Origin of the sequence: Corynebacterium gerontici (assembly GCF_003813985.1) — a bacterium.
Lineage (GTDB): Bacteria > Actinomycetota > Actinomycetes > Mycobacteriales > Mycobacteriaceae > Corynebacterium > Corynebacterium gerontici.
In genome coordinates this window covers 346030-460332 of record NZ_CP033897.1, presented here as the reverse complement: position 1 = coordinate 460332, position 114303 = coordinate 346030, and the positions used below count along the sequence as shown (strand labels likewise).

Annotated in this window: 101 protein-coding genes, 6 tRNA genes and 3 rRNA genes (1 of these 110 only partly in view); 42 read left to right on the top strand and 68 right to left on the bottom strand. The window is 59.2% G+C overall.

The window, feature by feature from the left end:
- The gene (gene pgm / locus CGERO_RS02175) at window positions 1-1659 is read right to left on the bottom strand and encodes a phosphoglucomutase (alpha-D-glucose-1,6-bisphosphate-dependent) (RefSeq protein ID WP_123933262.1); all 1659 of its coding nucleotides are present in this window, start codon (window positions 1657-1659) and stop codon (window positions 1-3) included.
- A gap of 165 nt (window positions 1660-1824) precedes the next feature.
- Here pgm and CGERO_RS02170 point away from each other — a divergent pair, with 165 nt between their 5' ends.
- Together CGERO_RS02170 and CGERO_RS02165 are read left to right on the top strand one after the other, a co-directional pair.
- On the top strand, window positions 1825-2148 hold the full coding sequence (locus CGERO_RS02170) for a fluoride efflux transporter family protein (protein ID WP_123933261.1): 324 nt from the start codon (window positions 1825-1827) through the stop codon (window positions 2146-2148).
- Window positions 2145-2492 carry a FluC/FEX family fluoride channel gene (locus CGERO_RS02165; protein WP_123933260.1) on the top strand — a complete coding sequence of 116 codons (348 nt, stop codon included), beginning with the start codon at window positions 2145-2147 and terminating at the stop codon, window positions 2490-2492. Before CGERO_RS02170 ends, CGERO_RS02165 begins: the two co-directional genes overlap by 4 nt.
- A gap of 4 nt (window positions 2493-2496) precedes the next feature.
- Here the strand turns inward: CGERO_RS02165 and CGERO_RS02160 are convergent, their stop codons facing one another.
- From CGERO_RS02160 to murA, 6 genes are all read right to left on the bottom strand, one after another.
- The gene (locus CGERO_RS02160; RefSeq protein WP_123935864.1) at window positions 2497-5040 is read right to left on the bottom strand and encodes an ABC transporter permease; all 2544 of its coding nucleotides are present in this window, start codon (window positions 5038-5040) and stop codon (window positions 2497-2499) included.
- A gap of 18 nt (window positions 5041-5058) precedes the next feature.
- Window positions 5059-5802, bottom strand: coding sequence for an ABC transporter ATP-binding protein (locus tag CGERO_RS02155; RefSeq protein WP_377018156.1), 744 nt, complete (start codon window positions 5800-5802; stop codon window positions 5059-5061).
- 115 nt (window positions 5803-5917) lie between these two features.
- Window positions 5918-6034 (bottom strand): 5S ribosomal RNA (gene rrf, locus CGERO_RS02150).
- Between the two features lie 130 nt (window positions 6035-6164).
- Window positions 6165-9301 (bottom strand): 23S ribosomal RNA (locus CGERO_RS02145).
- Window positions 9302-9857: 556 nt separating this feature from the next.
- Window positions 9858-11377, bottom strand: a 16S ribosomal RNA gene (locus tag CGERO_RS02135).
- The 16S, 23S and 5S rRNA genes sit together here, the layout of an rRNA operon.
- A gap of 505 nt (window positions 11378-11882) precedes the next feature.
- On the bottom strand, window positions 11883-13139 hold the full coding sequence (gene murA, locus CGERO_RS02130) for a UDP-N-acetylglucosamine 1-carboxyvinyltransferase (RefSeq protein ID WP_123933257.1): 1257 nt from the start codon (window positions 13137-13139) through the stop codon (window positions 11883-11885).
- Window positions 13140-13188: 49 nt separating this feature from the next.
- Between murA and CGERO_RS02125 the strand changes: the two genes are divergently transcribed.
- Entirely contained in the window at window positions 13189-13764 is a 576-nt protein-coding gene (locus CGERO_RS02125; RefSeq protein ID WP_123933256.1) for a cob(I)yrinic acid a,c-diamide adenosyltransferase, read from the top strand.
- A gap of 39 nt (window positions 13765-13803) precedes the next feature.
- On the opposite strand, the gene ramA is transcribed toward CGERO_RS02125, so the two are convergent.
- Window positions 13804-14646, bottom strand: a complete 843-nt coding sequence (gene ramA / locus CGERO_RS02120) for an acetate metabolism transcriptional regulator RamA (RefSeq protein WP_123935862.1) — start codon at window positions 14644-14646, stop codon at window positions 13804-13806.
- A gap of 599 nt (window positions 14647-15245) precedes the next feature.
- Between ramA and cysK the strand changes: the two genes are divergently transcribed.
- Together cysK and epsC are read left to right on the top strand one after the other, a co-directional pair.
- The gene (cysK, locus tag CGERO_RS02115; RefSeq protein WP_123933255.1) at window positions 15246-16181 is read left to right on the top strand and encodes a cysteine synthase A; all 936 of its coding nucleotides are present in this window, start codon (window positions 15246-15248) and stop codon (window positions 16179-16181) included.
- Window positions 16182-16268: 87 nt separating this feature from the next.
- The gene (gene epsC, locus CGERO_RS02110) at window positions 16269-16835 is read left to right on the top strand and encodes a serine O-acetyltransferase EpsC (protein ID WP_123933254.1); all 567 of its coding nucleotides are present in this window, start codon (window positions 16269-16271) and stop codon (window positions 16833-16835) included.
- Window positions 16836-16903: 68 nt separating this feature from the next.
- On the opposite strand, the gene CGERO_RS02105 is transcribed toward epsC, so the two are convergent.
- From CGERO_RS02105 to CGERO_RS02095, 3 genes are all read right to left on the bottom strand, one after another.
- Entirely contained in the window at window positions 16904-17191 is a 288-nt protein-coding gene (locus CGERO_RS02105) for a GNAT family N-acetyltransferase (RefSeq protein WP_123933253.1), read from the bottom strand.
- A 102-nt stretch (window positions 17192-17293) separates the two neighbouring features.
- Window positions 17294-17366 (bottom strand) — tRNA-Phe (locus CGERO_RS02100).
- Window positions 17367-17388: 22 nt separating this feature from the next.
- Window positions 17389-17462 (bottom strand) — tRNA-Asp (locus CGERO_RS02095).
- A 149-nt stretch (window positions 17463-17611) separates the two neighbouring features.
- Here CGERO_RS02095 and fabG point away from each other — a divergent pair.
- A complete protein-coding gene (fabG, locus tag CGERO_RS02090; RefSeq protein ID WP_123933252.1) occupies window positions 17612-18373 on the top strand; it encodes a 3-oxoacyl-ACP reductase FabG in 762 nt (253 codons plus the stop codon).
- 65 nt (window positions 18374-18438) lie between these two features.
- Here fabG and CGERO_RS02085 read toward each other — a convergent pair.
- From CGERO_RS02085 to scpC, 4 genes are all read right to left on the bottom strand, one after another.
- Window positions 18439-18512 (bottom strand) — tRNA-Asp (locus CGERO_RS02085).
- Between the two features lie 47 nt (window positions 18513-18559).
- Window positions 18560-18632: transfer RNA gene (locus tag CGERO_RS02080), tRNA-Glu, on the bottom strand.
- Between the two features lie 326 nt (window positions 18633-18958).
- Window positions 18959-19031: transfer RNA gene (locus CGERO_RS02075), tRNA-Lys, on the bottom strand.
- A gap of 136 nt (window positions 19032-19167) precedes the next feature.
- Window positions 19168-20682: a succinyl-CoA:acetate CoA-transferase ScpC gene (gene scpC / locus CGERO_RS02070; protein ID WP_123933251.1), complete on the bottom strand. Its 1515-nt coding sequence runs from the start codon at window positions 20680-20682 to the stop codon at window positions 19168-19170.
- Between the two features lie 216 nt (window positions 20683-20898).
- Between scpC and dusB the strand changes: the two genes are divergently transcribed.
- On the top strand, window positions 20899-22053 hold the full coding sequence (gene dusB, locus CGERO_RS02065) for a tRNA dihydrouridine synthase DusB (RefSeq protein WP_164470228.1): 1155 nt from the start codon (window positions 20899-20901) through the stop codon (window positions 22051-22053).
- Here dusB and CGERO_RS02060 read toward each other — a convergent pair.
- Entirely contained in the window at window positions 22050-24338 is a 2289-nt protein-coding gene (locus CGERO_RS02060) for an alpha/beta fold hydrolase (protein ID WP_123933249.1), read from the bottom strand. The genes dusB and CGERO_RS02060 overlap by 4 nt on opposite strands.
- Before the next feature lie 120 nt (window positions 24339-24458).
- On the opposite strand from CGERO_RS02060, the gene CGERO_RS02055 reads away from it, so the two are divergent.
- On the top strand, window positions 24459-25211 hold the full coding sequence (locus CGERO_RS02055) for a phosphate signaling complex PhoU family protein (protein ID WP_123933248.1): 753 nt from the start codon (window positions 24459-24461) through the stop codon (window positions 25209-25211).
- Here CGERO_RS02055 and CGERO_RS02050 read toward each other — a convergent pair.
- The 7 genes from CGERO_RS02050 to mshD form a co-directional block, all read right to left on the bottom strand.
- A complete protein-coding gene (locus tag CGERO_RS02050) occupies window positions 25208-26323 on the bottom strand; it encodes a cytochrome P450 (protein WP_123933247.1) in 1116 nt (371 codons plus the stop codon). The genes CGERO_RS02055 and CGERO_RS02050 overlap by 4 nt on opposite strands.
- 21 nt (window positions 26324-26344) lie before the next feature.
- Window positions 26345-27118: a phosphate ABC transporter ATP-binding protein PstB gene (pstB, locus tag CGERO_RS02045; protein WP_123933246.1), complete on the bottom strand. Its 774-nt coding sequence runs from the start codon at window positions 27116-27118 to the stop codon at window positions 26345-26347.
- Window positions 27119-27164: 46 nt separating this feature from the next.
- Window positions 27165-28076: a phosphate ABC transporter permease PstA gene (gene pstA / locus CGERO_RS02040; protein WP_123933245.1), complete on the bottom strand. Its 912-nt coding sequence runs from the start codon at window positions 28074-28076 to the stop codon at window positions 27165-27167.
- A 13-nt stretch (window positions 28077-28089) separates the two neighbouring features.
- On the bottom strand, window positions 28090-29115 hold the full coding sequence (pstC, locus tag CGERO_RS02035) for a phosphate ABC transporter permease subunit PstC (RefSeq protein ID WP_123933244.1): 1026 nt from the start codon (window positions 29113-29115) through the stop codon (window positions 28090-28092).
- A 162-nt stretch (window positions 29116-29277) separates the two neighbouring features.
- Window positions 29278-29484, bottom strand: a complete 207-nt coding sequence (locus CGERO_RS02030; protein WP_123933243.1) for a hypothetical protein — start codon at window positions 29482-29484, stop codon at window positions 29278-29280.
- A 79-nt stretch (window positions 29485-29563) separates the two neighbouring features.
- A complete protein-coding gene (pstS, locus tag CGERO_RS02025) occupies window positions 29564-30628 on the bottom strand; it encodes a phosphate ABC transporter substrate-binding protein PstS (protein ID WP_377018082.1) in 1065 nt (354 codons plus the stop codon).
- 396 nt (window positions 30629-31024) lie between these two features.
- Window positions 31025-31921, bottom strand: coding sequence for a mycothiol synthase (gene mshD, locus CGERO_RS02020; protein ID WP_123933241.1), 897 nt, complete (start codon window positions 31919-31921; stop codon window positions 31025-31027).
- Between the two features lie 86 nt (window positions 31922-32007).
- Between mshD and CGERO_RS02015 the strand changes: the two genes are divergently transcribed.
- Window positions 32008-32760, top strand: coding sequence for an LmeA family phospholipid-binding protein (locus tag CGERO_RS02015; RefSeq protein WP_245998862.1), 753 nt, complete (start codon window positions 32008-32010; stop codon window positions 32758-32760).
- 43 nt (window positions 32761-32803) lie between these two features.
- Here the strand turns inward: CGERO_RS02015 and CGERO_RS02010 are convergent, their stop codons facing one another.
- Complete coding sequence (locus tag CGERO_RS02010; RefSeq protein WP_123935860.1) at window positions 32804-33841, bottom strand: diacylglycerol/lipid kinase family protein; 1038 nt, start codon at window positions 33839-33841, stop codon at window positions 32804-32806.
- Window positions 33842-33940: 99 nt separating this feature from the next.
- Between CGERO_RS02010 and CGERO_RS02005 the strand changes: the two genes are divergently transcribed.
- Window positions 33941-34594: a heme-binding beta-barrel domain-containing protein gene (locus CGERO_RS02005; RefSeq protein ID WP_123933239.1), complete on the top strand. Its 654-nt coding sequence runs from the start codon at window positions 33941-33943 to the stop codon at window positions 34592-34594.
- 5 nt (window positions 34595-34599) lie between these two features.
- On the opposite strand, the gene CGERO_RS02000 is transcribed toward CGERO_RS02005, so the two are convergent.
- Window positions 34600-35502: an aminodeoxychorismate lyase gene (locus CGERO_RS02000; RefSeq protein WP_123933238.1), complete on the bottom strand. Its 903-nt coding sequence runs from the start codon at window positions 35500-35502 to the stop codon at window positions 34600-34602.
- 43 nt (window positions 35503-35545) lie between these two features.
- Here CGERO_RS02000 and ygfZ point away from each other — a divergent pair, with 43 nt between their 5' ends.
- Both ygfZ and CGERO_RS01990 read left to right on the top strand, forming a co-directional pair.
- Window positions 35546-36625: a CAF17-like 4Fe-4S cluster assembly/insertion protein YgfZ gene (gene ygfZ / locus CGERO_RS01995; protein ID WP_245998860.1), complete on the top strand. Its 1080-nt coding sequence runs from the start codon at window positions 35546-35548 to the stop codon at window positions 36623-36625.
- A 162-nt stretch (window positions 36626-36787) separates the two neighbouring features.
- Window positions 36788-36949 (top strand): DUF3073 domain-containing protein, encoded by a 162-nt coding sequence (locus CGERO_RS01990; protein WP_123933236.1) that lies wholly within the window; start codon window positions 36788-36790, stop codon window positions 36947-36949.
- Window positions 36950-37049: 100 nt separating this feature from the next.
- On the opposite strand, the gene purM is transcribed toward CGERO_RS01990, so the two are convergent.
- From purM to CGERO_RS01975, 3 genes are all read right to left on the bottom strand, one after another.
- Window positions 37050-38105 (bottom strand): phosphoribosylformylglycinamidine cyclo-ligase, encoded by a 1056-nt coding sequence (purM, locus tag CGERO_RS01985; RefSeq protein ID WP_123933235.1) that lies wholly within the window; start codon window positions 38103-38105, stop codon window positions 37050-37052.
- A gap of 41 nt (window positions 38106-38146) precedes the next feature.
- Window positions 38147-39667 (bottom strand): amidophosphoribosyltransferase, encoded by a 1521-nt coding sequence (gene purF, locus CGERO_RS01980; RefSeq protein WP_123933234.1) that lies wholly within the window; start codon window positions 39665-39667, stop codon window positions 38147-38149.
- 84 nt (window positions 39668-39751) lie between these two features.
- Entirely contained in the window at window positions 39752-40144 is a 393-nt protein-coding gene (locus CGERO_RS01975) for a sterol carrier family protein (RefSeq protein ID WP_123933233.1), read from the bottom strand.
- A 38-nt stretch (window positions 40145-40182) separates the two neighbouring features.
- Here CGERO_RS01975 and CGERO_RS01970 point away from each other — a divergent pair, with 38 nt between their 5' ends.
- Complete coding sequence (locus CGERO_RS01970) at window positions 40183-41163, top strand: acyl-CoA thioesterase (protein ID WP_123933232.1); 981 nt, start codon at window positions 40183-40185, stop codon at window positions 41161-41163.
- Here the strand turns inward: CGERO_RS01970 and CGERO_RS01965 are convergent.
- From CGERO_RS01965 to CGERO_RS01880, 18 genes are all read right to left on the bottom strand, one after another.
- Complete coding sequence (locus CGERO_RS01965) at window positions 41160-42455, bottom strand: DUF2254 domain-containing protein (RefSeq protein WP_123933231.1); 1296 nt, start codon at window positions 42453-42455, stop codon at window positions 41160-41162. The two genes, CGERO_RS01970 and CGERO_RS01965, sit on opposite strands and share 4 nt — an antisense overlap.
- A 27-nt stretch (window positions 42456-42482) precedes the next feature.
- A complete protein-coding gene (locus CGERO_RS01960; protein WP_123933230.1) occupies window positions 42483-43259 on the bottom strand; it encodes a hypothetical protein in 777 nt (258 codons plus the stop codon).
- Between the two features lie 3 nt (window positions 43260-43262).
- On the bottom strand, window positions 43263-43979 hold the full coding sequence (locus CGERO_RS01955) for an ABC transporter ATP-binding protein (protein ID WP_164470227.1): 717 nt from the start codon (window positions 43977-43979) through the stop codon (window positions 43263-43265).
- Window positions 43976-44782, bottom strand: coding sequence for an MTB12 C-terminal domain-containing protein (locus CGERO_RS01950; RefSeq protein WP_123933228.1), 807 nt, complete (start codon window positions 44780-44782; stop codon window positions 43976-43978). Before CGERO_RS01950 ends, CGERO_RS01955 begins: the two co-directional genes overlap by 4 nt.
- Window positions 44779-45570 (bottom strand): class I SAM-dependent methyltransferase, encoded by a 792-nt coding sequence (locus CGERO_RS01945; RefSeq protein ID WP_123933227.1) that lies wholly within the window; start codon window positions 45568-45570, stop codon window positions 44779-44781. The genes CGERO_RS01950 and CGERO_RS01945 overlap by 4 nt, the downstream gene beginning before the upstream one ends.
- Window positions 45571-45801: 231 nt before the next feature.
- Window positions 45802-46527 carry a PAQR family membrane homeostasis protein TrhA gene (gene trhA, locus CGERO_RS01940; RefSeq protein WP_123933226.1) on the bottom strand — a complete coding sequence of 242 codons (726 nt, stop codon included), beginning with the start codon at window positions 46525-46527 and terminating at the stop codon, window positions 45802-45804.
- A gap of 84 nt (window positions 46528-46611) precedes the next feature.
- On the bottom strand, window positions 46612-48909 hold the full coding sequence (gene purL, locus CGERO_RS01935) for a phosphoribosylformylglycinamidine synthase subunit PurL (RefSeq protein WP_123933225.1): 2298 nt from the start codon (window positions 48907-48909) through the stop codon (window positions 46612-46614).
- A 10-nt stretch (window positions 48910-48919) separates the two neighbouring features.
- Window positions 48920-49591, bottom strand: a complete 672-nt coding sequence (purQ, locus tag CGERO_RS01930; RefSeq protein ID WP_123933224.1) for a phosphoribosylformylglycinamidine synthase subunit PurQ — start codon at window positions 49589-49591, stop codon at window positions 48920-48922.
- Complete coding sequence (gene purS / locus CGERO_RS01925; protein WP_123933223.1) at window positions 49588-49830, bottom strand: phosphoribosylformylglycinamidine synthase subunit PurS; 243 nt, start codon at window positions 49828-49830, stop codon at window positions 49588-49590. The genes purQ and purS overlap by 4 nt, the downstream gene beginning before the upstream one ends.
- Window positions 49831-50535: 705 nt before the next feature.
- On the bottom strand, window positions 50536-50988 hold the full coding sequence (locus CGERO_RS01920) for a glutathione peroxidase (RefSeq protein WP_123933222.1): 453 nt from the start codon (window positions 50986-50988) through the stop codon (window positions 50536-50538).
- Window positions 50989-51004: 16 nt separating this feature from the next.
- Window positions 51005-53104, bottom strand: coding sequence for a S9 family peptidase (locus CGERO_RS01915; RefSeq protein WP_123935858.1), 2100 nt, complete (start codon window positions 53102-53104; stop codon window positions 51005-51007).
- Window positions 53105-53166: 62 nt separating this feature from the next.
- Window positions 53167-53364, bottom strand: a complete 198-nt coding sequence (locus CGERO_RS01910) for a hypothetical protein (RefSeq protein ID WP_123933221.1) — start codon at window positions 53362-53364, stop codon at window positions 53167-53169.
- Between the two features lie 130 nt (window positions 53365-53494).
- Complete coding sequence (locus CGERO_RS01905; protein WP_123933220.1) at window positions 53495-54271, bottom strand: ABC transporter ATP-binding protein; 777 nt, start codon at window positions 54269-54271, stop codon at window positions 53495-53497.
- The gene (locus CGERO_RS01900) at window positions 54265-55329 is read right to left on the bottom strand and encodes a FecCD family ABC transporter permease (RefSeq protein ID WP_123933219.1); all 1065 of its coding nucleotides are present in this window, start codon (window positions 55327-55329) and stop codon (window positions 54265-54267) included. The genes CGERO_RS01905 and CGERO_RS01900 overlap by 7 nt, the downstream gene beginning before the upstream one ends.
- Complete coding sequence (locus CGERO_RS01895; RefSeq protein ID WP_123933218.1) at window positions 55326-56504, bottom strand: ABC transporter substrate-binding protein; 1179 nt, start codon at window positions 56502-56504, stop codon at window positions 55326-55328. Before CGERO_RS01895 ends, CGERO_RS01900 begins: the two co-directional genes overlap by 4 nt.
- Before the next feature lie 318 nt (window positions 56505-56822).
- Window positions 56823-57716, bottom strand: coding sequence for a phosphoribosylaminoimidazolesuccinocarboxamide synthase (locus CGERO_RS01890; protein ID WP_123933217.1), 894 nt, complete (start codon window positions 57714-57716; stop codon window positions 56823-56825).
- Window positions 57717-57763: 47 nt separating this feature from the next.
- Entirely contained in the window at window positions 57764-59191 is a 1428-nt protein-coding gene (gene purB / locus CGERO_RS01885) for an adenylosuccinate lyase (protein WP_377017969.1), read from the bottom strand.
- A gap of 229 nt (window positions 59192-59420) precedes the next feature.
- Window positions 59421-60101, bottom strand: a complete 681-nt coding sequence (locus CGERO_RS01880) for a DUF3800 domain-containing protein (protein WP_123933216.1) — start codon at window positions 60099-60101, stop codon at window positions 59421-59423.
- Between the two features lie 800 nt (window positions 60102-60901).
- Between CGERO_RS01880 and CGERO_RS01875 the strand changes: the two genes are divergently transcribed.
- On the top strand, window positions 60902-62443 hold the full coding sequence (locus CGERO_RS01875) for a glutamate-cysteine ligase family protein (protein ID WP_123933215.1): 1542 nt from the start codon (window positions 60902-60904) through the stop codon (window positions 62441-62443).
- On the opposite strand, the gene CGERO_RS01870 is transcribed toward CGERO_RS01875, so the two are convergent.
- Together CGERO_RS01870 and CGERO_RS01865 are read right to left on the bottom strand one after the other, a co-directional pair.
- On the bottom strand, window positions 62440-63318 hold the full coding sequence (locus CGERO_RS01870; RefSeq protein WP_123933214.1) for a MaoC/PaaZ C-terminal domain-containing protein: 879 nt from the start codon (window positions 63316-63318) through the stop codon (window positions 62440-62442). The two genes, CGERO_RS01875 and CGERO_RS01870, sit on opposite strands and share 4 nt — an antisense overlap.
- 9 nt (window positions 63319-63327) lie before the next feature.
- Window positions 63328-64692: a 3-oxoacyl-ACP reductase gene (locus CGERO_RS01865; protein WP_245998859.1), complete on the bottom strand. Its 1365-nt coding sequence runs from the start codon at window positions 64690-64692 to the stop codon at window positions 63328-63330.
- A gap of 127 nt (window positions 64693-64819) precedes the next feature.
- Here CGERO_RS01865 and CGERO_RS01860 point away from each other — a divergent pair, with 127 nt between their 5' ends.
- Together CGERO_RS01860 and CGERO_RS01855 are read left to right on the top strand one after the other, a co-directional pair.
- Complete coding sequence (locus CGERO_RS01860; protein WP_123933213.1) at window positions 64820-66124, top strand: acetyl-CoA C-acetyltransferase; 1305 nt, start codon at window positions 64820-64822, stop codon at window positions 66122-66124.
- 14 nt (window positions 66125-66138) lie between these two features.
- On the top strand, window positions 66139-68172 hold the full coding sequence (locus CGERO_RS01855; protein WP_123933212.1) for an acyl-CoA dehydrogenase family protein: 2034 nt from the start codon (window positions 66139-66141) through the stop codon (window positions 68170-68172).
- Window positions 68173-68185: 13 nt separating this feature from the next.
- On the opposite strand, the gene CGERO_RS01850 is transcribed toward CGERO_RS01855, so the two are convergent.
- Genes CGERO_RS01850 through purD form a run of 3 tightly spaced genes read right to left on the bottom strand, consistent with a single transcriptional unit; the run spans window position 68186 to window position 71488 of the window.
- A complete protein-coding gene (locus CGERO_RS01850) occupies window positions 68186-68836 on the bottom strand; it encodes a potassium channel family protein (RefSeq protein WP_281271035.1) in 651 nt (216 codons plus the stop codon).
- Window positions 68829-70163: a TrkH family potassium uptake protein gene (locus CGERO_RS01845; RefSeq protein WP_123933211.1), complete on the bottom strand. Its 1335-nt coding sequence runs from the start codon at window positions 70161-70163 to the stop codon at window positions 68829-68831. Before CGERO_RS01845 ends, CGERO_RS01850 begins: the two co-directional genes overlap by 8 nt.
- A gap of 50 nt (window positions 70164-70213) precedes the next feature.
- Window positions 70214-71488 carry a phosphoribosylamine--glycine ligase gene (gene purD / locus CGERO_RS01840; RefSeq protein WP_123933210.1) on the bottom strand — a complete coding sequence of 425 codons (1275 nt, stop codon included), beginning with the start codon at window positions 71486-71488 and terminating at the stop codon, window positions 70214-70216.
- Window positions 71489-71596: 108 nt separating this feature from the next.
- On the opposite strand from purD, the gene CGERO_RS01835 reads away from it, so the two are divergent.
- Both CGERO_RS01835 and CGERO_RS01830 read left to right on the top strand, forming a co-directional pair.
- Entirely contained in the window at window positions 71597-71998 is a 402-nt protein-coding gene (locus tag CGERO_RS01835; protein ID WP_123933209.1) for an HIT family protein, read from the top strand.
- A gap of 27 nt (window positions 71999-72025) precedes the next feature.
- Window positions 72026-72673 (top strand): alpha/beta hydrolase, encoded by a 648-nt coding sequence (locus CGERO_RS01830; RefSeq protein WP_245998858.1) that lies wholly within the window; start codon window positions 72026-72028, stop codon window positions 72671-72673.
- Here CGERO_RS01830 and CGERO_RS01825 read toward each other — a convergent pair.
- A complete protein-coding gene (locus CGERO_RS01825) occupies window positions 72636-74087 on the bottom strand; it encodes a sensor histidine kinase (RefSeq protein ID WP_123933207.1) in 1452 nt (483 codons plus the stop codon). The two genes, CGERO_RS01830 and CGERO_RS01825, sit on opposite strands and share 38 nt — an antisense overlap.
- 6 nt (window positions 74088-74093) lie before the next feature.
- Window positions 74094-74795: a response regulator transcription factor gene (locus CGERO_RS01820; protein ID WP_123933206.1), complete on the bottom strand. Its 702-nt coding sequence runs from the start codon at window positions 74793-74795 to the stop codon at window positions 74094-74096.
- A 116-nt stretch (window positions 74796-74911) separates the two neighbouring features.
- On the opposite strand from CGERO_RS01820, the gene CGERO_RS01815 reads away from it, so the two are divergent.
- A complete protein-coding gene (locus CGERO_RS01815) occupies window positions 74912-76342 on the top strand; it encodes an MFS transporter (RefSeq protein WP_377018085.1) in 1431 nt (476 codons plus the stop codon).
- Between the two features lie 67 nt (window positions 76343-76409).
- A complete protein-coding gene (locus CGERO_RS01810) occupies window positions 76410-78296 on the top strand; it encodes a solute carrier family 23 protein (protein WP_425455488.1) in 1887 nt (628 codons plus the stop codon).
- 421 nt (window positions 78297-78717) lie between these two features.
- Here CGERO_RS01810 and CGERO_RS01805 read toward each other — a convergent pair whose 3' ends face one another.
- Window positions 78718-79617 (bottom strand): type IV toxin-antitoxin system AbiEi family antitoxin domain-containing protein, encoded by a 900-nt coding sequence (locus CGERO_RS01805; protein ID WP_123933203.1) that lies wholly within the window; start codon window positions 79615-79617, stop codon window positions 78718-78720.
- Between the two features lie 53 nt (window positions 79618-79670).
- The gene (locus tag CGERO_RS01800) at window positions 79671-81407 is read right to left on the bottom strand and encodes a pyruvate dehydrogenase (RefSeq protein ID WP_123933202.1); all 1737 of its coding nucleotides are present in this window, start codon (window positions 81405-81407) and stop codon (window positions 79671-79673) included.
- 129 nt (window positions 81408-81536) lie between these two features.
- Here CGERO_RS01800 and CGERO_RS01795 point away from each other — a divergent pair, with 129 nt between their 5' ends.
- Window positions 81537-83000 (top strand): threonine/serine exporter family protein, encoded by a 1464-nt coding sequence (locus CGERO_RS01795; RefSeq protein ID WP_123933201.1) that lies wholly within the window; start codon window positions 81537-81539, stop codon window positions 82998-83000.
- Here CGERO_RS01795 and CGERO_RS01790 read toward each other — a convergent pair.
- A tRNA-Thr gene (locus CGERO_RS01790) sits at window positions 83000-83072 on the bottom strand. The two genes, CGERO_RS01795 and CGERO_RS01790, sit on opposite strands and share 1 nt — an antisense overlap.
- Window positions 83073-83202: 130 nt before the next feature.
- Between CGERO_RS01790 and thrE the strand changes: the two genes are divergently transcribed.
- Genes thrE through otsB form a run of 5 tightly spaced genes read left to right on the top strand, consistent with a single transcriptional unit; the run spans window position 83203 to window position 87623 of the window.
- Window positions 83203-84687, top strand: coding sequence for a threonine/serine exporter ThrE (gene thrE / locus CGERO_RS01785; RefSeq protein WP_123933200.1), 1485 nt, complete (start codon window positions 83203-83205; stop codon window positions 84685-84687).
- A 50-nt stretch (window positions 84688-84737) separates the two neighbouring features.
- Window positions 84738-85076 carry a hypothetical protein gene (locus CGERO_RS01780; protein ID WP_123933199.1) on the top strand — a complete coding sequence of 113 codons (339 nt, stop codon included), beginning with the start codon at window positions 84738-84740 and terminating at the stop codon, window positions 85074-85076.
- A gap of 6 nt (window positions 85077-85082) precedes the next feature.
- Window positions 85083-86411, top strand: a complete 1329-nt coding sequence (locus tag CGERO_RS01775) for an alpha,alpha-trehalose-phosphate synthase (UDP-forming) (RefSeq protein ID WP_123933198.1) — start codon at window positions 85083-85085, stop codon at window positions 86409-86411.
- Window positions 86408-86863: an META domain-containing protein gene (locus CGERO_RS01770; protein WP_164470219.1), complete on the top strand. Its 456-nt coding sequence runs from the start codon at window positions 86408-86410 to the stop codon at window positions 86861-86863. Before CGERO_RS01775 ends, CGERO_RS01770 begins: the two co-directional genes overlap by 4 nt.
- 13 nt (window positions 86864-86876) lie before the next feature.
- A complete protein-coding gene (gene otsB / locus CGERO_RS01765) occupies window positions 86877-87623 on the top strand; it encodes a trehalose-phosphatase (RefSeq protein WP_123933196.1) in 747 nt (248 codons plus the stop codon).
- Here the strand turns inward: otsB and CGERO_RS01760 are convergent.
- Complete coding sequence (locus CGERO_RS01760; RefSeq protein ID WP_123933195.1) at window positions 87592-88701, bottom strand: LacI family DNA-binding transcriptional regulator; 1110 nt, start codon at window positions 88699-88701, stop codon at window positions 87592-87594. The two genes, otsB and CGERO_RS01760, sit on opposite strands and share 32 nt — an antisense overlap.
- A gap of 86 nt (window positions 88702-88787) precedes the next feature.
- Between CGERO_RS01760 and CGERO_RS01755 the strand changes: the two genes are divergently transcribed.
- From CGERO_RS01755 to CGERO_RS01740, 4 genes are read left to right on the top strand one after another with little or no spacing between them, the layout of a single operon-like run.
- Window positions 88788-89687 (top strand): metal ABC transporter solute-binding protein, Zn/Mn family, encoded by a 900-nt coding sequence (locus CGERO_RS01755; protein ID WP_123933194.1) that lies wholly within the window; start codon window positions 88788-88790, stop codon window positions 89685-89687.
- A gap of 9 nt (window positions 89688-89696) precedes the next feature.
- Window positions 89697-90389: a metal ABC transporter ATP-binding protein gene (locus CGERO_RS01750; RefSeq protein WP_123933193.1), complete on the top strand. Its 693-nt coding sequence runs from the start codon at window positions 89697-89699 to the stop codon at window positions 90387-90389.
- Window positions 90390-91268 carry a metal ABC transporter permease gene (locus CGERO_RS01745; RefSeq protein WP_123933192.1) on the top strand — a complete coding sequence of 293 codons (879 nt, stop codon included), beginning with the start codon at window positions 90390-90392 and terminating at the stop codon, window positions 91266-91268.
- Window positions 91265-92002, top strand: coding sequence for an alpha/beta hydrolase family protein (locus CGERO_RS01740; protein ID WP_164470218.1), 738 nt, complete (start codon window positions 91265-91267; stop codon window positions 92000-92002). The genes CGERO_RS01745 and CGERO_RS01740 overlap by 4 nt, the downstream gene beginning before the upstream one ends.
- Here the strand turns inward: CGERO_RS01740 and rlmB are convergent.
- The 5 genes from rlmB to CGERO_RS01715 are packed head-to-tail and all read right to left on the bottom strand — an operon-like array spanning window position 91999 to window position 96170.
- Window positions 91999-92928, bottom strand: a complete 930-nt coding sequence (gene rlmB / locus CGERO_RS01735) for a 23S rRNA (guanosine(2251)-2'-O)-methyltransferase RlmB (protein WP_123933190.1) — start codon at window positions 92926-92928, stop codon at window positions 91999-92001. The two genes, CGERO_RS01740 and rlmB, sit on opposite strands and share 4 nt — an antisense overlap.
- Window positions 92929-92949: 21 nt before the next feature.
- Window positions 92950-94344, bottom strand: a complete 1395-nt coding sequence (gene cysS, locus CGERO_RS01730) for a cysteine--tRNA ligase (RefSeq protein ID WP_123933189.1) — start codon at window positions 94342-94344, stop codon at window positions 92950-92952.
- A 36-nt stretch (window positions 94345-94380) separates the two neighbouring features.
- Window positions 94381-94869: a 2-C-methyl-D-erythritol 2,4-cyclodiphosphate synthase gene (gene ispF / locus CGERO_RS01725; protein WP_123933188.1), complete on the bottom strand. Its 489-nt coding sequence runs from the start codon at window positions 94867-94869 to the stop codon at window positions 94381-94383.
- Window positions 94862-95599, bottom strand: coding sequence for a 2-C-methyl-D-erythritol 4-phosphate cytidylyltransferase (gene ispD / locus CGERO_RS01720; RefSeq protein WP_123933187.1), 738 nt, complete (start codon window positions 95597-95599; stop codon window positions 94862-94864). Before ispD ends, ispF begins: the two co-directional genes overlap by 8 nt.
- 1 nt (window position 95600) lies before the next feature.
- The gene (locus CGERO_RS01715) at window positions 95601-96170 is read right to left on the bottom strand and encodes a CarD family transcriptional regulator (RefSeq protein WP_123933186.1); all 570 of its coding nucleotides are present in this window, start codon (window positions 96168-96170) and stop codon (window positions 95601-95603) included.
- A gap of 265 nt (window positions 96171-96435) precedes the next feature.
- On the opposite strand from CGERO_RS01715, the gene CGERO_RS01710 reads away from it, so the two are divergent.
- Window positions 96436-96996 carry a copper chaperone PCu(A)C domain-containing protein gene (locus CGERO_RS01710; protein WP_123933185.1) on the top strand — a complete coding sequence of 187 codons (561 nt, stop codon included), beginning with the start codon at window positions 96436-96438 and terminating at the stop codon, window positions 96994-96996.
- An 87-nt stretch (window positions 96997-97083) separates the two neighbouring features.
- Window positions 97084-98460: a DNA repair protein RadA gene (gene radA / locus CGERO_RS01705; RefSeq protein WP_123933184.1), complete on the top strand. Its 1377-nt coding sequence runs from the start codon at window positions 97084-97086 to the stop codon at window positions 98458-98460.
- Here the strand turns inward: radA and CGERO_RS01700 are convergent.
- Window positions 98457-99125 (bottom strand): hypothetical protein, encoded by a 669-nt coding sequence (locus CGERO_RS01700; RefSeq protein WP_245998857.1) that lies wholly within the window; start codon window positions 99123-99125, stop codon window positions 98457-98459. The two genes, radA and CGERO_RS01700, sit on opposite strands and share 4 nt — an antisense overlap.
- A 72-nt stretch (window positions 99126-99197) precedes the next feature.
- A complete protein-coding gene (locus CGERO_RS01695; protein WP_123933182.1) occupies window positions 99198-99800 on the bottom strand; it encodes a carbonic anhydrase in 603 nt (200 codons plus the stop codon).
- A 59-nt stretch (window positions 99801-99859) separates the two neighbouring features.
- Between CGERO_RS01695 and CGERO_RS01690 the strand changes: the two genes are divergently transcribed.
- Window positions 99860-100756 carry an HhH-GPD family protein gene (locus tag CGERO_RS01690; RefSeq protein ID WP_281271034.1) on the top strand — a complete coding sequence of 299 codons (897 nt, stop codon included), beginning with the start codon at window positions 99860-99862 and terminating at the stop codon, window positions 100754-100756.
- 5 nt (window positions 100757-100761) lie between these two features.
- Here the strand turns inward: CGERO_RS01690 and CGERO_RS01685 are convergent, their stop codons facing one another.
- Window positions 100762-102036, bottom strand: a complete 1275-nt coding sequence (locus CGERO_RS01685) for a threonine/serine exporter family protein (protein WP_123935848.1) — start codon at window positions 102034-102036, stop codon at window positions 100762-100764.
- Window positions 102037-102159: 123 nt separating this feature from the next.
- Here CGERO_RS01685 and CGERO_RS01680 point away from each other — a divergent pair, with 123 nt between their 5' ends.
- Genes CGERO_RS01680 through CGERO_RS01670 form a run of 3 tightly spaced genes read left to right on the top strand, consistent with a single transcriptional unit; the run spans window position 102160 to window position 103991 of the window.
- Window positions 102160-102696 carry a biotin transporter BioY gene (locus CGERO_RS01680; RefSeq protein ID WP_123935846.1) on the top strand — a complete coding sequence of 179 codons (537 nt, stop codon included), beginning with the start codon at window positions 102160-102162 and terminating at the stop codon, window positions 102694-102696.
- Between the two features lies 1 nt (window position 102697).
- Window positions 102698-103384 (top strand): energy-coupling factor ABC transporter ATP-binding protein, encoded by a 687-nt coding sequence (locus CGERO_RS01675; RefSeq protein ID WP_123933181.1) that lies wholly within the window; start codon window positions 102698-102700, stop codon window positions 103382-103384.
- Window positions 103377-103991, top strand: coding sequence for an energy-coupling factor transporter transmembrane component T (locus CGERO_RS01670; RefSeq protein WP_123933180.1), 615 nt, complete (start codon window positions 103377-103379; stop codon window positions 103989-103991). The genes CGERO_RS01675 and CGERO_RS01670 overlap by 8 nt, the downstream gene beginning before the upstream one ends.
- Here CGERO_RS01670 and CGERO_RS01665 read toward each other — a convergent pair whose 3' ends face one another.
- Together CGERO_RS01665 and CGERO_RS01660 are read right to left on the bottom strand one after the other, a co-directional pair.
- Window positions 103992-104162, bottom strand: coding sequence for a DUF4236 domain-containing protein (locus CGERO_RS01665; RefSeq protein ID WP_123933179.1), 171 nt, complete (start codon window positions 104160-104162; stop codon window positions 103992-103994).
- Between the two features lie 366 nt (window positions 104163-104528).
- Window positions 104529-107153 (bottom strand): ATP-dependent Clp protease ATP-binding subunit, encoded by a 2625-nt coding sequence (locus tag CGERO_RS01660; RefSeq protein ID WP_123933178.1) that lies wholly within the window; start codon window positions 107151-107153, stop codon window positions 104529-104531.
- Between the two features lie 324 nt (window positions 107154-107477).
- Between CGERO_RS01660 and CGERO_RS01655 the strand changes: the two genes are divergently transcribed.
- From CGERO_RS01655 to pcaD, 6 genes are all read left to right on the top strand, one after another.
- Window positions 107478-107726 (top strand): hypothetical protein, encoded by a 249-nt coding sequence (locus CGERO_RS01655; RefSeq protein ID WP_123933177.1) that lies wholly within the window; start codon window positions 107478-107480, stop codon window positions 107724-107726.
- A gap of 225 nt (window positions 107727-107951) precedes the next feature.
- A complete protein-coding gene (locus CGERO_RS01650) occupies window positions 107952-108293 on the top strand; it encodes a DUF485 domain-containing protein (protein WP_123933176.1) in 342 nt (113 codons plus the stop codon).
- 2 nt (window positions 108294-108295) lie between these two features.
- Entirely contained in the window at window positions 108296-109915 is a 1620-nt protein-coding gene (locus CGERO_RS01645) for a solute symporter family protein (RefSeq protein ID WP_123933174.1), read from the top strand.
- A 201-nt stretch (window positions 109916-110116) separates the two neighbouring features.
- Window positions 110117-111028, top strand: coding sequence for a hypothetical protein (locus tag CGERO_RS01640; RefSeq protein WP_123933172.1), 912 nt, complete (start codon window positions 110117-110119; stop codon window positions 111026-111028).
- Entirely contained in the window at window positions 111025-112941 is a 1917-nt protein-coding gene (locus CGERO_RS01635) for a YhgE/Pip domain-containing protein (protein ID WP_123933170.1), read from the top strand. The genes CGERO_RS01640 and CGERO_RS01635 overlap by 4 nt, the downstream gene beginning before the upstream one ends.
- Window positions 112942-112954: 13 nt before the next feature.
- Entirely contained in the window at window positions 112955-113716 is a 762-nt protein-coding gene (gene pcaD / locus CGERO_RS01630; protein ID WP_123933168.1) for a 3-oxoadipate enol-lactonase, read from the top strand.
- Window position 113717: 1 nt separating this feature from the next.
- Here pcaD and CGERO_RS01625 read toward each other — a convergent pair whose 3' ends face one another.
- Window positions 113718-114303, bottom strand: the 3' end of a protein-coding gene (locus tag CGERO_RS01625) for an MFS transporter (protein ID WP_123933166.1). Its footprint extends 836 nt past the window's final position; the window shows 586 of its 1422 coding nt (coding positions 837-1422); its start codon lies beyond the right edge, outside the window; its stop codon occupies window positions 113718-113720.

Here is a 114303-nt window from a genome sequence, read left to right as displayed (position 1 = left end):
CTACTGCCCAAGCACTTCAGACACCAAGGCTTGAGCCGCGTCTTGCACCTGCTTGAGATGCTCCTCGCCGCGGAAAGACTCGGCGTAGATCTTGTACTTGTCCTCAGTGCCAGAGGGGCGAGCCGCAAACCAGGCGCTCTCGGTGCACACCTTCAAGCCGCCGATGGGCGCACCATTGCCGGGAGCCTCGGTGAGTTTGGCGGTAATTTTCTCGCCAGCGAGCTCGGTGGCCTGCACCTGTTCTGGGGAAAGCGCCTTCAGCACGGCTTTTTGCTCACGGTTTGCCTCAGCGTCAGTGCGAGCATACGCGGGCGCACCGTATTCGGCGGCGAGTTCAGCGTAACGCTGCGAAGGCGTTTTACCCGTCACGGCGGTGATTTCGGAGGCGAGCAGATCCAAAATGATCCCGTCCTTATCCGTTGACCACACCGTGCCGTTGTGACGAAGGAAGGAAGCACCTGCGGATTCCTCGCCGCCGAAGCCAACGGAGCCGTCGATCAGTCCGGGCACAAACCACTTGAAGCCCACGGGCACTTCCACAAGCTTGCGACCAAGATTGTCCACCACGCGGTCGATCATGGAGGAGGACACCAGTGTCTTGCCCACGGCGGTGTGCTCACCCCAGCCCGGCCTGTTGGCAAAGAGGTATTCGATGGCCACAGCGAGGTAGTGGTTGGGGTTCATCAGCCCCGCGTCGGGAGTGACGATGCCGTGGCGGTCCGCGTCGGCGTCGTTGCCGGTGGCGATGTCGTAGCGTTCGCGGTTGTGCACCAGCGAGGCCATGGAGTTCGCCGAGGAGCAGTCCATGCGGATCTTGCCGTCGGTGTCGAGGGTCATGAAGCGCCAGGTGGCGTCGACAAGCGGATTCACCACTGCCAGATCGAGGCCGAACTTCTCCCCAATCGCGCCCCAGTAGTCAACCGAGGCACCGCCCATCGGATCGGCGCCAATGGAAAGCCCGGAACTCTTGATCGCATCCAGGTTCACCACATTGGGCAGGTCCGCAATGTAGTTGTCCAGGTAGTTGTGCTTGTGGGTACGCCCGTCCAGCACGCCGGAGACGGAGGTGCGCTTGACGTCCCGCAAGCCGTCACGCAGCAACTCGTTGGCGCGCTTGGCAATCCAATCGGTGGCATCGGTATCGGCGGGGCCGCCATTCGGTGGGTTGTACTTGAAGCCGCCATCGCGAGGCGGGTTGTGGGAAGGGGTGATGACGATACCGTCGGCACGCTTGGGGTCGGTGCCGGTCACGCCACCTTCCAGCTTGGCGTTATGTGCGAGGATCGCATGCGATACCGCGGGCGTTGGGGTGTAGCGCCCGCGGTCGTCCACCAGCACGTCAATGTCGTGCGCCAGCAGCACCTCGAGCGCGGAAATCATGGCAGGCTCACTCAGCGCGTGCGGATCGCGCCCGATATAAACCGGCCCACCGATGTTGTTGGCGCGGCGATATTCCACAATGGCTTGGGTGGTTGCCAGGATGTGGTGCTCATTGAAGGCGGTATCGAGTGAGGATCCGCGGTGCCCAGAGGTGCCAAAGGCAACTTGCTGGTCCGGGTTCTCGGCATCTGGTGTGCGCGTGTAGTACGCGGTGACAAGCTCGGCGATGTCGATGAGGTCTTCTGGCTGGGCCACTTGGCCGGCGCGTGGGTGTGCCATGTGCGCTCCTTCGTACATGGGGCCGAAGAATGAGTGCGAACTCACACATCTTCGAGCCCTTGGGGATGATCACTTTCCCATCATTCCCGCTTTTGCCCGAGTCTGCATTCCGTTTACCCCCAAAACGGACATAAGTTTGGACACATAGCCACTACACTTTTCCTCATGCGAGCGCTCAACCACCCTGCCCTTCCCATCGCCCTGGGAGCCGCCTTGGGAGCGCTCACTCGCTACGAACTCAGCCTCCTTTTCGAAGGCGCATGGATGCTGTTGTGCATCAACGTCATCGGCAGCGCGCTCATGGGTGTGCTCAGTCCCCCTGCATGGTTGGGCACCGGGTTCTTGGGCGGTTTCACAAGCTTTTCGACGTTCACCGCCGTCCTTCTGAACGCTTCCCCGTGGATCTCACTGCTCTACACGGCCATGACCGTGTTCGGCTGCGTGGGCGCCTGGATACTGGGCGACACTGTGAGGAGACGAAGGCTATGACCTTCGACGCTCTCGCTTCTGTGATCGCCGTGGCCGCCGGCGGCGCGCTGGGTGGGGTTGCGCGTTGGCGTTTGGCGCAGCTCGGGGCGTATCGCGGCACCCTGGTGGCGAACACTCTCGCGTGCGCCGTGCTTGGGGTGCTGAGCCACCTGGAGCTTGACGCCGTGTGGTTGCTGTTTTGCACCACCGGTTTAGCAGGGGCGCTATCCACATGGTCTACGTTGGCGCGTGAACTCGGCGAGTTGTGGCGAGCAGAAAAGCACGCCCGCGCCTGGGTGTATGGAATCTCCACCCTGGCGTGCGGCGTGCTTGCCATGCTGCTTGGCAGCGCCCTAATGCCCTAGCGCTCTAGTCCACCATCGCCTCCAACGGTGGAGTACTTGCGGCACGCTGTGCGGGCCACACTGCGGCGAGGACACCGACGATTGCCGCGCCGATGAGCACCCAGATGATCTCCGCTGTTGGCAATGCCAAGGAGTCGAGCCCCTGCGAGGCCAACACCTTCAAAAATGCGGTACCGATACCGAGGCCCAGAAGAATACCGATCACCGCACCATAGAGCGCGATTTGCACCGATTCCAACGTGATCATGCCGCGCACCTGCTTGCGGTGCATGCCAACCGCGCGCAACATGCCAATTTCTTGCCTACGCTCAATCACGTTGAGTGCCAAGGTATTGATGATGCCGATGATCGCGATGATCACTGCCAGGCCAAGCAGGCCATAGAGGATATTCATCATGTTCTTCACCAGCGATGCCTGCGCATCGGCAAATTCCTCGGGGGTTTGCACTCGCACATAGAGCGAGCCTTCAACCGCCTGCTCCAAGGATTGCCGCAGTTCTTCGGGGCTCTTGGAGCCATCGCCGTTGACGAAGAGCGCCACCACGGAGGTCGTGGCGAATTTTCCATCGAAGGTCGCTTGCGACACCGTGATGGGGTTCATCGCCTTCGCCGCATCGAACATGCCGCTGACTTCAACCTCGGCGATCGGTGCTCCGTTGGCGTTGAACAGAGGAATCTTTTGGCCGAGCTGCCAGTTGCGTTCCTGCGCTATATCTTTGCGCACCACGAGGCGATTGGGTTCGCTCAGATCCAGGGATCCGTCCACCCCATCGACGTTGTACACGTCGGCGGCATTGCCGCTCATCGTGGAGAGGAACGATCCCGGGTTTTGTCCCGCCACGCTGCTTGGAGGCTGTCCGAGGGAAGCGATGGCATAAGAAGTTTCACTGACATTCCCAACACCTTCGACGCCCTTGACCCGATCAATCACGTCTTGAGGCAGTGGCAGCTCGCCGGTGCCTGGCCCCATGAGGATGTAATCCACCTTGAGCTCGTTCTCAGAAATGTCGCGGATGCTGTTATCCAAGGTTGCAGAGAACATGCCGATCAGCGTCACCAACGCCACCCCGAGGGTGAGCGCGAAGGCCGTGGTTGCAGTTCGCTTGGGTGTGCGCCGAGCATTCGTTTGCGCCAGCCTACCCACTGAACCAAAGGGCGCGCCCAACGCCTTGCCGATCAGTCCCACCAATGGAATGGAAGCTGCAGCAGATGCAAAGAAGACACCCAGCACCGATGCCAGCGCACCGATGCCCACCAGCGACGCTCGCGTTTTGGTCGGTTGGTCGTCGAAAAGCACTCCCGACACCGAAAAAACAATGCCGAGCAGCAGCAAGACAACGCCAACGCCCGTGCGGACCTTTAGACGATCCACCGCGCCGCTTCCCTGCCGCATTGCCTCAACGGGGTGAACCGACGATGCCTTACGGGCGGGCGCCCACGCGGAAATGACAGTGACCACCACACCAAGAATCAGAGGAACCACCACCGAACGCGGCGTGACACCCAGCCCCATCCCGGAAAGCTCCAGGCCGGCTGCACTCATGATCGCGCGGATACCCGCGACCAGCCCAATACCGCCGAGGACGCCGAGGAGCGAGCCGACGACGCCCACGATGATCGCCTCGAAGGTTACCGAGCGCCGCAACTGCCCCTTGGAGATGCCAAGCGCGCGCAGCAGAGCGAATTCCTTGGTGCGCTGCGCCACCAACATCGAGAAGGTGTTGGCGATGATGAACGTGCCCACCACCAGCGCAATCAGACCAAATGCAACCAGGAAATAGGTCACGAAGGCCATGGATTCCTTGAAACTGCCGGTGACGTCGTCAGCGAATTGCGTGCCCGTGCGCACATCCATGCCCGGGAATTGCTGTTTCAGCAGGTCAACCATGGCTTGATCGTCCAGAGGATCGCTGCGCACCAACATCGTAGAGATGCCACCGGGCTCGTAGCGCTCCAAGTACGCAGGTTCTGCCATTAGTAGTTCGACGCCAGGTTCACCAATCCCAGAGTCCGTGTAGGTGCCCGAAATGGTGTAGGTGAACTGGCCGCTGGAGCTCACCGCGATGATGCGATCGCCCACATTCACGCCCAGCATTGCCATCTGAGATTCAGGGAGCGCCACCTCCGCGTCGCCTTGAGGCGCGGCACCCGAATACAGCGTCACAGTATCAACGACTGCCTCATCGCTTTTCGACGAATCCTCGTACCACACTCCAACGGACGTCTGCATCGCACCCGTCTGCAAGGCAGAACGCTCCCCCTCCTTGGCAATCACCACCGAGGTGGTGTCGTGCACATAGGCAGTGGTGACTTCCGGAAGCTCGCGAACCCTAGCGAGGTCCTCCTGGGTGATGGGCTGCGAACCGGCCTTAGCCACCGCGTCAATGTTGTAGAAGGCCTTGTTGAGGGCTTGGTCGAAGGTGGCGCTCAGCGCGCTGGTGAACATCAGGGATCCAGCAACAAACGCGGTGCCAAGAACGACGGCCATAACTGTGAGGCCGAATCGAACCTTGTGCGCCATGACGGAACGCCAGCCCACCCGCCACATAGCAGATTGCTGTGCCAATTAGATCAGCTCCTCAAGGCGAGCCATGGTGGAGTACACCTCATCCGTAGACGGCGAACGCAGCTCGTGCACGATGCGCCCATCGGCGAGGAAAATCACACGGTCAGCATAAGACGCGGCCTTGGGATCGTGCGTCACAATCACGACGGTCTGGTCCATCTCATCTACTGCGGTTCTCAGGATTGAGAGCATCTGCGCCGAGGAGTTTGAGTCAAGGTTGCCGGTGGGCTCATCGCCGAAAATGATTTCGGGACGTGCCACCAAGGCACGAGCGCAGGCCACGCGCTGCTGTTGGCCTCCGGAGAGTTCTGAAGGACGATGCTTCAGGCGTTCGTTGAGCCCAAGTCGGGTGGTGACTTCTTCGAACCATCGCTGATCAACCTTCTTACCCGCGATGTCCAGCGGCAACGTGATGTTCTCTTCCGCTGAAAGGGTGGGCACAAGGTTGAAGGATTGAAAGATAAAACCGAGGCGATCGCGGCGCAGGTTGGTCATCGCTTTATCCCCTAGTTTGGACAAATCCGTATTACCGAGGAGCACCGTACCTGCCGAAGCAGCGTCAAGGCCGGCCATGCAGTGCATGAGCGTGGACTTGCCCGAACCGGAAGGCCCCATGATGGCGGTGAACTCATTTCGGGCGAAGGCAACGTCAATGCCTCTGAGTGCGGCGACAGCGGTGTCGCCAACACCGTAGACTTTTTGCAATCCAATGGCTCGAGCTACAACGTTTGCTTCAGCATTCATAAGAGTCATTATTCATGAATCTACGAAGCTCGACCAAGGCACAGGTCAAAATTGCCATGGATATGGCAAACGCCCCCGAGGGGTTCTCGGGGGCTTTAAGCGTATTGAAGTTGTTGGTCGGCGGTGTCTTACTCTCCCACACCCTCCCGGGTGCAGTACCATCAGCGCTGTCGGGCTTAGCTTCCGGGTTCGGAATGGGTCCGGGCGTTGCCCCGATGCTATAACCACCGACACGTTCTTGTGTGTGTTGGGTGTGCATGCACAGGCGGTGTTGTGTCAGTGACTGCATAGTGGACGCGGGTGATTGTGTGTTGTTCGCGGGGTGTGTTGTTTTTTGGGGTTTGGTTGTTTTGCGGGTTGTGTTTGGTGTGTTGTTCGGTGGATTAGTACCAGTCACCTGCATGACCTTGCGGTATGTCCAGTTCTGGCCTATCAACCCGGTGGTCTACCGGGCACCTGATATTGAAACCTCATCTTAAAACAGGCTTCCCGCTTAGATGCTTTCAGCGGTTATCCCTTCCGTACGTAGCCAACCAGCCGTGCCACTGGCGTGACAACTGGCGCACTAGAGGTACGTCCGTCCCGGTCCTCTCGTACTAGGGACAGCCTTCTGCAAGTTTCTACGCGCGCGGCGGATAGAGACCGAACTGTCTCACGACGTTCTAAACCCAGCTCGCGTGCCGCTTTAATGGGCGAACAGCCCAACCCTTGGGACCTACTCCAGCCCCAGGATGCGACGAGCCGACATCGAGGTGCCAAACCATCCCGTCGATATGGACTCTTGGGAAGATCAGCCTGTTATCCCCGGGGTACCTTTTATCCGTTGAGCGACACCACTTCCACTCGTCGGTGCCGGATCACTAGTCCCGACTTTCGTCCCTGCTTGAGTTGTCACTCTCACAGTCAAGCTCCCTTGTGCACTTACACTCACCACCTGATTGCCAACCAGGCTGAGGGAACCTTTGGGCGCCTCCGTTACTGTTTAGGAGGCAACCGCCCCAGTTAAACTACCCACCAGGCACTGTCCCTGACCCAGATCATGGGCCGAGGTTGATAGATACCCAATTCGATCAGAGTGGTATTTCACCTGTGACTGACACTCCCACTGGCGTGGTGTGCTGATAACGTCTCCCACCTATGCTACACAAACCGAACCGAATATCAATACCAAGCTATAGTGAAGGTCCCGGGGTCTTTTCGTCCTGCCGCGCGTAACGAGCATCTTTACTCGTACTGCAATTTCACCGGGCCTGTGGTTGAGACAGCAGGGAAGTCGTTACGCCATTCGTGCAGGTCGGAACTTACCCGACAAGGAATTTCGCTACCTTAGGATGGTTATAGTTACCACCGCCGTTTACTGGGGCTTTTCCGCTTCGAACCCCACAGGGGTTCTAACAGGTCCTCTTAACCTTCCAGCACCGGGCAGGCGTCAGTCCGTATACATCAACTTCCACGTTTTCGCACGGACCTGTGTTTTTAATAAACAGTCGCTTCCCTCTATTCTCTGCGACCACCAAACACCAACCAACCGCATGGGCTGGTGATCTTCGGTGGCCCCCCTTCTCCCGAAGTTACGGGGGCATTTTGCCGAGTTCCTTAACCACAGTTCACCCGTTCGCCTGAGTATACTCTACTTGACGACCTGTGTCGGTTTGGGGTACGGGCTCACAACATCCTCGCTAGAGGCTTTTCTCGACAGTCCAGGATCACCACCTTCCCCACTCATAGTGGGATTCGTATCACGCCTGACCCATGATGCCTACCGGATTTGCCTAGTAGACGGGCTGCACGCTTACACCACGAAAACCAACCTCGTGGCGTGGCTACCAACCTGTGTCACCCCATCGCTTGACTACTACCAATGAAGGTCCCACGCACACCCAACACCACACAACCACAAGTGGTTGTTGCGGGTTGGGGTGGGTGGTTAGTACCACTGCTTCGTCATGGACGGCTGTTGTGAGGTACCAGAATATCAACTGGTTGTCCATCGACTACGCCTGTCGGCCTCGCCTTAGGTCCCGACTCACCCTGGGAAGATTAGCTTGACCCAGGAACCCTTCGTCATTCGGCGGAGCAGGTTTTCACTGCTCATTCGTTACTCATGCCTGCATTCTCACTCGCGCACACTCCACACCACGATCACTCGGATGCTTCCACGCAGTGCACGACGCTCCCCTACCCAACACACCACAACAGGTGTGTTGCCGCGGTTTCGGCGGTGTACTTGAGCCCCACTACATTGTCGGCGCAGAACCACTCGACCAGTGAGCTATTACGCACTCTTTCAAGGATGGCTGCTTCTAAGCCAACCTCCTGGCTGTCTTCGCGATCCCACATCCTTTTCCACTTAGTACACCCTTAGGGGCCTTAACCGGCGATCTGGGCTGTTTCCCTTTCGACCAACGGAGCTTATCCCCCGCAGTCTCACTGCTGTACTAGCATTCACTGGCATTCGGAGTTTGGCTGACATTGCTAAGATGGTAGTCCCGCTCAACCAACCAGTCGCTCTACCTCCAGGAAGCACCATACAACGCTGCACCTAAATGCATTTCGGGGAGAACCAGCTATCACGGAGTTTGATTGGCCTTTCACCCCTACCCACAGCTCATCCCCTCAGTTTTCAACCTAAGTGGGTTCGCGCCTCCACAACCTCTTACAGCTGCTTCACACTGGCCATGGGTAGATCACTCCGCTTCGGGTCCAGGACATGCCACTAACACTCACCCTAGTTAGGATTCGCTTTCGCTACGGCTACCCACACTCATGGTTAACCTCGCGACATGCCGCTGACTCGCAGGCTCATTCTTCAAAAGGCACGCCATCACCACCCACACACCCCACAACAGGGCACGCAAGCACGGCTCTGACGGTTTGTAAGCACACGGTTTCAGGTACTCTTTCACTCCCCTCCCGGGGTACTTTTCACCATTCCCTCACGGTACTACATCCGCTATCGGTCATTTCGGAGTATTTAGGCTTACCGGGTGGTCCCGGCAGATTCACAGCAGATTCCACGAGCCCGCTGCTACTCGGGGTATAACACATGGCCCAACACCACCAACACTGCATTCACGTACAGGACTCTCACCTTCTCCGGCAGGCGATTCCACACCACTTCCGCTTACAGCATCAATCATGCTCTCGTGTCATGCCACCACGAACAGCCACGCCCCACAACACCACACACGCAACCCTGGCACAGGTATCACACGCATACGGTTTAGCCTCATCCACGTTCGTTCGCCACTACTAGCAGAATCACAATTGTTTTCTCTTCCTGTAGGTACTGAGATGTTTCACTTCCCTACGTCTACCCCCACTAGCGCTATGCATTCACACTAGGGTCACCACCAATCACAGTGGCCAGGTTTCCCCATTCGGACACCCTCGGATCAACGCTTGATTGACAACTCCCCGAGGCCTATCGCGGCCTTCCACGTCCTTCATCGGCTCGAAATGCCAAGGCATCCACCGTGTGCCCTTCCAACACACACCAACCACCACAACGGCAGCCAGTCATGCACCGGACACAACGAATCAACCACACCTGCCACAGCAAGCGCGGTCACACACAAACAAACAAACCTTCACACACCACAACCACCACACACAGTGATGGTCATAGCACAACAAACAATACTTAATTCACAGAATAAAGAATTACTCGCGTCCACTATACAGTTCTCACACAACACCACCACACACCAACCAACCACCACACAGGCAGCCAGCACAGTGTGCCATGATCCAACAAGGACAATCGTGTTGCCCCAGACACCCAACAGCGCACCAATACCCACACACCCCAACCACACCGGCGGGACGACAAAACTTTTTGTTGCTCTACTCATACTGCTTGCCCATTGCGCACACGCTGATCCATCACCACCACATCCGTGCACATCCGGCGCACACGCGGTGATCATGCCCATGTGTGATCTCCACCCGGGGTAGCACCCACACCACCACACACCAACTACTGGCGCGCGGGGCATCAACCTGTGAGCACCACATTCAACAAAAAAGAGAAAAAATAAAATACTGCTCCTTAGAAAGGAGGTGATCCAGCCGCACCTTCCGGTACGGCTACCTTGTTACGACTTCGTCCCAATCGCCGATCCCACCTTCGACCACTCCCCCCACACACGGTGGTTGGGCCATGGGCTTCGGGTGTTACCAACTTTCATGACGTGACGGGCGGTGTGTACAAGGCCCGGGAACGTATTCACCGCAGCGTTGCTGATCTGCGATTACTAGCGACTCCGACTTCATGGGGTCGAGTTGCAGACCCCAATCCGAACTGAGGCCGGCTTTCAGCGATTCGCTCACCCTCACAGGTTCGCTGCGCGTTGTACCGACCATTGTAGCATGTGTGAAGCCCTGGACATAAGGGGCATGATGATTTGACGTCATCCCCACCTTCCTCCGAGTTCACCCCGGCAGTCTCTCATGAGTCCCCACCATCACGTGCTGGCAACATAAGACAAGGGTTGCGCTCGTTGCGGGACTTAACCCAACATCTCACGACACGAGCTGACGACAACCATGCACCACCTGTACACCAACCACAAGGGAAACTACATCTCTGCAGCGATCTGGTGTATGTCAAGCCCAGGTAAGGTTCTTCGCGTTGCATCGAATTAATCCACATGCTCCGCCGCTTGTGCGGGCCCCCGTCAATTCCTTTGAGTTTTAGCCTTGCGGCCGTACTCCCCAGGCGGGGCGCTTAATGCGTTAGCTACGGCACAGAAGTCGTGGAAGACCCCTACACCTAGCGCCCACCGTTTACGGCATGGACTACCAGGGTATCTAATCCTGTTCGCTCCCCATGCTTTCGCTCCTCAGCGTCAGTTACTGCCCAGAGACCTGCCTTCGCCATCGGTGTTCCTCCTGATATCTGCGCATTCCACCGCTACACCAGGAATTCCAGTCTCCCCTACAGCACTCAAGTTATGCCCGTATCGCCTGCACGCCCGGAGTTAAGCCCCGGAATTTCACAGACGACGCGACAAACCACCTACGAGCTCTTTACGCCCAGTAATTCCGGACAACGCTCGCACCCTACGTATTACCGCGGCTGCTGGCACGTAGTTAGCCGGTGCTTCTTCTCAAGGTACCGTCACAAAACGCTTCGTCCCTTGCGAAAGAGGTTTACAACCCGAAGGCCGTCATCCCCCACGCGGCGTCGCTGCATCAGGCTTGCGCCCATTGTGCAATATTCCCCACTGCTGCCTCCCGTAGGAGTCTGGGCCGTATCTCAGTCCCAATGTGGCCGTCCACCCTCTCAGGCTTACTGTCGCCGCCTTGGTAGGCCATTACCCCACCAACAAGCTGATAGGCCGCGGGCCCATCCCACACCGAAAAAACTTTCCACCACAATCACTACATCATGGTCCTATCTGGTATTAGACCCAGTTTCCCAGGCTTATCCCAAAGTGCAGGGCAGGTCACCCACGTGTTACTCACCCGTTCGCCACTCGAGTACCTTGCAAGCAAGGCCTTTCCGTTCGACTTGCATGTGTTAAGCACGCCGCCAGCGTTCGTCCTGAGCCAGGATCAAACTCTCCACAAAAAAAACAAGCACAAAACACTCGTTCCAAAGGCTCGTGAAAAGCCCAAACCTAACCAAACAAACGATGACACAACATCATCATTCAAAAAAAACATACAGGGCAATCAGTGCATCAAACGCGCAGCGGGTCTTGACGAGACAACCAACCACACACACCAACCACCCCAGCACTACCATCACGCACCACCAACAAGCAGCACCATGACACCAGCACACAACCGGCACCACACACCACCAACGATGCGCAACAAGCAGCACAACAACAAAAATAAAAGTATTGGCACACTATTGAGTTCTCACACAACACAACACCACCACCAACCAAGGCGACAGCATCACATCAAAAAAATTTCGCCAACCGCTCGTTTTCCTGACCGCCATCTCCACAACCACTGTGGGGGCGCTGTCGGTCGCGGCGACCCACATAAAGTTACACACCCCCCACCAACAACACAAACCCCCAGCTCACAACACCAAAACAACCACCACACAACACGTCGAAAAGCTAGCTTGTTACGCGTTCAATGGTCGCGCCGAGACTGCGGAGTTGTTCCACAAAGTTGGGGTAGCCGCGATCGATGTGGAAAACATCGTGAACTTCGGTGACACCGTCAGCACAGAGGCCAGCAAGAACCAAGCCTGCGCCCGCTCGAATGTCAGAGCTCCACACCGGCGTTGAGGAAAGCTGCTCAACACCACGGATCACTACATAATGACCATCCACTGTGGCGTCGGCACCTAATCGCATGAGTTCATCAACGAAGCGGAAACGAGCCTCGAAGATATTTTCGGTAATCACCGAGCTGCCTTCGGCGATGGTTGAAATACCAATGGCCATGGGTTGCAGATCGGTTGGGAATCCCGGATAAGGCAGGGTCTGAAAATCCACCGCCTGAGGACGATGGTCCATGCGGACCCGGAAGCCATGCTCATACGTCTCAACTTCCGCGCCGGCGACTTTCAGCTTTTCCAGGGGAAGATGCAGGTACTTCGGCGCAATTCCACCAACCGTGATGTCACCTTGCGTCATGGCCGCTGCATAGGCCCATGTTCCCGCGACAATGCGATCGCCGATAACCTCGTGATCAGCCGGGTGAAGCTTCCCCACACCATTGATCGTGATGGTGGAAGTGCCTTCACCGCTAATGTCTGCTCCCATCTCTTTGAGCATCACGCAGAGATCAAGAATTTCGGGCTCGCGGGCTGCGTTATCCAGCACGGTAGTTCCCTGCGCAAGCACGGAAGCGGTGAGAATATTTTCCGTCGCTCCCACCGAGGGGAAATCGAGGCGAATGTGTGCGCCACGAAGCTCATCGGCTTCCGCCACCACACAGCCGTGCTGGATATGCGTCGTCGCGCCGAGCTTCTCTAGGCCTGACTGGTGCATATCTAACGGGCGCGATCCGATGGCGTCGCCTCCAGGAAGCGCCACTTTCGCCCTGCCACAGCGTGCGGTTAGCGGACCGAGCACACAGACAGAGGCACGGAATTGGCGCACCGCGTCGAAGTCGGCATCGCTTGCAATTTCCGCAGGCGTAGTGATGCTGACGTTTGAGCCTTCAATGGTGACGAAGCATCCCAAGCCCTCGAGCACCCGCTTCATATAGGGAACGTCAAGAATCTCGGGACAGTTGCTCAACGTCGTGGTGCCTTCGGCAAGCAGCGCCGCGGACATCAGCTTCAAAACGCTATTCTTCGCGCCGGCCACGCGGACCGAACCAACGAGTCGTGCTCCACCGGTTACTAAAAATCTGTCATTCACGCCCATAACCCTACTGAAAGGCATGGGGAAAACGCGTAGTTTAGGGTTTATGGCTGTTCACCTGACCAAGATCTATACGCGTACCGGCGACGATGGTTCTACCGCCTTGGCTAATTTCGAGCGGGTTTCAAAGTCCGATCCCCGCCTTGCGGCTTATGCGGACTGCGACGAACTAAATGCTTCCATCGGCGTCGTCCTGGCCTTTGGGGAGCTCGGCGGGGACATTTCCGCCACTCTTTCTAGGGTGCAGAATGAGCTTTTCGACGCAGGAGCCGACCTCGCTACCCCTGTGGAGGAAAACCCCAAATATCCCCCACTTCGAATCGAACAGACCTATATCGACCGCCTTGAGGAAGATTGCGATCGATTCAACGAGGGACTGGCGAAACTGGACTCCTTTATCCTGCCTGGCGGCACCAAGGCGGCGGCTCTGCTGCATACCTCTCGCACTATTGCTCGTCGTGCGGAGCGAAAAGCATGGGAAGCAGTGCAGGCTTTCCCCGAGTGCACAAGCAAACTTCCTGCGCAGTACCTCAACCGGCTGTCAGATCTCTTGTTTATCCTCTGCCGGGTAGCCAATGATTCACAAGACGTGAAGTGGGTGCCGGGCGGCGAGCGCCCCTAGCTGGATCTAGCAAACCTGGAAGCGGGTTGAACCCCACGATCAGGGCAACGCGCCGATCCGCCTCGCAGCATTCACAGCCTCGTAGCGGGTGTGGGCTCCGAGCTTGCGCATCACGCTGCGTAGGTAACTCTTTACGGTTTCGGCGCCGATCCCCATTTCCTCGGCGGCCTCAACGTTCGTGTGCCCAAGCGCCACGCATGAGAGCACATCGAGTTCCCTGGCAGACAACTTGGTGGTTTGCTTCACCTGCACTGGGGCAACCATCTGATCGCAGAGTTCTTCGAGCTCTTGGCGGATGTCTTCTTGCTCGATTCTGTTCGCCAGCATTCGCAGCTTGGAATGGGTGGAACGAACTTGCTCCCACTCAGCGCCGTTGAGGGCTCGGTTCTGTTTCATCGAACCGGTCCGGACACCTTCGGGCCTGCGGGCTGCCGCGTTAATGGCGAGATCCTGCTCTAGTACTCGAGCAGTCATCGCTACTTCTTCGATAACTTTGTCCCCAAGGCGCACTGGAGAATGGACGCCAACGTAGAGGATGCCACGCACTTCGCGATGCACGATAACCGGAACCGCCACGATTGAGTGCAGACCTTCATCCTGGATCACGGAGTCCATCTCGTGCGAAATCACGTTGGCGCGGGTGTAGTCACTCACGCCTACCGGTCGGCGCGTTTTTAGTACCCGGCCGCCGACGCCCACGCCGCTGTCGATGCAAAGATTTTGCAGCGCTGGCGTGCGCAAGCCGATCCACTGGCTAATTTGCAGGCGATTCTCGCCGACCACTGTGGCGTACATGGTCACTGGGATACCTGTGGCATTTTTGAGGGACGAAAGTGCAGAACGAATGGCGTCTTCATCGTCACGGATGCGTTGTGATTCCACCGTGAGTCCTCCTGTCAATTCCCCGGGGCGCTGGCCACGACCGCGGCCAAGAGGGCTCGCCATCCGAGGTGTCTGCTTAGAACAGTGCAAAGTATAGCGCGAGAACGGGGGTATTCAAAGCAACGCCAATTGCCCGAATCCGCTGCCTATACTTCCGGTTTCGGGCATCGGCGGGGGTGACACAGGGGCATTGCACTCGAGAGCTGGACGTCGGAATGACGGGAGAATAGCCCCACCTTGAACCTTGGAGGATGCGCTCGATCTGCGCATTTCCCCAGTTAAAATCGGTTTCAGGCAATCATGCCTCGAAGTGAAGTGTGCGTCGGTGCAACAATCCCCCCCCTTGCAAAATTTGCAGAGAGCAAACTCCATCGCCCGGTTAGGGCTAACGAAAAACACAGAGAATCCTGGGTGGCTGCGCCCGATTCTCTCCGACTGCCGGGCATGAACAGCGGCGCTTCTTGTGACAATTTTCACCAGTATCGCTAGAGACGATCACTAGACCGACCAGTATGCTACGGTAGACGAATCGGTCTAGCATTTTGCTTGCAGGGGCGCTAAACTCTTGAACGCAACTCAAAACAAAAGGAGCATTCTTCATGGCACAGATCTACAACGACATCTTGGAGACCATCGGCAATACCCCCTTGGTTCGCCTCAACCGCCTGAGCAAGGATCTGCCGGGCAATGTTTTGGTCAAGATTGAATCCTTCAACCCCGCAAATTCAGTGAAAGATCGCATCGGCAAGGCGATCGTAGACGCAGCCGAGGCCTCAGGCGAGCTCAAGCCCGGCGGCACGATCGTGGAGGCCACTTCCGGCAATACAGGCATCGCCCTTGCGCTGGTTGGCGCCGCACGCGGCTACAACGTAGTTCTGACCATGCCCGAGACCATGTCCTTGGAGCGCCGCGTGATGCTTCGTGCCTACGGCGCAGAAATCGTGCTCACCCCAGGCGCTGCTGGTATGCAGGGCGCAGTGGACAAGGCCAACGAGATTGTGGAGGAGCGCGAGAACGCGATTCTTGCACGCCAATTCGCTAACGCAGCAAACCCGGAGATCCACCGCAAGACCACCGCAGAGGAAATTTGGCGTGATACCGACGGCGAGATCGATATCTTTGTCGCCGGCGTTGGCACCGGCGGCACCGTCACCGGTGTCGGTGAGGTTTTGCGTGACCGCAAGGACGATATCCAGATCTACGCGGTAGAGCCGGAGGCTTCCGCGCTGCTGACCACCGGCAAGGCGGGTCCGCACAAAATCCAGGGTCTGGGCGCCAACTTCATCCCAGAGGTGCTCAACCAGAAGGTCTACGATGGTGTGCTTACCGTCTCCAACGAGGACGCCGTAGCAACCTCCCGCAAACTCGCCGCCGAGGAGGGCATCTTGGGAGGCATTTCCACCGGCGCCAACGTGAAGGCTGCTTTGGAGCTCGCTTCGCGCGAGGAAAACAAGGACAAGACGATCGTGACCGTGGTGTGCGACTACGGCGAGCGCTACGTCTCCACGGTGCTCTTCGAAGACATCCGTGACTAAAAATTCTGCAGTTCAGCCCCGGAAGGTCATGGCCTTTCGGGGCTTTCCACTGCTCCCCCAGCCTCACTACTGATAGGTTTATTCACCATGAAACACATCCTGAACACGATTCGCGAGGATTTAAAAAACGCACGCGAACACGATCCTGCGGCGCGTGGCGAAGTTGAAAACGCGATCGTGTACTCGGGACTCCAGGCCATCTGGGCCCACCGCGTGGCGCACTGGCTCTGGCTACGCGACGTTAAAGGCCCCGCCCGAATCCTTGCCCAGGCCACCCGGTTTTTCACCGGCATTGAGATTCACCCAGGTGCAACCATCGGCAGGCGATTCTTCATCGACCACGGCATGGGCATCGTCATCGGCGAAACCGCCGAGATTGGCGAAGGCGTCATGCTGTACCATGGGGTGACCCTTGGCGGGCAGGTACTTACGCAAACGAAGCGTCACCCCACCATCGAAGACAACGTCACCATTGGTGCTGGTGCAAAGGTGCTGGGCCCCATCACCATCGGCGAAGGATCAGCCATCGGTGCGAACGCGGTAGTGACAAAGGACGTGCCAGCCAAACACATCGCCGTGGGCATCCCGGCGAAGGCGCGTCCGCGCAAGGACGGCGAATGCATCAAACTCGTCGATCCTGACTACTACATTTAGGACGCGCACGGGGGACGTCGAAAAGCAAGTAAGTAGAGAAGCCGCCCTTCGTGGCGGCTTTGCTGCGACTAGGCCCGCAGATCCTCAAATTCTGGGTTCTTAGCAATGAAGTGCTCCACCGCGGAACACGTGGGCCGGACCTTGAGACCGTGCTCGCGAGTATCTTCCAGAGCCTCGCGGATCAGTGGCTTAGAAAGCCCCTTGCCCTGGAAATCCTCAAGCACGACGGTGTGGTTGAAGTCCCGCACGCCGTCGTTTTCTACGTACTCAGCAAAGCCTGCAAGGTCTTCACCGAGGAAAATGGCGTAGCGGCTCTGCACAACTTCATGGCGAACTTCGGTGTGTGTTTCGGACAAGGTATTGCTCCTTCGTTTCTGGGACAGCGATAGCTCCCAGTATGCCGGAAACGATTAGAAGCAGAAAGAAAAATGCCCCAACCATAAGGCTGGGGCAAAGTGTGGCACGGACCAGGATCGAACTGGTGACCTTCCACTTTTCAGGCGGACGCTCTACCAACTGAGCTACCGCGCCACTGGCTACCGAAGTAACCGAGCGACCCTGACGGGACTTGAACCCGCGACCTCCGCCGTGACAGGGCGGCGCGCTAACCAACTGCGCCACAGGGCCTTATTTGCTGCAAGTACCGGCGTTCACCTGCACAATCTGCAACGAGGCTTTACTTTACACAGGCAGAAGAATAACGCACAAATCTGCACGTCAAGACATATTTCACTAGCGTTGAAAGTAGGCATACAAGCTTTGTACAAGGAGGAATCATGTTGCTGGAGCAAAGAAAAGCGATCGTCATTGGTGGCACTATCGGCATTGGTGCGGGCATTGCAAAAGTCTTGCGGGAGCAGGGTGCCCAAGTGATCGTCACCGGCGTCACCGAGGAAGAATGTGAGTCAGCAGAGCAATCGGGATTCAAAGCTTTGCAGCTCGACGTGCGCAAACTTGACGAATGCCGAAAGGTTGTCGAGCAGGCGGCGCAGAAGTTGAGCGGCCTCGATATCGTGGCATGCAACGCAGGCGTGTATCCGCAGTCAAGTATTGAGGAAATGAGCGACGAAGACTTCGACGCAATCTTCAACATCAACGTCAAGGGCATGCTTCACGTCGTGCGCGCTGCCATGCCACACCTTGAGCACACAGAGAACGCAGCCATCGTTGTGACTTCCTCAATCACAGGCAATATCACCGGCTACCCTCGCTGGGCACATTACGGCGCCACGAAAGCCGCGCAGATGGGGTTTGTGCGCTCCGCCGCCATCGAGCTCGCTCCGAAGGGGATTCGCATTAACGCGGTGCTGCCCGGCAACATCCTCACTCCGGGACTCAAGGCCATGGGAGAGGAGTATCTGACTCAAATGGCTCGCAGCGTCCCGATGGGCACCCTGGGAACTCCGGAGGACATTGGTGGGGCGGTCGCGTTCTTGGCATCTCCCCCGGCGCGCTACGTTACCGGGCAGAGCATCATCGTTGATGGAGGTCAGATCCTTCCGGAATCTCCTGAAGCCTTGGAAGAACTTCGCGCCTAAGCTTTTCGACGCCCACGCAACGCAAAAGCAGCACCCTCAAATCAGGATGCTGCTGCGATGTTTTGCGACCCTGACGGGACTTGAACCCGCGACCTCCGCCGTGACAGGGCGGCGCGCTAACCAACTGCGCCACAGGGCCTAAACATGCCACACTGCCCCGCAATTCATTTTGTGGGGTGATGGCTGTACTCCCAACGGGATTCGAACCCGTGTCGCCGCCGTGAAAGGGCGGTGTCCTAGGCCCCTAGACGATGGGAGCGAGTACACCAGCGCTGCGCGCTTTGTGACTGGAAAGAACTATACTTGAACTCTGCCAGAACACAAAACGCCTGCGCAGGGGCAGGATTCTAGCCGTCGAGACCGTCCCAGAACGCGGGCCAGAACCCGTCACGAAAAGCATCGCCGTACGGGCCTGCAGGCAGCATGTTGCCCAGGTTCTGGATGTGCTGGATCAGTTGAATTTAGGCGTCGATCAAAATGACTCTTCCTTCCTGAGGGATCGAAGGACCACCGCACATAGAGCGCAGGTCACATTGTGTATAGACGGAAAAATAGCACCCCTATATTGGGGTGCTATTTCAGTAGTGGGCCCTCCGGGGCTCGAACCCGGGACCTGCGGATTAAAAGTCCGTAGCTCTACCAACTGAGCTAAAGGCCCGTGACCAAATGCTTAGCCACTTCCAGCAGTCTACATCACCAATTTTGTGCGTTTCAAAACGGCCACGAAAACGCCCCACGAACCGCGTTGAACGTGCGATGCGTGGGACCTTTCGTCGAAAAGCTAGCGAAGCGTCTTAGCCGAGCTTCATGGAGCCAGTCTCCTGGAAACGCTGGTGGAAGGACAGGGCGTTCGCCAGGTCGTGAGGCGTCTGCATGATCTTCTTCTCCTCAGCGATCTTCAGAGCGCGCTCGTAGTACTCCTCCAGCAGCGGACGGTAATCCGGGTGAGCCAGAGCGATCATCTTCTGCACCTTCTGGCGAGGTGCCAGGCCACGCAGGTCGGCGTAACCGTACTCGGTGATGATGACCTTGACGTCCTGCTCAGTGTGGTCGACGTGGGAGACCATGGGCACGATGGCGGAGATGTCGCCACCCTTGGCGTCGGAGGGCGTGATGAAGGAAGAAACCAGGCCGTTGCGGGTGAAGTCCGCAGAGCCGCCCACGCCGTTCATCATGCGGGAACCGATGACGTTGGTGGAGTTCACGTTGCCGTAGATGTCGGCCTCGATCAGGCCGTTGGTGCAGATCAAGCCCAGGCGACGCACGACCTCGGGGTGGTTCGAGATCTGCTGCGGGCGCAGAATGATCTGCTTGGCGTAGCGGGACGCCTCGTTGTTCATCTTCTCTGCATACTCAGGAGAAAGCGAGAAGGAGGTAGCGGAAGCGACGGTCATCTTGCCGGCGTCGATCAGGTCGACCATGCCGTCCTGAATCACCTCGGTGTAGGCCTTGATGTTCTCGAACTTGGAGTCAAGCAGACCCGCCATCACAGCGTTCGGCACGTTACCCACGCCGGACTGCATGATGTAGCCGTCGTAGGTGAGGCGGCCAGCAGCAACTTCGCCCTCAAGGAAGTCGAGGAAGTGGCCGGCGATCTTCTTAGAGGTCTCATCGACGGGCTTGAAGGGGGCGTTGCGGTCCGGGGCGTCGGTCTCGACCACTGCTACAACCTTGTCCAGGTCGATGTCGATGTAAGTGGACCCGATGCGCTGCTCGGGAGCGGTGATCGGGATGGGCTGGCGGTTCGGCAGACGGTTGATGCGGTAGATATCCGCCATGCCCTCAAGTTCTTCGGACTGCCAGGAGTTGACCTCAATGATGATCTTCTCGGCGTTGTCTAGGTACTCAACGTTGTTACCGATGGACGAGGAAGGAACAATGTGGCCTTCTTCGGTGATGCGCACAGCTTCCACAATTGCCACATTCATCTGCCCGAAGAAGCCCTGCTCGACGTACAGGCCGGACTCCGAAAGGTGGTAGTCCATGTAGTAGGTGGTGCCGTCGTTGATCTTGCTACGCAGGATCGGGTCGGACTGATAAGGGGTACGGAAGCGAATCGCGTCGGCCTCCGCCAGAACACCATCGCAGTCCGGAGCGGTGGAAGCACCGGTGAACAAGTCGATCATGAACTCTTCACCACGATCGTGTGCTTCCTTGGCGCGATTAGCGATCGCCGTGGGCAGTGCCTTGGGGTAGCCAGCGCCGGTGAAGCCCGAAATACCGATCTTATCGCCGTGATTGATCAGCTCGGCTGCCTCTTCGGCAGTCATCACCTTGTTTTTGAGCTGTGCATTTCCAATACGGGACATCTAGTTCCTCCTCTACGTGCTTTGCCTGGATGAAATCAAGCCGAGGCAAAGCAAGGTTCATTCACCGCGGGAACTGAGGCTGTGAATCAGCAAGCAACTCACCGTGGTTAGTTACGAAGCCCACAATAACGCAAAACGGCAACCGGTGTGCGCCATTCTGTTGAATATGCGCCCCCAAAACGGTGCAGTTTGAGCTGAACGCCACCTTTGAGTTCAATGGGCAAGGTGACGCTGCAAATTGGTTCCCTTACTATGCAATCCCCCGTTGTCCTCGCTCCGATGGCGGGGGTAACCAACGTGGCATTTCGATCGCTCTGCCGCGAGCAAGAAAGAGAAAAAACTGGCACCGTCTCGGGGCTCTACGTCTGCGAGATGATCACCGCACGCGCCCTGGTTGAAGGCAATGAAAAAACGCTGCACATGACAACCTTCGCCCCAGACGAACAACCCAGGAGCATGCAGCTATACACCACGGACCCCGAGTACACCTATAAAGCTGCGAAGAAAATCGTCGATGAAGATCTGGCCGATCACATCGACATGAACTTCGGCTGCCCCGTACCCAAGGTCACCCGGCGCGGCGGAGGATCCGCGCTCCCCTACAAGCGACGCCTTTTCGGCAATATCGTTGCCGCGGCGGTAAAAGCGTGTGAAGGCACCGATATTCCCGTGACCGTGAAGTTCCGCGTGGGGATCGACGACGAGCACCACACGCACCTCGACGCCGGGCGAATCGCCGCCGAAGAGGGCGCCGCTGCCGTCGCTCTGCACGCCCGCACCGCGGCACAGCGTTACTCTGGCGAGGCCGACTGGAGCCACATCGCTCGCTTGAAAGAACACATGATGGACTCCGGCATCCCTGTGTTGGGCAACGGCGACATTTTTAAGGCAACCGACGCCAAAGCGATGATGGATCAGACTGGTTGCGATGGTGTTGTGGTGGGGCGCGGCTGCTTGGGGCGTCCTTGGCTCTTTGCGGAACTCTCAGCGGCACTGCGTGGCGAGCCGATCCCCGAAGAGCCCACGCTGGGAGAAGTCACCGGGATCATCACGCGGCACGCCGAGCTGCTCGTCGCCCATGAAGGTGAGCGCAAAGGTTGTCGCGACATGCGCAAGCACATGGGTTGGTATCTCCGAGGCTTCCCCGTTGGCGGCGAAGTACGTGCCCAGCTTTCGGGCATCAACACGCTGGAGGATCTCCAAAGAGTTCTCGACCCTTGGAAGGATTCACAGGCACGCGCCGAGGATGCAGACGGCGCACGCGGGCGCAAGGGATCACCATCAAAGGTCGTACTTCCCGAAGGCTGGCTCGACGACCCCGAGGACGAAACTGTCCCCGAAGGCGCCGACATCATGCACTCAGGCGGCTAGGCCCGCCCGCGGTGCAGCGCGCGAATTGCCCGGGCACAGGCTTCGGTCCGCTCCATCGGCACCATGTGCCCACATCCCTCCAGCACCTCAACCGAGGTGTGGAAAAAGTCCTTTGCACATGCAGCATTGCCGGGTGAAATGACCTTGTCTTGATCGCCCCACAGGATGCGGATGGGCACGGACTGTTCCTGCGCGATCTCACCCGCCCGGTGCGACAATTCGACCCGCTGCGCAGGAGGGCATCCCACCAGGGCTGCCGAGATTTCTGCGAATACTCCTGCACGATCCGGATGCTGTGCGCGACGTTGCGCTTTCTCCAACGCCGAGGCAGTAACACGCCCGGAATCTGCATACGCTGCGCGTTCCATTGCCGCCAGGACTGGCTTTGCTTTCAACCCCAAGAAGGCTGGGCCGATTCTTTTGCGAGCCGCCAGGCGCACAATGGGGGTGATCTTTTCGCTGAAACCACTTGGAGCCAAAAGCAGAAGTCCCGCCACCTCGTGCGGACGCTGGCAGAGCATCGCCTGCACGATGAGGCCACCCAAAGAATGTCCCACGAGGATCGGCTTGAAGTCGGCGTCCATTTCGCCACGGAGGGCGTCGAAAAGCTCCCACATTGCGCTGGCGATGGATCCAACGGTGGATTCCTGCAAACGCGGCGACTGCCCGAATCCGGGGATGTCCACGGAAATCACCTGAAAATCATCGCTGACAAGCTGCGAAAGCGCATCGAAATCCTCCAACTCGCGGCCGATGCCGTGGACGGCGAAAATAGTTGGACCTGTGCCTTGGATTTTCACGCGCTGGCCGCGCACCCTCAGCATTCGAACTTGCGGTGTCGTGGGGCCGCGAAAATGCATGCCATCGCGCACGTCGGTGTCATGGAAGTCCTTGCGCTCTTGCGCGTAGTTGTTGCGTAGCGTCCAAGGCGCGGTGTCGCTGACAACCGGGAAGGCATGGATGCCCCGGCGGACGTAGCCGGAATCCAGGTCAATGATGCGCTGGGGCTCGAATTGCGCCGGGCGTGTCGGGGTTGCCTCTGTGAAGCCTTCCGCCCGCAGGTGTTGCAAAATTCTGGCGAGAAACTCGCCAACCAGTTCGGCGCGCAAGGTATAGGAATCGTTGACATAACCGAGAGTGAAGCTCAGATTTGGCACCTCATCCAGCATCATGCCACGCCAAGCAATGTGTTGACCTGGGTCGATGTGTTTGGAGTCTACTTCGATCTGAATACCGCCGAATGCAAGCAGGTTCAAACCGGTCGCTTTGATGAGCACTTCGCAAGGAATTTTTTCCCCGGAATCAAGGGTGATGTCATTGCTATGCAGAGACGCAATGGTTCCAGTGTGCACCTGCACCTTTCCCCGCTCAATGAGCTGAAAAAGATCACCGTCGGGCACCCTGCACACTCGCTGGGTCCACAGAGGGTACTGGGCTTCGAAGGCTTGGCGGTCCTCCGGCCTGCTCAGCAGGGCTTCTCGATGTTTGCGAAGGGTCGATTCCACCAGGCTGGGCCTGATACGCGAAAGCCAGAGGGTGAGCCTTTGGGTTTGGATAGCCCTGCAACGGTCGAGGCGATCCACCCAGGTTTCGGGCACTACCCTCCTTAACGGAGCAAGAACGTCCTTATCCCCCATAGCCGCAAGGTGATTCGCCGTTCTTTGCACGAGGTGAACTTTCGCTCCTAGCTCACTCAGCGCGGGCGCCAGCGTCACGGCTGTCGCTCCCGATCCCACAATGGCTACCTCGCGACCGTTGAGTTTGTTGGCTGGGTGTTCAGGATCTTGGGGCCAACGTTGGGGATCCACGATAGTGCCCGAAAAGTTTGCCTCGCCGGCTAAGAGCGGTTGGTGCGACTGGTGGTGGTCATAATAGCCACAGCCGAGGTGAATCCAGCGCGCTCGGATGATGAAGTCGCCAGACTGGCTCGTACCCTTCACACGCCATAGGCCATCCAGAAATTCGATAGATTCCACCCGATGTCCAAAGCGTGTGCGGGCAGACATGCCGCTGAGCTGGGCGGCCTGGCATAGGTAGTTGCGAATCTCCTCGCCGGTACCCAAAGGACGGGTGCCCCTCCAGGGCAGGAAGCTGAAACAATAGGAATCGATATCAGAATCACTACGAACCCCCGGGTAGCGAAAGGTATCCCAAGTACCACTGAAATCTTGCTTTTCTTCGAGCACCGCCCAGTTGAGATTGTCGATCTGATTGAGGTGGTGCGCTACCGCGATTCCCGCAATGCCAGCGCCGATAATTACCACGTCAAAGAGGGTTTCTTCCATAACAGCTCATTCTACTGAACACTGTTCAAGAGGCGGGCCGTTTTTGTGACGAAGTTGAGCTCGTTTCCACAATCGATTTCTCAGCGCGCGCATCAACACAAAACGGTTTAGAATATCGCCATGCGCACCGCCTACCGTGAACACCTGGACGCCTTCTCCCACGATCTCACCGAAATGTGCGATCTGGTCATCCAAGTGTTGCGGGACGCCAGCAAAGGGCTTTGCAACAACTCACTGCAGGCTTCGGAACACGCACTTTCGCTTGGCGACGAACTGACCGCCATAAAGCAACGCTCCACCGCTCGGGCGTTTCAGCTTCTTGCATTGGAAGGCCCGGTTGCTCGCGACTTGCGCCAAATTCTGAGCTCGATCTACATCATCGAAGACCTCGATCGCATGGTATCCCTGGCAAAACACATTGCGTCGACGGCGCGAAAGCGCTATCCGGATCCCGTCATCGAAGAGCCCATCATGGGGTACTTCCGCGAAATGTCCCGCCTATGCATCGAGATGGCCGAAAAAATCCAGACCATCCTCCAAGACCCAGACGCCGACGTTGCGCTGGTCCTTTCCGCCGATGATGACGCCGTGGATGATCTCCACGATCACTTGATGGGCATGCTCACCACAAGGCCATGGGACTACGGCACCCGAGCCGCCGTGGATTGCACACTGATTGTTCGCTACTTTGAGCGCTTTGCTGATCATGCCGTGGCGGTGGCAAGCCACATCGTGTACCTCGCCACCGGGCTTACCCCCCGCGACTATCGCGCGAAACGGCGTGAGGGGGAAGAACGCGCCGAAATCGAGCGCCGCTTCAACGAACTCGAGCGCCAATTCAGCAATTACCAGTGGCCCAAAGCGATCGACTAAACAACGCTCGCGCCGAGGGGCAGCAACTCCACTTCCAGGCGACGCCAACCGCCAACAGGATAACGCTCACGCTCGTCCCGCCCGTGTGTGCGACGAACGCGATAGCGGCTCAACAGCTCTTGGACGCACACGCGAATTTCTAACAACGACAACGCGCGACCAGGGCAAGCATGTGGTCCCTCGCCCCACACCACATTGTTGCTGGCGTGTTCTTCTGGCCGAAACTCATCCACCTCAAAAGCCTGGGGATCGCGGTTTGCCGCAGTCCAATGCACCCGCAATTGCTGGCCTTTGCGGATTCGAACGCCAGCTACTTCAACGTCACGAGTGGCTACTCGACGATTACTCACGAAGGGATCGTCAATGCGGAGAAATTCGTTGATGATGGCGTCCCACTCACGCTGGCTTGCGCCCTTTGCCAAATGTTCCTGCAAATGCGGTTGATCGCTCAGGCCTTCGAGCACCACCGCAATGCACGCGGCCATTGAACCCAAATCACCGGCCGTCCAATTACGCAAGATCGAAACAATTTCCGGAGGTTCGAGCTCCCGGCCAGCGCTGCGATCGTGCACGAGTTGGGAGGTCACTGTCTGGTCTGGGTGCTCCATCAGTGGCGTGATCACTGCTCGGATCATTTCGTCATAGCGCCGCGCAATTTCTGCGGTCTGCTTCGGATCCTGAGAACGGGTGGCCTTTTGATTGTCCTTCACCCACTGCACCAACTGTGGTGCCATACTGACCGGCCAGCCAAGCCACGCGATCATTGCCTTGACGGCGAAGGGTGCCCCAATTTCCATTACCGCATCGATTGCTTCCGAGGGTGGCAGAGCTTCCAAAACGTCTGCTGCCACTTTTTGGAACCTCGATTCCAAAGGTGCGACTACCTCTGGGGCAAGGTAAGCATCGATGAGGGTTCGGAATCTTGCGTGTTCCTCACCGTCGAGCCCATTGGGGATTTGCAGATGTCTGCTTACAGCGGAACTAAACGTTGCGGGATCATTCACGATTGAACGAACTGCCTGGTTGCTGTAAGCACACAAAGGCTCGCCGCCTAATTCATGGACCGCGAGCTGAGTGTCTGCGTCTACTCGGGGATCTTCACTGCGATTCATATTCCCGAGCTTAATCGTGTTTTATCCGAAGCGGCCGGAGATGTAGTCCTCGGTTTCCTGCTTTTCCGGGTTGGAGAAGATTTTCTTGGTGTCCGCTACTTCCACCAAGCGGCCTGGTTTGCCCGTGGCTTCGAGGGAGAAGAAGGCTGTCTGGTCGGACACACGGGACGCCTGCTGCATGTTGTGGGTGACGATCACGATGGTGTATTCCTCTTTCAGTTCGTGAATGAGGTCTTCCACCGCCAGCGTAGAAATCGGGTCCAGTGCGGAACAGGGCTCGTCCATGAGGAGGACTTCCGGTTCGACGGCGATGGCGCGCGCGATGCACAGGCGCTGCTGTTGGCCACCGGAAAGTCCCCCACCGGGCTTATCCAGGCGATCCTTTACTTCTTCCCACAGGTTGGCGCCACGCAAAGAGCGCTCGGCTACCTCGCGCAGCTTCTTTTTGTCTTTCACGCCCGCGAGTTTGAGCCCGGCCACCACGTTTTCTTCGATTGACATTGTGGGGAAAGGGTTAGCTTTTTGGAATACCATGCCGATGGTGTTGCGGACGCTGACGGGATCAACGTCCTTTGCGTAGATGTCTTTGCCGTCGAGAAGCACCGTACCTTTGACGCTGGCGCCTGGGGTGACTTCGTGCATGCGGTTGAGGGTGCGAAGCACAGTAGATTTGCCGCAACCGGAAGGACCGATAAAGGCGGTGACGGAGCGGGGCTCCACGTCCAGGTTGACGTCTTGTACTGCGTGGAAATCGCCGTAGTAGATGTTGAGGTCACGGATGGAAAGCTTTGACATGTGTGTGCGCCTAGCCTTTGTGGGTGAGTGTGGAGTTCGGATTCGCTTAGTGCTTTGCAGCAAACTTGGCAGAGATCAGCCGGGCACCAATGTTCAACACGGCAATGATGAGTACCAGGGTGAGTGCGGCGCCCCAGAGCTTGTCCAGGACGGCAGGTGCGGTGCCGGCTTTGAACATGTCGAGCATCATCAGCGGCAGTGATGATTGCGGGCCGTTCATTGCGTCCCAGTTGATGGACTGGGTGGATCCCACGAGGATCAGCACGGGAGCCGATTCACCCATCACACGTGCAATGGCGAGCATGACGCCCGTGACGATGCCAGACAACGCGGTTGGCAGCACGATTTTCACAATCGTCTTCCATTTCGGCACGCCAAGCGCGTAGGAAGCCTCGCGAAGATCGGCGGGAACCACCCGGAGCATTTCTTCGGTGTTGCGGATGATGACGGGGATCATCAAAATCACCAGGGCCAGGGATACCGCGATACCGGAGCGGTCGAACCCGAACATAACAATCCACAGCGAGTACACGAACAGCGCCGCCACTATGGAGGGGACACCGGTGAGGATATCCACCATGAACGTCGTAACTTTGCCAAGCCTCGACGTACCGGCGTATTCCACCAGGTAAATGGCCGTGGCGACGCCGATGGGAATAGAAATGAGCGAGCAGATTGCCGTTTGTGTGAACGTGCCAATGATGGCGTGCAGCGCACCGCCGCCTTCGATTGAATAGAGCACGCCCTTTTGGGAAGTGGTCCACCAGGTGACGTTCGCAATCGCCCCGATGCCGCGTGAGATCACCGTGTACAGCACCCATCCGAGGGGAATGAGTGCGAATGCCATGGAGGCGGTGATCGCTACCGTGGCCACCGAGTTGCTTGCTTTACGACGTTTAGAGATGTGGCTAAAGGTTGACTGCTTCTTTAAATTCTTTGCGTCAATGGTCATCGTCATGGCTGCGTGTTCCTTACTTGCGCTTGGTAATAATCCCGCGGGCGATGGAGTTCACCACGAACGTCAAGGCAAACAGCATGAGGCCAGCAGCGATGTATGCGCCGGCGCGCAGGTCATCGTTGAATTCAGGTGCCGCATTGGCGATGGCCGTGGCGAAGGTGGTGCCACCGTCGAAAAGGGAGAAGCGGAATTGGCTCGATGGGGAGACCACCAGGTACAGCGCCATGGTTTCGCCGAGTGCGCGTCCCAGCCCCAGCATCGATCCGGAAATGAAACCGGGCATACCGAAGGGCAGGACAGTCATACGGACGACCTCCCAACGAGTGGCCCCCAAAGCCAGTGCCGCCTCGCGTTGCCCTACTGGGGTTTGGACGAAGATTTCACGGGCAGTCGCAGCGATCACGGGCAGAATCATGACCGCGAGGACGATGCCGCCGGTGAGCATGTTGCGGCCAGTATCAAAAGATGGGGAGTTTGCGTAGGTGGCAAACAGTGGAATGCCGCCTGCAACTTCGTGGAGCCAGTTGTAGAAGCCCGAGAGTGACGGCCCTAGCACTTGCCAGCCCCAGAGGCCGAACACAATCGAGGGCACCGCAGCCAGCATGTCCACCAGGAAACCCAGTGGTTTCACCAAACGCGCAGGGGCGTAATTGGAAAGAAAGATGGCAATGCCGAGCGCTACTGGCATGGCAAGGATCAGGGCGATTGCTGAGATCAGCACCGTGGCCGCCAGCAGGTTGGGGATGCCGAATTGCATGGCAGCGGTGTCGGCGAGATTCCAGTCGCCTGCGTAGGTGAAGAAATTCGCCACATTGTTTTGCAGGGCTGGCACTGCGCGCCAGAGGAGGAACAGGCCGATGGCGCCGATCACGAGCGTGATCGTTGTTGCCGAGGAGGTTGCAATGCCCTTGAACACCACGTCGCCCAAGCGTCGCGCGCCACGGCTGGGTTTTGTCGTTTCAGGTTCCTTCGCCGGTGGCGTCGCGGTGGTGGTGGGAATGTCGCGTGTAATGACGGCGGGCTGGAGTGTGCTGTCCATGGGAGGCTGTATTCCTTTTGCGGAATCGATGAGGTTTTCCTTTTCACCGCCAATCTCCACAGCGCAAACAGAAACCTGTTTGAGACATAAGAAACCTAGAGGTACGGGCTTTCCTGGAGGAATCCCCGACCCCTGGGTGAGATTGTGATGATGCGGTAGCGCTTATGCGGTGCGCGTGTTCGCCAAGGAAAGCTCGGTGGAAGGAGAAAGCTTGGCAACTACCTTGTTGCTCATACGTGCGACGGTGGAGCCGACGGAGGACTTCTTTCCTTCGTTCATGCGTTCCATGTTGTCGAAAGCAACATCGGCGGCGACGATGAGCTGCTCAGCGGTGGGGAGATCGAGCTTCTGAGCGATGGTGGCTGCCATAGTTTTCATCCTTTGTATGCGTATTGTTGTGCGTTTTGGATTTCGCCGCCTCCCGCAACTTGGGAGGCGCTCCCGATTGCTAGGAGATGGCTTCGACGGCCTTCTGCAAGCGATCGTGGAGGGAACCCTTCACTGGTATGTAGCCAAGCTCTTCAAGCTGTGCGTCCTGGGAGTTCAGTACCACAGTTAGGAAGTCCTTGACCTGATCACGGGTTTTCTCGTCGTATCCCTTGGAGCAGACGAGTTCGTAGGTGGTCAGCACCAGCGGGTATGCGCCCTGATCCTTCATGGAGAAGAGCTTTTCGGTGTCCACCACCATGTTGTTGCCTTCAGTCTTGAAGGCGAGGTTGTCAAGCGCCACGCCAACGGTGTCCGCGTCGAGCTTGACCGGACCTGCACCGAAGTCCAGGTTTGCAATGCCGAGATTCTGCTGCTTTGCAAAACCGGATTCGACGTAGGTAATACCGCCGTCGATGTTGGCCACTTCGCTGGCAACGCCATTGGAACCGGAAGCGCCCGCGCCAACGGCGGAGGGGAAGGATTTGCCTTCGGTGTCCCATTCGCCGGTGGACGCCTTCAGGAACTTCTGGAAGTTATCGGAAGTGCCGGACTCATCAGAGCGGTAGACCACCTTGATGTCCTTATCAGGGAGGTCTTTGCCTTCATTCTCCTTGGCAATCTGGGGATCGTTCCACTTCTTGATGTCACCCTTGAAAATCTTGGCAACAGTGGCAGTTGAGAGATTCAGGTCCTCAACGCCCTCAAGGTGATAGGCGATCGCTACGGGCCCAACGACCATTGGCAGGTGCCAGGCCTCGTTGCCTCCGCAGCGTTGCTTGGCGGGATCAATCTGATCGGTCTTCAGTGGGGAGTCAGAACCACCGAAAGCGACCTGGCCAGCGATGAAGTTCTTCACGCCCGAGCCCGACCCAGTGGCGTTGTACGCCAGTGAAGCGCCGGACACCGCAGACTGATACTGAGTGGCGAAGTAATTCATCGCGTTTTGCTGCGAGGAAGCGCCCTCTGCAACAAGCTCGCCGGTAGCGCCGCTCAGGCCCTCGATGGCGGTTGCGTCGGATGCGTTGGAGTTTGAAGATGAGCTGTCAGTCTCGGAGCATGCGGAGAGCACCAAGGAGCCAGCCATCAGGCCAGCAAGGGCGGTGCGCTTGATCGAACGAGTCACGGGGTAACCTCTCCGGTTATCTCTATTGTCACACTACGGTCTTATTTGCATGGAGCTTCGAGGCCTCGAATGAGCAGACTGCTAGAGCTGCTCACGCTCACAACAGACAACTTAGAAGAGCAATATGAAGGAAAAAGACCCCGCAGGTAAACAACAGGTAAACTCGCAAAGCTTTAAAGTGAACAACCCCCTGAAGTGCAGAAATGCAATGGACAAGCAGGAGAGTTTCCCGAAAGTTCACCTTAAAGTGAGTAACCTAATAGCGCCGTTCAGCCCCCTGCGCGCGAAGGTGCCCCTCTAAAACAGAATTGTTCACTTTCTGTTTGCCAATGCACTACCCCAAAATCCGCCGCAATCCTAGAAGTTTTCAGCACGCTCGGCACTGTAGACGACGTGGCGTTCTTGCACCTCAAAACCAAGTCGCTCATACACAGCGACTGCCGGCTTATTATCCGCTTCTACATACAGGATCACTTTGCGAGCACCTTGTTCGTACAAACGCTGTAATCCTAGATTCAGCAGCGGACCTCCCAGCCCTTGTCCCCGGAAGGCATCTGCAAGACCGACAACGTAGACTTCACCAATCGCGCCTTTAGAAAGATCACCGTGGCGTTTTACCCAGTGAAATCCCGCAAGTGCTCCCTGCTTTTCCAAAAACAGCACGTCATCGGCGCGGTACCACTGCGCCTGGCGCGCTTGATCGAGCTGCTGCATATCCCATCCCCCCTGCTCTGGGTGCCAGCTAAACGCCTCATTATTCACACGCAGCCACTCCTGTAATGGCTCGACAAGCTCGCTTTGCTCTAGGTTGGTGGTCCGAAATCCATCGGGCACGGAGGTGCAAGCGGCACGCTCAAGCGCTTCACCTTCAACGCTCATCACCAGCAATTCCCTGCTTGCGTCCAGGTGTTCACTTGCGGCGAGGTGCTGCGCGGGCACGAGGTTCCCGTGCGCCCAGAAGTCTTTGATCCCAGCGTCCCTCCCGGCGCGCAACAGTGATGATCCGATCCCGTGGCGTCGACAAGCTGGATGCACACACAATTCTGCCTGCTCCTGCATGGCGAGGATGCCCACTGGCTGCCCCTGCTCAAGTGCGAGGATATGCCGGTGGCCTAGTGAAGCCTCCAAAATTCCCCGGAGATACTGCTCGGAGAGGGGTTCAACGCCGTCCTCGTGGTGGGCGCGCTCCAGCATGTCGTGGACGGCCTCGTGCAACTCGGGATGCTCTGGCAGGGACAATTCGCGTAGTTCCATACTTATTGAACGTACCCGGGCTGCCCCGATGCGCGCCGGACGAGCATTGACAAGGCCTTCAGAGGCGGTATGCGAGAATGAGACACGTGGGTCGTTCAACAGCGCTACGTCGCATAATCCTGGCAGTGCTTGCCCTACTCTTCGTGGCTTGGGTGGCAGATTCCGCTATTGCGGCGCGCGCGGAACGACATTTGGCGGCGCAAGTTCGGGATTCAGCCGGGTTGGAGTTAAGCCCGAGCGTGTATTTCGGGGGCGTTCCTTATACTTCTGCGCTGATCAGCGGGAAGATCAAGTCCGCTACGGTATCTGTTTCCGACGTTGAAACGTCGCAGTTTGGCCTGATTAGCACCAGCACCGATGCAGTAGATGTTCAGGTGGATCCTGCGCAGGTGTTCTCGGGCAACATCGATGGGCGGCGCGCGTTGCTACTCACGCAAACTATCGGGCTGGACGGCGTGAGCGTAGGCAAGCAGCTTGGCATCGCTGACCTAGATATTTCAAATCCCTACGACATCTCACCCAATGGCGGGCCAGCGAGCGAGGCGCAGTTGCGGGGCGCTCCCGACGGCCAGGCAAAGCCCATCACGGTGATGTGCGATCTGCGCATCGAAGGCTCCGATTTCCGGCTAACGCCCACCAGCGTTGTGGACCCCGGAGACGGATCCCTCAGCGAGGAGGAGATTTTCCGCGCCTTCGAGTGGCGCATCGACACTCGCCTTTTACCCATGCGCGATCAAGCGGGATTCGTCTACGTTTCCGGCGGCACTTTGTACTTCCAAGCACAACAACGAGACGTCACCTTAAGCTTGAAGGACTTCTCCCCCACCGACGTGGGCTAGAGCCGCCGACGAGAGCTCGGGGCTGAGCCCCGCCGTCACGAGCCTAATCCCTCGGGTCAAGGAAGCTCAGCAGGCGGCGCAGCCTTGAGGCGGTGGTGTCACCAGACTCGGCATCTGGCGCGAAGACGCGGAGGGCATCCGGCACGGCCCCCAAAGTCACTGATTCCATCTGGTCGACGTATTCGCCGTCTACTTGGAAGCGGCGCTTTTCGTGGCACCGGATATGCACCTCGGCAACGTCGTCCACGGTGGCGGTCCTGGGCTCCACGTAGGCGTCCATCACTTTGTTATGCCCAAAGCCCAACAGGTGCGCCATCGCAGCCATGCCGCCAAATCCCGAGATATCCCGGAGGCCAAAGAGCCCGAGCCCCTGGTCAAAGGAATTGTCGGGATTGGTCACCACCGGCAGAGGGCCGAGGAATGTCCAGGGGTTGGTATTGGATGCAATAAGAAGCGGAAGGCGGTGTTCCTCAAAATGCCTTCCATCCTTGGTGGTGCCGCTGATGTCGATCTGCGGCGGATTTCGGTGGATGCGACGCCACGCTTTCACCGCCACCTGCAGGTAACGAAATGGTGTGGCGGACGCCCCTTTGCTTCGCACGCGATCAACGCCAGCGATCACGTCGGCGTCGATACCGAAGCCAGCGTTGACGGCGAACCATTCATTGTTCCAGGTTCCGAGCTCGACGGTACGGATGCGCCCAGTTGATAGGGATCGTGCGAGCCCCTCGGTGGCGCGGATCGGTTCGGCGGAAAAGCCGAGCGCACGGACAAACACGTTGGCTGAACCCGTTGGAATGACGGCAAGAGCAGGAACAGCGTTGGGATCTTTCGCCTGATCGACGGCACCGAGCAGCCCATTGATTGCTTCGTTCACTGTTCCGTCGCCACCGACGGCAATGACCACGTCGTAGTCATCGGTACTCAGTCCGGCACAAATTTCCTTGGCATGGCCCGCGTAGTGGGTGAACACGGCCTTCATTTCTAGGCCTTCTACCTCGCGCAATGTAGGAATCAGGCGGGAGAAGAGTCGTGGTGACTGTGTTGTGGAGTTAGGATTTGCAATCAATAGTGTGCGCACCACCCATAGCTTAGTGCGCATAGGTCACTTCTCCTAACAAACAACCGCGGTGCCGGGGCGGCTTCAAGCTCACCATCATTGGCACTAAGGTGGTGGCTTATGAGCGATTCTCAAGATCAAACACCCCAACAACCAGAGGTCTCGCTTTCCGGAAGTGACGTGGTCAATCGCGCCGCAGAGCAGTGGAAAGATACCTCCCACCGCAATATTCCGGGTTTGGGCGATCTACCAATCCCCGATGACACCGCCAATCTTCGCGAAGGCCCCAGTCTGCACGACGGTTTGCTTGCCCTACTCCCCCTCGTGGGCGTGTGGCGCGGCACCGGCCAGGCCGATACTGCAGAAGACGGCCAGTACAACTTTGGACAGCAGATTACTTTTGCCCACGATGGCGAGAATTACCTCACCTATAGCTCCAGGATGTGGAAGTTGGATGAGGAAGGAAAGCCCAACGGTCTCGATGTGCGCGAGTCAGGTTACTGGCGCATTAATGAGCAGGACGAAATCGAAGTGGTGTGCACCCACTCCACTGGCGTTTCTGAGATTTACTACGGCCACCCGGTGAATGAGCGCGCCTGGCAGATTGAATCCGCGTCCACCATGGTCACCGCCACTGGCCCGACCACGCTCGGGCCCGGCAAGCGTCTCTACGGCCTCATGCCGAACAATAACTTGGGCTGGGTCGACGAGCGCATGGTGGGCGAGGAGCTTCGCCCCCGTATGTCCGCCGAGCTGTCGCGCGTGATTGGCTAAGCCTTCTACCCCAAGCTGGACGCAACGAGCTGCTGAATGGTGGCTTCGTTGTCTGGCTTGGGCAATTTTTTTTCGTTAATGCGACGCACCCGCGCTGCCATCCTCACGGAGCTGAGCAACCAGACGCTGTCGGCCTTTTCGCAGAGGTACTCCAAATCCATTTCTTTCGCGCGGCAATTCCAGCCTTCTTGCTCCGCTTTGGCAAACAGCGCCGCCTGCGTGGTGCCCGCCAAAATGCCGGAGCCCGCTGGTGTGCGAAGCTTATTACCCCGAACAGCGAGCACCGTCGAAGTGGCGCCCTCAAGTACGCGGTCCCCCTCGGTGAAGATCACGTCATCGAAGCCCCGGCGTTTCGCCCATCGCAGGGCCGACATATTGGCTGCATAATTGAGCGTTTTGGCGCCCACCTGCAGCCAAGGCAGATCTTCATCAATCGTCTCTACTGAATAGCCACGCGGAGCGGTAAGCACCTTGATCCCCTCCTCGCGCTGACGCAGCATTTCGGCATCGAGGGGGTTGATGGTGAGCCAGGCGCTCGGGTGCGGTTCGTTGGGATTGGCAGTGGGGCGCCCGCGAGTGTAGGTCCAAACGCATTTGGCGTCTGCCTCGGTTTTCTCCGCCCACTGTTCCACCGCCATGGAAGTGGCCTTGCGCCAATCTTCGGCTTTGGGCACCGGTAGATCTAATCGCGCCGCTGAACGCTGGAAGCGTTCGAGGTGTTGCTCAAGCTGACATGCCTTTCCATTGCGAATCAGCAATGTTTCAAACACCCCGTCCCCCCGAGTGACCGCGGCATCATCCCAGTACACCAGTGGCAAAAGGGGACTGTGATTCCGGATGGAACCCCCGAAGGGTTCAACAGCGATGATGATCGGTTGCGGCGCGGGCGTGCGCGTTGAGGCGGCCATACCTTCATTATGCCCAAAGGGTGGTGTAAAAATGGCCACTACGATGAAAAATACTGACTCCCTTCATGCCGTTTCCCCGCTCCTACAACTCCCCGGTGCCACGGCACTTTCACCCGAAGACGATCCCACGGCTCAAGCCGCCCACCCGGGCGTGGCGTGGCATTATGGCGATCCGCTGAGCGAGCAGCGCGTCTTTGAACCTTCCTTGGCGTTGATCGACCGTTCGCACCGCACTGTCATTGCCGTCAGCGGCGAGGATGCTCCGGCGTTTTTGAACAATCTGCTGAGCCAAAAACTTGACCAGGCCGAGCACGGCTTCGCGGCGCAGGCGCTGAATTTGGACGCACAAGGCAGGATTGTGCACCAGATGGATGTGCTGTTTTGGAATGACATCTTCTATCTAGACTGCGAACCAGCCGATGCGCCTACGCTGCTGGATTACCTGCAAAAGATGGTGTTTTGGTCCAAGGTGGAAATCAGCACGCCTGAGATCGGGATTCTCACCTTAATTGGCACGCTTCCGGCACGGGATTGGGAGCACCCGCACAGGATGGTTGAGGGATTTGGTTTGCCGCGTCTTGATCTTTTGGTAGCCAAGACAGAGCTTTTCGACGTCGCCACGTCTCTCATTCGCGACGGCGCCACTGCCACGGGCCTCATGGCGTACCAGGCGCAGCGCGTTCGTTCCCTCATGCCTGAGCGCTCCTTGGATCTCGATGAGAAGTCCATCCCGCATGAGTCCCCGGTGTTGCTTGCTCAGGCAGTGCATCTGCACAAAGGCTGCTATCGGGGTCAAGAGACGGTGGCGCGGGTAGAAAACTTGGGACGATCTCCGCGCGTGGTGGTGCTCGTCCACCTCGATGGTTCAGCTCCCACCCTGCCGCTGACAGGCGAACCGATTACCGCTGGTGCTTCATCGCGCGCACTCGGCAGAATCGGCACGGTGGTGCACGACTATGAGTACGGACCCGTGGCGTTGGCCGTGTTGAAGCGTTCGGCTGTGAACAAAAAGGATCTGCGCGCCGGCGAGGTAGCCGTGGCGGTGGATCACGACTCGGTTCCCGTGGACGGCGGTACCCCCGCTGGGCGTGAGGCGATTGAGCGTTTACAGGGGCGTCGATAAGCACAAACGCCCAAGCAAAAAGCGAGGTCATACCCCCTAGGGCGACAAATGACCACCTTTCGGGCTATTGTGTCTGGTAGGAATATACGAAATAGCACAAGATAGCGAGCGGCCCCGGTGAATTCCGTGGGCCGATCGAAGTTACTCCAAGGGGGTCATGCCATGGGTCGCGGACGCGCGAAGGCTAAGCAGACCAAGGTTGCACGCCAGCTCAAGTACAACACGCCAGAAATGGACTTGGAGCGGCTTCAGCGTGAACTTGCCGGCAAGTCTCACGACGATGACCGTGAAGACGACTATTCGGATTACGATTGGCGCGACTAGCCGTCTGATTCCGTTCTTGCGAACACAGCTTTACATGCAACGCTAAAAAAGGGGAAGTGGAAAAACTCCATTTCCCCTTTTTGCTGTTCGCGCAGTTGGCTTAGTAGCCGGGGTGGGTGCCACTAAGCACTACCGGTTCGGCATGAGATTCTGCTGCTACTACCTGGCCGAGTTCCCAGGCCTCAATGTGGCGAGCGGTGAGCATCGCCAGAGCGCGGTCGCGATCCTTTGCCGCCACTACGGCCACCATGCCCACGCCCATGTTGAAGGTTTTTTCCATCTCCTCTTGAGGCACTTGCCCCACCGATTGGATCGTTTTGAAAATGGGCCCTGGTGTCCAGGTTGCTCGGGAAAGCTCGGCACTGAGCCCCTCCGGGATCACGCGAGCCAGATTCCCCGCGAGTCCACCGCCGGTGACGTGGCAGAAGGTGTGCACTTCGCATTCGCCCGCCAGCGCCAGGCAATCTTTGGTGTAGATGCGCGTTGGCTCGAGCAGCTCCTCACCGAGGGTACGATCCAGTTCCTCCATCTTCACATCCAGTTGGAGGCCCGCCTTATCCAGCAAGACGTGGCGGGCCAGGGAGTAGCCGTTCGAGTGCAGACCGGAAGATGCCATGGCGATCACCACGTCGCCCTTGCGCACGCGATCCGGACCCAGTAGCTCGTCGGCCTCCACGACGCCGACGGCGGTGGCAGAGACGTCGTATTCACCGGGCTCCATCACGCCGGGGTGCTCTGCGGTTTCGCCGCCGAGCAGCGCGCACCCGGCTTGAACGCAGCCTTCGGCAATGCCCTTGACAATTCCCGCGACGTGTTCGGGCACCACCTTGCCAATGGCAATGTAATCCTGGAGGAAAAGCGGCTCCGCGCCGCAGACCACGAGATCATCAACGCACATGGCTACCAAGTCGATGCCGATGGTGTCGTGCTTGTCCATTGCCTGGGCAATAGCCAATTTTGTGCCCACCCCATCGGAACCTGCGGCAAGAAGCGGCTCCCGGTATTTACCCAGGGCGAACAGCCCGGCAAAGCCGCCGAGGCCACCTCGCACCTCGGGGCGCGTGGCACGCTTTGCATGGGGCGCGAAGAGTTCGACTGCGCGATCGCCAGCTTCGATATCGACGCCAGCAGCGGCGTAGGACACTTCTTCGGTCATAGTGATGATCTTCCTAGTAGATGGGGAGGTCGTATTCGATGCTAGTCGTGTTCCGGGCCACCGCAGCTCCCGCGCTTCATGGCGGAAACCAACTCGGCGTTCTTATTTCCCGCAGGCATGCCAATGGGATAGTGCCCGTCGAAGCAAGCTGCGCACAATTCGCTGGCGGGCTGCGAGGTTGCCTCGATCATGGCTTCGGTGGAGACATATCCGAGGGAATCCGAACCGATAGCGGTGCTAACCTGTGCCGCGAGCTCTGCATCATTGTCGCCGGTGACGGCGTTGGCGATGAGCTCGCCGGGGCTTGCGAAGTCAATCCCGTAGAAGCAGGGCCACTTCACCGGCGGCGATGCAATGCGCACATGCACCTCTTTGGCGCCGGCCTCGCGCAACATCCGAATCAAGGCTCGCTGCGTATTGCCGCGCACGATCGAATCATCCACCACCACCAGGCGCTTGCCTTGAATCACCTCTCGCAGCGGATTGAGCTTCAAGCGAATGCCGAGTTGACGCAGTGTTTGGGAAGGTTGGATGAAGGTGCGCCCAACGTAGGCATTTTTCACCAGGCCCTGGCCGAAGGGAATACCCGACTCTTGGGCATAGCCCACCGCCGCTGGGTTGCCGGACTCCGGCACGGGGATCACCAGATCCGCCTCGGCGGGGAATTCTCTGGCCAAACGGCGCCCGATTTCCAAGCGGGTTGCGTTCACGTTTCGCCCGTGAATTGTGGAGTCGGGGCGGGCAAGATAGACGTACTCGAACACGCAGGTTTTGCGCTCCACCTCGGCGAAGCGGACCGAGCGAACCCCAGAGCCATCGATCGCCACCATTTCGCCCGGCTCAATTTCGCGGACAAAGGAAGCACCGACGATGTCGAGGGCGCAAGTTTCCGAAGCCACCGTCCATCCCCCGTCGAGCCTGCCCAGCACCAGCGGGCGGATGCCCCAGGGATCGCGGGCGGCGTAAAGCGTATGGCCGTCAGTGAAGGTGAGGCAGAATGCGCCTCGGATGCGTGGGAGGAGGTCACGCGCGGCGTCGAAAAGTGTTTGCCCATCGTGAATTGCGTGAGAGAGCAGCGCTGTCATCACGTCGGAATCCGAGGGCGCGTCTTCTTTGCGCACGAGATCCTTTTCGGCGGCCTCATCCAGCAGCTCCAGGAAATTCACCAGATTGCCGTTGTGGCACAGGGCCACGTCGGTGCCATCGGGAGCCACCCGAAACATCGGCTGCGAATTCTCCCAGGTCACACCGCCAGCAGTGGAGTAACGCGTGTGGCCAATGCCCACGTCACCGCGCAGGGATTCCAGGGTGGGTTCATCAAACACTTGGCTGACCAGCCCGAGGTCTTTGAACACCACCACCTGGTCGCCATCCCCAACGGCAATACCGGCGGCTTCCTGGCCACGGTGCTGCAAGGCGAAAAGGCCAAAATAGGTCAGCTTAGATACTTCTTCACCTGGCGCCCACACACCGAAAACGCCGCACTCTTCGCGGGGCGATTGCTCGCCGTGGTCATCGAATGGTGCGGGGGTAACACCTTGAGGCACTTGTGTATTTACCACGCAGCCATGCTAACCCACTACCCCGCATCCCCGCCCCATGTTGGGGTACCGGCCCCGGAAATTAGCGCTTTTCGACGTCCCATCTCATCCAACTTCGGCGCCAGCATCGGGATGCAGCGGCACGAATGGCAACAGCGCTGCCACCTCGGCGGCCCGGGTGCCGGAGGCGTCGATATCCGCATCATCCCAGCGGTCCAAGCCCGCAACTAAGCGCAGCCAAGTGCGCGGTGAACACTCCACCACATTCGGGGGCGTGCCGCGTGTATGCCTCGGCCCCTCAATGCACTGCACCGCCACAAAGGGGGGCACCCGCACCTCGACAGAATGACCCGGACTTTCCTGCGCCAACAGCCGCGCGCTCAAACGAACCGCCCGCGCCAATGCGGGACGGGGAGGCTGGGTCACGGTGGCGTCGAAAAGCCAAGGTGCGAGCGCAGCGATTGCTTCACGGGTTTCAGCGGGATCGATACGTGCCATAAGAATGCAGTCTAAGCCACAATTGCTACAGTTCTTCCATGAGCAAATCTTCGGTGACTCTGCGCTTTCTTGCTGCCCCCACAGACATCATCATGGCCGGAAGCCACGGCGTCGGCGGCGGCAGGCTCCTGGAATGGATCGACAAAGCCGCATACGCCTGCGCGGTGCAATGGTCCGGTACCTACTGCGTAACCGCCTACGTTGGACACATCCACTTCACACGCCCCATCAAATCCGGCGACATGGTTGAAGTGCGCTCACGCATCGCCATGACCGGCCGATCCTCCATGCACATCGTCAACGAAGTGCTCTCCGCTGATCCTCGCGAAGGTGTGTTTACCCGCGCCTGCGACTGCCTAGTGATCTTCGTGGCCAAAGATCCCGGCTCCGGCAAACCCGTTACCGTGCCAAAGTACGAGCCCAGCAGCGAGGAAGGCCGAAGGGTTCACGATGCTGCGGAGTCACGCATCGAGCTGCGCAAGGCCATTGAAGAAGAAATGGAAAAGCAGACCTACGACGGCCCATCGGAAGCACCAAGGTTGATCAACCGCTTCCTCGCCCGGCCAACGGATGTGAACTGGGGCGGCAAAGTCCACGGCGGCTCCGCCATGGAATGGATCGACGAAGCCGGGACCGCCTGCACCATGGAGTGGTCCGGCGAGCACACCGTGGCGGTATACGCCGGTGGCATCCGTTTCTACCGCCCCATCTCCATCGGCGACCTGATTGAAGTGGATGCTCGGCTCATGCGCACCGACGCCCGCTCCATGCAAACCTCAGTCCACGTGCGCGCCGGTGATCCCAAGGGCGGCCGCGATGCGCTGCAGACCGCCATTCACGCCACAGTCACCTATATCGGCATGGATATCGACGGCAATCCCCTACCCGCCCGGCAGTTCAATCCGCGCACGGTGGAGGACAAGCGCCTCGCCGAACACGCGAATACCCTGCGAGAGCTACGCGCCCAGTATTCGCCGCTGCCCTTGGTGTCCCGCAGCGGCTACCAACAGGTGGATTAGGAACGCGGCGTTTTCGGGGATTCCATCAGCTGGATGAAACGCTCATAGCGGCGCTCAAGCGTTTGCAAATCCTGGGGTGTACTGACCAAGTCGCGCGCATCGCTCATCACCAGGTCCGCATGATGCTTGAGCGCTTCTCTGCGCTCAGGGCGCTTGGTGCTGCACACCACCTTGCTGAACGCCTCCATCATGCGGATGTATACCGCCACGGTGCCGTTAGCGTTCTGCCTGATTTGCAGGAACATTTCATCCAGAAGGCCCTCGTACGTGGTGACGTCATAGATCACGCGAATGGCATCATCACGCTGGATCACGCCTTCGGGCAGCGCGCGGTCACGCAACTGGCTTAAGACCTCGGCGAAGCGATCAATGATGTCCATTGCAGTGAAAGGATCATTGGTACCTGGGCTCAGCGCACGCACGGCCACTTCAAGCAATTGGCGCACCGAGAATTCCATGTCTTGCTTATCACTGCGCACATTGCCGATTACCAGGTACTCGTTAATGTCGAAGCGCTCTGGCACGCAGCGAGCGAGGAGATCACATTCCGTAACATGTGTGCCGGGACGCACGAGCAACTCAATGGCCGCTTCGTGTTTTTCCGCAGCCTGCGCTAACCCCTGATAATCCACGTATTGCACATAGCCGCCTCGATCAGCGGTGATCTCATCCCCGCTTAAGAAGTATCCCTCGGTAGGCGGGGTGAGGTCTCGCTCATCCTCCGCCTGCTTGGTGCCTTTGTGCAGGGCGTTGGAGAGGTCGTCGGCAAGCAGGTTCACCACCCGCGTCATGGAAATGCTGCCCGCCATGTGGCCAATGTAGTAAACAACTGCGGCGATGTAGGCCGTGGAGTAAATCATCACCATCGTGACGTTGTAGTGCGGCACGAATACCTCTTCACCCTCCTGGCCAGCGCTGATCGAGCGCAGGGAGAAGAGAGCAAAGGCGAAGGTGGCAACGAAGATGCCCAGGGTGATCTTAATGCCGCGATCCTGCAAGAAGCTATGCAACAGGCGTGGGCCCATCGTGGACACCACCGAGGAAAGCGCCGCGATCGTAATGGAGAACATGGTGCCCGCCACGCCGATGCTGGCGGTGGTGATGGAGCTCAGTAGGCTTCGAGCACCGGATTCGCCACCTTGATAAATGAAGCTGAGCTGGCTTGGTACGCCGAATCGCAATTCCAGCCAGATCAGGAACTGCGCCAGCACGATGGAAAAGACCACCATCACTGCCGGGATAAACCAGAAGGTTTGGAAGTACGAGGCGATTTTGTACCGCAGGGAGTTCATGAGCGGTGATTCTATCTGCCGCAGGTGCTAGTAGTTACGTTTGCGCAGCAATGCACCTAAAAACACCACGGCTAGCGCCAGGATGGCAACATACAGCAGTGCGCCATTTTGGCCCCATCCAGGTTCGATGGCTACGGCCTGCCCCGTGGCGAAGGTGCCGTTGATAAAGGGCATGAATTGCAGCAGTGTGCCGCCGTGTGGCAATAAGGCGATGGCGTTTTCTATCAACAGCGCCCACACGCTGAGCACCGCGATGGTGGCAGCGGGGGTGCGCAGCACCGCACCGAGGCCAATGCCAAAGCCGCAGGCAATCCACGCCCATACAGGGCCTGCCCACAGCAGGCGCGCGCCGGTGAAAGAAAAGAGATCTACCCCGGCATATACCTGCCCGAATGCTTGGGGCAGCACCACGAGCAAGAGGAAGATATCAAGCCACACCACCATGCAGGCCACCGCACCGCAGAGCAACCACCGGGCGAACAGGATGTGCAGGCTGTGAGGCTGGAGGCGTTGGTGTAGCAGCGCGACGGGTGCTAATTGGGTGGTGCTGGTTTGGGCCAGGGCCGCACCGATCACGCAGATCAGCACGCCTAGATGCACCACCCAGTAGGCGGCGTTATCGCTGCTAACTCCCTGGACTTTTAAGATCGAGCTTTCAGCAGCAATACGGCTGGCAACCGCGGCCACCGCGAGGGTGATCAGCAAAGGGGCGCACACCGCTAGGGGCAGTACCCAGCACAGCCAAGGCCCTAGGCCTGAAAGGCGTGTGGCCTCGGCGCGAACATTGCGGATCAACGTATGCATGGGCTACCTCCCCGCCAATTCTGGGATGTGCGCAATCATGGCCGGCTCAAGCCCACCAAAAGTAGCTAAGACCTGCTCCATGCCGGCCTGCAAGCGCACCTGCTTGTCGGCAATAATGCACACCTGATCCACGCTGCGCTGGGCTTCTGGCAGGTCGTGGGTGGATAAGACCACCGTTTTCGCTTCCGCGCGCCAGGTATCGAGCAGCCCGCGAAACCACAGGATGCCTTGGAGGTCGAGGCCGTTGAGGGGTTCGTCGAAAAGCAAAATCGGAGGATCGGCCAGCATCGCTGAGGCAATGCCGGCTCTTTGGCGAATACCCAGCGAACAATGCTTGAGGCGACGGTGCGCAAAGGCCTCCAAGCCGGCGTGGTGGATGAGCATGTCTACTCTTTGCTTGTCAACGCCCAGCGCAGTCGCCATCCACTGCAAATGCCGGCGCGGGCTGTGGTGGGGGTGTAAGGCTGCGACATCGAAATGGAAACCCACCTGATGCAACGGTTGTGCGAACTTCCTTGGGTCATACCCATCGATGCGGATGCTGCCAGCACTTGGCTCCAAAGCGCCGACGAGCATGGCGAGCAGTGTGGTTTTGCCAACGCCATTGGCCCCGAGCAGCGCGCAAGTACTGCCCTGATTGATGCGCAAGTTGAGGTCTTGGAAAATGACCTTGGCGCCGAAGCGGCATTGCAGGTGCTCTACTTCGATCGCGGGCGTCATGCGGGGCATTCCAAAGGCAATCCGACGGTGCGCACGCCTTCGCAGATCGAGGCATTAGCCAAGCGCCAATTGCCATCGCGGTACACAAACTGGATTCGGGTATGCACGCCGGGGCGCCCAGCCGACTCGGAAATCAGTGTGGCCACTGCCCTATCCTGGCCAAGTTCGAGCGGGCCGGTAACTTCCTTCCAGCCAAGCGGCGCACGAAACAGCCCCAGGCGATACACCGTTTGAGGGATCATCACCGCAGCACGCCCGCCTTCAAGGTTCGCAGCTTTGGCCTCATCACTAGCAGGTGTGGCCACAAGAAAGTGGATGATCGCATTGAGCTCATCCAGGCTGGGGTTTGGGTTGGTGACCCGGAAATTAGCAGGAAGTGGCGTTGCTGGTTGCCAGCCTCGCGCTGTTTGGGCTGCGGTGGGTGCGTCCTCGCTTTCCCCGGCGTCTGGGTCTGCTTGGGTGGTCGGGGTTGCTTGGGTGCTTGGGCTTGTTTGGCGGCTCGGGTCTGCTTCGGCGGTTGGGGTGGCCGCGGCCAAGGCCTGCTCGGAATCCGGCGCCTCGGTGCTACTCGATGGCTCAGGCTTGGTGCTCGTTTCAGCCTCTGCGGTTTGTTTTGCGCTGGGCGTTGCTGCCTCGCTTTGGGTGGCAACGCTCGAATCTGCCTGCAAGCTGGTGCGATCTTCGCGCTGTAGGGCTTGGACCGCCAGGGTGATCAGCAAGGCCGCTACCACGAAGGAGACAACAGCCGAGGTGATCACGGTGCTCAAAAGCTGCTGGCGAGAAAACCGTTGGCCTGATTTCATGCTGGTTTCTCCGCCACAATCGCAATGGCTGCCAATGAGTCGGAGTACTGGTGGAATACCTTGCGCATGGCCATCACGCGTTTCCTGACCGCTGGCATGCGCAGCAGGTTGAACAGGATCTTGGTGGTTCCTGCTATCCCTTCATCGTCGATGTTGCGCTTGAGATCGAGCAATTCCATCCCGGCATGTTTGACGCTGATGACCTTGAATCCGGCCTGCTCAAGCGCCGCTTGCCATTCAGACTGCGTAAGGGGTCGGGCATTTACATGGATGCTCCGGGCGAGTGCTTTGGAAATTTCCTGCTTGATCTCCTCTGCAATGCCATCGGGGCGCAAGGAAAGCTCGTGAATGCAATACCTTCCGCCGGGTTCGAGCACCCGATACGCCTCGTTGATAATCGCGCTTTTGCCCTTTGCGCCTTGCATGGTGAGCATGGCTTCGCCCACCACTACTTCCAGGCTCTCGCTTTCAAGCCCAGTGGCCTGGGCTTGGGCTTGGCGGATCTGGCCTTGATCACCGATGGCTTCTTGGCTCAGCGCCACCGCTTGGGGGTCTTCATCGATGCCGATATAGCTTGCCGGGTGGCGTTGCAGGATCAGCTTGGCGGTCTTACCAATACCGGGAGCAAATTCCGCGACCTTTTTGCCTTGAAGCTGTGCGGCATCAAGGAGGGCGGTGGTGAGCTCTAGGCCTCCGGGGCGTAGCACGCGCTTGCCTAGGCGTGCGAGTAGCCAGTGGCCGGGCACGGATTCGGTGGGACGCTGATCCATTGGAAGCGCTGGGGACATGGGCAGCCTCAATCCAGTTACTAACGAGTATTTCCGTATCTAATGTAGCGCATGGATTAGGGAACCCTCACCTAATAACCTTGGCCCACCCCCGACTTCGCCTACCCCGACCTGAGCTGTCCGCCCCCGACTTGGCCTACCCAAAAACACGCCCAGCTTCTCCCCTGGAGTAACCGGGCGTATTAAGGCTGCAGCAACGAAAGCGAAGCGCAGATAACTAGCGCTGCCCTATTAGGAGGCAACTGCACCAACCACCATCCAGATGGCAACAAAGTGCAAGGCCGCCGCGATGATGGTGGCGGTGTGAAAATGCTCGTGATAGCCGTAGATCTTGGCGTTGCGCCCAGGCCAGCGCAGCCCATACACCACAGCACCCATGGTGTATACCAAGCCGCCGGCAAGCAGCAGCCACACCACAAGATGGCCGATATTGCTCCACAGTTGCGGGATCAAGGGCACGATCAGCCAGCCCAGCACCAGGTACACGGCAACGGCCAGCCAGCGCGGGTGGTCAATCCACACCAGGTTCATCACCACACCGGCCAGTGCACCGATCCAGGCGATGAGCAGCATGATCAGCCCCGGTGTTCCCGGCAGGGCGATCAAGCATAGGGGCGTATAGGTTGCGGCGATAAACACCGCGATAGTGGCGTGATCTGCACGCCGCCACCACTTCACTGTGCGCGTGGATCGCCAGGGGCCTCGGTGATAGGCGGCGGACACGCCAAAGAGCACGAAAACGCCCACGGCATATACGGTGACACCGAAGGCTTCGACACCGGGCAGCTTTAACCAGGCGATGGTGGAAAGAACCGAGCCGAAAATCAGGGAGCCCAGAGCGGCGAAGAAGTGGAACCAGCCGCGAATCAATGGCCGCACACCACGGTCGGCGAGCAACACCCGCCTTTCGATGAGCTGTTCGCTCAACGTTTGCGGCTGCTGTGATGCGGAGGCCATCCCATCTCCTTCGAGCTTTCGTGCATGGTGTGCTTCATTGAAAATGCTACGCCCCATCAAGGCGAGGCGTAGCAATGTTGTACCTTATTCCACCACGGAGTTTGCACCTACCGCATGCCCGAAAATACCAGGTAGCGTGGCTTTCCAGGTGGCTTCCAGCTCCTCCATCGCAGTCTCAACTACCACCTCGCCAGCGGCAGCCTTGAAGCTGCGATCCTGGATGGTGCGCCCGATCCGGGTGATTGGCACACCGCACTCAGCAGCGCGCGACGCTACGGCTTCAGCATTGTCAGCAGTGCTTGCGATCACTGCACGCGATGCAGACTCGGAGAAGAGCGCGACAAAGAGATCCTCGTGCACCTCGCCCAAATCCACATCGAGGCCACCACCGGAGCGGATCGCCATTTCCACTAGCGTTTGCGCAATGCCACCCTCGGATACGTCGTGCGCTGCGGTGAGCAGAGTGTTCCCCACAAAGAAGTCAGCCAGGCGCTGCTCATTGGCCAGATCAACCTGCGGCGGCAGGCCCGAGAGGCCAGAGCCGGAGACGTCCTGCCAGATGGAGCCGCCGAATTCATCGCCGGTCTTACCCAGAACAAAGAGCACTTCTTCTTCGGTGGCGTCAAGATCGTGCCCGATGGCGTCTGCCACGTTCTCGATCACACCGAGCACACCCACCACTGGGGTGGGCAGGATGGCTTCCTCGCCGGTCTGGTTATAGAAGGAGACGTTGCCGCCGGAGACCGGGATGCCAAGTTCCTTAGCGCCATCGGCAAGCCCGTGCACGGCCTCGCGGAATTGCCACATCACGCCTGGATCTTCCGGGGAGCCGAAATTCAGGCAGTTGGTTACGGCGATCGGCCGCGCTCCGCTGACAGCAACGTTGCGATACGCCTCTGCCAAGGCGAGGCGCGCGCCCATGTTGGGGTCGAGCTTGGTGTAGCGACCTGAAGCATCTGCGGATACGGCAACGCCGCGGCCAGTTTCCTCGTCGATGCGCAGCACGCCGGCATCGGCATGCTGGGCCTTCACGGTGTTGCCGCGCACGTAGCGGTCATATTGATTGGTGATGAACTCGCGGGAACACAGCGCGGGTGAGCCGACCATCTTGAGCAGCGCCTCGCGCAGTTCCTCGCCCGTGGCGGGGCGCGGCATCGCCTGGAGTTGCTGCAGTTCGTCCTGCCATTCGGGGCGTGCGAAGGGGCGCTCGTAGACGGGGCCTTCGTGGGCGATGGTGTGCGCAGGCGCGTCCACCACCAACTCGCCCTTGTGGCGGATGAGCAGGTGCTGGCCGTCAGTAACCTCGCCGATCTCGGCACAGGTGACGTCCCAGTGGGCGCAGATTTCCTTAAAGCGATCCACATCCTCGGGTTTGACCACGGCGCACATGCGCTCTTGGGATTCGGAGGAGAGGATTTCGGCTGCCGTCATATTGGCGGCACGCAAGGGCACGGCGTCGAGGTTGATCTCCATGCCGCCATCTCCAGCGGCCGCAAGTTCGGAGGTGGCACAGGCAAGGCCCGCGCCGCCGAGGTCTTGAATACCAACCACAACGCCGGCTTTGTACAGTTCAAGGCAGCATTCGATGAGCACCTTTTCCGCGAAGGGGTCGCCCACCTGCACTGCGGGCAGTTTGCGCTCGGCGCCGTCTTCAAAGCTGTCGGAGGCTAGAACGGAAACGCCACCGATGCCATCGAGTCCGGTGCGCGAACCAAAGAGCATGACCTTATTGCCAAGGCCAGAGGCGAAGGCGAGTTTGAGGTCTTCCACTTTGAGCGTGCCCACGCACAGTGCGTTGACTAGAGGGTTGCCTGCGTAAGAAGCATCGAAGACGGTTTCGCCGCCGATATTGGGCAGACCCAGGCAGTTGCCGTAGTGGGAAATGCCATCCACCACACCGGGTAGTACGCGGGAGGTATCGGGGGCATCGGCAGGACCGAAACGCAGTTGGTCCATCACCGCGATGGGGCGTGCGCCCATGGCCATGATGTCGCGCACGATGCCGCCGATGCCGGTGGCTGCACCTTGGTGGGGTTCCACAAAGGAGGGGTGGTTGTGGGATTCCACGCGGAAAGTCACCGCGTTGCCATCGCCGATATCTACCACGCCGGCGTTTTCGCCGATGCCCGCGAGGATCTTCGACCCCATCTCCTCGGTGGTGGTTTCACCGAAGTAGCGCAGGTGCACCTTAGAGGACTTATATGAGCAGTGCTCGGACCACATCACCGAGTACATGGCGAGCTCGGCGTCGGTTGGCCTGCGCCCCAAAATTTCCTTGATGCGCGCATATTCGTCGTCTTTGAGGCCCAGCGATGCAAAGGGCTGTTCCAGGTCAGGCTGCTGTTGGGCTGCCTCGACGGTGTCGTTGAAAGTGTGAGTCATAACGTTTCCCCTATGCCGCGATCGAGCCGATTGCAGAGACAAACAGTTTCAGGCCATCAACGGAAGGCCCCGTAAGCGTTTCCACCGCATGTTCCGGGTGCGGCATGAGCCCCACCACGCGGCCGGTGTCATTGGTGATGCCGGCGATGCCATTGATTGAGCCGTTGAAGTTGTCGGTATAGCGGAACACGACTTGGCCTTCGCCTTCTAGCTTTTCGACGGTCCGCGCATCCGCCTGGAAGCGCCCCTCGCCGTGCTTGGCGGGCACAAAGATTTTCTCGCCGTGTTCGCAGGCGCTGGTCCACGCGGTGCTGTTGTTTTCCACCACCAGATGCGTGTCTACGCAGTGGAAGTGCAAGCCCTGGTTGCGGGTGAGCGCACCGGGTAGGAGGTGCGCCTCGGTGAGGATCTGGAAGCCATTGCAGATGCCGAGCACCGGCATGCCTTTGTGCGCTGCATTGACGACCGCGCGCATCACGGGCGCGAGTGCAGAGATGGCGCCGGTGCGAAGGTAGTCACCATAGGAAAATCCGCCAGGAACTACCACGGCATCCACGTTTTTTAGATCTTCGTCGGCGTGCCACAGCGATACCGCCTCGGCGCCTGCGAGTCGTGCGGCGCGGGCAGCGTCGACGTCGTCAAGCGTGCCTGGAAAGGTAATGACTCCGATTCTGGCGCTCATTCCGCCGCCTCAAAAACCACGTCGAAGTTCTCAATCACGGTGTTGGCAAGCAGGGTTTCCGCCATTTTTTCAATGTCTTCGCGGGTAACGGAGTCATTCACTTCAATTTCGAAGCGTTTGCCCTGACGCACATCGGCCACCCCCTCAACGCCAATGCGTCCAAGGGCTCGGACGACGGCCTGACCCTGGGGGTCCAGGATTTCCGTCTTGGGCATCACATTCACAACTACACGGGCCACGTTGATAAAGCTCCCTAATTAAGGATGGTGAGTGTCGGTGTTTGACGGCGATCGCCCCAAGGGGACGTATCGCCCCTCACGTTACCTGTGTCGCTCTACAAGTAGCCAAGACTCAACCCACCGCTACCCCCACCCGCTTCCACGCCTCGCTGAGCAGGACTTTTACTGTTTTGCGGGAAGTGCATACAAACTGCCAGCTAGCTTTAAACTTTGCATTCAACCCCCGAACATATACCCCAGCTCATGGTCATTTCTGCTGCTCAGAAGGAAAATCAGAGAGTTTCAATCATTCTCAGGATTTCTCAAGGTGCCACATTTGTGCAGGTCAGAGAGCTAAACAGGCCCCTTGCTGGGCACACACCCGCGTGCCACACTTGGGTTCATCAGCCGGTCAGCAACGATCGACTCGATACAAGGGAAGTCAAGATGGAAGGAGAGGGTTGTTTGATAGCTTCGCCGCTTCATCCGGCTAGCAGGAACGAGCAATCAGACCGCTAGCGCCGGAAAACCAGCTCGAAGAAAATTGCGCGTTGAGGGACATTGTAATTTTCACAGTTGCCCACCATGAGGGCACCACGGGAATGACTTGGTTGAGGGGCCAAGCCCGAGGTGAAGGTGAGCAAGCGAGAGCTGGTGTGAGGCATCTTCCTTTTGAGATAGAGGGTTACGCAAACTGGGCAGTCGAAAGACTGCCCAGTTTGTTATTTACACCGGAAGATATTTTTCCAGCGCCTCGATTATCTTCATCTCATCCGGCTCCAGGCTGGGGGCAAAACGCCCAACCACCTTGCCCTCGGGTGAGACCACGAACTTTTCAAAGTTCCACTCGATTCCCGGCCCGTCCCCAATGAGGTAGCTATACAGCGCGGTATCCAAAGAGCCTTTGGCCAGCAGCGGGAAGCTCACGCCGTACTTGGCGTATTCCTTAGCAATCTGCTTATTGCTCAAAGGCTCTTCTTGGAAATCATCGCTTGGCACGCCGATAACAAACAGCCCGCGCTGCATATAGTCCTGGAAGAGTTCTTCTAAGGTTTCCAACTGCTCCGTGTAGCCGCACTTCGAGGCGGTATTGACAATGAGCAGGCAGTGGCCTTGGAAGTCGGCCATGGTGGAGTCACGGCCATCGGCATAGGTGATGGGGATATCAAAGAAATTCATATCCCCTACTTTGCCTTTATTCGCGCACGCCCGCAGCCTGATTGGCAAGCCATGCGTACTCGAATGCGGTTTGGTGCCACTTTTCATAGCGGCCAGACACACCACCATGACCTGCCACCATCTCCGTTTTGAGCAGGAACTGCCCACCAGTGGCGGTGGCGCGCAGTTTGGCAATCCACTTAGCCGGCTCCACGTAGAGCACGCGCGTATCGTTCAGCGAGGTTACTGCCAAGATATTGGGGTAATCCTTGGCCTCAACGTTCTCATAGGGAGCGTAGGAGGCCATGTACTCATATACCTCCTGCTCGTGCAGCGGGTCGCCCCACTCATCCCATTCAGTGATGGTCAGTGGAAGCTCGGGCATGAGCATGGAGGTCAGCGGATCCACGAAGGGCACCACGGCCTCGATGGCCTTGAAGCGATCCCCAGCAAGGTTGGCCACAGCCCCCACCAGCATGCCCCCAGCGGAGCCACCCTCGGCCACAAGCTGCTCTGGTGTGGTCACACCGCGTTTGATCAGGTGATCTGCAACGGCGATGAAATCGGTAAAGGTGTTCTTCTTGGTCACGGTCTTGCCCGTGTCGTACCAGCCACGGCCCATCTCGCCACCGCCGCGAACATGGGCCACGGCGAAGATCATGCCGCGATCCATCAGCGATAGGCGCGCCACAGAAAAGCCCGGATCAATGGACATCTCATAGGAGCCATAGCCATAGAGCAAGGTGGGGTTGGGTTTGCTTATATCCAGGTCCTTGCGGCGCACCAGGGAGATCGGGATGCGGATGCCGTCTTCAGCCTGCGCCCACAGGCGAGTGGCTACATAATCATCGGCGTTGTAGTGGTACACCTCGCGCTCTTTGAGCACGGTGCGTTTGCCGGTGGCTACCTCGTAGTCAAAGACTTCACCCGGCACGGTGAAAGAGCCATAGCTCATGCGCAACACCGGTGCGTCCCACTCAGGATTGCCTGAAGAGCCCACAGAGTAGAGCTCCTCTTCAAATTCGAGCTCCTCGAAGGTGCTAAAGCCAGGATCGAGCTTCATCACCGCAACGCGCCCGATGGCACCTGCGCGGTAGCCCACTACGATTTGACCAAGGTAGGTATCCACGCCTTCGATGCGTACGTCATCGCGGTGCGGGATCAGGGTGGTCATCTCGGTTGGGCGATCCAGCGGCGCCCAGGCCACCTCGAAGTTCGGGCCGGAGAAGTTGTGGGTGACAATCCACAAGTCCTCGCCTTCCACGATGGCGTGGTCAAGGTCGTATTCCTTGCCCTTTTCACGCGGAATCACACACTCGAATTCGCCTTCGGGGTTGGTTTGCTCCAGCACCCACACCTCGGAGGTGATCTTGGAGGCCACCTCGATCATGAGAAAGCGATCGCTGCGTGTGGCACCAATGCCGACGTTGAAGCGCCCGTCTTCTTCACGGAACACGCATACGTCCTGCTCAACAGGGGTGCCAAGCTTATGGCGCCACACCGAATCCGGGCGCCAGGCCTCGTCCACGCGCTGATAAAACAGGTAGTCCTCCCCCGCCCACGTCGCGCCGTAGAAGGCATCGGGGATTTCGTCGACAAGCAACTCGCCGCTATCAAGGTTTTTGATCCGGATGGTGAAGCGCTCATCGCCGGAGGTGTCGGTGGAATAAGCCAGTAGCTTGCCTGAATCGCTTATCGACGCCGCGCCGAGGGAGAAGAACTCGTGGCCTTGGGCGAGCTCGTTCAAATCGAGCAGCACCTGCTCATCGGCAGGCGGGGTGGACTCGTCGATCACCGGCGGCACCCAGGTGCCCAGCTCAGCGGGAACACGGCAAGAAAGCCCATAGCTCTTGCCCTCCACGGAGCGGCTGTAATACCAATACGCGCCCTTGCGCTGCGGCACGGACATGTCCGTTTCCTTGGTGTGCTTCTTGATCTCTTCAAAGATGTTCTTGCGAAGCGTGGCCAGGTGCTCGGTTTCCTGCTCGGTGTAGGCGTTTTCCGCCTCCAGGTACTGGATGGTCTCATCCGATTCCTTGTCACGCAGCCACTCGTAGTTATCCACGAACTCAAAGCCGTGGTGGGTGCGGGTCTTGGGATGGATGGGGGCAATGGGTGGATTGAGCATGCGCCCCATCGTAGCCAGTGGGGTCCGATTGCTGGGGGTGCCGGACTCGGATGTGGGGCTAGCCTGAGGATTCAGGCGGGCTGAGGCGACTTCGCGCACCTCGATCCTGATGCTGATTGATCAAGGCTTGAAAGATAACTGATGGGCTCGCGCATTTCTTCAGTGGCGCGATCCAGATCCTGCACCTGGGAGACGGCGCCCAGCGCTGGGCATTCCAATACCCACACGTCCTGGGCACCGCGTTGTGCGACGACGACGAAAGTTCGCATGGTTCCAACATCTCTGTTTTTCCTTGCGCTTCCGCCGCACGAAGCCCCTTACTGCTGTTTCGGCGTCTGTTCCGGGACCTTGCGCGTTTGTCCCGGTTATTCAGCAGCAATAGAACGCGCTCATTAGGTGTTAGCCCACCCGAAGGCGCGCCTGCTCAGGCGCAGAGTCTTCAGCCTCCCCCGCCACGGCAGTCGGAATCACGACGGGTAGATCGCGGTGGCTGAAAATGTCGGTGTGCACCTGGTACACCTGCTGCAACAGCTCCGGGGTGAGCACATCTTCGGGCGTGCCCTGAGCCAGCAACTTGCCTGCGTGTAGGACGATAAGCTCGTCGCAAAGCCTGGCGGCCAGATTGATGTCGTGGATCGCCACCACGCCCAATGCCCCAGTGGCGCGCGCCCGCTCGCGCACTGTTTGAAGCACGAAGAGTTGTCGGTGCAGGTCAAGGGCGGAGGTGGGCTCGTCTAAGAGCATGACCTCGGGGTTGCTCACCAGCATTTGGGCCACGGCCACCATTTGACGCTGCCCACCAGACAGCTCCGAGAGGTAGCGCCCGGCGATCTCGCCGAATCCCAGGGCGGCAAGCACTTCGCCTGTGGCTTGCATCGGGTCCTCGCAGACCCGCCGCGCGGAGATCAGCACGGACTCAAAGGCGCTGAGCGCCACCGATTCCGGAAGGCCTTGGGGCACATATCCTGGCCGCTCCCGTGTTCCCCGAAGCAGCACCTCGCCGCCCAAGCTTTTGTGCACCCCGGCGATGGTCTTGATCAGCGTGGACTTGCCGCAGGCGTTGGGGCCCAGCAGCCCGACCAGCTTCCCGCCTTCAAGTGGCGCGCAGCTCACGCCTTCAAGCACCACGCGCGAGCCGTAGCCTACCGATACATTGCGAAGTTCCAAGCTCACCATAGAGAACGCCTCCTTGTAAGGACGATGGCAATGAAGAAGGGAACGCCGAGCACTGCGGTGACAATGCCGATGGGGATGGCCAGCCCCGGGCGCACGAGCAGACTGAGCGCGTGTGCAGCGCACATCACCGCAGCTCCTGCAGCCATCGATGCGGGCAAGAATGTGCGCTGATCTTCACCAACGAGCATGCGGGCAATGTGCGGGCCAACCAGGCCAATGAATCCTATGATGCCGGCAAAGGCCACCGTGGTGGCAGCAATCAACGACACCAGCACCAAAACCACGATGCGTAGCCTGGCTACGTCGATACCCATGGCGGCGGCGCGGGCGTCGCCAAGCCTTAAAGCGGTAAGTTTCCAGCTCAGTGCCCAGAAAATCGGCACAGTCACAACTAGCACGCCGAAGAGAATCGCGTTCGCCATCCAATTGGCGCGGGTAAGCGAACCCATGGACCAGAACACGATCTGCTGCAGCGCGTCGGCCGAGGAGTGGTACTGCATCAACGCAAGCAACGCCTGGAAGAAGAACACCAGGCCGATGCCCAGTAGCACCATAGTCTCAGCACTCGCACCGCGGAAGATGGAGGCCACCACAATCACCACCGTGGCGATCGCCGCGGAACACCAAGCCATGAGTGCGATATTGAGCTGCGGCTGGCTGATGACCTGGATTTGCAAAACGATGGACGCTGCCCCGCCAAACGCCGCCGACGCCGAGATCCCAAGCGTGAAAGGTTCGGCCAAAGGGTTGCTCAGAATGGTCTGCATCTGCGCGCCAGCCAGCGACAGTCCAGCCCCAACCAGTAGCGCCATCACCGCCATGGGCAGACGAAGTTTCCACAGAACAGTTTTGGTCTGTTCGTCCAGGGAGGAGGGGTTGAAGATGGCACGGAGGACGTCGAAAAGCGAAATGTCCAGTGCGCCAACGGCAGTAGAAACCACAAATGCCACAAGGGTGACAGCCGTGAGGCCCAGCACGATGGCGAGCCGTTTACGAACGGTATGCCGGTGCTGGGCTACGAGCGCCTGGGCGTCAGGCTTGGTGGCAAGAGCCGTCACTTGCTTGCCTTTGCGGTGCTGAAGAAGGTGCCCTCATCGCCAATCGGCGAGTACTGCTCCTGGGATTCGCTCCAAGCGGCGTCCACGTCAACGTCCTTGAAGTGATCCGGGTTGACCCACTTTGCAATCTGCAACAGAGCTACGTAGTTGAAAGGCGAGTTGTAGAACTGGTGCCACATGGCGTGGAAGGTGCCATCTTCGAAGGCTTTGAGCTGATCAAAGCCGGGCTGCAGCTCAACGGCCTTATCCACGGAGGCCTGAGCCTTGGCTTGGTCAATGTCGTAGCCGAGTGCGATGTAGCCAACAGCACCATCTTTGCCTACCTTGGAGCCCCAGTCGCCGCCGGTGGCGATGATGGCCTCAGGCTGCATTTCGAGCACCTTTTCGGGGGTCACCGCACCCGATTCGGCGTCGAGGACTTCATCGCCGAGGTTCTTGCCCCCAGCGAAGTTGATGAGCTCGCCAATGTTGGCATCATTCCAGGTGCCGCAGCAATCGCTAATGCCCGCCGCGCGCCAGAGGAAGGTGCGCTTGCCTTCGCCCTTGGCGGCCTTTTCCTTCACCTCATCGACCACCTTCTGCCACTGGTCGTTGAACTCCTCAGCCTTGTCCTCGTGGCCGAAGACCTTGCCAAAGATGGCCATGGAACGCGTGGTGTTCTCGATGGGATGCTGGCGGAAGTCGATCATCGCGTACTTCAGGCCAGCGTCATCCATCTGCTTATCCAGGCCGGTGGTTTTGGCGGCGTCGTATTGATCCATGGTGAGCAGCAGGAGGTCAGCGTCGAGGCTCACGAGGTTTTCTACCGTGACGTCGCCCTTTTTCACCGAACCGATCTCGGGCAGATCATTGACCTTGGGGAATTGCTGCTCAAAGTGCTTGTAGTAATCAGGGGTTGCACTCTTGAGGTCGCTACCCAGGGCCACCACATGCTCCAGTGGCTCCTCTTTGTTCAGGATGCCGGTGGCAAACACGCCGCGCCCCTCGCCAAGCACCACGCGCTCGGGAGCTTTGTCCAGGCTGACTTCGCGGCCGGCGACGTCAGTGATGGTGAAGTTGCCTTTGCTCGCTGCTTCTTCGCTTGTCGACGCCCCCTGCTGCGCATCCGAGCAGCCCGCGAGGATCAGGCCGCTCGCGGCAACGATGGCGCCCAAGCGCTTAATGGGTTTCAGCATGGATTGCCTCCCTTTTCCCTTGTTTATGGCGTGAAAAACCGGAACAGGGAAAGATTAGGCAAGGCTTAACTTTTTGACGAATACAGGGGGTTGCTCCGGAGAAGATAACCGAGAGCGTGAGGTGACATCGGTTGCGCTCTTTCAATGGCGAGCACGGCAGTCATCTAACAAGCCCCCTAAAGCACTGATCACCCCAATCTACCCTCAAACGGGGGTGCTGCGCTATTTCCACAACAAAGCTCAACCTCAAAAGAGATGGGGCAACATTGCTCTTAGCGTGAGCGCCTGCTTACGTCGGGCACACCACCTACACACCACTTAGACGCAGCAGCCGATCCAATCGTGGAACTTCTTGCCGGTGATTCGCTCAAAGGCCTCGATATAGCGCTCACGCGTTGCCTCCACCACTGAACCAGGCAGGTGTGGCGGGTTCGCGGTGGACTTCATGTCCCAACCTGACTTGGGGCTGGTAAGCCAATTGCGCACATACTGCTTGTCAAAGCTCGGCTGCACCTGGCCGGGCTCATATCCATCCGCCGGCCAGTAGCGGGAGCTGTCGGGGGTGAGGACTTCGTCGGCAAGCACCAAGGTGCCGTTTTCATCGATGCCGAATTCCAGTTTGGTGTCGGCGAGAATGATGCCGCGCTCTTCGGCCAGTTTGGCGGCTTTGCTGTAGATGGCGAGGGTGGCGTCGCGAAGCTCGTTGGCACGGGCCTCCCCCAGTTTCTCCGCCACGTACTCAAAGCTCACGTTTTCGTCGTGGTCGCCCAGGTCAGCCTTGGTGGCGGGAGTGAAGATCGGCTCGGGCAGTTTGCTTGCCTCTTCCAGGCCTTCGGGCAGCTTCACGCCACACACGGAGCCCGTGGCCTCGTATTCCTTCAGGCCAGAGCCGGTGAGGTAGCCGCGCGCCACGCATTCAAACGGCAGCATCTTGAGCTTCTTGCACACCATCGCGCGACCCAGTACCGATTCGGGGATCGCGGGATCGTCGATAGACCCAGCCAGGTGATTGGGGAAGTCAAGATTCTCGAAAAAGTACATGCTCATCGCGGTGAGCACGCGCCCCTTGTCGGGAATTTCGGGATCCAGGATGTGGTCGTATGCGGAAATCCGATCGGAAACCACCATGAGCAGGCGGTCCTCGTCGATTTCGTACATCTCACGGACTTTGCCCGCAGACAAGTGTGCATAAGTTGAAAGCTCAGGGCGCATAAATCCACAGTGTAGACTTCACGCCCCGCGCCCGAAACTCAGATGCTCTAGAGAATCTCACCGGGGGTGTATTGGGCGGCCTCTGGGTAACGATTGATCAGGTCACGCACACGAGCCAGCACACGCTCCACCTGCGACTCCGCGGAGCCAATAAACGCATGACGGTCCGCCAGCGCCGCCTCAATCTCCTGCTGGTTCATGGGCAGACGCTCATCCGCTGCAAGCTTTTCGACGAGCTCCTGTTCCCCACCGTTTTCGCGCATATTCAGCGCCACTGCCACGGCATTTTCCTTGATCACTTCGTGGGCGGTCTCGCGGCCCACGCCGGCGCGCACCGCGGCCATGAGGATGCGGGTGGTGGCGAGGAAGGGCAGGTAGCGCTCCAATTCGCGATCGATCATCGCCGGGAAAGCGCCGAACTCATCCAAGACGGTGAGGAAGGTTTCAAACATGCCGTCGATAGTGAAGAAAGCGTCCGGCAGAGCTACGCGGCGCACCACGGAGCAGAACACGTCGCCCTCATTCCACTGCTGGCCAGAAAGATCAGCCAGCATGGTGAGGTAACCGCGCAAGATCACCTGCATGCCGCCCACGCGCTCGCAGGAGCGGGCATTCATCTTGTGCGGCATGGCCGAGGAGCCCACTTGGCCTTCCTTGAAGCCCTCCGTGACCGTTTCATTACCAGCCATCAGGCGGATGGTGGTTGCGAGGCTGGATGGGCCAGCGCCCAACTGCACCAGGGCGGATACGGCGTCGAAGTCCAGGGAACGCGGGTAGACCTGGCCCACGGAATCGAAGACATTGGCGAAGCCCAGATAATCAGCGATCTGCGTTTCCAGGGAGGCGAGCTTGGCCTCGTCGCCACCAAGAAGGTCGAGCATGTCCTGAGCGGTACCCATCGGACCCTTGATGCCGCGCAGCGGGTAGCGGCTGAGCAGGTTTTCTACCCGCTCGATGGCGACGAGCATCTCTTCTGCGGCGGAGGCGAAGCGCTTGCCCAAAGTGGTGGCTTGTGCGGCAACGTTGTGGGAACGGCCAGCCATCACCAAGGTTTTGTAACTCGCGGCGTGCTCAGCCAGGCGGGACACGACGGCCACAGCCTTGCCGTGGATGAGCTCCAGGGAACGGAAGACTTGGAGCTGCTCAACGTTCTCGGTGAGATCGCGGGAGGTCATGCCCTTGTGCACGTGCTCATAGCCAGCCAAGGCGTTGAACTCCTCGATGCGCGCCTTCACGTCGTGGCGGGTGACCTTCTCACGCTCCGCGATGCTGGCCAGATCCACCTGATCCAGCACATCTTCGTATGTGCGGATGGCTTCGGCGGGGACGTCCACGCCCAGTTCGCGCTGCGCCTTCATCACAGCGATCCAGAGCTGGCGTTCAAGCACCACCTTGGACTCAGGGCTCCACAGGCTTGCCAGCGCCTCGGATGCGTAGCGGTTGGACAGGACGTTCGCGATTTTCTTTTTAGCCACGCCTTTTAGTATCGCACGAAGGCGCCGATGGGGTTTGGTGGTTGCACCCGGTGGGTGGGGGTTGGGCTGAAGTAGGTGTAGGTGCCCCAAGTCACGAGCGATTTACGATAAGACCCAATTTTCAAGCTGTAAAGATTTCAGTGGCACGAACGGTTTTTATCCAGCCCTCTCTCAAACAAATTTGTACTACCAAGAGACCTGCCATAAATCTTCACACTGACGGACTCGTTCACCATCTCTGCTTTTGTTTTAATAGTTTCAGGAAGTTCTTTCTCAAATTTCTGTGCGCTGGAAATTTTGGGGTCCGAAAGAAGTCTTCTTCTGATTTGGACAAGTGGTTTCGGCTAACTTTCTCAGCCAAAAGCGTCAGCGTGCACAATAGGTCCGCCGATTGAAACAGAGAATAGTCAGCAGGTTTCACCTTTCGGAATTGAGTCTCGATAGGCATCTTTTCAAAAATCGCTTGCAGGAGGGCGCTGATTTCCGCCTGGCCACCATCATAGTAAACAATGATCCTGCCGAATTGACGAAGATATTCCCCAATTTCACCAAGCCAGTCTTCAACCCGGTTATTCAATTCACGGTATATCTGGTCAGCGCTGCCGTTTCGACTTTTCTCTACCAGGAAGGAATTCCACAAAATCTCGCTATTTCTCGTAAAAGTAGCAAGCGCCGAGAAGAGAGCCCACCTCTCTTTCTTGTCTACAAAGCGATAGTCTGACTCTCTGCGAATGAGCGGAGCGGTGTGGATGCTATGGCACCCTGACCAGCCATGCTGCTCCAAGACATAGTGAATTTGCTGCAATTCAGACTCGATACTCTCACCCTGGTCGTGCAGAACTAGGCCTAAGATGTAGTACGGCGAGTGAGGGGCGAAGGGGCCGAAATCACCGGATTCATCGACAAACACACTCAGTTCCCGCAATTTCACCCCGCCATGCATCGTTTAAGCCCCAATTGAAAAGGAGGCGAGGCTTAAGCCTCGCCTCCTTTTGGTGGGGATATCCCCACCTCGGGGGTGGACCAGGATCTCTCGATCAGCCCAAGTGCTTTATAGGTTAGCCAATGACAGAACGCGATGCAATAGCTGGGACATCCGGCCAGATCGTCAGTCTGTGACGCACAGCGTATGGAAAAATAACCTGCAGTATCGCCCACCAATCGTAGACATGTAGGACTCGGACAACCCTACCGCCACGAGCACCACGCCAATGCCGAGGCTAGTGCTGTCCTTTTTCAATGTTACGGAGGGCAAGGCCGGATGCGCCGATCAAATCGGCACGCTGCTATCTAGTCAGCATGAATCATTTCCTCGCGTTCCGAATCGAAATGCCGAGTTCATCCGCAGATGCAACGCCAGCGGGCGAGGCGCCCATCCCACGCCGACCGAGAGTTCAATACGCTCTTCCCGGCTCTCGGCCAACCTGGTGGAACCTTTCTTCCGATTCAACCAATTTCAGCTTCCAACGGACGCACAAATCGCCTTAAAGGGAAGAATACTTCCTCCAATTTTCGCCCCCCCCTGGCGCCAAAAACAGCCGAGCCATGGAAACTTCCACGCTGAGCAATGGAAACTTCCACGATTATTCGTGGAAACTTCCACGCCCCCAACCCCACCACCTCCCCGCAACCCCACAAAAGATCCACCACGCGGGAACGTCGAAAAGCGAAGCAAACATCCATGCCAAACCGCGCATATACTCAGGTTCCATGGGAGATGCAGTGAGCACCGAGTCTTATACGCCCCGCCAACGCACGCGCTACCGCCAACGCCTCATGGATGACCTGGAGGTGTTTGATAGGCATCTGCAAGAAGCAGAATTCATTGATAAGGGCACCATCGGCCTGGAGCTGGAGCTCAACCTCGTGGATGAGGATATGCAGCCAAAGCTCTGCAATGCCGATGTGCTTGACGCGCTGCCCAAGGAGCACGCCGATGAATACCAGTCCGAGATCGGCGCCTACAACGTAGAGCTCAATCACCCGCCGCTTTCTATTTCTGGCGATGGCCTGCGCGAACTGCGTGATGGGCTGACCAAACGCCTCACCACCATCCGCGATGCCGCACACAAGGCCGGCGCGGAGGTGGCCATGATCGGCACCCTGCCCAGTGTCACCACCGATTTTTTGCACAACCCGGATTGGATGACGCCCGAGAATCGCTATAAGGCGCTTTCTAATTCCGTTTTGGAATCGCGCGGCGAGCTGGTGCGCATCGATGTGGAGCGCCAGGAGCGCTATCACGAGGATTTTGAAGATGTTGCGCCCGAATCCACCTGCACCTCCATCCAGCTTCATCTGCAGGTAGCCCCCGATCGCTTCGCCGCGGCGTGGAATGCCTCGCAGGCCATCGCCGGTGTGCAGGCAGCGTTGAGTGCCAACTCTCCGCTCTTCGCAGGCCATAAGCTGTGGCACGAGTCGCGCATTCCCGTATTCGAGCAGTCCATCGATACCCGCACGCCCGAGTTGATCACCCAGGGTGTACGCCCGCGCGTGTGGTTTGGCGAGCGCTGGATTACCAGTGCCTTCGACCTCTTCGAGGAAAACGTTCGCTACTTCTCCCCGCTCCTGCCCGAGGACCGCGTGGAGGCAGGCACCCCGATCATCACCGACGGCAAGCCCGGCCTGCACTACTTGAACCTGCAAAACGGCACGATCTGGCGTTGGAATCGTCCGATCTATGATCCAAACACTGAGCTTTCGCACATCCGCGTGGAAAACCGCCTGCTTCCGGCAGGCCCGAGTGTGGCAGATATCGTCGCCGACGCCGCCTTCTACTACGGCTTGGTCAATTTCTTGGTTGGCCAAACTCGTCCCGTGTGGTCGCGCCTTTCCTACCAGGACGCCACCAGCAACTTCTTCGCCGGCGCCCGCGATGGCCTCTACGCCCACCTTGAGTGGCCTACCCTTGGCCGCATTCCCGTATCTAAGCTCGTCACCGATCACCTGCTGGAGTACGCCGAGCAGGGCTTAAAGCAGCTTGAGGTGGATCGTGAGCTTATCGACGAAAACCTGAGCATCATCGAAGGCCGTGCCCGCACCCAGCAAAACGGTGCCACATGGCAGCTCGTGACCCTAGAAAACGCCACCGCCGCCATTCTGGCTGAGTCGAAGGGCGAGCATTCAGCAATCGATCTGCTGGATGCTCCCGATTCGCCGCGTCGCCGCGAGGCCATCGCTCGGATGCTCAAGGCCTATATCGCCAATCAGCAAAGCGGCGATCCGGTGCACACCTGGCCCACGGAGATCTAGGAAACCTCCACCACCAGGTGCACCTTCTGGTGGTCACCCGCTTTGATGACGGTGAGCACATCGCCATTGCGGATCACTTCCACGCGTGCGGGCAGGAGCACTGGCTTGTGGAACTCCGCGCGCACCCGAACAGCCTCGCCCATGCGCCCCTCTTGTCCCGCGAGCACCGCCGCTAGCGTGAACATGCCGTGGGCGATGGTGCGCGGGAAGCCGAAGAGCTTGGCACCCAGCTTTGAGGTGTGGATGGGGTTCTTATCCCCCGATGCCTCGGCGTAGCGGGCCACATCGGCAGGGGTGAAACGCAAGAGTGCCTCGGGGGTGCGCGCGCGATCCACCTGCGCTTCTAGCCTGCGGGCACCATCTTGGCCCCGGGTTCGCACGGCCGTGGGCGCCTTGGATGAGAACTTCGCCCCCACTTTGAGGAAGGTGGAGTTTTGTTCCCACACCAGTTCTTCACCCACGAACACCCGCGTGATCATGTCCACCAGCAACCCACGGCGATGCGGGCGCAGATTCTCGGCGCGCACCTCAGCACTAAACTCCTCCCCCACCCGAAGCGGGCGGTGCTGCTGGATCTCATTGGCCAGGTGCACCACGCCCATGGGTGCGAAGGGGAAGGTGGGATGGTTCATGCACAGGATGGCCAGGGGAAACGCCAGCACATAGGGGTAGAGCATCGGCGCCTCATTGCCGAGACGAAAGCCCGTGGCCTCGCAGTATGAGGCCAGGTGATCCACGTCGATGCTTAAACCTTCAACACGAAAGCCCACCTGCGGGTCATCGTCGGCGCTGCGCTTTGCCCCAAGTGCCTCGACGGCAGCGCGCCGGTACAGCGCGCTGAGCTCGGGGACGCTTTCAAGAGTTTGAATCTGCATGCCTTCCCCTTATGCGCCCATGATGTTCTGACCGCACACGCGTACCACGTTGCCGCTGACTGCGGAGGATGCGCGCTGGGCGAAAAACGCCACGGTTTCGGCCACGTCCACCGGCTTGCCACCCTGTTGGAGGGAGTTCATTCGCTTGCCAATCTCGCGGGGGCCAGTGGGCATCGCGTCGGTCATCGCCGTTTCGATGAAGCCCGGCGCGACCGCGTTGATGGTGGATCCTTGCGCTGCAAGTGGGCCACGGAGGGCGTCGACAAGCCCGATAATGCCCGCCTTGGTGGTGGCGTAATTGGTTTGGCCGCGATTGCCGGAGATACCCGCCATGGAGCTCACGCCGATCACCGCGGCGCCTTCGGCCAAATCGCCGGAATCCAGTAGGCTCTGGGTGATGCGCACCGGTGCCATGAGGTTCACGGCGAGCACTTGATCCCACTGCTGCTCGCTCATGTTCACCAGCAACTTGTCGCGGGTGATGCCGGCGTTGTGCACCAGCACGTCGATGCTGCGCCCGTAGCGGGACTGCGCGTGCTCGGCGATTTGCTGCGCGGCGTCCTCGGCGGTGACGTCCAGCGGGAGCGCGGTCCCCTTGACCTTGTTCGCGGTGGCGCTCAGGTGCTCACTTGCGCCCGGCACGTCCACGCAGATCACCTGGGCTCCATCGCGGGCCAGCACCTCGGCGATGGTGGCGCCGATGCCTCTTGCAGCGCCGGTGACCAGCGCCAAACGTCCTTCCAGCGGCGCATGCCAATTCTCTGCCGGGGTGGCGTCTTGCGTGCCCACCCGGATGATCTGGCCATCCACGAATGCAGATTTGCCCGAAAGCAGGAAGCGCAAGGTGGACTCCAGCGGGGCGAGCGTTTCCACGCCCTGCGCAACGTACACCAACTGCACGGTGCCGCCCTTGCGCATTTCTTTGGCAAGCGAGCGGGTAAATCCCTCCAGCGCGCGGGCGACGATGCGCGCCTCACCGTCAAGTTCGCCCGGTTCCGCGCCGATCACGACCACGCGGGCGCTGGGTTGCAAGTGGCGGAGTTGCGGGTGGATGAAGGTGTAGAGCTCGCAAAGATCCTCGAGGCTGCGCAGCGCGGTGGCGTCAAAGACGAGGGCTGCGCGTTTGGTTTCCGAAGCAAGCTGGAATTCTGGGCCCGCGATTTCATAGTCGGCCTGCAACGCCTGGCGGATCTCTTGGCTGAAGCGCCCCGCTCCCCCGAGCACGAGGAGCCCGTCGAGCGAAGGCTTGGTGGGGTCGAATCGCCTCAGCGGATAGCCCTGGGGCACGCCTGCCTTGGCTGCCACCGATGAGTTGATAACCCGGGTGAGCAGGGATGATCCGGCATTGTTGGAGCCTTTTTTCTTTGCGGCCACGACATTCCTCCAAAGTTTGTATAGGATGTGAATCACAGCCTAACGTGACAACGCTTACATTTCAAGGTAAAAGCGCTTTGAGTCACTTTATATTCTTTCACTAACAAATATAACGGAGGAGTTCATCATGACCTATGAGAACACTCAACGCCGCGTGGGTATCCTCGGCGGCAACCGCATCCCCTTCGCACGCTCCAACAAGCAGTACGCGAAGGCTTCAAACCAGGACATGCTCACCTCCGTCCTCGACGGTCTCATCGCCCGCTACGGGCTCCAAGACGCCCGCCTCGGGCTGGTCGCTGGCGGTGCAGTGCTCAAGCACTCGCGCGATTTCAACCTCACCCGCGAAGCCGTGATGGGATCCCACCTCAATTCCGCCACCCCAGCGCTCGACGTGCAACAGGCGTGCGGAACCTCCCTCGCGGTCACCATCGCCGTAGCGGACGCCATCGCGCTCGGCCGCATCGAGTCCGGCATCGCCGCAGGTAGCGACACAGCATCGGACGTGCCACTCGTGCTTGGCGACGACCTCCGCCGCACCCTCCTGCGTGCAGCCTCCGCCCGATCCGTAGGGGATAAGCTCAAGGCCCTCGCTTCCATCCGCCCCGCCCAGCTCGCACCCGAAGCACCACAAAATGGCGAGCCCCGCACCGGACTTTCCATGGGCGAGCATGCCGCGATCACCGCCCGCGAATTCGGCATCAGCCGTGAGGCGCAGGACGAACTTGCGCTCGCGAGCCACCAGCACCTGGCCGCCGCCTGGGATGCAGGCTTCTTCGACGATCTCACCACCAGCTACCTCGGCGTCAATCGTGACACGAACCTTCGCGCCGACGCCTCCCTGGAATCGCTAGCCAAGCTCAAGCCCGTCTTTGGCAAGAAAGACGCCGAGGCGCACGGCACCGTCGCAACCATGACCGCAGGTAACTCCACGCCTCTTACAGACGGGGCCTCCGCAGCACTGCTGGGCACCGAGGAATTCGCCAATGAGCACGGCCTGGACGTCCTGGCTTACCTGGTGGACGCGGAAGTCGCCGCCGTCGATTTCGTGCACGGCAATGAGGGACTGCTGATGGCGCCCACGCATGCCGTCGCAAAGCTTCTTGAGCGCAACAACCTCACCCTCCAAGACTTTGACTACTACGAGATCCACGAGGCCTTCGCCTCCCAGGTGCTCGCCACGCTCGCCGCCTGGGAATCCGAGGAATACTGTCGCACGAACCTCGGCCTCGACCACGCCCTCGGCTCCATCGACCGGACAAAACTCAACGTCAAGGGTTCCTCGCTTGCCGCCGGGCATCCATTCGCCGCCACCGGCACCCGAATCCTCGCCACCGCCGCCAAGACCTTGGCGCAGCGCGGCTCCGGACGCACCCTCATCTCCATCTGCGCCGCAGGTGGCCAGGGCGTCGCAGCAATCATCGAACGCTAGAACAGGAGAAGATCATGATCACCAAGAACACCCAAGCCGCCCAACCCGAAGAGCGTTCCCCCAAGCAACTGCCGCTCGAACCCAAGGCCTCCGTTGCCCAAGATCTGCTCAAGCTTCTCGACGGCAACTCGCGCGAAACACGCCAACTGCTGCGCGAAACCCTCAACGACCCAGCATTCTTCCCCGATGACGACGCTTCCTACCTGGAACAGCGCGAAATAACCCTCGAACTGACTAAGCGCATCGGCGAACTGGGCGTCTTCCAGTCCGGCTTCGCGCCTGACTCCGGTGGCCAAGGGGATTCACTCCCCGGAGTAGCCGCACTGGAATCCGTGGCCATGGTCAATGGCTCGCTCGCCGTCAAGTCCGGCGTGCAATGGGGCCTATGGGGCGGGGCCGTGGATCAGCTCGGCACCGAACGCCACAAGGAATGGGTACGAAAGGCAGCCAGCTTGGAACTGCCCGGCTGCTTCGCCATGACCGAGCGCGGCCACGGCTCCGACGTGCAAAACCTCGAGACCACCGCCACCTACGACCCAGAGACGGATGAGTTCATCATCCACTCCCCCAGCCCCTCCGCGGCAAAGAACTACATCGGCAACGCCGCAGCACATGGCCGCGCGGCGGCAGTATTCGCGCAGCTTTTCACCCCCGACGGCGAGCGCCGATCCCACGGCGTGCACTGCCTGATCGTGCCCATCCGCGACGAGGACGGCAACCCCATGCCGGGCGTTTCCATCGGCGACCACGGCCACAAAGGCGGCCTGCTGGGCGTAGACAACGGCACGCTCATGTTCGACCACGTGCGCATCCCACGCGAGAACCTGCTCAACCGCTTCGCCGACGTCGACGAAAACGGCAAGTACTCCTCCCCAATCGAATCGCGCAACGGGCGCTTCTTCACCATGCTCGGAACCCTAATCCGCGGGCGCATCGCCGTAGCGGGTGCTGCAGGAGGAGCCACGAAGGCCTCCCTGGACATCGCGATTCGCTACGGCATGCGCAGGCGACAATTCCCCGGCGCCACCGGCGAAGAAAAGCACCTCATGGAGCACCGCAACCACCGACGTCGCCTGCTCATCCCTCTAGCACGCACCTACGCGCTGTCCCTGCTGCAAAACCAGATCATGGAGCGTTTCCAGGAGCAGACCTCAGCGCAAGCATCCGGAGAGTGGTCCGTCACCGAGCCCACCAAGGAGCAGATGTACGCTGCGCGCGAGATGGAATCACTGGCAGCCGCAGTAAAGGTAGCGCAGACGGCGCACGCCAACAAGACCATCCAGGAATGCCGCGAGGCATGCGGCGGCGCTGGTTACATGAGCGAAAATCGCCTCACCACCTACCGCAGCGACGCCGACGTCTTTGCCACCTTCGAGGGCGATAATGCCGTGCTCATCCAAATGGTGGGCAAGAACCTACTCACCGCCTACGCCCGCGAAATGAACAACCTCTCGCCCTGGGACATTGTGAAGTACGCGGCCAACACCGCAGGCGATGTGGTCTCACGCCGCAGCGGCTTCACCACCCGCCTGCAGGGCATGATCGATGTGGTGTCGGATCGCGAGAAGTCCCTCTTCGACCCGGACTACCAGGCTCGACTGCTTGACGATCGCGCCAAGAACGTCCTCGGCTCACTGGTGCGCCGTATTCAGGCCGCGCGCAAACAAGATCAGATTGCCGCAGCCGCGACGGTCGATAAAGCCCAGGATCATATGATCAATGCCGGTTGGGCGCGTATCGATGCGCTCCTTATCCAGGCGATGGTCGCAGCAGAGGAGCAGCTTCCCGAGGACTCCGAAGCGCGCATGGTCTTCGAGCAACTGCGCCACCTGTTCTTCTTCTCTACCGTGGTAGAGCACGCCGGTTGGTACCAGGAGCACAACCTCCTGCCAGCCGGACGCCTGAAGGCAGCACGGGCGGCCATCAATGACCTGGTGGATTCGCTCGCCCCTTGGTCCATGGTGCTCGTCGATGCCCTCGGCGTCCCCCATGAGGTTGCCGAGGTGCCTATGCTCAACGATGCAGGAGTGGACCGTCTGGAGGCCTAGGCCACAGCCCGCGCTAGTCGGTGGTACCGAAGCGCTCTAGCTCGTCCGGGTGGCCTGCTGCTAATACCAGGTCACCCGCGCGTAGAACCATATCCGACTCGGAGGGCCCGAAACGCCCACCAGCGCGACGAACCGCGATGATTTGCACGCCCTTGATGTCCGACACCTTCTTGCCTAGGTAGGACACCGGGGGCGCAACCTTTTCAATGGCGTAGTCACGATCAAACTCGGCATATTCCTGGACGCGACCATTCATGAGGTGCGCAATGCGTCGGCCGGTGTCCTGCTCCGGGCGGATCACATGGTGCACGCCGATCTGGCGCAGAATTTTCGCGTGTGGATTGTTCACTGCTTTGGCCCAGATGCTGGGCACTTTCAAGTCCACCACGGTGGAAGCAGTGAGCAGGGAGGCGCCCATGTCGGTACCGATCCCAACTACTACGCGCGAAGCCTCGTCAACGGAAAGCTGACGTAACGCTTCCACGTTGGTGGTGTCGGCAGCGGCCGCGAAAGTGAGCACCTGCGATGCTTTGTCCACTACGGACTCATTGCTGTCGATGCCTAGAACTTCTACGCCGGTATTCACGAGCTCCTCGCCGAGCGCCATGCCGAAGCGGCCCAGGCCGAGGATGACTACGGGGGCGTGATTGTGGTGCTTAGCCAATGAGGGGCCTTTCGTCGGGGAAACAGTACAAACGTTTACTGTCTCGGCTAGCAAGTGCAGAAACTAGAGAGACTGGACCGATACGGCCAGCGAACATCAGCACAACAATGACGAGCTGCGCCACTTCGGGTAAATCTCCGGTGATGCCGGTAGAAAGCCCAACAGTACCGAAAGCACTGACCACCTCGAAGCTTACGCGCATAGGGTCAAATTGCGGTGCGACCAGCATAATCACCATGATGGCGCTGACCACCAGCAGCCCAGCCATCACGGTCACGGCGATGGCCTGACGCACTGAGCGGTTGGGGATGCGACGCTTATGCACGAGTACATGTTCATCACCGCGAACTTCAGCCACCATCACGGCGAGAATCACGGCCATGGTCGTGATCTTCATGCCACCAGCGGTACCACCGGTACCGCCACCGATGAACATCAAAATATCGGTGAGCACCAGGGTATTGGGGTGCATCGCGCCAATGTCCACGGAGTTAAAGCCCGCGGTACGCGAACTCACCGAGTGGAAAAACGCCGCAAGCACCTTGGTCTGCGTATCGAGATCCTTAAGCACCCCGGTCCATTCACTAATCACAGTTCCAAGAAATCCTACTGTGAGGAGCGTGACAGTACCTACCATCACGAAAACTGCAGAGATAGAGAAGCGAGGAGGAGCTTGTCGACGCCTCCGTGACCTCCATCGACGATAAAACTCAAGCAGCAGCGGAAAACCTAAGCCACCGATAATGATGGCGAAGGAAATCGGGAGAATGATGACCCAATCCCCCACGAAGCCCACCAGGTTGTCGCTCTTGAGCGAGAAGCCCGCATTGTTGAAGGCGGAGATCGAGTGAAAGGTGCCCTCCCAAAGCGCCGCTGGCCACTCGTAGCCAAGAGAGCGGAAACGCGTTGTAAGGATGATACCCACCACGGTTTCCACCGCCAGTGTGAAGGAGATGGTGGCAATGAGCAGGCCTTTCACCTCACCCAATTGCCTCCCGCGGCCCTCCGCTGCGGCGTTGAGGCGGCTTCGCACACCAATTCTTCCAGCCAGCACCCAGCTCACAAAAGTTGTGAGGGTCATAATGCCCAAACCACCAAGCTGAATGAGGATGAGAATGACGAGCTGACCAAAATGGGTCCAGTAAGTGGCAGTATCGACCACAATCAGGCCCGTCAGACACACCGATGATGTCGCGGTGAAGAGTGCAGTAACTACATCTGAGCCCCCGTCCCCCACCGTTGCTATTGGCAACAAAAGCAGCAGGCAGCCAACGAGAATCAGACTCGCGAAACTGCCCGCCACTAATCGAGCTGGTGTTTTATGCACGACGCAGTACCTTACTCGCGCATGTCAGCCCCTACAATCCCTCGAAAGACTCATTTACCCGAGATGCTGATCTCGCCTTGCTCAGCCTTCGCAGCAATATCGCTGCGGTAGAAAGATCCCACCAAAGAAATGGTGTGCATGATCTCATACGCCCGGGCCCGTGCATCCGCCAGAGACTCGCCGACACCAATCACATTGAGCACCCGACCTCCAGCCGAAAGCAACTGCCCGTCGCGCACTGAGGTCCCCGCATGCAGCACCCCTTCACAATCAGCACCATAAATCTCCGCGCCGGTCACCGGATCCTGAGGGTAGCCCTCAGCAGCCAGCACCACGGTCAGCGCATAGCCTTCGCTCCACTCAAGAGGCGGGAGTTCGTCGAGTCGCCCCTCTGCCACCGCGCGCAGCACCCCACCAAGTGGTGTTTTGAGCAGCGCCAGCACCGCTTGAGTTTCTGGATCACCGAAGCGACAGTTGAATTCCACCACCGCAGGGCCATCTGCGCCCCAGGCCAATCCCGCATAGAGCAGTCCGGAATAGGGGGTGCCTCGTTTCACCATCTCCTTAGCCACAGGCACACAGATTTCATCCACGATTCGCTGGGTTGCATCTTCAGGCAGCCACGGCAGCGGTGCATAAGCACCCATGCCACCGGTGTTCGGTCCCTCATCATTTTCATAGGCGCGCTTGTGATCTTGGGCTGGCAGCAAGGGCACCACTGTCTCGCCATCAACCAGACAGAAGAGGGAAACTTCAGGGCCGTCGAGGAAGCTTTCGAGCAACACCGGGTTACCAGCGTCGAGCACGCTGCGGGCATGATCGCGAGCAACCTCGCGGTCGTCCGTAACTACCACGCCCTTGCCACCCGCGAGGCCATCATCCTTGACAACGTAATGAGGTCCAAAGCGATCCAGTGCAGCATCCACGGCTGCTTGGTTTTGATCTGGCTGAATACTTTCGGCCCGGGCGGTGCGCACACCGGCGGCCGCCATCACGTCCTTAGCAAAGGCCTTGGAACCCTCGATCTGCGCCGCAGCCTTACTGGGGCCAAACACCAGGAAGCCGGCCTCACGCAGCACGTCGGCCACGCCCGATACCAGCGGCACCTCGGGGCCAATCACCACCAGATCGGCTTCCACCTGCTTAGCAAGCTCAAGCATCACCTGTGCATCATCCACTTGGGTGGCTTCTGGGTGGCAGGTGGCAATCTTGGCGATGCCGGGATTGCCGGGAGCCGCATGCAGTGCTTTCACTGCCGGATCGTGATGAAGGCCAAGCGCGAGCGCATGCTCACGGGCACCGGAACCAATCAGAAGAATGCGCATGCAACCAGTGTATCTTTCGACCTCACGGCGGGTACCCCCATTGAAGCGGGTGCGAAAAGGGCGGCGTGGGGCGTCGAAAAGCTGGCAATACCATTAGTCTTGGAGGGCATGAGCGTATTTAGCAAGATCATCGAAGGTGAATTGCCCGGGCGATTCGTGTACCGCAGCGAGGATGTGGTGGCATTTTTGACCATCGAGCCCCTCACGTACGGGCATGTGCTGGTGGTTCCGGTGAAAGAAGTAGACCGTTGGACGGATCTGGATGCCCACACGTGGGGGCGCCTGAACGAAGTCGCTCAAAAGGTTGGCCAGGCGATTATCAAGACCTTCGACGCCCCGCGCGCGGGGTATGTGATTGCGGGATTCGACGTACCTCACACCCACATCCATGTCTTCCCAACCTCTCGCATGGCGGACTACGACTTCTCGCAGGCCATGGCGATGGACGAGACTGATCCCGAACGCATGGACGATGCAGCCGAGCGCATCCGAGCGGCACTCGACGCCTAAATGGCCCTGCTGAAATGGGTGCCGCCCATGGGTATGCTCCCACCCTCCCCCGCCTACAAGCCTGGTGAGGTGCCGGTGCTCTTTCTGCACGGCACACTCGGCTCGCCGGGGAATTTCGCCCACCCGGCGCGCGCACTCGCCAACCGGGGGCGGCCATTTTTCGCACCCAAATATGGCGAGCACGGCACGAATTCCCTGGAGGATTCAACGCGCGAGCTCAGCGCCTACATGCGCTCACTGCAGGGATTGGGGGTGCAGCAGCTCGACATCGTGGGACATTCTGCGGGTGGTCTGCTCGGGTTGCGACTTGCTCACATGCACCCGACACTCGTACGCGGCCTGGTGGGACTGGGTGCGGCGTTCAAAGGCGTTCCGCGGAGCCTTCCACTGAATAAAGTTTCGCGGCCGCTGCTGAGCCCGGTGGTGCGCTTCGTCGCTGGGCAGGTGTTCGTAGATATCACTGAGGCCCTGCCCGCGAGCGTGCCCGAGGGCTTAGAGCTGATCTCCGTGTATTCCACCGCTGACCTCATTGTGCCTGCGGCTTCAAGCCAACTGGGGCACACCATTGAGCTCAAAGGGGTCCGCCACGAAGAGCTTCCCCGGCAAACGCTGCCCATTTTGGAAGCGCTGGAGCAAATCACTCAGCGCTATGCTGCCGAGGCAGACGAACCTTAAACGTGGTGCCCTCGCCCAATTCACTTTCCACCTCGATGGTGCCGTGGTGTGCTTCCACCAGCGTCTTGGTGATCGCGAGGCCAAGCCCGCTGCCACCGGTAGCTCTGGCCCTGGAGGTGTCGGCGCGGTAGAAGCGCTCAAAAATGTGCGCTGCATCTTCGTGGCTAAGCCCAATGCCATCATCCGCAACCTCGATGCTGAGCCAACCGGGATCGTCCTGCGCCAACTGAATGGACACTTTTGCGTCTTCACCGCCGTGTTTTAGAGCATTCACGCTGAGATTGGTGAGCACCTGGTGGAGTCGAGCTGCGTCGCCTCGCACCACCGGGATCTCGGCGCACTCGCTTCGCACATCAATGCAACGCTCCGGGTAGGCGGCGCGCAGTGATGAGGCGACGGAAAGCGAAAGCTCGAGCATGTCCACGTCGGCTTCCTCAAAGCGCGAGCCTTCTGCCCTGGTGAGCGCCAGGAGGTCTTCCACCAGCACGCTCATCCGGCTGGCCTCGGCCTCGATTTTCTCTAGCACCAGTTTGGCGTCGTCGGTTGCACCGGATCGGTAGAGCTCCGCGTATCCCTTCACACTGGTCAAGGGGGTCCGCAGCTCGTGGGAGGCGTCGCCCACGAAGCGCCGCATCTGTTCCTCTTTGCTTTTCAGTTCCACGATGGAACCCTGCAGCCTTTCGAGCATCACGTTCAGCGAATGCGATAGCTCCCCCACCTCAGTATTGTCCGCCCCTTCGGGCACCCGCCGGTCCAGGTCACCAGAGGCGATCGCCTTGGCGGTCGCTTCGACTTCCCGCAGGCGCCTGAGGGCGCGATGCACGAGGAAGAAGGCAAACAGCGCGGTGATGAGCAGAACCGAGAGTCCAATCACCACCTGACCGGTTGCAAGCCTTTGCAGAATCACCGACTCTTGGGTGATGTCTTTGGCCACCACCGTGGTCACGCCATTGTCGATTTGCGCGAGCACTCGCCAATGCGTCTCTGAACCGTCCTTCGACTCGACCGTGATCGGCCCGCCGCCTGGCTGAATCTGCTGCAAATTCGGGGCGGATTGGTGCTCATTGAATTCCAGCGCCGAGCCATCAGGGAAGATCTTGACCGCGTAGAAATCTGTGGGCGGGCGCGTTGCCACGTTCCCCGAATCATTAAAGAGTGAATCTTGGGAGGCCCATCCGCCCAGACCACGCTCCAGGTCGGCGTCGATACGCGAATACACAAGCTCCACCATGGTGCGATTCACCGCCACCGAGCTCGCCGCCAGCCCCATCCCGGACACCACCACAATGATGATGATGAGCCCAAGCCTGAGAGGAATTTCTTTTGCTTTTCGACGCCCCACCTCCGGCACCCACTTCCGCTTCTTAAGGGGCTCCTGGATCACAGCCCTGGCGTAAGGGTTTGCAACGCTCATGCAGCACTACTTCCGAGGCTTGCGAAGCACGTAGCCCACCCCGCGGACGGTGTGGATCAAGGGCATGTCGGTGGTATCCACCTTCCGGCGCAGATAGGAGATGTAACTCTCCACCACGTTTCCGTCTCCGCCGAAGTCGTAGTGCCACACGTTGTCCAAAATCTTAGCTTTGCTCAGCACGACCTCGGCATTGATCATCAGGTAGCGCAACAGATTGAACTCGGTTGGCGAAAGTTCCACCACTCGCCCGGCTTTGGTTACCTCATGGGTGTCGTCGTTGAGTGTGAGATCGGCATAGGTCAACGTGGCATCGTCCTGGGGCTCTTCCACGTGATTGCCGCGGCGCAGAATCACCCGGAGCCTCGTAATCACCTCCTCCAAAGAGAACGGTTTGGTGACGTAGTCATCCGCCCCGATGGTCAAGCCGTGAATCCTGTGTTCCAGGGCGTCCTTTGCGGTCAAGTACAGCACCGGCCCGTCCAGGCCCGCGCTTCGCAACTTTGGCAGCAGCTCAAAGCCGTCCATGCCCGGCATCATCACGTCAAGAATGAATGCGTCCGGCTGAAATTCCTGGGCTACCTCCAGTGCCTCGTCCCCGGACGTAGCGGTGGCCACCTCAAAACCCTGGAACTTCAGGGAAACGTTGAGCAGCTCCACGATGTTGGGTTCATCGTCGACGACCAGTACTCGGGTGGCTTTTTCGTTCATCGAGGGGTGCTCTCCTAGGTTGGGGTGCCGTGTATTGAAGTATTGGCTCAAGCTAACTCCCGTTGGCTGTGAGTTCGCTGTGAGGCTACGCAAGATTGCAGCATAATCGGTTAGGGTTGCCCTTTGTGGCTTCTTCACAAACACCCAACCGATGGGTCTTTCTCGGCGTCATCTCCTGCGGCCTGCTGCTAATCAGCGCGGATAATTCGATCCTGTTCACCGCGCTTCCCGCCCTACGCACCAAGCTGCACATGAGCGAGCTGGAGGGCCTGTGGGTGTTAAATGCCTATTCACTGGTCATCTCCGGCTTGCTTCTGGGAACCGGCACTCTTGGAGACCGGATCGGCCATCGCCGCATGTTCGAAATCGGCCTCATCATCTTCGCCGGGGCCTCGGCCTTGGCTGCGGCCTCCCCAAACGTCGCGGTGCTCATCGCCGCCCGCGCGCTCCTGGGCATGGGTGCTGCGGTGATGATGCCCGCAACGCTGGCGCTGCTGCGCATCACATTCGTGGACGTGCAAGAGCGCAATGTTGCCATCGCCATTTGGGGCTCAGTTGCCACCATCGGCGCAGCGGCAGGACCGGTGCTCGGGGGCTTTCTCCTCGAACACTTCTACTGGGGTTCAGTTTTTGTGGTGAACATTCCGGTAGCTCTGGCAGCCTTGATCGCCACTTTCATTCTCGCACCAGCGAATGTGAAACACCCCGGTAGTCGCTGGGATCTGGCAGCCTCTATCTTTGCCATGCTCACCATGACCGGACTGGTGCTCCTGATCAAAGAAATTGCCCACCCCGGGCTGTTGTGGCTGGGCATCCTGTTCACGATCCTCGGTTCAATTGCGTTCTGGCGGCGAAATGCCTCCCTGCCCGAACCACTCATCGCCATGGACATCTTCCGAAGCCGCCTGTTCAGCGCCGGCGTGCTCACCGCGTTGTTCACCATGTTCGCGCACTCGGGGGTCATGCTCGTCACCACCCAACGCTTCCAGCTCACCGAGCATTTCTCTCCTCTCCAAGCAGGAATGCTCACCGGCGTTGCCGCGATCTCCGCCTTTCCCACATCACTCATCGGCGGTTTTATACTTCACCGAATCGGATTCCTCCCGCTGATCTCAGGCGGACTCACCATCATGGCTGCGGGCTTTGGACTTTGTTACCTGGCGGCCTCGAATTCCATTTTCCCGCTGTTCGTACTCGGAATTATCAGCGCAGGCGCAGGTTCGGGGTTCGCCATGTCCGTTGCCTCCACCGCCATCGTTGGATCCGCCCCCAAGCAACGCTCCGGCATGGCATCGGCCATCGAAGAAGTCTCCTACGAGTTCGGTGCTCTCATTTCAGTCTCCGTATTCGGCACACTCTTAGCCGCAATCTACACCCGCAACAGTGGCCTAGAAGCCAACTTCGCGGGGGCAATCGATGCCCCCGCCCTCGATTCCTCGTTTGTTTGGCTGCTCGGCTTCGCTGCAGGTAGCACACTCATCGGAGCAGCCACTACAGGATGGTTGCTCAGAAACAACCCGAAGGACACTGCGTATGCGCACGAGTGAACGTCGAAAAGCTCGGTGACGTAATAAGCTAGTGCGGTCAATGCCAACTAACCCTCGGAGTTTTGTTTTGACCGCCCCAACACACCCCGTGGACGCCGTCCCCTCAGCGCCCAAACTCGCAGCGCTGGGCCTCCAACACGTGCTCGCCTTCTACGCCGGTGCCGTGATCGTGCCACTGCTGATCGCAGGCTCACTGAACCTCGACACCGCCACCACCATCCACCTCATCAACGCAGATCTCCTCACCTGCGGCCTAGCCACCATCATCCAGTCCGTCGGGTTGGGCAAACACATCGGCGTGCGACTGCCAATCATCCAAGGCGTCACCACCACCGCCGTAGCGCCGATCATCGCCATCGGACTCGGGGTCAGCAACGGCGAAGGCGGGGTGGAATCGCTGCCCACCGTCTACGGAGCCGTCATCGCCGCAGGCCTCTTCACATTCTTCGCCACCCCAGTGTTCGCGCGGTTCCTCAAATTCTTCCCGCCCGTGGTCACAGGCACAGTCCTGCTGGTCATGGGCACTTCTTTGCTCGCCGTATCCGCCAACGACTTCGTCAACTATGCCGATGAGCCACTCGCGCGCGACCTGGCCTACGGTTTTGGCACGCTGCTGCTCATCGTCCTCGTCCAGCGATTCTTCAAAGGATTCCTGGGCACCTTGTCAATCTTGATCGGCCTCGTCGCGGGCACGCTCGTGGCGCTCGCACTCGGCGATGCTTCTCTTTCCGCGGTTGGCGAAGCCAGCGCATTCGGCATCACCACCCCCTTCTACTTCGGTGTGCCACAATTCAACGCCGGAGCCGTGCTCTCCATGATCGTGGTCATGATCATCACCATGGTGGAAACCACCGGCGACGTCTTCGCCACCGGCGAGATTGTGAAGAAGCGCATCCGCCGCGGTGACGTGCAGCGAGCCCTGCGCGCCGATGGCTTGTCCACCTTCCTCGGCGGCGTCATGAACTCCTTTCCCTACACCTGCTTCGCGCAAAACGTGGGGCTCGTGCGCATCACCGGCGTGAAGTCGCGCTGGGTGGCGGCCTCCGCCGCTGGATTCATGATCCTGCTTGGACTTCTGCCCAAAGCAGGTGCGGTGGTTGCGTCCATTCCGCACCCCGTTCTCGGCGCCGCATCTTTGGCACTGTTCGCGAATGTGGCATGGGTTGGCCTGCAGACCATCGCCAAGACCGACCTCAGCGACAATCGCAATGCCGTCATCGTCACCACCGCGCTTGGGCTCGCGATGCTCATCACCTTCAAGCCTTCCGTTGCCGAAGCGATGCCAGAGTGGACGCGCACCTTCGTCTCTTCGGGCATGTCCATCGGCGCGATCACCGCGATCATCTTGAACCTGCTCTTCTTCCACGTTGGCCGCCAGTCGGGTTCCGATGTCGCCCGGACCTCCAACGGCGGTGTGTCCCTTGATGAGCTGAACTCGATGGAGCGGGCGGAGTTCGTCGAAACGCTCGCACCGCTGTTTAATGCCCAGACGTGGCCGCTCCACGACGCCTGGGAATCGCGCCCATTCTCCGACATCAACGACCTGCGCGAAGCCATCCAGGTTGCGGTGCTCACCGGCGTGTCCGAGCAGCAGGCCGCGCTCATCCGCGACTACCCGGACATGGCCGAGCTGCTGACCACGGAGACGAGCGCCGCCCGCGGCTCCCTGAACCTCGAGGACCTCGACGATGTCCAAACCGCCCAGCTGCTCGACCTCTCCGCCGCCTACCGCGAACGCTTCGACCTCCCCTTCGTCTCCTACCTGGGAACAAACGATTCCATCGACACGGTGCTCGAAGCCGGGGTGCGCCGTCTCGCCAACTCCGATGCCCAGGAACGCCGCACCGTCCTCTCCGAAATCATCGAGATCGCCAACGACCGCTTCGACCTCCTGCTCGCCGACGCCAACCCCGTCCGCTCCGCCTGGGACCGCAAATTCACCGAAGTGGAGTAGCAAGCTTTTCGACGCCGGGGCCGCCTCGGGTCCCCCCCCCACCCCGGGAGGGGAGTGCGCTACCCCCTCGGCATGATGCCCCTTCCCGCACCGAAACCCCGGCACCAAGCTGCTTTCCACACCAAATCCCGCACAGCGCCGGGGGAAAACGCACACCACGCACGCCCGTTCCACCGGCACAACACCTCACCTCGCACCGAAACCCCGGCACCAAGCTGCTTTCCACACCAAATCCCACCCAGCGCCGGGGGAAAACGCACACCACACACGCCCGTTCCACCGGCACAACACCTCACCTCGCACCGAAACCCCGGCACCAAGCTGCTTTCCACACCAAATCCCACCCAGCGCCGGGGGAAAACGCACACCACGCACGCCCGTTCCACCGGCACAACACCTCGCCCCGCACCGAAACCCCGAACTACTCGATCCACTCCCACCTCTGCCCGAATTTCAAGGTCTTCCAAGTCCAAATTGGGTCTCGCACTTCCTTAGGCATCTCCCCTCCCCGTATGAAAGCCTCCAGCACGTCGAGTATTTTCTCGAAGTACCGCTCCACCATGTCGCTGGTGAAGCGAAGCACCCGGAATCCTCGAAAGCCTGCGGAGATGTCTTTCCAGCGGTCGATTTCGAACTGTTCGAAGGTTTCGCTGCGTCCGGTGTCGGCACGGTGGTAGGTTTCCCCGTCGATTTCGACGATGATTCGCCGCCGGGTGTTGACGCCGTCGTATCGATACGGCCCTACCCACGCGTTGTGCTCAAATTTGAGGCCCCTTTGAGCTGCGGCTTTGAAGAATTTTCTTTCGGCGTGGGAGTCGCATCCGATTTGTGCTTGCTCCAGCGCATGCATCATGCTCGCAGGTTTGTGGCGCACCGCTTTCCGGTCTTGAGCTAGTCGACGTCCCCCGTTTTTGCCTTCGTACGCCCGCTCTAGGAAGGCGCGTCGCTCGTCGGCGCTGGTGTTTGTGTGCTCGCGGGATAGGGCTCGAAGCGGTGGTTGTTTCTTGCGGAAGTCATTGCAGCGCGTTTCAAAGATTTGAAAGTATTTGCATTTCATTACGGCTTTGTTGCGTGGCACTTCGATGATGAGGGGGAACGTCAGTGCTTGGCCCTGGGCTTGTTCGTGGGCGGTTTTTCCGGCTGTTCTGCAGCGGGGTTTGATCTGGTGGAGGGCTTGGAGGACGTTGTCGGGGGTGGGTTCTTGGTTGAGGTAGTGACCGCGGTAGATGCGGAAGAGTTTGCCGTGACGGAGGGCGTTTTGGATTTGTCGGCGGTTGATACCGCGAAGGCGGAGCTGGTTTGTTGTCCAGAGAGTGTTCATACTCTACTTAGACGCAAAACGGAGCTCCGCCGGTTCCGGCCTTCAGCGAAAACTTAAGGCTTGGGGATGTTGCGCAGGTTGGAGGCCGCCAGGTCGAGCATGTGGCCGACTCCGCCGTCGAGGACGGTTTTCACGGCGGACTTGGAGAAGCCCATCATTTGCTCGATGGTGATGTTTGGCGGGATGGACAGGGCGTTGGGGTCCGTCACGATGTCGATGAGCACTGGCCCTTCGAGGGCGAAGGCGTCGACAAGCTGTTGGCGGGCACGGGCTGGATCGGTGATGCGCACGTGTGGGATGCCCACTGCGGCGGCGATGGCGGCATAGTCGACGTCTTCGTGGTCGGTGCCGAACTCGGGCAGGCCTTCCACCATCATCTCCAGCTTGACCATGCCCAGCGAGGAGTTGTTGAACACACAGATTTTGATGGGCAGTTCGTGCAGCTTGACGGTGAGCAGTTCGCCCATGAGCATGCCCAGTCCACCGTCGCCGGAGAAGGACACCACCTGGCGATTGCGGTCAGCCGCGGATGCACCCATGGCCATTGGCAGTGCGTTGGCCATCGTGCCGTGGCGGAAGGAGCCGATCATTTCGCGCTGCCCATTGGGGGTGACGTAGCGCGCGGACCACACGTTGCACATGCCGGTGTCTACGGAGAACACTGCGTCGGGCGCCGCGATTTCGTCGATGATGTTGGCGACGAATTCGGGGTGGATGGGGGTGTGGTTTTCCACGTCGTGGGTGTAGGCCTCGACCACGTTGGAGAGCTTCTTGTGGTGTTCCTTGAGCATCTTGTCCAGGAACTTGCGGTCGGTTTTCTCCTCGACGTGCGGGAGGATGTTTTCGATCGTTGCGGCAACGTCGCCCACCACCGGGTAGGAGATGCGGGTACGTCGGCCGATGCGCTGGCCGTCGATGTCCACCTGTGCGACGTTCTTCGATGGGAGGAAGTCGTTGTAGGGGAAGTCGGTGCCCAGCAGAATCAGCAGGTCGGCGTCGTTGGAGGCGTCGTGGCAGGCGCCGTAGCCGAGCAGGCCTGACATGCCCACGTCGAATGGGTTGTCGTGCTGGATGTACATTTTGCCGCCGAGCGCGTGTCCCACGGGCGCTTTGATTTTTTCGGCGAGCGCCAGAACTTGTTCGCGGGCATCTTTGCAGCCTGCGCCGCAGAAGAGGGTGACGGTCTTGGCTTCGTTGATGGCTTGAACCAGGGCGCCGGCTTCTGCGGGATCCGGGTACACCACGGGCTTGCCTTTGGAGATGACGGATTCGGCGAAGCCCAGTTCAGAGGCGTCTTGCATGGTGATGTCGCCAGGAATTACCAGAACGGAGACACCTTTGCCTGCCATGGTGGATTGGATGGCGTGGTGGAGGATCACTTCGCCTTGTTCGGGCGAGTTCACCATCTCGCAGTAGCCCGAGCATTCTTGGAAGATTTGCTGCGGGTGTGTTTCCTGGAAGAAGGAGGAGCCGATCTGCCGCGACGGGATGTGGCTTGCGATGGCCAGCACCTTGGCACCGTTGCGGTGGGCGTCGTAGAGCCCCTGGATGAGGTGGGTGTTGCCGGGGCCGCAAGAGGCCGCACACACGGCCAGTTCGCCACTGACCAGCGAGTCTGCTTCTGCTGCGAAGGCCGCAGCTTCTTCGTTGCGTACGTGGATCCATTCGATGTCTGAGGTGCGTACGGCGTCTACGATGGGGTTAAGGCTGTCCCCGACGAGCCCGTAGATGCGCTTGACGCCCTGGCGCTCGAGCGCCTCAACAATCTGGTGTGCAAAAGTTTTTGCCATAGGTTTACCTTTCTGGTTTTGCTCTTAAGTGTCCGCAAAAAGTAAAAACTTTGCAATATTTCCTGCTCTTGCCTTGCTTTTCGACGTCCCACGCCCATCATCCCCAAGTGCAGTAGGCTGTGAGAAACCATGGTGAAAATCTTGCGCTTTGATCATTTGGCAACGCTGCGCCGCAGGCAGCAGCACTCGCCTCACAATGCCACCATTGACGTCGCGGCGGCTCCCCCACTCGCGCCGCTCGCGCCGGTCAATCTGAGTGATCGCTCGGAGATAACGGCCGCTTTGGATGTCTCTGCCCGCATCGGGGCGCTGCTAATTATCGCGGGCACCCCTAACGGTGATGCTGAGGAGCAGGTTCGCTCTCTGGCTGAGTCTTTTGGTGTGTGGAACTGCCATGTGGATGCCACGCACCAACGTATTCGCCTGTTCACTTCCGTTGGTGGTCAGCAGGGTGTGCAGGTGGTGCACATCATCAAGCCTGAGGCGCAGAACTTCCGCAAGCTCACACTTGTAGACAAGCTCATTCGGGATATTCACACTGGTCGCGCCGGACTCACGGACGCCATCGTGCGCCTGAATGCTATCGAAGCGTCGAAAGAACGCATGGGCGATTTGGGTGTCATTGCTTCCTGGGCGACGATGAGTTTGGGCGTGTCCATGCTCATCGGTGGCGATGTCCCGGTGCAGATCATCTCTACGATGGTCGCTGCGGTGATCATGTGGCTTTCCATGGTGTTGGGAAAGCAGGGTTTACCGCTGTTTTATCAAAACACTGCCGGCGGTGTCCTAGCGGCGATCGTCTCTACCTATGCCTATCACCTGGGAGGACAGTTTGACATCAGTTTAAAGCCCTCCATTGTCATCTCCACGTCGATCGTGGTGATGCTGGCTGGACTGACGTTGTTGCAGGCGTTCCACAATGGCGTCACCTCTGCACCGATCACGGCAATGGCCAGGCTTTTCGACACCATGATGATCACCGCCGGCGTAGTCGCGGGTGTCGGTATGGGCATTGCTATCTCTGCATATTTAGGCCTGCAGCTTCCACCAATGGAAACGGCCCCCGTGCCGAACTTCGCGTCCACCGCAGTGACGATCTTGGGCGGCACGACCGCTACCGTGGGCTTTTCCCGCGCGTGCTTTGCCGATTGGAACACCACGATCATCGCTGGCGCCACCGCCCTGTGGGGTTCGCTGGTATATAACTTTGTCCTGCTTCCGGTGGGGATTGAAGGAATGTCCGCAACGTTCGGCACGGCCGCGGTGATCGGCCTGACCGGTGGTTTATTGGCTCGCCGTTTCCAAATTCCTCCGCTAATCATCGCCATCGCCGGAGCGACTCCCCTACTTCCTGGCCTTTCGGTGTACCGAGGACTCTACGGGCTTATGCACGAGCAACTTCTCGCTGGCTTCGCTGGGCTCGTGTACGCCATTGTCACCTGCACAATGTTGGCCGCTGGCATCGTCTTAGGGGAATGGGTCGCGCGTCTTTTGCGCAGGCCACCGAAGATGGCTACGTACAAACAATTGGCGAAAAAGATGGTTCGCACAAGGCGAGCACAAATTCAGTTCGGGGTGCGAACACAAAAATGAGCTGGAGACGAGACTTGAACTCGCAACCTACGGTTTACAAGACCGTTGCGCTACCGATTGCGCCACTCCAGCACGTGCCTTCAAGGGCACGGCTCAACACAGTACCGGATTGGGTGGCAAAGTTGCCAAAAGCAACGAATCCGGGGTGGGTTGCTAGTGTTCGCAGTACATGTTCGTGGGAGAGAAAGGAAGGGGCGCGCTGATGTCACTCGCAGATACGATTCGTAGGCTCAGCAACCGCAGTGGCCGCATCGCAACCATCGACGCCGTCAAGGCAGCACCCCCGCCTTCCCCGCTGGCCCCGATTGATCTCACTGATCCGGTGCAGGTATCGGCCGTGATGGAGTTAGCGGCGCGTATTGGCGAAATTCTGCTTTCCTCCGGTACCTCGAACCATGACACAAAGGCACAAATCCACGCTGTGACCTCTGCCTATGGATTGCACTACGCGCACGTTGATATCACACTGAACACCATCACGATCTTCACCAGCATCGGCACCATCAATAAGCAGCCGGTGAGTGTGCTGCGCGTGGTGCGCACCATGACCACGGACTTTTCAAAGCTCATCGAGGTGGACCGCCTGATCCGCTCGATTCAGGCCGGCGCTACCCCGCCCGACGTCGCGGAGAAAATTCTCAGCGGGATCACCAGCTCCCCGCCCTCCTATGGTCGCATCACTTCCCTCTTGGGCTGGGGAATGTTGGGAGCGGCGGTATCGGTGATGGTCGGCGGCAACTGGATCGCTGCGATTCTGTCCTTTGGCCTGGTGATCATCGGGGTTGCTGCTTCAATCTTGTTGGGCAAGCGTAGGCTGCCCGTGTTTTTCCAAAATGCTTTGGGCGGCTTAGTGGCTACGGCGCCAACTGCCGTGGTGTACGCGATCACCAATCACTTTGGTATTGAGTTTATCCCTTCCCATGTGGTTGCGGGCGTCATCGTGGTGTTGCTGGCGAACCTTTCATTGGTCCAGTCCATCCAGGACGGTATTACAGGTGCGCCGGTCACTGCGAGTGCTCGCTTCTTTGAAACTATTTTGCTCACGGGTGCGATCATCGCCGGGGTCGCTGCCGGCATCCGTTTCGCGGAGGTCGTCGGCATCTCTCTCCCGCCTTTAGAAGCGGCTGGTGAAACCAGTTATGTGGATTACACCGTGCGCGTCCTCGCTGCAACGGTAGCCGCGGGGGCTTTTGCCGTGGCGTGTTTTGCCGAGGTTTCATCGGTGGTGGTGTCTGTGCTGACGGGTGGCACTGGTGCCCTGATTTATTATTTTGCGCTGCTGCCGCTTGGGGTCTCCCCGGTGTTTGCCTTCGCGGTTTCGGCCACCGCCATTGGTTTGGCGGGCGGTCTTTTGGCCCGTAGGTTCCTGGTGCCCCCGCTGATCACCGCGCTTTCGGGAATCGCTTGGATGCTGCCTGGGTTGCCCATGTATCGCGCAATGTATGCAGCGCTCAACGATCAGATGCTGCTGGGCTTCACTAACATGGCGGTGGCATTGTCTACCGCCTGCGGATTAGCAGCGGGTGTGGTCTTTGGCGAGTGGATTGCCCGCAAATTGCGTCGCCCGCGCCGTTTCCACGCCTACGCAGCTATTCGACGCACCGGACGCAGCGTCCGCCATGCAACCCAGGTGATCGCCCCGAAGCGCACCCATAGCAAGCCATCGCGACAATCCTTGCGGCGATAGCGTAGAATTTTAACGTTGCACTGCCCTAAAGCACCGAGGAAGGACACGTCTTGCCACCTAAGGTTACGGATACCAGGAATACCTCTGCGGAGGCGCTGCACGCAGTGGAGGCGGAAACCGCTGCGGCTGCTCGTCGCGTGGTAGCCAACTATGCCGAGGATTTCTTCGATGGCGTCACGTTGATGTGCATGCTCGGCGTTGAGCCTGAGGGGTTGAGTTACAAGAAGGTTGCTGAGGAGCGCGAGGAAGCCAAGCCCAAGAAGGCAACCAAGAAAGCCACGAAGAAGGCCACCAAGAAAACGACGAAGAAGACCACCAAGAAGGCTGCAAAGAAGAGCACGAAGAAGACCACGAAAAAGGCCGCCAAGAAAACCACTAAGAAGGCCTAAGGTTTCATGAACGCCGCTGCCAAAGCCCACGATTTCGTGGTAGTGGCTAACCGCCTGCCGGTGGATGTGGAGCGCGATGCCGAGGGGAGCATTTCTGCGCGCCCAAGTCCCGGCGGTTTGGTAGCGGCGCTGCAGCCAGTGCTCGCGCGGCGACGTGGCGGGTGGGTCGGCTGGCCCGGCACCGTGGGGGAAACCTTGCCGAGTTTCTCCACCGAAGACGGCACCACGTTGCACCCGGTGGTTTTGGATGAGGCAGACTTCGAAGAGTTTTATGAAGGCTTCTCAAACGCCACCCTGTGGCCGCTGTACCACGACCTCATCATGCGCCCGATCTACAATGCGCAATGGTGGCAGGCCTATGAGCGGGTGAATCGCCGCTTCGCGCAGCGCGTTGCCGAGGTAACTGCGGAAGATGGCGTGGTGTGGGTGCAGGACTATCAACTGCAGCTCGTACCAGGCATGTTGCGTGAGTTGCGCCCGGATCTCACCATCGGGTTGTTCATGCACATCCCCTTCCCGCCACCGAGCCTTTTCCGCCAGCTTCCGTGGAGAGAACAGATCCTCAGCGGTATGCGGGGCGCGGATTTGCTCGGGTTTCAGCTTGAGAGCTGCGCTGCGAATTTTCGCGCGCTGGGGGCGTCGAAAAGCAAGGTGCGCGCCTTCCCAATCTCCATCGACGTTGAACCATTCCTTGCGCCCACTGACACCGCCGCGACGCGGGAGAAGTTCGGCAATCCGCGAACGCTGCTGCTCGGCGTGGATCGCCTTGATTACACAAAGGGCATTTTGCAGCGACTGGAGGCGTTTGAATCACTGCTGGAGCGGGGGCTTGTCGACGCCGAATCGACCGTCTTCGTGCAAGTTGCGACGCCCTCGCGAGAGCGTCTTGAACATTATCGACAGACCAGATCCGCGGTGGAGGAAGCCGTGGGACGCATTAACGGTCGATTCGGTTCGATTGGTCATTCCGTGGTGCGCTACCACCATCAGTCGCTGAGGAAATCGGAGCTGATCAAGCTCTATCAAGCCGCCGACGTCATGGTGGTCACGCCCCTGAAGGATGGGATGAATTTGGTGGCCAAGGAGTACGTGGCAAGCCACGCCGATGCGAGCGGCGCCTTAGTGCTCAGCGAGTTTGCGGGGGCGGCGGAGCAGCTCAACCAGGCGTACTTGTGCAACCCGCACGATGTGGATTCCATTGCCTCGAAGGTGCTCGAAGCGATCCAGCATGCGGGCAGCGCCGAAGCGCGAAGTCGAATGCACACCATGCACCAGCAAGTGCGCACCTTTGATGTGCAACGCTGGGCAGAACAATTTCTCAAGGAGTTGCAGTGAAGCGTTTTCTCCCCATCGTTGTTGGCGCCCTCACGCTCGTGGCGTGTTCCCAGCCCGCGCAAGTGCAAAACGTGCAGTGGCAGGTGACTAACCTGTACACCTCCCCGGAGTATCCAAGCGCTGTGCCCGATGAAGTGGCGGGGCTTGCAACCATCACGTTTGGTGCGCGAAGCCTCACCGGTTCAACTGGCTGTGCCCGTTTCCAAGGCGTTGCCGAGTATGACGTTGAGGATCCGAGCGAGGCCAGCACCATAAGCGTGAAAGAGATCGTGTTCGATCCCATTGACGAGCAAACATGCGTTGGCAAACGCCTCTACGTGCACAACTCGATGGTGGACATGCTGCAAGACGCCACGTTCGACATTAAGAATGAACCCAATGGCACCACCAAGGTGCTGAGCAAGCAGGTTGATGCCGTGGAGCGCCCCGGCATGCGCCTGGCCACCACCTAAGAAAGAGTTGAAAATGCCAAGCCTAAACGAACGATTGCAGCAGCTCGCACGCGTGCCTAGGCTGCTGATCGTCAGCGATTTCGACGGCACCCTGGCGGATTTCTCCACCGACCCTGCAAACGTTCCCGTGGAGACGGCATCAGTTGAAGCCCTTGAAACCCTAGCCGGGTTGCCAGACACCTCGGTTGCCATCCTTTCCGGCCGGCATTTAGCCGGGCTTGAGGCCGCCAGCGGCTTCGATGGCTCAACGTTCACGCTCGTCGGATCGCACGGCGCAGAATGTAGCGCCAACGGCCCTGAACTAAATGGAGATCAAAAGGCAGCTTTGCAGGCGGTCGAGGATGCCTTCGAGCAGATCATCGACGGCCTCGAAGGTGCATTTGTGGAGCACAAACCGTTCCACCGCGTGCTGCATGTGATCAAGGTGGAAGATCAGGGGCGGGCCCAGCAAGCGCTCGAGGCCGCATTAGCGGTGGACATCCCCGGCGTGCATACCCACACCGGCAAGTGGATCGTAGAAGCCAGCGTGGTGGACATGAACAAGGGCACCTGGGTTCGCGCCCAGCAGGAACACCTGCGCCCCGACTCCACCCTGGTAATGGGCGACGACACAACCGATGAGCACGCCTTCGCTGTGCTCGGCCAGCAAGACCTCAGCATCAAGGTTGGCGAAGGTGACACGAAGGCTCGGTATCGCGTCGCCAGCGTGCATGAGTTATCGCAGGTGCTCAAACAATTGGCAGCGTTGCGTTCTTCCTAGGCGCTGCCACAGTCTTGCCCGGCGCGAAGGTGGTGGCCAGCAAGGTGGTTCGGCGCGGCAGCGTTGGGTCGGCAATGGTCTTCGCCAACAGGGTTGCAGCGGCTCTGCCCTTTTCCCTATTCGGCTGAATCACGGTACTCAGGCCGCGGTCCAGCGCCGGGGCGATGCCATCGAATCCCGTCAGCGATAGATCCTCGGGCACCTTCAGACCTTGTGTTCGGGCGAATTCCAGCACGCCGAGCGCCATGGTGTCCGTGGTGCACAACACGGCGGTGAGTTCTGGATGGGTGCTCAGCAGCTCGCGAGCGGCGTCGACGTTGTTCGCCATGTCATTGATATGCCTTTCAATCACCGGGATGGTTTGCGGGGCTAGTCCGGCTTGTTCAAACACGGCGAGCGCTCCCCCGACGCGGTTTCGCTGCACCTCGTGGCGTGCGTGTTCAAGGCGCTCTGCACTCACGGGGCCGTTGTTTGGGTCTGGATCTAAACGGATGCACAGGATACCGATGTGTTGGTGCCCCGCATCAACGAGCGCCTGGGCCGCGGGGGCGATGGAGGCGGCATCGTCGATGCCCACGAATGGCAGGCGGCCGTCCTTGGGCTGATCGCACACCACCGTCGGTTTGCTGCGGGCTACAACTGCTTCCAGGAATGGATCTTCTCTGGCCACTGAATAAACCACGAATCCGTCCACTACCGCTTGGTTCACGCGTCCGCGGGCTTCTTCTTGTTCCGTGTAGTCCGGCCCCACGGGAACCAGGGTCATCGAAGTGCTGTCCTGGGATGCCACTTCCGCCATGCCTGCAATGAAGTCCAAGGAGGCGACGTCTTCAAAGGCGTAGGTGAGGTGGTCGGTGAAGAGCACCCCCATGCTGCCGACGTGGCTGGTGCGAAGGGACCGCGCGGTGGGGTCAGGCCCTGGATATCCGAGCCGACGCGCGGTGGCGAAAATATTGGCCCTCAGGGATTCCGAGAGTTGTTCTGGATGGTTGTAGGCATTGGAAACGGTGGTGCGTGAGACGCCGAGTTCTTCAGCCACGCTTGCGAGGGAGAGTCGCTTCTTTTTCCTTGGGGCCATACTGTCAAATGTAGCGCAGCGTATTGCTCAGCATTTTCAATCCATTTCCAATTGACAATCACTGCCAATAATGCTTCCCTATACGCATGAGGCACGCACCATTGATTCTTTGCGCCATTACCGCCTGCTCGCTGGTTGCCTGCAGCAGCGAATCCGCACAGCAGGACGAAAACAATGCAAACGCCATCCGCGTTGCCACGTCTACGAATGTGTGGAGCGGGATCGTCGAAAAGCTTAGCGACGACCCAAACGTGCAAGTCAGCAGCGTCATCGAGGCTGGTGCCGTGGATCCGCACACCTTCGAGCCTTCCGCAGCGGACATGGCAAAGCTGAAAGAAGCCGACGTCGTTGTCGTTGGCGGCGGCGGTTATGACGCGTGGGCGTATCAGGGCATCGACCACGACAAGGTTGTCGCCGCGCTGCCCATCGACGCAGAGAGCGAAGAATCCCACGACCACGATCACCACGATCACCACGATCACCACCACGGTGACGTCAACGAGCACGTCTGGTTTGATATCCACGCGGTGCAACACCTAGCGGAGCACGTGACGGAAAAGCTCCAACAAGCCGGCGCGAACACCAACGAGGCCGAATTCATGGATCAGCTTGAGCAGGCACACCAGAAGATCCACGATCTACCCAAACTCAAGGTTGCGCAAACCGAACCGATTGCCGACTACCTGTTGGAAACTGCAGGCATGGACGAGCGCACCCCCAAGGGATACCGCGAGGCAACCCTAGAGGAAAACGAGCCCTCCGCCAGCGATGTCGCGGCGTTTCTGGAAGTAATCAAGAATAAGGACATTGACGTTCTGATCTACAACCCGCAGACCGAAACCGATATGACCAAGCAGCTTCGAAAGGCTGCCGAGGAGCAGAACATCCCCGTCGTCGAGATCCGCGAGACTCCCCCAGAAGGCCAGGACTACCTGAGCTTCCTCAACCAGGCCATCAACGACCTCGCCTCTGTACAGAAGCGCTAACATAGGCCTGTGCTGCTCGAATTTCACAACGCCGCGGTTGAGCCGCTGTGGGAAAATCTGAATCTCACGCTCGACCGCGGCGAATTCCTCGCCGTCCTTGGCCCCAATGGCGTGGGGAAATCCACGCTGCTCAACGCCGTTTTAGGCAGACGCCAACTCAGCCACGGCACCGTGCGCGCAAACGGTCGCATCGGCTTTATCCCCCAGCAGCGCATGTTCCCCGAGCACTTGCCAATCCGCGCCCGTGACCTCGTTTCCCTAGCCGTCGAACACCGCCCGTTCCACCGCGTCGATCAATTGCGAGTAGACGAACTGCTTGCCAAAGTTGGCGCCAGCGGCATCGCGAAACTCCGCGTCAGCAATCTCTCCGGCGGCCAGCAGCAACTCATCCGGCAGGCACAGGCACTCGCCAACGAGCCCGAGCTTTTGCTTTGCGACGAGCCGCTACTCAGCCTCGACGTCCACATGCAGCAACAAGCGGTGAAACTTCTCGCCGAACAATGCCGCCAAGGCACCGGGGTAGTGGTAGTAACCCACGGCATTAACCCCGTCCTCGACTATGTGGACCGCCTGCTCTACATCACACCCCACGGGCATGTACTCGGCAGCGTGGAAGAAGTGATGAATAGTAAAACCCTATCCGAGCTGTACCGAACTCCCGTCAGTGTGACCCGCCTCAACGGCAAAATAGTGGTGGCATAAATGCAGTGGCTAGAAAGCACCCAGTATCTGTTATCGCAGGGCTTCGTCCAGCAGTCGCTCATTGCCTGCGCATTGCTTGGGCTCTTGTCCGGCGTCATGACACCGTTGATCGTGCTGCGCAGAATGTCATTTGCTGTGCACGGCACCAGCGAACTCGCACTGATGGGTGCGTCCGCCGCTCTGCTTTTTGGTGCCAACGTCGGGTTTGGTGCAGTGGCCGGCGCGGTGGTCGCGGCGATCGTCCTTGCGTTGTTAGGCAATAAGCAACAGGACAGTGCGGTGGGCGTGGTGATGAGCTTCGGGCTCGGACTATCGGTGCTCTTCATCCATCTGTATCCGGGCAACTCAAAGGCCGCATTGTCGCTGCTCACCGGCCAGATCGTGGGGCTGCGCAGCGATTCGCTTCTGCTCTTGGGTGCCGTCACCGCCATCGTCGTGCTCACCGTGGTGTTGCTGTGGCGCCCGCTGCTCTTTGCCAGCATCGACCCCCTAATGGCGTCGATTGCAGGGGTCAAGGTACGCCAATACGGGATCTTGTTCGCCGTCTTGATCGGGCTCACCGCCGCCCAATCCGTGCAGATTGTGGGTGCATTGTTGGTGATGGCGCTGCTCATCACGCCCGGCGCCGCAGCAGTGGAGATCACCACTTCGCCCGTAGCCGTTGTTGTGTGGTCGGTGATTTTCGCAGAAGTTTCCGCCGTTGGCGGTCTGCTGCTCTCCTTGGCGCCCGGTGTGCCGGTGTCGGTGTTTGTCACGGGGATTAGCTTCGGCATCTACCTGATCTGCCGCGTTGTTGCTTGGGTTCAGTCTCGCCACGTCGATGCACACGATGCAGCGCCCTCTTTGATCGCGCCTGGCCAGGAAGGTTGCCACCCGTGAAGTTGGAGAGCATCGAAGTGCTCGGGCGCGCCTGCCACGTGATACGCCCTGTACGCCCCACGGGGGATGTTGTGATCGTGCTTCATGGCTCGCGACAATCAGGCAAGGTTATCAGGCGGTTCAGCGCCGAGGGCTTCGACGATCTAGCGAAGGCCGGTTGGGCAGTGTGTTACCCAGATGGCGTGGCACGCCACTGGAACGATGACCGAGTCCACCTGCGGGAGAAGACCCGCGATCAAGGCACTGACGATCTTCAGTTTCTCAAGGCAGTCTTTGCGTCACAGCAAGCCAAGCGGTGTTTCGCCGTCGGGTTTTCCAATGGCGGGATCATGACGCTTTCACTGCTGTACCGGGCTCCTGGCTTGCTCAGTGGCGCCGCCCTACTGTCGGCTCCGCACCCCGCGGAGGAGAATTGGCGCTGCTGGGATGCGCAATCCGAGTGGGTACCCACACCCCTGCTGTGCCAGCACGGGTTGGAGGATCCCATCGTGGCTTTCGAGGGCGGCAAGGCAGGCATGCCCGGCCAGGACCGGGGTGAATTGATGGGTTTTTGGGATTCTTGTGCGTTATTATCCAGGCTCAACGGCTCCGGCGCCTCCTTGGAGGCGTTGGCACTCGCCGGGCAGGGGCATGTGATTCCTACACCGAATCCGGTGCGTTCTCCCCTTCTGGGGCCTGCGAGTGGCAAACACGACGTTCCGCAGGCCGTTCGGCGTTTCTTTCTTTCGCTTTAAGCTTGTCGACGCTGCCGCGCGAATTCACTCAGCACCACGCCCGCCGCAACGGAGGCGTTGAGCGATTCAACCCAGCCCTCCATGGGGATGGACATGATCGAATCGCAGGTTTCAGCCACCAGGCGGGACAAACCTTTGCCCTCCGAACCAACGACTACGACCACCGGGCCTGTGCCGTCATAAGTGTCGAGGGTGTGGTCTCCACCGGCGTCCAAGCCGACGACCTGGTAGCCGTTCTTTTGGAATTCCTTGAGCGTACGGGTGATATTGGTTGCCTTCGCCACGGGCAAGCGCGCCGCGGTACCGGCCGAGGTACGCCAAGTTACTGCGGTCACCGACGCCGAGCGACGTTCAGGAATGACCACGCCGTGCCCACCGAAGGCGGCAACGGAGCGGATAATGGCGCCGAGGTTGCGGGGATCAGTGATGTTGTCCAGGACCACCACCATGCCCTTGCCGCCCGCGGCCTTCTCCATGAGCGAATGCACGTCCTCGTACTCGAAGGGAGGAATCTGCAACCCGATGCCTTGGTGCATTCCGTTGCCGGTCATGCGGTCGAGCTCATGGCGGGGCACCTCAACCAGCGGGATGGCGCGGGAGTGGGCAATTGCCACTGCCTCACTCAGACGGTTGTCGTTTTTGGTGCCCTCTGCCACGTACATCGCGGTTGCCGGCACCTTTGCGTTCAGGCACTCGATGACGGGGTTGCGGCCAACAACCAACTCCTGTGCTTCTTTTTGATGCCGTCCGGAATCGCGGCGTTGGCGCTCCAATTTGCGCTTGTGCGCCGCGTGATACACACGGTCTTCGGCTTTCGGCGTGGGGCCTTTGCCGCGAAGACCCCGGCGGCGTTGGCCACCGGACCCCTTTGTGGCGCCCTTCTTGTCGCTCTTACGCAGTCCTGGCCGGTGAGTATTTGAGCCCATCGTTTTCCTCTTAATGCTTTGCTAGTTGTTGCCGAGGTCCCATGTGGAGCCCTCAGCGGTGTCGGTTACCTTGATCCCAGCTTCGCTGAGGCGATCACGAACCTCATCGGCCACGGCCCAGTCCTTGTTGGCACGCGCATCGGCACGGCGCTGCAACTCGGCTTGAACCAAAATATCGAGCGCGTGGTGCTCGGCCTCGTTGTTGTTGGCCCCGCTCCTCCATTGCTCGGATTGAGGATCAACACCGAGCACGCCGGTCATGGCGCGGATCTGTGACGCGATAGCGCGAGCCTTTTCCATATCGCCTCCCGCCATCGCCGAGTTCGCCGCGCGGACTTGACCATGAATCTCAGCCAGTGCCTTCGGTACTGCGATATCATCATCCATCGCAGCTTCAAATGCTGGAGTCCATGAGCCTACCTCCACAGGGCCTGTTTTTTCTAACAGCGCCTCGATGCGTCGATAGCCCTGCGCCGCCTCGAGCAATGCCGCCTGGGAGTATTCGAGCATGGAGCGGTAATGAGCCGAGCCGAGATAGTAGCGCAATTCCACTGGGCGAACATGCTCCAAAATATTGGGCACACTCAAAACATTGCCCAGCGACTTACTCATTTTTTCGCCGCTCATGGTGACCCAGTGGTTGTGCATCCAATATTGTGCAAAGCCGTCGCCCGCTGCATGAGACTGCGCGATTTCATTCTCGTGGTGCGGGAATTGCAAATCGAGGCCGCCGCAGTGAATGTCAAAGGATTCACCGAGGTACCAGGTAGCCATTGCTGAGCACTCCAGGTGCCAGCCTGGACGCCCCGGCCCCCAAGGCGTGGGCCAGCTAGGCTCGCCCGGTTTCGATGCCTTCCACAGTGCGAAGTCTTGGGCGCCACGCTTGCCCACCACGTCATTTTCGCCCTGTTCCATCTCTTCCACGCGGTTGCCGGAAAGGGCACCATAGTCGGAGCCTTCCGCTGACACCCAAGCATTGACGTCGAAATAGACCGAGCCCTCGGCTTCATAGGCAAAACCGCGTTCGATGAGCCGCTGCATGTATTCGATCATCTGCGTGACGTGTCCTGTTGCACGTGGCTCCACGGAAGGCGGGAGGACGCCTAAGGTGTTGTATGCCTTGGTGAATTCCCGCTCATAGGTGCTCACCCACTCCCACCACGGGCGGGAATGCTCGGCGGCCTTGTTCAGGATTTTGTCATCAATATCGGTGACGTTGCGCACGAATGCCACGTCATAGCCCTTGGCCATAAGCCAGCGCCTCAGGATGTCAAAAGCGACACCAGAGCGAACATGCCCGATGTGTGGCTGTGTTTGGGGCGTAGCTCCACACAGGTAGATAGAAACGTGCCCCTCGCGCAAGGGGGTGAAATCACGAAGCGAACGGGAGCCTGTGTCAAAGATTCGAAGCGTCACGTGGCTTATTGTATCGAAGCACCCCCGAGAAGCCTTTTAGCGTAAAGATTTCCACACCACAGCAGTGGCAACCGCAGCTCGTCCCTCGCCCCTTCCGGTGAAGCCCATATGATCAGTGGTGGTGGCGCTAATCGACGCATCCGCGCCCAAAATCTCCGTGATGACTGCTTGTGCCTCTTCGCGGCGCGGCCCCATTTTTGGCGTTTGGCCGATCATCTGACACGCCACGTTCCCAATGACGAAGCCGTGTGATTGCAAAAGTTCGCGACATTCCCGCAGCAGACGTTCGCCGGATACATCGTCGTATTCGGAGCGGCCAACGCCAACGAAGGAGCCCAGATCGCCCAAACCGGCGGCGCTCAGCAGAGCGTCCACGATGGCGTGAGCTACCACGTCTCCATCCGAATGCCCCTCGCAACCGTCGTCTCCCTCGAAGTGGAGGCAGGCAATCATGCAACGCTTTCCAGCTTCGATCTGGTGGGCGTCGGTGCCGATGCCCACTCGGGGAATGATGGGGTTATTCACCGGGTACCTCGAATTCTGTGGATTCTGCTTCTTCGGTGAGCACTCTAGCCAGTGCAAAGTCCAAAGGAGTGGTCACCTTCAGCGCCATGGGGTCACCCTGGACGCAATGCACGCTGTTACCAGCCCATTCAATAAGGGAGGCATCGTCTGTTGGGCTGAAATTCTCAGGACGCTGCTCAAAGTATTGCAGATTCGCCGCCCTCAACGTTGCCAAATCGAAGCCCTGAGGCGTCTGCACCGCAGCCAATTCACTACGTGGCGGAGTCGCCACAACAACGCCGTCTGCCACCTGCTTGATCGTGTCCGCGATTGGCACCACGGGCACCACGGCGTCGCACCCCTCAAGCACCGCTCGGCTTACTCGCGCGATCATGCCTGGCGGAGTCAAAGCTCGTGCGGCGTCGTGCACCAGAACCACGCCATGTTCTTCGGGGATCGCCTGCAGGGCGCACCACACGCTGTCGAATCGCTCGGCGCCGCCGTCGACAAGCTTGATTGGGACTTCCGCGCTGAGTAGACCCACCTTTTCCAGCAGGTTGGTGGCGAAATCGCGCATTGCCGGGCTGATGACCACGAGGATTTCGTCAACGATTTCTGATCGGATCATGGCGCGGATAGAACGCTCCACAAGCGTGCGTCCGCCCAGCTCAACATAGGCTTTGGGCATGTCCGCGCCGAGCCTTTTGCCCACTCCCGCGGCCGCGATAATCGCGGTAACCCGCCGCGACATGCTAGAAGGAGAGTTCGTCGAGGTCGACTTCGTTGTCATCGAAGTTGATCGGCTCCGACGGCTTCTCCACCTCGCCGCGGTGACGCTCAATGGTGGCATCTACCTCAGCCAGCAGGGCATCGGCCTTCTTCTCATCGTTTACCTCGGCCAGGGAAAGCTCGCCCACAAGCACCTGGCGAGCCTTCGCCAACATACGCTTCTCACCTGCAGAAAGCCCCTTGCCTTGATCGCGGCGCCAGAGATCGCGGACAACCTCAGCAACCTTATTCACGTCACCGGAAGCCAGACGCTCCTGATTGGCCTTGAAACGACGAGACCAGTTAGTGGCCTCCTCCACATCGGCCTCCCGCAGGAATCCGAAAACCTTCTTCAATCCAGCGTCGTCGACGACATCGCGCACGCCAACGAGCTCAGCGTTTTTGGAAGGCACGCGAACCACCAGGTCAGACTGGTGAATTTGCAGCACAAGGTACTCTAAGGTCTCCCCACCCATTTCGCGGTGTTCAATATCTGCCACCACAGCCGCGCCGTGATGTGGGTACACAACGGTGTCGCCGACCTTAAAATCCATGGAATTCTCCTTCAAGCTGTACGCACGCGTAACTGCCGTATTGTAGCACTGCACCTCGAACCCAATCCCGCGCGCTTTACCCAAGGATCGAAGGGGGAATTTTGCTAATCCTTTCGTTTTACCCCGTTTGGCTTGATCAATCACACATTGGCTGTGTACCGCGGGACACAAACCACTAAAGTGACTTAAGTAAAATGCTCGCGACAGCATCGGATGCCCTTCTTAGCTTTTCGACGCATCCGTCACTGTCTTATCCGTTTTCACGATGGAGGACGTACACGTGAAGTCCCTTAAGTCGGCCGCACTGGTCTCCGGCGCCGCATTCTGCGCCCTCGCGCTCGCATCCTGTGGCGCAGGCCAGATCTCCCAAACCGATACCCAGGTAGCAGCGGTGGACGGTGCCTCAGCCAACACCCCAGACAACCTGGTCTCGGTGCGCGACGTCACCGTACACGTGAAGCAGGACGGCAAGGCCGGACTGAAGTTCACCGCCTCCAACCAGGATAAGGGCGACCGTGACCACACCCTGAAGAGCGTCAGCGTCGACGGCAAGTCCGTCTCCTTGGACGGTGACCTCACCATGGCTCCCGAGTGCTCCCTAGTGGCAGACCTTGAGCAGGAACTCAAGAACATCCCCACCACCGACAAGGCTTGCCTGCAGAAGGTAGCCACCTCGGTTGATAACCCAGGCTTCCCCCCGGGAGGCAATGCGGACGTGAAGTTCGTCTTTGACAATGGCCAGGAGGTTTCCGTGACCGCCACCGTTTCCGAGCCGCTGCCTCCGGCAGGCTCCCTGGAGCGCCAGACTCCCGAGGCTTCACACTAAGCGTTTTACCCACAGAGCGCGCAGCCCAAAGGCTGCGCGTTTTTGCATGTCAAGACCCATTCGGGGGTCGTGTTTTAAGGTGGCACCATGGCAAAAGCAAAGCGAAGTACCCACGTCTGTGGCGAATGTGGATATGAGGCTCCCAAGTGGCTCGGCCGCTGCCCCGAATGCGGAGCTTGGGGCTCATTTGAAGAGCACGCGCCGATCATCACCTCTGCGAGCAACCGCAAGGCTTCAGCTTCCATCACGCCCTCTTCACCGGCGCTCAAGATCACCCAGGTGGATCCCACCAAATCAACCGTCCAAACCACCGGCATCGGGGAACTCGACCGGGTTCTCGGTAGTGGCATCGTGCCAGGGTCAGTTGTGCTGCTGGCCGGCGAGCCAGGCGTGGGCAAATCTACTTTGCTGCTGGAGGTCGCCGCGAAGTGGGCGCAACAGGCAGAAGGCAAGGGAACTCGCACGGCTTTGTACGTCACGGCGGAGGAATCTGCAGGGCAGGTGCGCATGCGTGCGGAAAGAACCGGCGCGCTTCAAGAGTCGCTCTTTTTAGCTGCGGAATCTCAGCTTGATATTGTGTTCGGCCATGTCGACTCCTTGAAGCCAAGCCTGCTGATTGTCGATTCTGTGCAAACCATGCACGCCAATGGCGTGGAGGGGGTGCCGGGAGGTGTGGCGCAATCACGAGCAGTCACGGCCGCCCTCACCAGCTTGGCGAAGGAAAGCGGAATCCCCGTCCTGCTCGTCGGCCACGTCACCAAGGATGGCAACGTTGCAGGACCGCGAACACTTGAGCACTTAGTGGACGTGGTACTGAACTTCGAGGGTGATCGTCATTCCAGTCTTCGCATGCTTCGCGGAATCAAGAATCGCTTCGGAGCCACAGACGAGGTGGGGTGCTTCGAGCAGCAGCACGACGGCATCCACGAGGTACCAGACCCATCGGGGCTCTTTCTTTCACATCGCGACGCCACACCCGATGGCACCGCCGTCACGGTGGCGATGGACGGCGTGCGCCCCATGCTGGCTGAGGTGCAATCGTTGGTGGTACCAACTGAATCCAAAAACCCACGCCGAGCAGTCACGGGCTTAGACGCCACACGGGTGCCGATGGTGCTAGCAGTGCTTTCGGCTCGCGCACGCAAGCGAACCCACGATAAAGAGGTGTACGTAGCCACCGTGGGCGGTGTAAAAGTTGGAGAACCAGCGGTTGATATGGCCATTGCCCTAGCCACGGCCAGTGCAATGACCGGCCGTCCACTGCCCCAGCGAACAGTGGTGATGGGGGAAGTCGGGCTCGCTGGCGAAATCCGGGCAGTACCAAATCTGCAAAGGCGTCTGGCAGAAGCCAAACGCCTAGGTTACCGCCAGGCCATCGTGCCGAACACGGAGATCTCGATCCCCGGTATGAAGATCGTGCAGGTGAGCACCATCAATGAGGCGCTGTCACTGATCGATGGCTAAGCCAGGTTGAAGGTCACCGGCTGGGAGGGGTTCGGGCCAATGACGGTGTGCAGATAGTAACTGCCTGGAGCTACTTGGGGGCGGTCGGTGCATTCATCGGGCGCACTTTCGGTGCGCGACCAAGCGGCCTCGAAGCTGCGCTGCTGCCCCGCTTGGAACACTTGACGTCCCTGAGCCACGGGCCGGTTACAGTCGATATCGGACCAAACGCGCTGGTTGGTGCCCAGGTCATAGACCTCAAAGCGAAGTGGTTCTTGATCCAGGTCAACGTCACAATCAACCGCGGTTGGGTTCGTGACCGTCAGATAGAACACTGGCTGCTCCCCCGCGGGGTAGTCAGGCCTGTTTGTCTTCGCCACGATCTGCAGATCCTCAACGCCACAGGTGTCCTTGGCCGGAGCCACCTGCGCAGAGGGCTCCTCACTACTGGGCTCAGCGGAAGATGCTTCAGAGGATGATTCTTCAGAGCTGGAGTTTTTAACGCTACTACTACTCGTGGAAGTAGAGGTATGCGCAGCGGGGGTGGGATCGTTCTTGCCGCCCAGGCTACTCATGAGCCAGATGAGGAGCAGGACAACGATGACCAACACAATCGCCGCGGCAGCACGGCGTCGTTGGTAATACTTCTCGGGCAATCTGTCCGGGGCGTTTCTGCGTCGATCCACGATATTTAGAATACGAAGTTCCTCAAGTTTTTCAGCGCCAACACCCCGCTGAAAGACGAAAGGATTTCGAAGTTACCAGGAGGCGACTGTCTCCACGGTGGCGTCGTCAAGCTTGTAACGTGCAGCGACAACATTAAGCTTGCCCGCCTCCACCGCTTCGCGAATCACCGAGGAAGTAGCGAGTACCTTTTCAGCCATCCGCGCTGCGTGCTGGCGCTCAAAATCTTCGCGCTCATTCATGCCGGCTTGTTTGGCTTTGGTAATGCTGGGCAAGATCTGTTCCACGAGCACGCGTTGCTGGGCCGGCGGCAGATCCGCACCTTCATAGACCTCGGCAGTTGCTTTGACCGCGCCGCAGTTCTCGTGGCCCATGATCACCAGCAATTCGACACCCAGACCGGCGACCGCGAACTCCAACGTGGCCATGACACCAGTGTCTACAACCTCGCCCGCAGTGCGAACCACGAAGAGGTCGCCGAGGCCTGCGTCGAAAATCAATTCGGCGGGAACGCGCGAGTCCGAACAAGTGAAGACACAGGCATAAGGATTCTGCCCACCCTGCAGCGCAGCGCGGCGATCCTCATCCTGGTTTGGGCGCTCCGGCTTGCCCTCCGCGAAACGCCTATTCGCTTCGAGCATGGTGTGCCAGAGGGCTGAAGAAGGATTCTCACTCATACCAAGTATTCTGGCACTTCACGCACACAAAGATTGAAAAATGAGGCAAAAATCCCGTCGTGACTTCCTCCGAACACATCAACACCCGCAGAATCCAACGCTTAGTCATCAACTGGTATCGCAGCAACGCGCGAGAGATTGTGTGGCGCACACCAGAAACTAGCCCCTGGGGTGTGCTGCTTTCCGAGGTGATGAGCCAGCAAACGCAGGTTGCGCGCGTGGAGCCGCGGTGGCTGGAATGGATGCAACAGTGGCCCGATCCATGCACTTTTGCCGAGGCCGAAAAATCAGATGTACTGCGCGCTTGGGGGAAGCTGGGCTATCCCCGCAGAGCACTCCGACTCCACGAATGCGCCCAGGTAATTTGCCAGAAACACGCAGGTGAAGTGCCGCGAGATGTGGATGAACTGCTGTCATTACCGGGCATCGGCGATTACACCGCCCGCGCCGTCGCAGCCTTTGCCTATGGTCAAAAAGTGCCGGTGGTTGATACCAATGTGCGCAGAGTCCTCACCCGACTCACTAAAGGCGCATATCTTTCTGCAAATGCTTCGAAGCGAGAGCTAAAGGAGCTCGAAGCTCTGCTGCCACAACAAGACGCCGCAACGTTTTCCGTCGGCCTCATGGAACTCGGCGCACTGGTGTGTACCCCTACACCCAAATGCGAGCAGTGCCCATTGGTGGGTGATTGTGCATGGGTGGGCGCCGGGAAGCCAATGCCAAGCGAAGCGGAGCTGAGGGCGAAAAAGAAAAAGCGGCAGAAGTTTCAAGGCACCGACCGTCAGGTTCGAGGACTTATCATGGACGTGCTTCGCAACGCAGATGCACCGGTGTCAAAGGATGCAATCGACGTGGTGTGGCCCGACGCAGCACAGCGTTCGCGGGCATTGTTCTCGCTGATCGAGGACGAACTCGCCGAGCAAACCAGCGATGGCCGCTTCCAATTGCCCAGCTGATTAACTCAAGGGGATTTCACTTCTGGTGGATCCATGGGGCGCGAAAAGTCAATGAGGTGACCGAACGCCCAGTTTTTGTCGGTGAGCATTCTCGCCAACACTAAGCCCGCAGCTATGGCCACCACAACGAGCGATGCCGTTGCCGCGTTGCTCAAGGATTGGTCCACGTCACCGGAGTTGAGGTAGTACACGGCGCGGAACATCGCAGTGCCTGGAATGAGCACCACCGCAGCGGGGACGGTGGTGGTTACCCGGGGCAGGTGCGAGCGTTTTGCCGCAATCGCTCCGACGAGTCCGATGATAAGTCCACCCACGAATGCGGCGAAGTACGCGGTGGCCCCGGTTTCAAGCAACGCCAATCGCAGCAAATTTGCCACGGTGCCAACGCTCGCGGCAACCAGCACCATGCGGCGCGAAGAATTGAAAAGGAAGGCAAAACCCGCCACGCCTAGAAAACTCGCAACGCCCGCGGCCACATACCAGCTGCCTGACGCGCTTGCGGCCACGGGTTCTGGATTCAGACCCGTTAGCCAACTCACCATGCCCACCACAAAGGTTGCGCAGAAGATGATCGTCAGGGAATAGCTCAATCTGGCGAGTCCGGCATCAAAGTCGAAGCGACTGAGGTCGATCATGGAGGAAAAGAGGGGGAACCCGGGGATGAGGAACAGCACCGCTGCTATGTAACCTGCGCTCACGCTTTCTAGCGGAGTCACGCCAAAAAGGTCGAGCACCCACGCACAAACAAAGAAGCTCAATGCAGCAGCTAAGCCGCCAGCGCTCACGGCACCGAGCTGGTGTACTCGACGCTTGGCGCACGCCATGCGCACTGATTGCCCTATACCGGCGCTGATCGCCACAAGGATCGCGGATTGCAGCGTGAAGTGGTTGAGCACCGCGAAGCCGGCACATGCAATAGCCGCTGCGAGCGAAAGCCATAAAGGAGACCAACGCTTGATCACTTGGTGTTCAATGGCATCGAGTGCCTCATTGAGCTCTTCGGCAGTGATGCTGTGGTGCAAATTGTGCGTGAGCGTTTCAATGGCCTCGATTCTGGAGGCGTCCACAGCAGGGTTGTGGTCACGGGCAATCACCGTGCGAAAGTGGTGCCCTTTGTGCACAGTGCAGGTGATTTGGGTGATGCCCACCGTTGCGTCGAGCGAATCAAAACCGAGCGCGCGTGCTGCACGTTTCATCGCCCTCATCACGCGGTAGCCACTGGACCCAGCTCCTGCGAGCATCATGCCAAGGCGAATCACTGCGTCGGCCTCGACGCCCATTTGGAATTGCTCTTCTTCACTGCGGTGGCTCACGCTGATTGATGCTAGCCAGCGGCCACTACTGTCACCAGCATCGTCGGCGTTAAGCTACTCACTGTGACTTCTCAATTTCGCAAAAACCCAATGCTAGATCTCGCCTATATCGCGGTATTTGCTGCGCTGATCATCGTGTTCGCTTTCGTGTCCATCCCGGTGGGCGCAGCTGGTGTGCCGATCGTGCTGCAGAACGCCATTGTGATTCTCGCTGCGCTAGTGCTCGGCCCAAAGCGTGGCTTCCTGGCTACCGCTTTGTTCCTGGGCATCGGATTGTTGGGGATTCCCGTCCTCGCCGGTGGTCGCTCGACGTTGGCGGCGCTGGCGGGTCCCACCGTGGGTTATATCGTGGGTTACCTGGTGGCTGCGTTTGTCGCCGGCGCCATTGCGTATAGGGCTACCCGGGGAGGTTCGGCGATCCTCACCCTCGCCATCGCAGGCCTGGCCGGGCTTGCCATCCAGTATCTTTTTGGCACCTTTGGTCTCATGTTGCGCGCCGATATGGCTTTCATGCCTGCTTTGGCGGTGAATGGCCCATTCATCATCCCGGATTTGATCAAGGTCGCTGCTGCTGTGGGCATTGCTTCGGGCGTGCATGCGGCGTTCCCTGACCTGCGCAAGGCCTAGCATGCCGCTGATTCGTTTCGAGGACGTGCAGGTGCAGTTCGATGATTTCACTGCGCTTGAGCACATCAACCTCGAGCTCTCGGAACGGCGCATCGCGATCATCGGCGAAAATGGCGGCGGCAAGTCCACGCTAGTGCGCTTGATTAACGGGCTCGGCTCGCCCTCGCGGGGGCGGGTGCTGGTGGATGGCGTGGACGTCGAAAAGCAAGGCAAGCAGGTGCGCAAGGAAGTCGGATTCGTGTTTTCCGACCCCGAGAATCAAATTGTCATGCCCACCGTCGCCGACGATATCGCCTTCTCCCTGCGCCGCTTCAAGTACCCCGCAGCAAAGCGCAGAGAGCTTGTCGACGCCACCCTCAACCGCTTCGGCCTGCAAAAGCTGCGGGAGCAATCGCCGCACCTCCTATCTGGCGGCCAAAAGCATCTGCTGGCCCTGGCGGCGGTACTGGTGATTAATCCGAAGCTGCTCATCGCCGACGAACCCACAACACTGCTCGACCTGCGCAATCGCGATAAACTGCGCCAAATTTTCACCGAACTGACCCAACAACTCATCGTCGTGACTCACGATCTCGAATTCGTTGAGGACTTCGACCGAGCCATCTGCATCCATGATCACCGCATCGCCGCCGACGGCTCGCCACGCGAAGTTATCGCCGAATACAAGCGACTGGTCGGCCATGAATAGGCAACTGCTGCCCCTGGGCGTATACGTGCCAGGCGACACCGCCATTCACCGACTCGCGGCAAAGTGGAAGTTCCTCATCCTCCTGGCTTTTATCCTGCTCACAGCAATTTGGGTACAAAGCGCACTCCCGGCGCTGGCCGTCTTGACGGGCGTGGTGGTGTTGTACCTACTAGCGCGCATCCCCGCCCGGATCGCATGGTCGCAGCTTTGGCCCGTGCTGCCGGTACTGCTCCTCCTTGGCACATTCCAATGGTGGCAGCAAGGTATAGACCGAGCGCTGGGCATCACAGGTTCGCTGCTGGCGGCGCTCATGCTCGCCGCTTTGCTCACGCTCACCACAAAACTCGAAGCGATGATGGACGCGCTGGAGCAAATGCTCCGACCGTTCTCACGCTGGCTGCCGGTGGAAAGGATCGTGCTGGCCGTCTCGCTGACGCTTCGCTTGATCCCGCTCATGTTCGGCACCGTATTCGAGGTTCTCGACGCGCGGAAAGCACGGGGCGCCGCCTTTTCCATCCGAGCCCTGGGCACCCCTGTTTTCGTCAGGGCTATCCGCAGGGCGCAGGCCATCGCCGATGCCCTCCTGGCCCGAGGTGCCGCCGATTAGCTACTTCCAGCGCCCGCGATAATGCAGGCCACCGGGCAAATTCACATACACCCCACCACGACTATTCAGCGTCACCGGCCCCACGCGGGTACTTGCCGAAGCCCCCGACCCCGAAATATTCAGCCAACTGTTCTTACCCAACTTCTTCTTCTGCCGAAACAAGATTCCCATAACCCCACATCCTACTGAGCTTTTCGACGTCCCCACGCACCCACCGACACGTTCCACCGACACCAACACCCCAAACCGCCCCAAACAGCACCCAGTGCCGGGGGAAACGCACGCCCCACGCACCCACCGACACGTTCCACCGACAGCACCACCCCAAACCGCCCCAAACCACACCTAGTGCCGGGGGAAAACGCACACCCCACGCACCCACCGACACGTTCCACCGACACCACCGCCCCAAACCGCCCCAAACCACCCCAAACAGCACCCAGTGCCGGGGGAAACGCACCCACCCAATGAGAAAAGCCCAGGCGTTCGCCTAGGCAGAAAAGCCCAGGCGTTCGCCTAGGCTTTCTATTTGCCGTCTTAGGATTCAGGCAATTCTTCGGGGTCATCGGCTGCGTCGATGACGGATTGCTGAGCTTCTTGCACTTCTTCAGACTCCAGATCGAGGTCGGTGACAGGCTTCGCCTTGGAAGTGAACACAAACTTGGCTTTGTCGGTGTCCTTGGATTCTCCGTCCCAGCCTTCGACGTCTACGGTGACGATCTCACCTGCGGCAACTTCGCCGAAGAGGATCTTCTCGGAGAGGGTGTCTTCGATCTCGCGCTGAATCGTGCGTCGCAACGGGCGGGCACCCAAAACGGGGTCAAAGCCACGGGCTGCGAGAAGGTTCTTGGCCGTGTCAGTGAGTTCGATGGCCATGTCCTTTTGCGCCAGGGCCTTGGACACGCGGGAGATGAGAAGGTCCACCATTTCGACGATTTGTTCGCGGGTGAGCTGGTGGAACACCACGATGTCGTCGATACGGTTGAGGAATTCGGGGCGGAAGTGCTTCTTCAGCTCGTCATTGACCTTCTGCTTCATGCGCTCGTATTGACCGGCCTCGTCGTCGGCACCGGACGCACTGAAGCCCATGCCCACTGCCTTGGAGATGTCCTGGGTGCCCAGGTTGGAGGTGAAGATCAGCACGGTGTTCTTGAAATCGACCACGCGTCCTTGGCCGTCGGTAAGCTTGCCTTCTTCAAGCACCTGCAACAGGGTGTTGTAGATCTCCTTGTGGGCTTTTTCGATCTCGTCGAAAAGCACGACGGAGAAGGGCTTGCGGCGAACCTTTTCGGTGAGCTGGCCGCCCTCTTCGTAGCCGACGTATCCGGGAGGTGCGCCGAAGAGACGGGAGGCGGTGAAGCGATCGTGGAACTCGCCCATGTCGATTTGGATGAGGGCGTCATCGTCGCCGAAGAGGAAGTTGGCAAGCGCCTTAGACAGCTCCGTCTTACCAACGCCGGAGGGGCCGGCGAAGATGAAGGAGCCGGAGGGGCGACGGGGGTCCTTGAGGCCGGCGCGGGTGCGTCGAATAGCTCGGGACACGCTCTTGACTGCGTCGTCTTGGCCGATGATGCGCTTGTGCAGCTCCTCTTCCATGCGCAGCAGGCGGGAGGATTCTTCCTCGGTGAGCTTGAACACGGGAATGCCGGTCCAGTTGCCCAACACCTCGGCGATTTGCTCCTCGCCAACCTCGGCGATGTCGACGAGTTCGCCGGAACGCCACTGCTGTTCCTTTTCTGCACGCTCCTCGCTAAGCTGACGCTCCTTGTCGCGCAGGGAGGCCGCGAGCTCGAAGTCTTGAGCGTCGATGGCGGCTTCCTTTTCGCGGCGAACCTCGGCGATGCGATCATCTACCTTGCGAACGGAATCTGGGGCGGTCATGCGCTTGATGCGCATGCGGGCACCGGCTTCGTCGATGAGGTCCACTGCTTTGTCGGGCAGGAAGCGGTCGTTGATGTAGCGGTCGGAAAGTTGAGCCGCGGCCGCGAGAGCTCCGTCGGTGATGGAGACGCGGTGGTGTGCCTCGTAACGGTCGCGCAGACCCTTGAGGATTTCGATGGTCATCTCAACCGATGGCTCGGGCACCTGCACCGGTTGGAAGCGGCGCTCCAGGGCCGCGTCCTTTTCGATGTGCTTGCGGTACTCGTCCAGGGTGGTGGCGCCGATGGTCTGCAGCTCCCCGCGAGCCAGCTTGGGTTTAAGCAGGGAGGCTGCGTCGATGGCGCCCTCAGCAGCGCCGGCGCCCACCAGGGTGTGGATTTCGTCGATAAATAGGATGATGTCGCCGCGCTGGTTAATCTCCTTGAGCACCTTCTTCAGGCGTTCTTCGAAATCACCTCGGTAACGTGAGCCCGCCACCAGGGAGCCGAGGTCAAGCGAGTAAAGCTGCTTATCCTTCAGTGTCTCCGGCACCTTGCCGTTCACGATGTCCAGTGCGAGGCCCTCGACCACGGCAGTCTTACCCACGCCAGGCTCGCCAATGAGCACGGGGTTGTTCTTGGTGCGGCGCGAGAGCACCTGCATGATGCGCTCAATTTCCTGCTCTCGGCCCACCACTGGGTCGAGCTTTCCGTCCTTTGCCGCCTGGGTAAGGTTGCGGCCGAATTGATCCAGGACGAGTGAATTGGAGCGGTCAGCAGCTTGAGTTGCGCGGGATGCACGGCCAGCGGCGGTGGCGCCAACGGTATTGGGCCGATCGTTTTCGGCCTCGGGATTCTCGCCGCCTTCGTAACCGGAGAGCAGTTGAATAACTTGCTGGCGCACACGCGGTAGGTCAGCGCCAAGCTTGACCAGCACTTGCGCCGCTACGCCATCGCCTTCACGGATAAGGCCGAGCAGTAGGAACTCAGTGCCGATATATTTGTGGCCCATCTGTAGGCCCTCGCGTAGCGAGAGCTCCAAGACCTTTTTGGCGCGCGGGGTAAATGGGATGTGACCCACGGGGGCTTCGGTGCCTTGACCGATAATTTCTTCTACCTCTTGGCGCACGGCCTCAAGCGAAATCCCCATGGATTCGAGCGCCTTGGCTGCGACACCTTCACCTTCGTGGATAAGTCCGAGCAGGATGTGCTCGGTGCCGATGTAGCTATGGTTTAACCCTCGCGCTTCTTCTTGCGCGAGGACGATGACGCGTCGGGCTCTATCGGTAAAACGCTCGAACATGCTGGCTCCCTTGTTCTTTCTAAAGTAGTTCTTGCCCACTCTAACGCCGCGAGCGTCGGCTTCATCCCGCTTTCACCCAACAAGAGGCGTTCAAGCCTGCGTTTCCACTGTTCAGCACAACTTTTCAAAGCTGTACGCCTTCAGCGAACATACCCTCACCCAGATCTACTTTCTCCTAAAAATCTAGTTTGTGGTTTATTTAACTCAATTTACGCGTCTCTCCTCTTGCTAATCATTGCAATTTAGGCTTTACTAAGTCAGCAGTGAGGCGCAATCGCTTGTACCCCTCCACTTGTTACATCCGCCCCTACAGAAGGAAAAAAGATGGATCTCCTCGTCCAAATTCAGCAGATCGTCGACGCCCCCATCAAGGACCTGCTTGTCCAGCTCCACACCGCCCTGCCAGACGTTGACCTCTCCAACCTCTTCACCATCAACGGCCCTGAGACCGTCGGCGACGTAAACTTCGGTTCCTCCTTCGGCGATGCCAACCTTGGCTCCTCCGAATTCCTGAACGAGACCAACTTCGGTTCCTCCGACTTCCTGAACCAGACCAACGGCGCAAAGGCCTAAGCCTTCAGGCTTGGAAGCCCGTCACGCTCCGGCGTGACGGGCTTTTTGCACCCCCGGTTACACCCACGGGGGTAGTATCCTTGCCGCAAACCTGCAGGTCGCGTGGATTAGCAAATCTTGTGAAGCGCCTTTTTCGCAAAAGTGCCCCAGGTAACACATTGATCGGTAGCTTTCTTTGCGACCAGCCCCCGCCCCTTGGGCGCTGACTGATTACAAGGAGAGCTGATGAAGCATCAACCCCCTCGCAAACACGTCCCTACTGAATCCGAATTCATCGCGGTGGAAGAATCCGCGGAATTCCAGCAACTGCGCAAAACCTTCCGCGGCTTCGCTTTCCCCGTTACCGTCGCCTTCTTGGCCTGGTACCTCTTCTACATCGTCGTAGCCACCTACGCCTATGACTTCGTCACCACCCCCGTCATCGGCGTTATCAACGTCGGCATGATCCTCGGCCTTGCGCAATTTGCAACCGCCGGGCTGATCACCTGGGCATACGTGCGATTCGCCGATAACAAGCTCGACCCAGCCACAGCGAGCATCCGCGAGCAGATGGAGGAGGTGCGCTAATCATGCAGACCTATGCAGCTTCTCAGACGGTTGATACTGGCAACCCCTTGCTCAATATTGCCATCTTCGTCCTCTTCATCGTTGTCACGATGACTGTTGTGGTGCGTGCCACCAGAAAGACCTCCCAAAAGGGCTCCGATTTCTACACCGGTGGCGCAAGCTTCTCGGGTTGGCAGAACGGTCTAGCAATTTCAGGTGACTATCTTTCCGCTGCCGCCTTCCTTGGCGTCACTGGCGCTATCGCTTTGTACGGCTACGACGGCTTCCTCTATTCGGTTGGCTTCCTGATCGCCTTGCTCGTGGCGCTTGTGCTGGTGGCCGAACCACTGCGTAACACTGGCCGCTTTACTATGGCCGACGTCTTATCCTTCCGCCTCAAGCAGCGCCCGGTGCGCATGGCAGCAGCGATCTCCACCTTGTCAATCTCACTGTTTTATCTGATCGCACAGATGGCGGGCGCTGGCGGACTCGTGGCACTGCTGCTGGGCATCAACGGCCGCGCCGCGCAATCGGGCGTGGTGGCGATCGTGGGCGTTCTTATGATCATTTACGTTCTCGTCGGCGGCATGAAGGGCACCACATATGTGCAGATGATTAAGGCCGTGCTACTGGTCGGTGGTTCTATCATCATCGCTTTGCTGACTTTCTTCGCCGTCCGCGGCGGTTTCAATGAAGTACTCACTCAAGCGGTAGCCAACCACCCCGAGGGCGAGAAGGTGCTGGGACCTGGGCTCAAATATGGCAAGAATGAGCTGACAAAGCTCGACTTCATTTCCCTAGGAATGGCGCTCGTGTTCGGTACCTCTGGTCTGCCCCACGTGCTGATGCGCTTCTACACTGTGCCCACTGCACGCGAGGCTCGTCGTTCCGTCACTTGGACCATCGCGATCGTGGCGCTATTCTTCCTGCTCACCGTGGTGATGGGCTACGGCGCGGCAGCTTTGGTTGGCACTGACTCCATCAAGAACGCTCCTGGTGGCGTGAACTCGGCCGTCCTTCTGCTGTCCGCTGAGGTTGGTGGCACCATCTTCATGGCTGTCATTTCCGCCATCGCCTTCGCCACCATTCTCGCGGTGGTCGCCGGTCTTGCAATTACTGCCTCAGCTTCCGTCGCCCATGACATTTACAACTCTGTGCTTCGCGACGGCCAAGCGACCGAGGAAGAACAGGTCCGGGTTTCTCGCATCACGGTGGTGGTCATCGGATTGCTCGCCATCGTGCTGGGCATTGGAGCCATTGGCCAAAATATCGCATTCCTGGTTGCGTTGGCATTCGGGATCGCAGCCTCTGCGAACCTTCCCACCATCTTGTACTCGCTGTATTGGAAGCGCTTTAACACCACTGGCGCCGTGTTCTCTATCTATGGCGGGCTGCTCACCAGCGTGATTTTGATTATCTTCTCACCCGCAGTCTCCGGTACGGACACTTCCTTCCTGGGCGCCGACATCAACTTTGCTTGGTTCCCGCTCACGAATCCATCGATTATCGCTATCCCGATGGGCTTCATCCTCGGCATCGTTGGCACCCTCATCGGCAAACCCGACAATTTCGAGGGCAAGGCCTCCGAAATGCAGGTTCGCTCTTTGACCGGCGTGGGCGTCGAAAAGGCAGTCCAGCACTGATTGCTTGTCACCCAATGTGCATGAACCTCGCTTCGGCGGGGTTTTTGCACCTGGAGTCCAAAATTCGCCACAGCCAGCAAGAATGTTTGGCGCCCTTATTAGTTCTGTTTTGCTGGCTGTTCCGAGTAGCATGCAAATCGATACTGTTGGCTTGCGATCTCGAGAGGACTCATGAAAACGCCAAGGACTTCCCCCTCGAAGATGCACGCGATCCTCCAAACCCGCGAGCTCATCCTCGCCAATGAGGAAGAGATCCCGAACCTCGACATACCCCCCGGGCTCACCCTCATTCACTGCAACCCCCTTCTGGACGCAGCCACCTTGGCCATGACTCTCGGAGGCCGGCTCGCCAGCAAAAGTGGCGAGATCTTGGTTCGAAGTGGCCACAAGCGCGCCAGCAGCAAAAAGATCATCCAGCAAAGCGTTGCATTGGCGGGCGTTCCCGAGGTGGATTCCTTAGAGCCCCGCGTGCCCATCCGCAGCTTGGTCCGCGAGCAAGTGGTGTGGACCTCGCGGTGGTGGCAGCAAGTGCCCAAAAAGCTCAGCCAAATCGAACGCTTTCAGCGCGCGGCTGAATTGATGGATTTTCAACTTAGCGACGAATCCGCCAAAACCACCACTGTGGCCGCGCTCAACCCACTGGAAGCATTCAAGCTGCGCATCGTGCTGGCTCTCGTAGCGCGCCCGGAAGCAACGCTGCTCGTAGTCAATGACATCGACAGCGTCCGCAATGTGCATCTGCGTCGCGAGCTTTTGCAGCATTTGCGCAGCCTGAGCGATCGCACGGCCGTGGCGGTATTGAGCACCAATGCTTTGGATCGCGAGATTTGTCATTCATATATCGATCTGGACGGCCATGCGCCCGAGTTACCGCCCGCAACCCCACAGCCAGCTATCGGGGCAAGAGCTGAGCAGCAGGTGGATGAGGGACGCGAGTTGCGTCGACAAGCTCGCCCAAGCTTCCAAAAGCCACTGTTGGATTACCGCACAACGCGGCCTCCTCGGGCACGTGGCACAGGGGAGTTCCAAAAACCCAAGCCACAAATCGTGCCGCCGCCACGGCAACACACCCCACCCCCTTTCCCTCCGAACACTGATGGACCTCGCGCATGAATCTCTTCCATATTGGCTCTGAGCTGCGACGCTTCGGCACCGGTAAGTTTCCGCTCGCGACGGTATTTGTGCTCGTGCTCATTCCTTTGCTCTTCGGCGGCCTATTCGTCTGGTCCTATTGGGATCCCGCGGCACGGGTGAAGGATCTGCCGGTGGCGCTGGTCAACTCCGACGAGGGCGCACAATTCAACGGCCACGACGCCATCGTGGGCCAAAAGGTTGCTGACACTCTGGTGAATTCTGGCCGCGTGAAATTTGAGCAAGTGGATGCCAACGACGCGCTCAAAGGCGTCAAAGACGGCACCTATTACTTCGCCATTGAGATCCCCACCGATTTTTCAAAGACGGTGGCGCATTCCCAAGAAACTGGCACCCCGGACCGCGCAACCCTTACCGCAGTGTTCAATAATGCCAACGGATACCTGGGCGCTGTGATGGGCAACACCATCGTCAATAACGTGGTGAAAAACATTGACAGCCTGCTAGGTTCACAGGTCACCGCGCGGCTGCTGGTGGGCTATTCCACGGTGCCGGATCCCAGCGCCCCACCGGAGAACCCCACTGCGGCGGAGGGCACTTGGTCCATCGCCGATGGCATCAAACGCGTCGACGATGGCGCGAATCAGCTTGCCGACGGCACCGCGCAACTCAAAGACGGTGTAGGCAAAACCAATGAGGGCGCCGAAGCGTTGAACAAGGGCATGCAGCAGCTCCAGGACGCCACCACGCAACTTGGCGAAGGCGCAGGCAAAGTGGCAGACGGCGTGCGGCAAGTGCAAAGCAACGCCGAGGAAGCCGCTGGTAAACAGAAGTTGCTTGCTTCGGCCCTAGTCAATATCGACACGGGTCTGCGCGAGATCGGCACGCCTAAAGCCATGGATCTGGCGAATCAAACAAAGGGACTTATCGACGCGATCAAGGCATCGGAGAACCCCGAGGCACTGGAAAAACTGCAGCTGCTTTCCGCCGGTGCCGCTGAGGTGCAGCGCCAACTGCTGGATCCTCAGGCCGATTATCGCACGGGCCTTGCCAAGGCTCAGGACGGCACCCAGCAGCTCAAGGACGGCACCCAGCAACTTTACGACGGTGCCGACCGCCTCACCGTCGGTTCGCGCCAGCTTGCCGACGGCACCTCCCAGCTCGTTGCGGGATCCGAGCGCATGGTCATCGCAGCCTCCATGCTCTCCGATGGCCTAGTGGAGCTCAACACCGATGGTTCCCAGTTGGCCCTGCAGGTAAAGGACGCAGATCCAGATAATCCCCAGCAATCCACAAGCACAAATCCCGGGCTCCCCCTCTCCGGCATGGGTCTGGCGCCGATCTTCATCTCCATGGGCTTGTTCGTTGGCGCCACTACCACCTACATGATCTTCCGCCCGCTGCAGCGTCGCGTGATTGAATCCGGCGCGGTCCCCTTCAAGGTAGTCATGGCGTCCTTCCTGCCAACCGTCATTATCGGTTTGGCGCAAGCCACGGTGATGTTCCTGGTACAACACTTCGCACTGGGCTTGGAAGCGCATCGCAGCATCGGTCTGCTGCTCTCGATGTACTTGTGGTCGATGACGGCAATGGCCATCGGTCAGGGACTCAACGCCATCTTTGGCGTGGCCCTCGGCCGCACCCTCGGCATGGCACTAATGACTCTGCAGATGGTGTCTTCGGGTGGCCTGTATCCTGCTGAAACGCAACCGGCTCCGCTGCGCTGGTTCCACACCTACGACCCAATGACGTACTCGGTCAATCTCATGCGCCAGATGATCTACGACACGGACCTTTCAGTGGATCACCGCATGTGGATCTCCATTGTGGTGCTCATTGCTGTGATGGCATTGTTCCTTTTGGGGTCCACGCTTTCCGCCGCTCGTGAGCGCCAGTTCAAATATCAAGAGTTCCGGCCGCAGGTCACCGTCTAAGGAGGACACTCTCATGCCGATTCTTCACACTCTTCAATACGGCTATGGCAATCCCAAAACCATCGTGTTCTTAGGGTCCATCGGATCGAAAGCACACATGTGGCTTCCGCAGCTCGACGCTTTTGCCAAGACCCACCACGTCATCGCAATGGATCACCGCGGCCACGGCGGCTCAAAAGTGGTGGATAAGCCCTGCACGATCCGCGACATGGCCCAAGATGTGCTCATCACCCTCGATGCGCTTGGGGTGCGACACTTCGGCGTCGTTGGACTTTCGCTCGGCGGTGCGGTGGCTCAGTACCTGGCTGCGAATTCGGAACGCGTCACCCGTGCGGTGCTAATGTGCACCTCCGCCAATTTTGCGGACCCGGAGCTGTGGGGAAAGCGCATGAAGGTGGTGAAGGAACGCGGCACCAAAGCGCTCGCGGAATCCACAGTGGAACGCTGGTTTACTCCCCAATACGCAGAGCAGCACGTGGCCACCGTGGCAATGATCCGCAAGATGATCGACGATACCGACGATCTGGGGTATACCCACTGCTGTGAGGCACTAGCGGACTTCGATTTTAGTGAGCAGTTAGAAAATATTAAGGTGCCGGTGCTCGCCATTGCTGGTGCGCACGACACCTCTACTCCCCCAGAGGCCCTGGAGCTGATCGCGGACTCCGTCGGTGGACCGTCAATGCTTCAGGTTGTGAGCCCCGGTTCTCATTTGCTCAATATTGAGGCGGCGGATGACGTCAATCGGCTGCTCCGCCGCCACTTCGTGGTGTAACTTATTGCACCCTTTGGGCACCGGCGCTCTTCACCTTCGGGATGAAGAGGCTGGTGGCAACCGAAACACCGAGGATGACGGCTCCCACAATGAAGGCCGTGGTGTAGCCGGCGGTTGAATCGGATCCCTCCGGTGAACCTGCCACCATGAACACTGGCAGCACCGCGAAGGAGATGCCGGCACCCAGGTTGAAGGCCGCAGAATTCATACCGGGCAGGAAGCCCTCGTTATCCGCGGGGGAATTCACCACGCCGAGGTTGTTCAATACGATGTTGCCAACACCCGCGTAGGTAATGCCCAGAAGAATCACCACGGCGATCAGCACGAACTTCGAGTGCACGCCCACGAAGGCCAGCACTAACAGCAGCAACGCCGAGGAAATATTACCCATGCGAAGCAACGTGCCATAACCGATCTTCGGTGCCAGGCGTCCGGCGAAGGGCCCCACGAACCAGCCCACGAGCGCATAAGGAGTGAGCATGACCAAGCTTGCGATGTCGGGGCTCATAGCAAAGCCCGCATCCGGATTCTGCGCCAGGGAGATGGCAACACCATTGACTGCGGCGAAGACGCCAGCCATGGTGAGC

Excerpts from the sequence above, each read along its gene's own strand:
- pgm (WP_123933262.1), bottom strand. The coding sequence starts at position 1,659 with ATGGCACACCCACGCGCCGGCCAAGTGGCCCAGCCAGAAGACCTCATC.
- CGERO_RS02170 (WP_123933261.1), top strand. The coding sequence starts at position 1,825 with ATGCGAGCGCTCAACCACCCTGCCCTTCCCATCGCCCTGGGAGCCGCC.
- CGERO_RS02165 (WP_123933260.1), top strand. The coding sequence starts at position 2,145 with ATGACCTTCGACGCTCTCGCTTCTGTGATCGCCGTGGCCGCCGGCGGC.
- CGERO_RS02160 (WP_123935864.1), bottom strand. The coding sequence starts at position 5,040 with ATGTGGCGGGTGGGCTGGCGTTCCGTCATGGCGCACAAGGTTCGATTC.
- CGERO_RS02155 (WP_377018156.1), bottom strand. The coding sequence starts at position 5,802 with ATGAATGCTGAAGCAAACGTTGTAGCTCGAGCCATTGGATTGCAAAAA.
- CGERO_RS02125 (WP_123933256.1), top strand. The coding sequence starts at position 13,189 with ATGGCTGTTCACCTGACCAAGATCTATACGCGTACCGGCGACGATGGT.
- cysK (WP_123933255.1), top strand. The coding sequence starts at position 15,246 with ATGGCACAGATCTACAACGACATCTTGGAGACCATCGGCAATACCCCC.
- epsC (WP_123933254.1), top strand. The coding sequence starts at position 16,269 with ATGAAACACATCCTGAACACGATTCGCGAGGATTTAAAAAACGCACGC.
- fabG (WP_123933252.1), top strand. The coding sequence starts at position 17,612 with ATGTTGCTGGAGCAAAGAAAAGCGATCGTCATTGGTGGCACTATCGGC.
- scpC (WP_123933251.1), bottom strand. The coding sequence starts at position 20,682 with ATGTCCCGTATTGGAAATGCACAGCTCAAAAACAAGGTGATGACTGCC.
- dusB (WP_164470228.1), top strand. The coding sequence starts at position 20,899 with ATGGGCAAGGTGACGCTGCAAATTGGTTCCCTTACTATGCAATCCCCC.
- CGERO_RS02060 (WP_123933249.1), bottom strand. The coding sequence starts at position 24,338 with ATGGAAGAAACCCTCTTTGACGTGGTAATTATCGGCGCTGGCATTGCG.
- CGERO_RS02055 (WP_123933248.1), top strand. The coding sequence starts at position 24,459 with ATGCGCACCGCCTACCGTGAACACCTGGACGCCTTCTCCCACGATCTC.
- CGERO_RS02050 (WP_123933247.1), bottom strand. The coding sequence starts at position 26,323 with ATGAATCGCAGTGAAGATCCCCGAGTAGACGCAGACACTCAGCTCGCG.
- pstB (WP_123933246.1), bottom strand. The coding sequence starts at position 27,118 with ATGTCAAAGCTTTCCATCCGTGACCTCAACATCTACTACGGCGATTTC.
- pstA (WP_123933245.1), bottom strand. The coding sequence starts at position 28,076 with ATGACGATGACCATTGACGCAAAGAATTTAAAGAAGCAGTCAACCTTT.
- pstC (WP_123933244.1), bottom strand. The coding sequence starts at position 29,115 with ATGGACAGCACACTCCAGCCCGCCGTCATTACACGCGACATTCCCACC.
- CGERO_RS02030 (WP_123933243.1), bottom strand. The coding sequence starts at position 29,484 with ATGGCAGCCACCATCGCTCAGAAGCTCGATCTCCCCACCGCTGAGCAG.
- pstS (WP_377018082.1), bottom strand. The coding sequence starts at position 30,628 with ATGGCTGGCTCCTTGGTGCTCTCCGCATGCTCCGAGACTGACAGCTCA.
- mshD (WP_123933241.1), bottom strand. The coding sequence starts at position 31,921 with ATGGAACTACGCGAATTGTCCCTGCCAGAGCATCCCGAGTTGCACGAG.
- CGERO_RS02005 (WP_123933239.1), top strand. The coding sequence starts at position 33,941 with ATGAGCGATTCTCAAGATCAAACACCCCAACAACCAGAGGTCTCGCTT.
- CGERO_RS02000 (WP_123933238.1), bottom strand. The coding sequence starts at position 35,502 with ATGGCCGCCTCAACGCGCACGCCCGCGCCGCAACCGATCATCATCGCT.
- ygfZ (WP_245998860.1), top strand. The coding sequence starts at position 35,546 with ATGAAAAATACTGACTCCCTTCATGCCGTTTCCCCGCTCCTACAACTC.
- CGERO_RS01990 (WP_123933236.1), top strand. The coding sequence starts at position 36,788 with ATGGGTCGCGGACGCGCGAAGGCTAAGCAGACCAAGGTTGCACGCCAG.
- purM (WP_123933235.1), bottom strand. The coding sequence starts at position 38,105 with ATGACCGAAGAAGTGTCCTACGCCGCTGCTGGCGTCGATATCGAAGCT.
- CGERO_RS01975 (WP_123933233.1), bottom strand. The coding sequence starts at position 40,144 with ATGGCACGTATCGATCCCGCTGAAACCCGTGAAGCAATCGCTGCGCTC.
- CGERO_RS01970 (WP_123933232.1), top strand. The coding sequence starts at position 40,183 with ATGAGCAAATCTTCGGTGACTCTGCGCTTTCTTGCTGCCCCCACAGAC.
- CGERO_RS01965 (WP_123933231.1), bottom strand. The coding sequence starts at position 42,455 with ATGAACTCCCTGCGGTACAAAATCGCCTCGTACTTCCAAACCTTCTGG.
- CGERO_RS01960 (WP_123933230.1), bottom strand. The coding sequence starts at position 43,259 with ATGCATACGTTGATCCGCAATGTTCGCGCCGAGGCCACACGCCTTTCA.
- CGERO_RS01955 (WP_164470227.1), bottom strand. The coding sequence starts at position 43,979 with ATGACGCCCGCGATCGAAGTAGAGCACCTGCAATGCCGCTTCGGCGCC.
- CGERO_RS01950 (WP_123933228.1), bottom strand. The coding sequence starts at position 44,782 with ATGAAATCAGGCCAACGGTTTTCTCGCCAGCAGCTTTTGAGCACCGTG.
- CGERO_RS01945 (WP_123933227.1), bottom strand. The coding sequence starts at position 45,570 with ATGTCCCCAGCGCTTCCAATGGATCAGCGTCCCACCGAATCCGTGCCC.
- trhA (WP_123933226.1), bottom strand. The coding sequence starts at position 46,527 with ATGGCCTCCGCATCACAGCAGCCGCAAACGTTGAGCGAACAGCTCATC.
- purL (WP_123933225.1), bottom strand. The coding sequence starts at position 48,909 with ATGACTCACACTTTCAACGACACCGTCGAGGCAGCCCAACAGCAGCCT.
- purQ (WP_123933224.1), bottom strand. The coding sequence starts at position 49,591 with ATGAGCGCCAGAATCGGAGTCATTACCTTTCCAGGCACGCTTGACGAC.
- CGERO_RS01920 (WP_123933222.1), bottom strand. The coding sequence starts at position 50,988 with ATGAATTTCTTTGATATCCCCATCACCTATGCCGATGGCCGTGACTCC.
- CGERO_RS01915 (WP_123935858.1), bottom strand. The coding sequence starts at position 53,104 with ATGGGGCGCATGCTCAATCCACCCATTGCCCCCATCCATCCCAAGACC.
- CGERO_RS01910 (WP_123933221.1), bottom strand. The coding sequence starts at position 53,364 with ATGCGAACTTTCGTCGTCGTCGCACAACGCGGTGCCCAGGACGTGTGG.
- CGERO_RS01905 (WP_123933220.1), bottom strand. The coding sequence starts at position 54,271 with ATGGTGAGCTTGGAACTTCGCAATGTATCGGTAGGCTACGGCTCGCGC.
- CGERO_RS01895 (WP_123933218.1), bottom strand. The coding sequence starts at position 56,504 with ATGCTGAAACCCATTAAGCGCTTGGGCGCCATCGTTGCCGCGAGCGGC.
- CGERO_RS01890 (WP_123933217.1), bottom strand. The coding sequence starts at position 57,716 with ATGCGCCCTGAGCTTTCAACTTATGCACACTTGTCTGCGGGCAAAGTC.
- CGERO_RS01875 (WP_123933215.1), top strand. The coding sequence starts at position 60,902 with ATGGGAGATGCAGTGAGCACCGAGTCTTATACGCCCCGCCAACGCACG.
- CGERO_RS01870 (WP_123933214.1), bottom strand. The coding sequence starts at position 63,318 with ATGCAGATTCAAACTCTTGAAAGCGTCCCCGAGCTCAGCGCGCTGTAC.
- CGERO_RS01860 (WP_123933213.1), top strand. The coding sequence starts at position 64,820 with ATGACCTATGAGAACACTCAACGCCGCGTGGGTATCCTCGGCGGCAAC.
- CGERO_RS01855 (WP_123933212.1), top strand. The coding sequence starts at position 66,139 with ATGATCACCAAGAACACCCAAGCCGCCCAACCCGAAGAGCGTTCCCCC.
- purD (WP_123933210.1), bottom strand. The coding sequence starts at position 71,488 with ATGCGCATTCTTCTGATTGGTTCCGGTGCCCGTGAGCATGCGCTCGCG.
- CGERO_RS01835 (WP_123933209.1), top strand. The coding sequence starts at position 71,597 with ATGAGCGTATTTAGCAAGATCATCGAAGGTGAATTGCCCGGGCGATTC.
- CGERO_RS01830 (WP_245998858.1), top strand. The coding sequence starts at position 72,026 with ATGGGTATGCTCCCACCCTCCCCCGCCTACAAGCCTGGTGAGGTGCCG.
- CGERO_RS01825 (WP_123933207.1), bottom strand. The coding sequence starts at position 74,087 with ATGAGCGTTGCAAACCCTTACGCCAGGGCTGTGATCCAGGAGCCCCTT.
- CGERO_RS01820 (WP_123933206.1), bottom strand. The coding sequence starts at position 74,795 with ATGAACGAAAAAGCCACCCGAGTACTGGTCGTCGACGATGAACCCAAC.
- CGERO_RS01805 (WP_123933203.1), bottom strand. The coding sequence starts at position 79,617 with ATGAACACTCTCTGGACAACAAACCAGCTCCGCCTTCGCGGTATCAAC.
- CGERO_RS01800 (WP_123933202.1), bottom strand. The coding sequence starts at position 81,407 with ATGGCAAAAACTTTTGCACACCAGATTGTTGAGGCGCTCGAGCGCCAG.
- CGERO_RS01795 (WP_123933201.1), top strand. The coding sequence starts at position 81,537 with ATGGTGAAAATCTTGCGCTTTGATCATTTGGCAACGCTGCGCCGCAGG.
- thrE (WP_123933200.1), top strand. The coding sequence starts at position 83,203 with ATGTCACTCGCAGATACGATTCGTAGGCTCAGCAACCGCAGTGGCCGC.
- CGERO_RS01775 (WP_123933198.1), top strand. The coding sequence starts at position 85,083 with ATGAACGCCGCTGCCAAAGCCCACGATTTCGTGGTAGTGGCTAACCGC.
- otsB (WP_123933196.1), top strand. The coding sequence starts at position 86,877 with ATGCCAAGCCTAAACGAACGATTGCAGCAGCTCGCACGCGTGCCTAGG.
- CGERO_RS01760 (WP_123933195.1), bottom strand. The coding sequence starts at position 88,701 with ATGGCCCCAAGGAAAAAGAAGCGACTCTCCCTCGCAAGCGTGGCTGAA.
- CGERO_RS01755 (WP_123933194.1), top strand. The coding sequence starts at position 88,788 with ATGAGGCACGCACCATTGATTCTTTGCGCCATTACCGCCTGCTCGCTG.
- CGERO_RS01745 (WP_123933192.1), top strand. The coding sequence starts at position 90,390 with ATGCAGTGGCTAGAAAGCACCCAGTATCTGTTATCGCAGGGCTTCGTC.
- rlmB (WP_123933190.1), bottom strand. The coding sequence starts at position 92,928 with ATGGGCTCAAATACTCACCGGCCAGGACTGCGTAAGAGCGACAAGAAG.
- ispD (WP_123933187.1), bottom strand. The coding sequence starts at position 95,599 with ATGTCGCGGCGGGTTACCGCGATTATCGCGGCCGCGGGAGTGGGCAAA.
- CGERO_RS01715 (WP_123933186.1), bottom strand. The coding sequence starts at position 96,170 with ATGGATTTTAAGGTCGGCGACACCGTTGTGTACCCACATCACGGCGCG.
- CGERO_RS01710 (WP_123933185.1), top strand. The coding sequence starts at position 96,436 with ATGGAGGACGTACACGTGAAGTCCCTTAAGTCGGCCGCACTGGTCTCC.
- radA (WP_123933184.1), top strand. The coding sequence starts at position 97,084 with ATGGCAAAAGCAAAGCGAAGTACCCACGTCTGTGGCGAATGTGGATAT.
- CGERO_RS01695 (WP_123933182.1), bottom strand. The coding sequence starts at position 99,800 with ATGAGTGAGAATCCTTCTTCAGCCCTCTGGCACACCATGCTCGAAGCG.
- CGERO_RS01685 (WP_123935848.1), bottom strand. The coding sequence starts at position 102,036 with ATGGGCGTCGAGGCCGACGCAGTGATTCGCCTTGGCATGATGCTCGCA.
- CGERO_RS01680 (WP_123935846.1), top strand. The coding sequence starts at position 102,160 with ATGCTAGATCTCGCCTATATCGCGGTATTTGCTGCGCTGATCATCGTG.
- CGERO_RS01675 (WP_123933181.1), top strand. The coding sequence starts at position 102,698 with ATGCCGCTGATTCGTTTCGAGGACGTGCAGGTGCAGTTCGATGATTTC.
- CGERO_RS01670 (WP_123933180.1), top strand. The coding sequence starts at position 103,377 with ATGAATAGGCAACTGCTGCCCCTGGGCGTATACGTGCCAGGCGACACC.
- CGERO_RS01665 (WP_123933179.1), bottom strand. The coding sequence starts at position 104,162 with ATGGGAATCTTGTTTCGGCAGAAGAAGAAGTTGGGTAAGAACAGTTGG.
- CGERO_RS01660 (WP_123933178.1), bottom strand. The coding sequence starts at position 107,153 with ATGTTCGAGCGTTTTACCGATAGAGCCCGACGCGTCATCGTCCTCGCG.
- CGERO_RS01655 (WP_123933177.1), top strand. The coding sequence starts at position 107,478 with ATGGATCTCCTCGTCCAAATTCAGCAGATCGTCGACGCCCCCATCAAG.
- CGERO_RS01650 (WP_123933176.1), top strand. The coding sequence starts at position 107,952 with ATGAAGCATCAACCCCCTCGCAAACACGTCCCTACTGAATCCGAATTC.
- CGERO_RS01645 (WP_123933174.1), top strand. The coding sequence starts at position 108,296 with ATGCAGACCTATGCAGCTTCTCAGACGGTTGATACTGGCAACCCCTTG.
- CGERO_RS01640 (WP_123933172.1), top strand. The coding sequence starts at position 110,117 with ATGCACGCGATCCTCCAAACCCGCGAGCTCATCCTCGCCAATGAGGAA.
- CGERO_RS01635 (WP_123933170.1), top strand. The coding sequence starts at position 111,025 with ATGAATCTCTTCCATATTGGCTCTGAGCTGCGACGCTTCGGCACCGGT.
- pcaD (WP_123933168.1), top strand. The coding sequence starts at position 112,955 with ATGCCGATTCTTCACACTCTTCAATACGGCTATGGCAATCCCAAAACC.